A 112,993-nucleotide genomic window follows, 5' to 3' on the forward strand; every position below is an offset into this window, starting at 1 on the left:
TGCGTCGGCATGCAGATCCTCTTCGCACGCGGCATCGAGCACGGCGTGGAGGCCGAGGGCCTCGACGAGTGGCCCGGCACGGTCGCGCCGCTCGAGGCCGACGTCGTGCCCCACATGGGCTGGAACACCGTCGACGCACCGGAGGGCTCCGAGCTGTTCGCCGGCCTCGACCAGGACGCCCGCTTCTACTTCGTGCACTCCTACGCCGTCCACGACTGGGCCCTGGAGACGAACAACCCGCTGATCGCGGCCCCCAAGGTCACCTGGTCCACGCACGGCAGGCCCTTCGTGGCGGCCGTGGAGAACGGCGCCCTGTGGGCCACCCAGTTCCACCCCGAGAAGTCCGGCGACGCCGGTGCCCAGCTCCTCACCAACTGGATCGGAACCCTGTAGACCATGGCCAAGCTCGAACTCCTCCCCGCCGTCGACGTCCGCGACGGCCAGGCCGTGCGCCTCGTGCACGGCGAGTCCGGGACCGAGACCTCCTACGGCTCCCCGCTGGAGGCCGCCCTCGCCTGGCAGCGCTCCGGCGCCGAGTGGCTGCACCTGGTTGACCTCGACGCCGCCTTCGGCACCGGCGACAACCGTGAGCTGATCGCCGAGGTCGCCGGGGCGATGGACATCAAGGTGGAGCTGTCCGGCGGCATCCGCGACGACGACACCCTCGCCGCGGCCCTCGCCACCGGCTGCACCCGCGTCAACCTCGGCACGGCCGCGCTGGAGACCCCGGAGTGGGTCGCCAAGGTCATCGCCGAGCACGGCGACAAGATCGCGGTCGGTCTGGACGTGCGCGGCACGACCCTGCGCGGCCGCGGCTGGACCCGGGACGGCGGCGACCTCTACGAGACGCTGGCGCGCCTCGACAAGGAGGGCTGCGCCCGCTACGTCGTCACCGACATCGCCAAGGACGGCACCCTCCAGGGCCCGAACCTGGAGCTGCTGAGGAACGTCTGCGCCGCCACCGACCGCCCGGTCGTGGCCTCCGGCGGCGTGTCGTCCCTGGACGACCTGCGCGCCATCGCCGAGCTGGTACCCCTCGGTGTCGAGGGCTCCATCGTCGGGAAGGCCCTGTACGCGAAGGCGTTCACCCTGGAAGAGGCGCTGGAGGCGGTAGCACGGTGAGCGACGTACGACGCGTGACGACGGGCGCGCCCTGGGAGGAGCAGTTCGGCTACTCCCGCGCGGTGGAGCTGCCCAACGGTCTGGTCCTGGTTTCCGGCTGCACGTCCATCGTGGACGGCCAGATCGCCGGTGGCGGCCCGTACGACCAGGCGGTCAACGCCTTCAGCGTCGCGCTGGCCGCGCTGGCCGAGCTGGGGCTCGACAAGGGCGACGTCGTGCGTACGCGCATGTACATCACCCACGCACGGGACGTGGACGAGATCGGGCGGGCTCACAAGGAGCTGTTCGACACCGTCCGGCCCGCCGCATCCATGATCATCGTCTCCGGTTTCGTGGACCCCAGTCTGGTCGTCGAGGTCGAGGTGGAGGCCTTCCGAGGAGTGTCCGCATGACGCTGGCCGTACGAGTCATCCCCTGCCTGGACGTGGACAACGGCCGGGTCGTCAAGGGCGTCAACTTCCAGAACCTCCGCGACGCGGGCGATCCCGTCGAGATGGCCAAGGTGTACGACGCCGAGGGCGCCGACGAGCTGACGTTCCTGGACATCACCGCGTCCTCCGGCGACCGGGAGACCACCTACGACGTGGTGCGCCGCACCGCCGAGCAGGTCTTCATCCCTCTGACGGTCGGCGGCGGCGTCCGCACCGCCGAGGACGTGGACAGGCTGCTGCGGGCCGGCGCGGACAAGGTGGGCGTGAACACCGCGGCCATCGCCCGCCCCGAGCTGATCCGGGAGATCGCGGAGCGGTTCGGCCGGCAGGTCCTGGTGCTGTCGGTGGACGCGCGCCGCACCGAGGGCGGCGGCTTCGAGGTGACGACCCACGGCGGCCGCAAGGGCACCGGGATCGACGCCGTCGAGTGGGCCCACCGCGCGGCCGAGCTGGGCGCCGGCGAGATCCTGCTCAACTCCATGGACGCCGACGGCACCAGAGACGGCTACGACCTGGAGATGATCGCGGCCGTCCGCAAGCACGTCACCGTCCCGGTGATCGCCTCCGGCGGCGCCGGCCGGCTGGCGGACTTCCCGCCGGCCATCGACGCGGGCGCGGACGCGGTCCTGGCCGCCTCCGTCTTCCACTTCGGCGACCTGCGCATCGGCGAGGTCAAGCAGGCCCTGCGGGAGGCGGGCCACCCCGTGCGGTGACGCCTTCCCGAGCTCTCGGCCCCGGCCGCCCGATGAGGCGGCCGGGGCCTTCTCATGGCCCGGACCCCCTTCCCGGGAAGATGCGAAAGAGAAGTTGCACAACATCCGTTGTGCAATTTTCCTTTCGCATCTAGGGTCGGAGACATGACAGCCAAGGGGAGCCGTCCCATCACGGACGTGGGCACGCTCAAGGCGCTTGCCCACCCGCTGCGGATGAAGCTGTACCGCGCACTGTGCGTGGCCGACAAGGCGACCGCGTCGCACCTCGCAGACCAGGTCGACGAGGCCGTCTCGCTGGTCAGCTACCACCTGCGCAAGCTCGCCGAGCACGGCCTCATCGAGGAGGCCCGGCCGCAGAGCACGGACGGCCGGGAACGCTGGTGGCAGCCCTCCTCCGAGGGCGTCAGCATCCGTGACAAGGACTTCCGGGACGCACCCGAGAAGGCGGCCGCACACCTGGCGGCCACCCGGCTCTTCCACGACCAGCGCACCGACCTCTACCGCCGCTACCTCGACGAACGGCCCACGTGGAGCGCCGAGTGGAACGCGGCCGCGGCCGACAGCGAGTCCCTGCTCCGCCTCACCGCGCCCGAACTGCGCGCGCTGCAGGACGAACTGCTCGCGCTGATCCGCAGGTACGACGAGTTGGGCCGGTCCGCCGAAGCCGACGGCGAGACCGAAGGGCGCGAGCACGTCGCGCTGCACGTGTACGGATTCCCGTTCCGCGTCTGAGAAGGGCCCCGCCGTGACCGACACCCTCATACCCCCGGCCCCCGCCGCCGAGGACCGCCCCGCCCACCGCGACCCCAACGTGCTGCGCTGGCTCGGCGCCTACACCGCCTCCATGCTCGGCGACAGCGTCTACTACATCGCCCTGTCCTGGGCCGCCGTCCAGGCCGGCACCCCCGCGCAGGCCGGGGTCGTGATGTCCGTCAGCGCGGTGCCGAGGGCCCTGCTGATGCTCGGCGGGGGAGTGCTCGCCGACCGGCTCGGCCCGCGCCGCGTCGTCATCGGCAGCGACGCCGTGCGCTGCGCGGCCGTCCTGGCCGTGGCCGCCCTGCTGGTCCTCACCGGCCCCGGACTGTGGCCGCTCGCGCTGCTGGCCCTGATCTTCGGCGCCGTCGACGCCCTCTTCATGCCCGCCGTGGGCGCCCTCCCGGCCAGGATCACCGGCAAGGGACAGCTCGCCCGCGTACAGGGCATGCGCGGTCTCGCCATCCGCTGCGCGGGCGTGGCCGGCGCCCCGCTCGGCGGACTCGGCGTGGCGCTGGGCGGCGCCACGGCCGCCTTCGCCCTCGCCGGACTGCTGATCGCCGTCTCCGTACCGCTGCTGATCTCCGTGCGCCTGCGTCCCCTGCCGGGCGACGACACCGCCACCGCCCGGCGCACCACCGCCTGGGCCGACCTGGTCAGCGGCCTGCGCTACATCCGCGGTCACCGCGTCCTCGCCCCGCTCATGCTCGCCATCGCCCTCGGCGACTTCGGTTTCGTCGGCCCGCTCAACGTCGGCCTGACCCTGCTCGCCGACCGGCGCGGCTGGGGCGCCGCCGGCATGGGCTGGGTGCTCGCCGGATTCGGCGCCGGAGCGGGCGCCGCCTCGCTGCTGCTCGCCGTCCGGGGCCGGGTCCCGCGCGCCGGTCTGGTCGCCGCCTGGGCGATCCTCGCCGGCTCGGTGGCCATCGGCGCCCTGGCCTACGTGCCCCAGCTCGCCGGGGCCGTCGGTGTCGCCCTGGTCATCGGGCTGCTCGCCGGGCTCAGCGGGGTGCTGTGCGGGGCCCTGCTGCAGACCCTGTCCGACCCCGCCTACCTCGGCCGGGTCACCGCCGTCGCCAGTGTGGTCAGCCTCGGTCTGGCCCCGCTGAGCATGCCGTTCGCGGCCGCCGCCATCGGGGCCTTCGGCCTCGGCCCGGTCTTCGTGACCAGCGCGGCCGTCTGCGGGCTCGGCGGGGTGGTCGCCCTGTGCGTCTCCGGGCTGCGCCGCGCGGAACTTCCCCGCTGACGCTCACACCCTCGGCTGAGTGAGCTGCACCAGATTGCCGACCGAGTCGTCGAGCACCGCCGCGAGCACCGGGCCCTGTTCCCGCGGCGGATGCGGGAACCGCACACCGAGTCCGCGCAGCCGCTCGTACTCCGCCGGCAGGTCGTCCACCGAGAAGACGATGCACGGGATCCCCGCCTCGTACAGCGCCGTGCGGTACGGCTCCGCGATCGGGCCCTGCCCGGGCTCCAGCAGCAACTGGAGGTCCGGCTGGGCCCCTTCGCGCGCCCCCACCGTGACGAACGGTGTACCGCCGCCCGGATCCATGTGCAGCCGGGTCTCGAACCCCAGGACCTCCGTGTAGAAGGCGTGCGCCTTCGCCACGTCGTCCACGAACACGCTGGTCATCGCGACCTTGATCATGCGGCGCCTCCCGGAGGCCCGGTCCCGGATGCCGGTTTCGGCAGGCCCCGGCTCAGAAGCCGAGCTGCTTCGACTCGTGCAGGGTGGCGATCGCGTTCTCGTCGCCGTCCAGCTCCACCTTCGCCTCGTTCTGCCGGCCGAAGGCGAACATCAGCAGCTCCGAGGGCTCACCGGTCACCGTCACCACCGGAGTGCCCCGGTGCGCCACCGCCGTCTGGCCGTCCGGGCGGCGCAGAACCAGACCGGTCGGCACACCCCGGCCCAGCAGCCGGACGCTGCGCTCCAGACGCGACCACAGCGCGTCCTGGAACACCGCGTCCAGCTCGCGCGGACCCCAGTCCGGCTGGGCCCGGCGGACGTCCTCGGTGTGCACGTAGAACTCGACCGTGTTGGCGGCCTCGTCGATCTGCTTGAGCTGGAACGGCGAGAAGCGCGGCGGGCCGGTCCTGATGAGCTGGATCAGCTCCTCGTACGGCTTCGCGGCGTACTCGGCCAGCACCTTCTCCAGTCGGGAGGCCAGCGGCTTGATCAGCGCGCCCCCCGCCGCGTCCGGGCGGCGCTCGCGCACCACCACGTGCGCGGCCAGATCCCGGGTCCGCCAGCCCTCGCAGAGGGTCGGGGCGTCCGGTCCGACGGTTTCCAAGAGGTCGGCGAGCAGGAGCCGTTCACGCTTGGCGAAGGTCGACATGGAGTCAGCCTACGACTCCGTAACCGGTCCGCCCACCCGTGACCCGGCCGTCCGGGCCCGTCCCGGATGCCGCCCCCCGAGTGCCCATCCCCTGGACAGGAACCCGGAACCGTCCGGCCCACGCGGCACAATGGCACCCATGACCAGCACTCTCGACCCCGAGATCGCCGCGCGCCTGAAGCGCAGCGCCGACGGACTCCTCCCGGCCATCGCCCAGCAGTACGACACCGGCGAGGTGCTCATGCTCGGCTGGATGGACGACGAGGCGCTGCACCGCACGCTGACCACCGGCCGCTGCACGTACTGGTCGCGCAGCCGCCAGGAGTACTGGGTCAAGGGAGACACCTCCGGGCACGTCCAGTGGGTGAAGTCGGTGGCCCTGGACTGCGACGCCGACACCGTGCTGGTGAAGGTCGACCAGGTCGGCGCCGCCTGCCACACCGGCGCCCGCACCTGCTTCGACGAGGACGTCCTGTTCCAGGACGGTCCCGGCGCCGGCGCCCCGCAGGGCCGCCCCGCGACCGCTGATCAGTAAGGTCTGCCGCCATGGACCTCGAGACCTTCCGCAAGCTCGCCACCGACAGGCGCGTCATCCCGGTCACCCGCAAGCTCCTCGCCGACGGCGACACCCCGGTCGCGCTCTACCGCAAGCTCGCCGCCGAACGCCCCGGCACCTTCCTGCTGGAGTCCGCGGAGAACGGGCGCTCCTGGTCCCGCTACTCCTTCGTCGGCGTACGCTCCGCGGCCACCCTCACCACCCGCGACGGCCAGGCGCACTGGCTCGGCACCCCGCCCGTCGGCGTCCCCGTCGAGGGTGACCCGCTCGCCGCCCTGCGCGCCACCATCCAGACCCTGCACACCCCGCACCAGGAGGGCATGCCGCCCTTCACCGGCGGCATGGTCGGCTACCTCGGCTACGACATCGTCCGCCGCCTGGAGAAGATCGGCCCCGGCGAGCGCGACGACCTCGGGCTGCCCGAGCTGACCATGCTCCTCACCAGCGACCTCGCCGTCATGGACCACTGGGAGGGCTCCGTCCTGCTGATCGCCAACGCGATCAACCACAACGACCTCGAGACCGGCGTGGACGAGGCCCACGCCGACGCGGTGGCCCGCCTCGACGCGATGGAGGCCGACCTCGGCCGCGCGGTCGCCCAGCCCCCGGCCGTGCTGCCGCCGTCCGAGCTGCCCGAGTACACCGCCCGCTGGGGCGGTCCCGACTTCCGGGCGGCCGTGGAGGACGTCAAGGAGCGCATCCGCGCGGGGGAGGCCTTCCAGGTCGTGCCCTCGCAGCGCTTCGAGACCCCGTGCACGGCGAGCGCGCTGGACGTCTACCGGGTCCTCAGGGCCACCAACCCCTCGCCGTACATGTACCTGTTCCGCTTCGACGGGTTCGACGTCGTCGGCTCGTCCCCCGAGGCGCTGGTGAAGGTCGAGGACGGGCGCGCGATGGTCCACCCCATCGCCGGCACCCGGCACCGCGGCGCCACCCCGCAGGAGGACCAGGCCCTCGCCGACGAGCTGCTCGCCGACCCCAAGGAACGCGCCGAGCACCTGATGCTGGTCGACCTCGGCCGCAACGACCTCGGCCGGGTCTGCGAGCCCGGCTCGGTGGAGGTCGTCGACTTCATGTCCATCGAGCGCTACTCGCACGTCATGCACATCGTCTCCACGGTGACCGGCAGGGTCGCCGAGGGGCGTACCGCCTTCGACGTGCTGACCGCGTGCTTCCCGGCGGGCACCCTCTCCGGCGCCCCCAAGCCCCGCGCCATGCAGATCATCGACGAACTCGAACCGTCCCGGCGCGGCCTGTACGGCGGCTGCGTCGGCTACCTCGACTTCGCCGGCGACTCAGACACCGCGATCGCCATCCGCACGGCCCTGCTCCGGGACGGCACAGCCCACGTCCAGGCCGGGGCCGGCATCGTCGCCGACTCCGATCCGGCCGCCGAGGACGAGGAGTGCCGCAACAAGGCGGCCGCGGTGCTGCGGGCGGTGCACACGGCCAACCGGCTGGGCGGGTAGAACGCTCGTGGCGAACCCCGGGTGACGGTTCACCCGGGGTTCAGGCGATAGTGGAGTACGTGACTGCCGTACCTCACCCCCGTTCCGAAGCCGCCGCACCCAGCCGGTCCGGCCGGCGCAGCCTCGCCGTGGCCCTGCTGTGCGGTGCGCTCGGCGCGGCCGTGACCCTGCTCGCCACCCGGCAGAGCTGGTCCGAGGGCACCGCCACGGTGGCCGGCGGCGCGTTCCCGCTGACCGCCAAGGGCAGCGACGTCACGGGCGTCCCCGCGGCCCTCGCCATAGTGGGCCTGGCCGCGCTCGTCGCCGTCTTCGCCGTCCGCCGGGCCGGCCGCCTCGCCGTCGCCGCGCTGCTCGCGCTCAGCGGCGCCGGGATCGTCGCCGCCGCGTTCGCCGGCGCCTCCGACAGCTCCGCGCTGGACGAGCAGGCCGCCCGGACCACCGGCGACACCTCGGCCGCGGTCACCGCCCTCTCGCACACCGGCTGGCCGTACGTCGCCGCCGCCGGAGGCGTCCTGATCCTGCTCGCCGGACTGCTGGCGCTGCGCTACGGCGCCCTGTGGCCCGCCATGTCCGGCCGCTACGAGCGCGGCTCGGACCGCCCGCGCCGCAAGGCCGCCCCGGCCGACCCGGAGCGCCCCGAGGAAATCTGGAAGGCCCTGGACCGCGGCGAGGACCCCACCGGCGCCTGAAGGCCGCCCCGCCCCGCCGGATGTGGCGAACCAGACGCCACCCCCGCGTCCGGCACGCGTGTGCGTACGGGACAATGAACGAAGAGCGCCCGGCTCGGACGGTGACGCGCTCGGATCCGTACGGACACGTACTTCGACACGTACAAGCAACGAGGAGCAAGTCATGGCGGGCAGCAGCCACGGTCACACCCCGGCCGCCTGGACCGGCGTCACCATCGCCTTCATCGGTTTCTGCGTCGCGGGTGCCTTCATGGTGATGGCCCAGCCGGTCGGCTTCTGGGCGGGCATGGTGATCGTGCTCCTCGGCGGCGTCGTCGGCGTCGCCATGCGCGCCATGGGCCTCGGCCAGCAGAAGCGCACCCATGCCACCCCGCACAGCGGCAACGTCCCGACCCGCGAGCCGGCCGGCGTCGAGGGCTGAGCCCACCGCAGCGCATCCCGCGAGGGGCGGTCCCACCACACCCGGTGGGGCCGCCCCTCGCGCGCGTGCCCCGGGCGTGCGGGGCAGAATGCCGACGTGAACCCCGACAGCGGCATCGCCCCGCGCACCACCCCCGGCACCCCCTGGAACCGGCTCGCCGTCCCGGCCGGTGTCCTCGCGGCCGTCGCCGGGGCCTTCGCGTACGTCGGCACCGTCGACCCCAACGAGCCCGGCCACTACCCGGTGTGCCCGCTCTACGGCCTGACCGGCCTGTACTGCCCCGGCTGCGGCGGTCTGCGCAGCGCCCACGCCTTCATCCACGGCGACCTCCTCACCGCCCTGCACGACAACGTGGCGGGGGTGGCCGCCTATCTGGGCTTCGCGGTGCTGTGGACCGTCTGGGTGGTGCGCGCGGTGCGCGGCCGGGCGGTGCGGTTCGAACCGGGGCGCGTGCGGATGTGGGCCGTCGGCGCGCTGCTGCTGGTGTTCACCGTTGTCCGGAACCTGCCGTTCGGCGGCTGGCTGCATCCTTGATCGAACGGTGAACGTCCAGGTAATGGGACCGCTGTCCTCCGGATGCGAGGCCTCGGCCGTCCTGCGGATACCATCGCAGTGACCACAGGTTTCGGAACCTGAAGGAACGACCGTCTGAAAGGGGGCCGCTCGCGTGAGTGTGCTCGACGAGATCATCGACGGAGTCCGTGCCGACCTCGCGGAGCGGCAGGCGCGCGTCAGCCTCGACGAGCTCAAGGAGCGCGCGGCGAAGGCCCGCCCCGCCAAGGACGGGGTGGCCGCGCTCAAGGGCGACGGCGTCAAGGTCATCTGTGAGGTCAAGCGCTCCAGCCCCTCCAAGGGCGCGCTGGCCGCGATCGCCGACCCGGCCGGGCTCGCGGCGGACTACGAGGCGGGCGGCGCCGCCGTCATCTCGGTCCTCACCGAACAGCGTCGTTTCGGCGGCTCGCTGGCCGACCTGGAGGCGGTCCGCGCGCGCGTGGACATCCCCGTCCTGCGCAAGGACTTCATCGTCACGTCGTACCAGCTCTGGGAGGCCCGGGCGTACGGCGCCGACCTCGCGCTGCTGATCGTCGCGGCCCTCGACCAGCCGGCCCTGGAGTCGCTGATCGAGCGCGCCGTCTCCATCGGCCTCACCCCGCTCGTCGAGGTGCACGACGAGGACGAGGTCGAGCGGGCGGTGGACGCGGGCGCCAAGGTCATCGGCGTCAACGCGCGCAACCTGAAGACCCTGCGGGTCGACCGCGGCACGTTCGAGCGGGTCGCCCCGGAGATCCCCGGCCACCTCGTCAAGGTCGCCGAGTCCGGGGTGCGCGGTCCGCACGACCTGATCGCCTACGCCAACGCCGGCGCCGACGCGGTGCTGGTCGGCGAGTCCCTGGTCACCGGGCGGGACCCCAAGGCCGCCGTGTCCGACCTGGTCGCCGCGGGCGAACACCCCGCGCTCCGGCACGGGCGGGGCTGACCTCCGGCTAAGCTGGTCCCGATGACGCTTCCGATCACCCCGGCGACGCGGGACACCTATGCCCGTCTCGCCCGCGGCTGCCGGCCCCGAGGCTGCCGTGCCCCCGCGCGACGGGTGCACGGGCGGCGGGTCCGCTATGTGATCGGTGACGAGCCCGGCCAGGTGAACGGCATGCGATGGCGTCACTCCGCGTGCGCGTCATCCGCGGTGAGCTGAGCCGGCCGTATCTCCGCGCCGGCTGATCCGCACCCCCCGTCGGCCGGACCGCCCAGGGGACTCCACCCCCGGACCCCGGCCTTCGCCCACCCCGCCACCCGACCCGGGTGCTCAGAAGTGTCCCGCCCGGCCCCCGCCGATGGTGCGGCCGGGTGGGAGAACACCGTCGAGGGCAGCGCACGCGTACTCGTACCCCAAGTCCAGCAACCGGGGCCCAGCCCCTGCGAGGTATCCGTATGCCCAGCGAGTTCTTCATTCCCGATCCCACCGGCCAGGTGCCCAGCGCCGAGGGCTACTTCGGGGCGTTCGGCGGCAAGTTCATCCCGGAGGCGCTCGTCGCCGCCGTGGACGAGGTCGCCGTCGAGTACGACAAGGCCAAGGCCGACCCCGAGTTCGCCCGTGAGCTCGACGACCTGCTGGTGAACTACACCGGCCGGCCCAGCGCACTGACCGAGGTGCCGAGGTTCGCCGAACACGCCGGTGGCGCCCGGATCTTCCTCAAGCGGGAGGACCTGAACCACACCGGCTCCCACAAGATCAACAACGTGCTCGGCCAGGCCCTGCTCACCAAGCGCATGGGCAAGACCCGCGTCATCGCCGAGACCGGCGCCGGTCAGCACGGTGTCGCCACCGCCACCGCCTGCGCGCTCTTCGGCCTCGACTGCACCATCTACATGGGCGAGGTCGACACCCGGCGGCAGGCCCTCAACGTCGCCCGCATGCGCATGCTCGGTGCCGAGGTCGTGGCCGTGAAGTCCGGCAGCCGCACCCTGAAGGACGCCATCAACGAGGCGTTCCGGGACTGGGTCGCCAACGTCGACCGCACCCACTACCTGTTCGGCACCGTGGCCGGCCCGCACCCCTTCCCGGCCATGGTCCGGGACTTCCACCGGGTCATCGGCGTGGAGGCGCGGCGGCAGCTCCTGGAGCGCGCCGGACGGCTGCCCGACGCCGCGATCGCCTGCGTCGGCGGCGGCTCCAACGCCATCGGCCTCTTCCACGCCTTCATCCCCGACGAGGGCGTCCGGCTCATCGGCTGCGAGCCCGCCGGGCACGGCATCGAGACCGGCGAGCACGCGGCCACCCTCACCGCGGGCGAGCCCGGCATCCTGCACGGCTCCCGGTCCTACGTCCTGCAGGACGACGAGGGCCAGATCACCGAGCCGTACTCCATCTCGGCCGGTCTGGACTACCCGGGCATCGGCCCCGAGCACTCCTACCTCAAGGACTCCGGCCGCGGCGAGTACCGCGCGGTCACCGACGACGCGGCCATGCAGGCCCTGCGCCTGCTGTCGCGCACCGAGGGCATCATCCCGGCCATCGAGAGCGCCCACGCACTCGCCGGCGCCCTGGAGGTCGGCAAGGAGCTGGGCCCGGACGCTCTGATCGTCGTCAACCTGTCCGGTCGCGGCGACAAGGACATGGACACCGCGGCGCGCTACTTCGGCCTCTACGACACCGACGCCGAGGTGGCCGCCAACGAAGCCGACACCGCCGAGATCGAGGGGGACGTCAAGTGAGCGGCAACATCAGGCTGTTGACGGACACCCTCGCCGCCGCGAAGGCGGAGGGCCGGTCCGCGCTGATCGCCTACCTCCCGGCCGGATTCCCGACCGTGGACGGCGGCATCGAGGCGATCAAGGCCGTGTTCGACGGCGGCGCGGACGTCGTGGAGGTGGGCCTGCCGCACAGCGACCCCGTCCTCGACGGCCCCGTCATCCAGACCGCCGACGACATCGCCCTGCGCGGCGGGGTCAGGATCGCCGACGTCATGCGCACGGTCAGGGAGGCCCACGAGGCCACCGGCAAGCCCGTGCTCGTGATGACGTACTGGAACCCCATCGACCGCTACGGCGTCGAGCGCTTCACCGCGGAGCTGGCCGAGGCGGGCGGCGCCGGCTGCATCCTGCCCGACCTGCCGGTCCAGGAGTCGGCCCTGTGGCGGGAGCACGCGGAGAAGCACGGCCTCGCCACCGTCTTCGTCGTCGCCCCCAGCAGCAAGGACGAGCGGCTGGCGAGGATCACCGAGGCGGGCAGCGGCTTCGTCTACGCGGCCTCGCTGATGGGTGTCACCGGCACCCGCGCCTCCGTCGGCGCGCAGGCGCACGACCTGGTGGAGCGCACCCGGGCCACGGGCACCGGACTGCCGGTGTGCGTGGGGCTCGGCGTCTCCGACGCGGCCCAGGCCGCCGAGGTCGCCGGGTTCGCCGACGGAGTCATCGTCGGCTCGGCGTTCGTCAAGCGGATGCTGGACGCCCCCGACCACGCCGCCGGCCTCGAGGCGGTGCGTGTGCTGGCCGGTGACCTGGCCAAGGGCGTGCGCGGGCAGGCATAAGCGCCCATAGGCGGCGTCAGTCGTTCACAACGGAAGAATCGGTCACTCGAACGAGTGGACCTCGGGCCGGGGAGGCGCGCTGCGCCTCCCCGGTTCGTTCTGGGGGTGTGAGCGAGAAGAACCGTGACGGAAAGCGCACCGCCCGTGAGCGGATTGCGGCCGAGCGTGAGAAGCAGAGGACCGCGGACCGGCGGCGCCGCACGCTGATCGTGGGCGCGAGTGTCGTCTGCGTCCTGGGACTCGCGGCGGTGATCGGGGTGATCGCCGCCAACTCGGGCAAGGGCAAGAAGAGCAGCACCAGTTCGGGCCCCGTCGTGGTGCCCTCGGGCGCGCGGGGCCAGGACAGCCTCGCGATCCCGGTCGGCAAGGAAGGCGCCGAGCCGACGCTCACGGTCTGGGAGGACTTCCGCTGCCCGGCCTGCATGGCCTTCGAGGCGCGGTACCGGCCGACGCTGCACGAGCTGACCGACGCGGGCAAGCTCAGAGTCGAGTACCACCTGGTCCGGCTGATCGACGGCAACCTCGGCGGCAGCGGCTCCCTGCGCGCGGCGAACGCCGCGGCCTGCGCCCAGGACGCCGGGAAGTTCCGCGACTACCACGACGTGCTGTACTCGAACCAGCCCCAGGAGAGCGACGACGCCTTCGGGAACAACGCCAAGCTGATCCAGCTGGCCGGAAAGGTGAGCGGCCTCGACACCCCCGCGTTCCGGAAGTGCGTCAACAACGGCACCCATGACGGCTGGGTGAACAAGTCCCACCAGGCGTTCGAGGCCGGCCGCTACGGCAGCACGCCCACCGTTCTGCTGGACGGCAAGAACATCTACGCGGACCAGACGATGACCCCGGAGAAGCTGAAGCAGATGGTGGAACAGGGGAAGCAGGGGTAGGTGTTTCCCACGTCCCCGTTATGGACCCGTAGCCCGTCCGCTTGCCGTCCGCCCGGCCCGGCACGGTAGCGTCGACCCTGCCATGGAACTTGCCTACATCCCCAGCCCGTCGCACGGGGTGCTGTATCTCGGCCCCATCCCGCTGCGCGGATACGCCTTCTGCATCATCATCGGCGTCTTCATCGCCGTCTGGCTCGGCAACAAGCGCTGGGTCGCCCGGGGCGGGCGGTCCGGCACGGTCGCCGACATCGCCGTCTGGGCCGTGCCCTTCGGCCTGGTCGGCGGCCGCCTCTACCACGTGATCACGGACTACGAGCTGTACTTCAGCGAGGGCCGTGACTGGGTGGACGCCTTCAAGGTGTGGGAGGGCGGCCTGGGCATCTGGGGCGCGATCGCACTGGGCGCGGTCGGTGCCTGGATCGGCGCGCGGCGCCGGGGCATCCCGCTGCCCGCCTACGCCGACGCCGTCGCACCCGGCATCGCCCTCGCGCAGGCCATGGGCCGCTGGGGCAACTGGTTCAACCAGGAACTGTACGGGCGCGAGACGCACGTCCCCTGGGCGCTGCACATCACCTCCTCCGAGGGCGGCCGGGTGCCGGGCTACTACCACCCGACCTTCCTCTACGAGTCCCTGTGGTGCATCGGCGTCGCCCTCCTGGTGATCTGGGCCGACCGCCGCTTCAGGATGGGCCACGGCCGTGCCTTCGCCCTGTACGTCGCCGCGTACTGCGTGGGCCGCGCCTGGATCGAGTACATGCGCGTCGACGACGCCCACCACATCCTGGGTCTGCGCCTCAACGACTGGACCGCGCTGATCGTGTTCCTGCTGGCCGTCACGTACATCGTGGTGTCGGCCAGGAAGCGGCCCGGACGGGAAGCCGTGGTCGAACCGGGCGTCCTCGACGGCGGGACCGTCGACTCCGAGGCCGCGGCCGAAAACAGGGCAGGGAACGGGACCGTGGGCGAGGCCGCGGACGACACGGGCGACAAGGCCGGGGACAAGGCCGGGAACAAGGCTGAGGACGAGCCCGGGGACGAGCCCGGCGAGCTCGCCGGGACGGATGCCGTGGCGGCGAAGGACGAGGCGGAGTCGGCGAAGAAGAGCTGACGGCCGCGGACCATCACACCGAAGGGCGCTCCGGATCTCCGGAGCGCCCTTCGGCGTAGCCGGCCGCGGGTGCCGCCGGACCGGCGCGCTGTCACTCCCGGCGCGCCAGCGACAGCGTCCGCCGCGCGGCGGCCACCACCGCCGCGTCCACGAAGCGGCCGTCGGGCAGGGCCTGGGCGCCCTGGTCCATCGCCGCCGCCTTGATGATCGTCTCCGCGTGCTCCAGCTCCGCCGGGGTCGGGAGGTAGGCCCGCTCGATCACCGGGAGCTGCCGCGGGTGGATCGCCGCGCGGCCCAGGAAACCCAGGGCCCGGCCCCGGGCGCAGGAGGCGGCGAGGCCGTCCAGGTCGCGGATGTCGGGATGGACGGACTGCGGAGGCGGGGGGAGCCCGGCGGCCCGGGCGGCGACCACCACCCGCGAGCGCGGCCAGTCGAGGCCCGCGTCGGCCCGGACACCCAGGTCGGCCCGTAGATCGGCCTCGCCGAGCGAGATGCCCCGCAGGGACGGGTGGGCGGCGGCGATGGCGTAGGCGTGCTCGATGGCGAGGGCCGACTCCAGCAGGGCGTACAGCGGGCGGGCGGTGGTCACGGCGACCTGTCTGACCTGCCCGGCGGAGCTCACCTTCGGCAGCCGCAGCCCGGTCACGCCCGGCAGCGTGGCCAGGGCCGTGAGATCCGCGGCCGCCCAGGGGCCGTCCAGGGCGTTGACCCGGACGTGGACCGGGACCCGCTGCGGCTCGGCCAGCCGTTCGGCCGTGGCCGCCCGGGCGTAGTCCTTGCGGTCGGGGGCGACCGCGTCCTCCAGGTCGATCACCACCACGTCGGCACCCCCGGCCAGCGCCTTCGTCACGACGTGCGGGCGGTCGCCGGGGGCGTACAGCCAGGTCAGCGGGAACGGTGTCACAGGGCGCCCTCCTCACGCAGGGCGCGCAGCTCGTCCGGGCCGAGGCCCAGCTCGGTGAGGACCGCGTCGGTGTCGGCGCCGTGCGGCCGGCCGGCCCAGCGGATCGCCCCGGGCGTGCCGGACAGCCGGAAGAGGACGTTCTGCATGCGCAGCGGACCCAGCTCCGGGTCGTCGACGGTGGTGACGGTGTCCAGGGCCTGGTACTGGGGGTCGTCCAGGACGTCCCGCACGTCCTGGACCGGGGCCACCGCCGCCTCCGCCTTCTCGAAGGCCGCGAGCACCTCGGCGCGGTCGCGCGCCGCGATCCAGCTCCCGACCGCCTCGTCCAGCACGTCGGCGTGCGCGGCCCGCTGCGCGCCCGTGCCGAACCACGGCTCCTCGACCAGCTCCGGGCGGCCCACCAGCCGCATCACCCGCTCCGCCACCGACTGGGCGGAGGTGGAGACGGCGACCCAGGCGCCGTCGGCGGTGCGGTAGGTGTTGCGCGGGGCGTTGTTCGCGGACCGGTTGCCGGTGCGCTCCTGGACGTAGCCGAGCTGGTCGTACCAGGTCGGCTGGGGACCGAGGACCGCGAGGATCGGTTCGATGATCGCCATGTCCACGACCTGGCCCTCGCCGGTGCGGTCCCGGCCGGCCAGCGCCGTCAGCACCGCGTACGCCGTCGCCAGCGCCGCGACCGAGTCGGCGAGGCCGAAGGGCGGCAGCGTCGGCGGCGCGTCCGGTTCGCCGGTGAGCGCGGCGAAGCCGCTCATCGCCTCGGCGAGCGTGCCGAAGCCGGGGCGATGGGCGTACGGGCCGAACTGGCCGAAGGCCGTGACCCGGGCGAGGACCAGCCGCGGATTGGCGGCGGACAGCTCCGGCCAGCCCAGGTCCCACTTCTCCAGGGTGCCGGGGCGGAAGTTCTCGATCACCACGTCGGCGGTGGCCGCCAGCCGCAGCAGGGTGGCGCGGCCGCCGGGCCGGGACAGATCGAGGGTGATCGTGCGCTTGTTGCGCCCGAGCACCTTCCACCACAGGCCGACACCGTGCTTCGCCGGACCGTGACCCCGGGACGGGTCCGGCCGCCCCGGGTGTTCCACCTTGATCACGTCGGCGCCGAAGTCGCCGAGCAGAGTGGCGGCCATGGGGCCGGCGAAGAGGGTGGCCAGGTCCAGGACCCGCAGGCCGTCGAGGGACCGGGGATGCTCGGGGCGCCTGTTCTCGGGGTGCGTGCTCATGCGTTGTACTGCGCCTCGATCTCCGGGCGGTACGGCATGGACGCCGACGCGCCTTCCCGCTGCACGGACAGGGCCGCGGCGGCCGCCGCCCAGGACAGCGCCTCGCGCACCGGTTTCTCCTCGGCCAGGGCCACGGCCAGCGCTCCGACGAAGGTGTCGCCCGCCCCGGTGGAGTCCACGGCCTGGACCTGCGGCGCCGGCACCACCAGCGGATCGGTGCCCCGGGCCAGGTACAGGCAGCCGGTCTCGCCCAGCGTGACGACGACCTCGGGGATCAGCTCCATCAGGGCGGTGGCCGCCGCGCGGGGGTCGGTGCGGCCCGTGAGGGTGACGGCCTCGTACTCGTTGGCGACCAGCAGGTCGGTGGCCTCCAGGAGATCGGGGGGCAGCGGCTGGGCGGGGGAGGGGGTGAGGACCGTACGGACCCCGTGCCGTCGTGCCGCCTCCGCCCCCGAGACCACCGCGGCCAGCGGGATCTCCAGTTGCAGCAGCAGGGCGTCGGCGGAGGCGATGACGCCCTCGTCGCCGGCGGCGAGGTGGTCGACGGTGCCGTTCGCGCCGGGGATGACGACGATGGAGTTGCCGCCCTCGTCGTCCACCACGATGTGCGCGGTGCCGGAGGGGCCCTCCACCGTGCGCAGGAAGTCCGTGTCCGCGCCGGAGTGTTCGAGGGTTTCGCGCAGGCGGACGCCGAAGGCGTCGTTGCCGACAGCGCCGATCATCGAGACCGTGGCTCCGGCCCGGGCTGCGGCGATGGCCTGGTTGGAGCCCTTGCCGCCGGGGATGGTGCGGAACTCCCGGCCCGTCACGGTCTCGCCGCGCTGCGGGGCCTTGGCGACGTAGGTGACGAGGTCCATGTTCGTGCTGCCGAGGACGGCGATGTGGGTCATGGGCGGGTCGCCTCCGTGTGCGTGAGCCGTGCGAGGGTGTCGAAGCCGGTGCCGTCGAAGTCGGCGACGGTGGTGGCGAGCCGGTTCTTCAGCGGGGCACGCCAGCGGTCGGGGAGCGCCTCCGGGTCGCCGGCCAGGAGGCCGGCGACGCTGCCGGCGGCAGCCCCGTTGGAGTCCGTGTCCCAGCCGCCGGAGACCGCACGGCACACGGAGCCGCCGAAGTCGCCGCCCGCGTGGCTGAGGGCGGCGACGGTCAGGGCGGTGTTGGGGATGGCGTGGACCCAGTGGTGGGTGGCGGCGTAGGCGGCGTGCAGTTCGTCCACGACGTCGTCGAAGTCCTCGTGCCGTGCGGCCAGCCGGAGCGCGTGGTCGACGGCCCCCGCCAGGCGTGAGCGGTCCGGGACCACCGTGCGGCCGGCGCGCAGGCAGGCGTGCACGTCCTTGTCGCCCCCGGCCGCCGCGGCGAGCGTGGCGGCCGTGAACATCGCCGCGTACACGCCGTTGGCGGTGTGGGTGAGGAGCGCGTCGCGGTGCGCCTGTTCGGCGGCGGCCGCGGGGTCGCCGGGGTTGGTCCAGCCGTGGACGTCGGCGCGGATCAGGGCGCCGATCCACTCGCGGAACGGGTTGCGGTGGCGGGCGGTGTGCGGGGGTTCGATACCGCAGAGCAGGTTGCGGAAGGCGACGCGCTCGGCGGTGAAGGCGCGGCCGGGCGGGAGTTCGTCCAGCCAGAGCGCCGCGACGTCGGCGGTGCTGAACCCCCTGCCGTGGCGGCGGAGCAGCAGGAGGCCCAGCAGCGGGTAGTTGAGGTCGTCGTCCTCGGGCATGCCGTCGATGTTCTCGGCGAGGGACGTGGCGGCCGAGCGGCGGTTCCAGGGGTGCTGGGCGAGGAGGTCGCCGGGGACGCCGCGGGCCGTGAACCAGGTGGTCAGGGGCCAGTTGCCGGTAGCCCTCGCGAGGGCGCGGATGCCGTCGAGGGGGAGTTTCTCGACGGGCTTGCCGAGGAGGCAGCCGGCTGCCCTGCCCAGCCAGGCCGCTTCCAGGGCGAGGGGCGTGGTCTCCCCGCGGGGTCGCGCGGCGGGCCAGTCGGGGCAGGCGGCCCTGATGCCGGCCAGGTCCGTCGGTTCGTCCTCCGCCAGCCTGCTCGGCAGGTCGGCCAGCTCGTCCAGCAGGTCCTCGGCGAGGAGGCGGAGATAGCGCGAGGCCCGCTGCGGTGAGGCCCCCGCCCGCTCCGGGGCCGCCGGCCCCCCGGCAGCCCGCCACCGTGCCTCGATCCGCGCCGGCTCCCGGCCGTCCAGGCGGGCCTGCACGAGTTCGTGGCCCAGCAGGTCCTCGGGCTGCACCCACGTCAGTCGAAGCACGAGGTCCCTCCCAGCGCCGCGAACGCCCGCTCGTGCGCCCGCCTGCGGTTCACGTCCCGCCGGAAGACCTCGCGGGTGACCTCGGTGAGCGTGCGGGCCGGCTCCCACAGGTCCAGGCGGCTCGCCTCCGCCACCGTCTTCGCCCAGTCCTCGGGGACCGGCGAGCCCAGGGCGCCCGCGAGCGCGCCGGCCATCGTGGCGATCGAGTCGCAGTCGCGTCCGTAGTTGACCGAGCCCAGCACCGCGTGGCGGTAGTCCCCGCCGGCCACCAGCAACATGCCCAGGGCGACCGGGAGTTCCTCGATCGAGTGCAGCCGGGACGGGCGCCGGGCACCGAGGGAGGGGGAGCGGTAGTCGGGGCCGACCGTGTCGTACGGGGCCACCGCCGTCCGCAGTGGGACCAGCGCCGACTCGAAGTCCCGGTGACCGCGCGCAACTTCACAGACCTTCTCGATCGCCGCGCGCGTGCCGTCCTTCGCCAGCTCAAGGCAGGCGGTCACCACGGAGTCCGGGGTGGCGTCCGGTGCGGTGGCGGCGGCGACCGCGGCGGCGAAGACCCCGGCGGCCTCGCGGCCGTACGACGACTGGTGCGCGCCCGCGACGTCCAGCGCCTCGGCGTACGCGGCGGCCGGGTCGGCCGCGTTGACCAGGCCTACGGGGGCCATGTACATCGCCGCCCCGCAGTTGACGATGTTGCCGACGCCCGCCTCCCGCGGGTCCACATGGCCGTACGCCAGCCGGGCCACCAGCCACTTCTCCGCGAGGAAGAGGCGGTGCAACGGCAGCGTCTCGGTCTCCAGCTCCGGGATCCAGCGCGGGTTCGCCATCAGGTCCGGGACCAGGTGGTCGGCGACCGCGTACGCGTCGAGGTGGTCGCGGACCCGGGCGTAGACCCGGACCAGCGCGTGGGTCATCAGGGTGTCGTCGGTGACGTGGCCGTCGCCCTTGTGGTACGGGGCGATGGGGCGGGCGGTGCGCCAGTCCTCGCCGTGCCAGGGACCGACGATGCCGTGGACCCGGCCGCCGTGGCGGTCGGTGATCTGGTCCGGTGAATAGCCCTCGACGGGGCCGCCGAGCGCGTCGCCGACGGCCGCCCCGACCAGGGCCCCGGTGATCCGTTCGTCGAGACCGCTCAGCCGCGCCGGACCCGGACCGCTGCTTTCTGCTCCTTTGGGCGTCATGCCCGAATCATCCCCCTGGTCGGGCTCGGTGCGCGGCTTCCAGTAGCCCGGCGAGTTCCACCAGGTCGGTGCCGGTGAGACGGGGCAGGGCGCAGCCGGACAGGGTGCGGCAGGCCTCCCGCCAGGCGGCCGGGACGGCCGCGCCGCCCTCCAGGGCCCCGGTGAGCGCGCCCGCGAGGGCCGGAGCGGAGTCGGCGACCCGGGACAGACAGGCGGCGGTGGGGACGGCCTCGGCGATACGGCCGCGGGCGGCGGTGGCGAGGGCGAGCGCGACGGGAACGGTCTCGGCGGCGGCGATGCCGTAGCTGTAGACGTGGTCGACGATCTGGTGCTCGAGGAGCGGGACGAGGGCGAAGGCGCCGTCGCTGTCCCGGGCCAGCGCGAGGGCGTGCCGGGCGTTGCGGCCGATCTCCGTCCCCGCGGGGAGTTCGGCGAGCGCTGCCGCGACGCAGGCGTCCGTGTCCGCTCCGGCGAGGGCGAGCGCCACGGCGGCCGCCATCGCGCGGGCTCCGTGCACGCCGTCGCCGTCCTGGGTGTAGCGGGCGTCGAACTCCGCCAGACCGGCCGCGCGTTCGGGGTCGCCGGGGTGGGCCACGGCGAGCACGCAGGCGCGCACGCAGGCCGCGTCGTCGAAGTAGTGCGGGTTGTCGTGGCCGGTGGCGGGCGGGCGCAGCCCGGTGGCGAGGTTGCCGAGGCCGGCGCGCACGGAGATACGGGCACGCAACGGGAGCACGGCCGACTCGATCTCGGGGGCGCGTTCCGCCGCCGCGGCGACCTCCGCGGCTACGGCGGTCCAGGTGAGGTCGATGGCGGCGCGCATCCGGCGCTCCCGGCTGAGGTCGCCGAGCACGTCGTCGTCACCGGCCCGCAGGACGGCCTCGGCGGCGAACGCCGCCCACTCGGCGTCGTCGGAGGGGCCGAGGCGGAGCGGCTCAGGGGGCTGGTTGAGGGCGATCGGCACGGGCAGGGTGGTGGTGGCGTTCTGCTCGGCGAAGGTGTCCAGCTCACGGGTGAGGCGGCGGGTCCACTCGGGCATACGGGCCGCCCGGTGCCGCGCGGCGGGCCAGCCGGCGGCGTCCCCGGCGGCGAGCCCCAGCAGAAGCCCTTCGACACGGCGCCCGGTCATGCCCGGCCCTCGGCGTCCTGCTGCCCGCAGTTCCCGGCTCCCACCAGCGGACACCGCTCCCGCGCCGCCCCATCTTCCGCACCGGCCGGGAGCGCCGCGGGCGGCTCACCGGCCCGGCAGGCGGGGGGCGACGCGGCAGCCGGCACTTCCGCCGCCTCGCCCGACGGTGAGGCGGCGCCCGCCCCATCCGCCACGACCGCCTCCCGGGCGCCCTGAGCCGCGGCCGCTCGTACGGCTTCCGTCGCCGTGTTCTCGGCCCCCGCCCTCTGTGGAGCGGCCACCCGCGTGGCCGCTCCACCGCTCCCGGCGGCCTGCGCCGTGACCTCGCGCGGCGCTGCCGCCGCGGTGTCTCCTTCCTCTTGCTGCGCTGCCGCCGTGACGCCCCCGGCTCCCTGCGAGGGTGTCGCCGTGGAGCTGCCGGTCTCACGCGGCGCAGCCATCCGCAGGGCCGCCGTGGTGCCCCCCGCGGGCTGCACCGGGCCCGGCGGGAGGGCCGTCGGCATGTCGGCGCCGCCCTGGGCCGCCGGTACCCGCATTACCTCCAGGATCCCCTTCGGCAGGGAGCCCGGCAGTACCACCCCCGCACCCCACTTGCCGCCCTCCTCCGGGACCAGCAGCTCCGCCACGTCCAGGACGTGGTGGCCCGCCATGGAGGGCAGGCAGCGGCCGCGGGCCGGCCCGATGGCGGCGGCCCAGTCGGCCGGGATCGCGGAGATGCCCTGGGTGGCGCCGGCGAGGGCGCCCGCCACCGCCGCCGTCGTGTCCGCGTCGCGGCCCATGTTGACCGCCGTGAGGACCGCCGCGCGGAAGTCTCCGTCGGCCGCCGCGTACGCGCCGAAGGCGAGGGCGACCGCCTCGGGCGCCAGGTCGGTCCAGGGGTAGCCGCCGATGACCACCGCCGAGCGGACCGCCCGTTCGCCGCGATGGGCCACGGTCACCGCGCGGCGCAGGGAGCGGGCTGTCCAGGAGTCCTCGGGCACGACGGCGAGCGCCGAGGCGATCACCACCGCGGGCGTGGCCCCCGCCATCGCGGCCGCCACGCCCGCCGCGACCGCCTGGCCGCCGTAGATGCCCTCGCCGTCATGGCTGACCGAGCCGTCGATCGCCACCAGCCGGGCCGCCTCGCCGGGGCGCCCGGCGGCGAAGACGCCGAAGGGTGCCGCGCGCATCGCGAGGCCGTCGCTCCAGGCGTGCCGGTGCTGGGCGGAGATGGGCGCGGCCAGGCCGCGGCGGAGGTTCTCCAGCGTGCCGCGCTCACTGAAGCCCGCGCCCCGGAACGGCCCCTCGGCCCGGTCGGCGATCCACTCGTGCCAGGCGCTCTCCACGTGGGCCGGGGTGAGTGCCGAGCCGTGCCGGGCCAGCAGCAGGCCCGAGAAGAGGGCGTACTCGGTGTCGTCGGTGCCGCAGGGCCGCTCGCTCACGTACCCGGTGATCCGGCCCCAGCGGGCGCGGATCTCGGAGGGCTTCAGGTTCTCCGCCGGCGCCCCGAGCGCGTCGCCGACGGCCAGGCCGAGCAGCGCACCGCGGGCCCGTTCGCGCGGTCCCGGGGCGTCCCCGGGCGCCGGGGACGGGGGAGTGCAGGCGATCGACGCCATGGGCGGCCTCTCCTTCCGCAGGGCCACGGGCCGTCCGCGGGGGGACACGGCCCCTTCGCGGATGCCCTTTGCGGATGTCTCCCACGGTGATGCCGCGCACGAGCCTGGGACGCCCCCCTGTCACCCGCTCGGCATCTGAGCGCTCATCATCACTGATGAGCGTTTTTCGGAGAAGCCGCAGGTAAGCCCAGCCTTTCCTTGCTGGCGCCCGGGAAATTACCGGCGTACGTTCGGTGTTGTCGAAAAGTAGAACTCATCCAAAGTTAGCTTTGGCTAAGCTTCCTGGGGGACCCCGCGATGGCCATCATCGAGACCGAGGCGGCGCTGCACGAGGCGCACCGCGACAACCACACGCACCGCGACGTCAACGGCGGCTGGCTGCGCCCCGCCGTCTTCGGTGCGATGGACGGCCTGGTCTCCAACCTGGCCCTGCTGACCGGTGTCGCGGGCGGTTCCGTCGGCCACCAGACGATCGTCATCACCGGACTCGCGGGCCTCGCCGCCGGCGCCTTCTCCATGGCGGCCGGCGAGTACACCTCCGTCGCCTCCCAGCGTGAGCTGGTCGAGGCCGAGCTCGACGTCGAGCGGCGCGAGCTGCGCAAGCACCCGCAGGACGAGGAGGACGAGCTGGCGGCGCTCTACGTGGCCCGCGGGGTCGAGCCCGGACTGGCCCGGGAAGTCGCCCGGCAGCTCTCGAAGGACCCCGAGCAGGCCCTGGAGATCCACGCCCGCGAGGAGCTGGGCATCGACCCCGGGGACCTGCCGTCCCCGCTGGTCGCCGCGGTGTCGTCCTTCGGGTCGTTCGCCCTGGGCGCCCTGCTCCCGGTCCTGCCGTATCTGCTCGGCGCGACCGTGCTCTGGCCCGCCGTGCTCCTCGCGCTCGCCGGACTGTTCGCCTGCGGCGCGGTGGTGGCCCGGGTGACCGCGCGCAGCTGGTGGTACAGCGGCCTGCGGCAACTCGCGCTGGGCGGCGCGGCCGCCGGTGTGACGTACGCCCTGGGCAGCCTGTTCGGAACGGCCGTAGGATGACGCGACTGGAACTTATGCGATGGGCCGCATAAGTAGCCGTTACTCGCTGGTTTCGAACGCTTAACCACCGGGCATGAGCCGTAAGCGCTGGGGGCAATGACGCCTGCGGCGTACTCGCGGGACGAGTGAAGACGCTCGCTCCGCCCCCCAGGGCCGATGGGCGCGGATCTGACCGATCTTGTCCCGTTCGGTCCCCACCCACTTCCGCCGCCCGTGCGCGGTACCCGCCGTTACCCCGCGGCACCCTCGTCGCAACCTGCGGCGTCCGCATGTTGGAACGGAGTATCCGGTTCCCGGGAATCATTCCATCATGTAACCTGCACGAAATTTCGCACTCCGCAGAGGGCCAACGTCGTCCCTCGGCACCAGCACATGCCACATGACGACGACGGGAGAGCCGATGCGTACGCCGCGCCAGCCGTCCCAGCATTCCGCGAATGGCCAGAACTGGTCCTTCATGGATGCTCGCCCTGCTGCGCAGGGTATGTACGACCCCCGCAACGAGCGCGACGCCTGCGGCGTCGGTTTCGTGGCCACCCTCACCGGCGAGGCGAGCCACGCGCTGGTCGAGCAGGCGCTGACTGTTCTGCGCAACCTCGAGCACCGTGGCGCCACCGGCTCCGAGCCCGACTCCGGCGACGGCGCGGGCATCCTCTCCCAGGTCCCCGACGCCTTCTTCCGCGAGGTGGCCGGTTTCGACCTCCCCGCGGCGGGCTCCTACGCGGTGGGCATCGCCTTCCTGCCGGAGGACGGCGCAGAAGACGTCGTCTCACGGATCGAGACGATCGCGGCCGACGAGGGCCTGACCGTCCTCGGCTGGCGCGAGGTCCCCGTCGCCCCCGAACTGCTCGGCGCCACCGCCCGGTCCACCATGCCGGTATTCCGCCAGCTCTTCGTCGCCGACGGCACCGCCGAGGGCATCGCGCTCGACCGCAGGGCCTTCGTGCTGCGCAAGCGCGCCGAGCGGGAGGTCGGTGTCTACTTCCCGTCCCTCTCCGCCCGCACCATCGTCTACAAGGGCATGCTGACCACCGGCCAGCTCGAGCCCTTCTTCCCGGACCTGTCCGACCGCCGCTTCGCCTCCGCGATCGCGCTCGTGCACTCCCGGTTCTCCACCAACACCTTCCCGTCGTGGCCGCTCGCGCACCCCTACCGCTTCGTCGCGCACAACGGTGAGATCAACACCGTCAAGGGCAACCGCAACTGGATGCGCGCCCGCGAGTCCCAGCTCTTCTCCGACCTGTTCGGCGGGGACGACAAGGCCATCGAGCGCATCTTCCCGGTGTGCACCCCCGACGCCTCCGACTCGGCCTCCTTCGACGAGGTGCTGGAACTGCTGCACCTCGGCGGCCGCTCGCTGCCGCACTCCGTGCTGATGATGATCCCGGAGGCGTGGGAGAACCACGAATCCATGGACCCGGCCCGGCGCGCCTTCTACCAGTTCCACTCCACGATGATGGAGCCCTGGGACGGCCCCGCCTGCGTCACCTTCACCGACGGCACCCAGGTCGGCGCCGTGCTCGACCGCAACGGCCTGCGCCCCGGCCGCTACTGGGTCACCGACGACGGCCTCGTCGTCCTCGGCTCCGAGGTCGGCGTCCTCGACATCGACCCGGCCAAGGTCGTCCGCAAGGGCCGCCTGCAGCCCGGCCGCATGTTCCTCGTGGACACCGCCGAGCACCGCATCATCGAGGACGACGAGATCAAGGCGTCCCTCGCCGACGAGAAGCCGTACGCCGAATGGCTCGAGGCCGGCGAGATCGAGCTGGGCGACCTGCCCGAGCGCGAGCACATCGTCCACACCCACGCCTCGGTCACCCGCCGCCAGCAGACCTTCGGTTACACCGAGGAGGAGCTGCGCGTCATCCTCGCGCCGATGGCCCGCGCCGGCGCCGAGCCGATCGGCTCGATGGGCACGGACTCGCCGATCGCGGCCCTCTCCGAGCGTCCGCGGCTGCTCTTCGACTACTTCACCCAGCTCTTCGCACAGGTCACCAACCCGCCGCTGGACGCGATCCGCGAGGAGCTCGTGACCTCGCTGCGGTCCTCGCTGGGCCCCGAGGGCAACCTGCTCGAGCCGACCGCCGCGTCGTGCCGGAGCGTCACCCTGCCCTTCCCGGTCATCGACAACGACGAGCTCGCCAAGCTCATCCACATCAACGCCGACGGCGACATGCCCGGCTTCAAGGCCGCGACCCTCTCCGGCCTGTACCGGGTCTCCGGCGGCGGCGACTCGCTCGCCGCCCGCATCGAGGAGATCTGCACCGAGGCCGACGCGGCCATCGAGAACGGCGCCCGGCTGATCGTCCTGTCGGACCGGCACTCCGACGCCGAGCACGCGCCGATCCCGTCGCTGCTGCTCACCGCGGCCGTCCACCACCACCTCATCCGCACCAAGCAGCGCACCCAGGTGGGCCTGCTGGTCGAGGCCGGTGACGTCCGCGAGGTCCACCACGTCGCCCTGCTCATCGGCTACGGCGCCGCCGCAGTCAACCCGTACCTGGCGATGGAGTCGGTCGAGGACCTGGTCCGCGCGGGCACCTTCCTGTCGGACATCGAGGCCGAGCAGGCCATCCGCAACCTGATCTACGCCCTCGGCAAGGGCGTGCTGAAGGTCATGTCCAAGATGGGCATCTCCACCGTCGCCTCCTACCGCGGCGCCCAGGTCTTCGAGGCCGTCGGCCTCGACGACGCCTTCGTGGAGAAGTACTTCAACGGCACCGCCACCAAGATCGGCGGCGTCGGCATCGACGTCATCGCCAAGGAGGTCGCCGCCCGCCACGCCAAGGCCTACCCGGCCTCCGGCATCGCTCCCGCGCACCGCGCGCTGGACATCGGCGGCGAGTACCAGTGGCGCCGCGAGGGCGAGCCGCACCTGTTCGACCCGGAGACGGTCTTCCGCCTGCAGCACTCCACCCGCAGCGGCAGCTACGACATCTTCAAGAAGTACACGGACCGCGTGAACGAGCAGTCCGAGCGCCTGATGACGCTGCGCGGCCTGTTCGGCTTCACCTCCGGCCGGACCCCCATCCCCATCGACGAGGTCGAGCCGGCGAGCGAGATCGTCAAGCGCTTCTCCACCGGCGCCATGTCGTACGGCTCCATCTCCAAGGAGGCGCACGAGACCCTCGCCATCGCCATGAACCAGCTGGGCGGCAAGTCCAACACCGGCGAGGGCGGCGAGGACGCGGACCGTCTGTACGACCCGGCGCGCCGCTCGGCGATCAAGCAGGTCGCCTCCGGCCGTTTCGGTGTGACCTCCGAGTACCTGGTCAACGCCGACGACATCCAGATCAAGATGGCCCAGGGCGCCAAGCCCGGCGAGGGCGGCCAGCTGCCCGGTCACAAGGTCTACCCGTGGGTCGCCAAGACGCGTCACTCGACGCCCGGCGTGGGCCTCATCTCCCCGCCGCCGCACCACGACATCTACTCCATCGAGGACCTGGCCCAGCTGATCCACGACCTGAAGAACGCGAATCCGCAGGCGCGGATCCACGTGAAGCTGGTCTCCGAGGTCGGCGTCGGCACGGTCGCCGCGGGTGTCTCCAAGGCACACGCCGACGTGGTGCTGATCTCCGGCCACGACGGCGGCACCGGCGCCTCCCCGCTGACCTCCCTGAAGCACGCGGGCGGCCCCTGGGAGCTGGGCCTCGCCGAGACCCAGCAGACCCTGCTGCTCAACGGCCTGCGCGACCGCATCGTCGTGCAGACCGACGGCCAGCTCAAGACCGGCCGCGACGTGGTCATCGCCGCGCTGCTCGGCGCCGAGGAGTTCGGTTTCGCGACCGCGCCGCTCGTCGTCTCCGGCTGCGTCATGATGCGCGTCTGCCACCTGGACACCTGCCCGGTCGGCATCGCGACCCAGAACCCGGTGCTGCGCGACCGCTTCGCCGGCAAGGCCGAGTACGTCGTGAACTTCTTCCGGTTCATCGCCGAGGAGGTCCGCGAGATCCTCGCCGAGCTGGGCTTCCGCTCCATCGAGGAGGCCGTCGGCCACGCCGAGGCGCTCGACGTCACGCGGGCCGTCGACCACTGGAAGGCGCAGGGCCTGGACCTGGAGCCGCTGTTCCACGTGCCGGAACTGCCCGAGGGCGCCGTCCGCCACCAGGTCGTCGACCAGGACCACGGCCTGGAGAAGGCCCTGGACAACGAGCTGATCAAGCTCGCCGCCGACGCGCTCGCCGCCTCGGACGCCACCGAGGCACAGCCGGTGCGCGCCCAGGTCGCCATCCGCAACATCAACCGCACGGTCGGCACCATGCTCGGCCACGAGGTGACGAAGAAGTTCGGCGGCGCGGGCCTGCCCGAGGACACCGTCGACATCACCTTCACCGGCTCCGCGGGCCAGTCCTTCGGCGCGTTCCTGCCGCGCGGTGTCACGCTCCGCCTGGAGGGCGACGCCAACGACTACGTCGGCAAGGGCCTCTCCGGCGGCCGGATCGTCGTCCGCCCGGACCGCGCGGCCGACCACCTCGCCGAGTACTCGACCATCGCGGGCAACACCATCGGCTACGGCGCCACCGGCGGCGAGCTGTTCCTGCGCGGCCGCACCGGTGAGCGGTTCTGCGTCCGCAACTCCGGCGCGCTGGTCGTCTCCGAGGGCGTGGGCGACCACGGCTGCGAGTACATGACCGGCGGCCACGCGGTCGTCCTCGGCCCGACCGGCCGCAACTTCGCGGCGGGCATGTCCGGCGGCATCGCCTACGTCATCGACCTCGACAGCGACAACGTCAACGCCGGCAACGCCGGAGCGGTCGAGGCGCTGGACGACACGGACAAGCAGTGGCTGCACGACGTGGTGCGCCGCCACGCCGAGGAGACCGGCTCGACGGTCGCCGGGAAGCTGCTCGCCGACTGGGACACGGCCGTCCAGCGCTTCAGCAAGATCATCCCCAGCACGTACAAGGCAGTGCTCGCCGCCAAGGACGCCGCCGAGCGAGCCGGTCTCTCCGAGACCGAGATCACCGAGAAGATGATGGAGGCGGCGATCAATGGCTGACCCGAAGGGCTTCCTGAACCACGGCCGCGAGGTCGCCAAGACCCGTCCTGTCGGTGAGCGCGTCAAGGACTGGAACGAGGTCTACGTCCCCGGCTCCCTGCTGCCGATCATCAGCAAGCAGGCCAGCCGGTGCATGGACTGCGGCATCCCGTTCTGCCACAACGGCTGTCCGCTGGGGAACCTGATCCCCGAGTGGAACGACTTCGCCTACCGCGAGGACTGGGCGGCCGCCTCCGACCGCCTGCACGCGACCAACAACTTCCCGGAGTTCACCGGTCGCCTCTGCCCGGCCCCCTGCGAGTCGGCGTGCGTGCTCGGCATCAACCAGCCGCCGGTCACCATCAAGAACGTCGAGGTCTCCATCATCGACAAGGCGTGGGAGACCGGGGACGTCGCCCCGCAGGCGCCCGAGCGCCTGTCCGGCAAGACCGTCGCCGTCATCGGCTCGGGCCCCGCGGGCCTCGCCGCCGCCCAGCAGCTCACCCGGGCCGGCCACACCGTCGCCGTCTACGAGCGCGCCGACCGCGTCGGCGGCCTCCTGCGGTACGGCATCCCCGAGTTCAAGATGGAGAAGCGGCACATCAACCGCCGTATCGAGCAGATGCGCGCGGAGGGCACCCGCTTCCGCACCGGCGTGGAGATCGGCCGCGACCTCGGCGCCCGCGACCTCAAGAAGCGGTACGACGCGGTCGTCATCGCCGCCGGCGCCACCACCGCCCGCGACCTGCCGGTACCCGGCCGCGAGCTGAAGGGCGTCTACCAGGCGATGGAGTACCTGCCCCTGGCCAACAAGGTCCAGGAGGGCGACTACGTCACCACCCCGATCTCGGCCGAGGGCAAGCACGTCGTCGTCATCGGCGGCGGCGACACCGGCGCCGACTGCGTGGGCACCGCCCACCGCCAGGGCGCGGCCTCCGTCACCCAGCTAGAGATCATGCCCCGCCCGAACGACGAGCGGCACGCGGCCAGCCAGCCCTGGCCGACCTTCCCGATCCTGTACAAGGTCACCTCGGCGCACGAGGAGGGCGGCGAGCGGATCTACTCCGCCTCCACCACCCACTTCGAGGGCGACGAGGACGGCAACGTCCAGTGGCTGCACCTGGCCGAGGTCGAGTTCGTCGACGGCAGGCCGACCCGCAAGCCGGGCACCGAGCGCAAGATCCCGGCCCAGCTCGTGACCCTCGCGATGGGCTTCACGGGCACGGACCGGGAGAACGGCCTGGTCGAGCAGTTCGGCCTGGAGCTGGACGAGCGCGGCAACGTCGCCCGCGACGCCGACTTCCAGACCAACGTGCCGGGCGTGTTCGTCGCCGGTGACGCGGGCCGCGGCCAGTCCCTGATCGTCTGGGCGATCGCGGAGGGCCGCTCGGCCGCCCGCGGCGTGGACCGCTTCCTGACCGGCGCCAGCGAACTGCCGGCCCCGATCCGCCCGACGGACCGCGCGCTGGCGGTCTGACGGGTCACCGAAAAACGTCCCGTACAAAGGCGTACGGAACACCAGATGGCGCCCGCCCACCTGTCCCCGACCGGACATGGGGCGGGCGCCGTCGCACGTCCGGACACCGCACCGGCCACGGCACCTGGTACGTGTCCCCGGACACCCGCCAGGTCAGCGGCGTGCGCGGCCCGTCACCGCACGGCCCGGATCAGGCCGCCCCTCCCATGAGTTCCGCACCGACCCCGAGCGACGACACCCTGACCGCGGTCAGCACCACCAGCAGCACGAGCAGCGCCACGCACACACCCGCCTGGACGAGGACGCGCCGGCCGTCCCGGGGCGCGTAGGCGTACGCCAGCGTCACCGTCCCGCCCACCAGCAGACCACCGAGGTGCCCCTGCCAGGAGGTCATCCAGGCGGAGACCACCAGCCACACCAGCAGACCCGCCATGTACTGGTTGACCGCCTGCCGGTCGTAGCCGAGGCGGCGGCCCATGATGTAGTACGCGGCGCCCAGGCCGAAGATGGCGCCGGACGCGCCGACCGTGCGGGTCTCCGGGGCGAGCAGCAGCACCAGCACCGAGCCGCCCAGCGCCGACAGCAGGTACAGGGCGAGGTAGCGCACCCGGCCGAGCTGCGCCTCGACCACCCGGCCGACGTTCCACAGCGCCAGCATGTTGAACAGGATGTGCGTGAGACCGAACGCGCCCTCGGTGGGCGTCAGATGCAGGAACGCGCCGGTCAGCAGCCGGTACCACTCGCCGTGCGCGACCCCCTCGGGCAGATAGCCCGGCGGCACCGCGCCCAGCATGTCGAACCGGTTCTCGACCGAGGGCCGGGCCAGCTCGGCGAGGTAGGCGAGCACGTTGAGACCGATCAGGACGTAGGTCACCACCGGCACCGCGCTGATCCGGCCGCCGAACACCGTCCGCGCCCGCCGGACCGAGCGCACCCCCTCCTTCACGCACTCCACGCACTGGTGACCGACGGCGGCCTCCCGCATGCAGGACGGGCAGATGAAGCGGTCGCAGCGGGTGCAGCGGACGTGCGACTCCACGTCGGGGTGACGGAAGCACGTGGTCACGGCGGACTCGGCGGTCACGGCCGGCTCCTTGGAGGTTCACGGGGACAGGGTGAGCCGGTGGGGACGGCGGCGAACAAAATAGCGAACGGCTGTGACGCGAGCGACGGCAGGGGTACGTGAGGAGATGCGCCCGCGCTCCCTACGTGTCGCACTCCAGCACCGTCCGGCACAGCCCGCACCGGGCCCGTACCCGCCCCTTGACCGGCAACCGGATCCGCTGCAGACACGTGGGGCAGGGGAAGGACACCCTGAGCTCACCGCCCCGACCGGGATCGGTGCTGAAGGCGTACCCCGCGGCCGGCCGGTCCCCGGACGGATGGCGCCGGTCATGGGCGTAGCGACGCCGGCCCGCCCAGCCCGCGGCCGTCAGCGGCGGCTGCCGCCCGTCCCGCAGGGCCAGCTCCCACCCCTTGACGTACGCCGAGTACGCCTGCGGACTGGTGAACCACACGGCGGGATCCTCGTCGAACAGCAGCGCCCGCTTGGCGAGGACGTACCCGAACTCCTCCGGAGTGAGATAGCCCAGCTTCTGCGAGGAGACCCCGTCCTCCCGGTACGCGTCCAGCAGCAGCCAGCCCGCGCCCAGATACGCCGCCACCGTGTCCGTCAGGATCTCGTTCTCCGCCGTGGTCGGGAACGCGAGATCCAGGCGGTGCAGATAGACATGGGTCACCTCATGGGCGAGCGCCGCGCCGATGTCCCCGCGATGGGTACGGAACCGGTCGTTCAGCTCCACGAAGTACTCCGGCCCCGCCGCCAGTTCGACATTGGCGGCGTGCGTCATCTCCCGGAAACCCACCACCAGCCGCGCGTCCGGCAGCCTGAAGTGCCGCACGATCTCCCGGGCCACCCGCTGCGCGCCCAGATGCAGATCGTCCGTGTCGCAGAACGCCACGTCGGCCGGCGGCACGCTGACCGAGAACGTCCGCACGGTGTCGTACGACAGCCGCCTGTACAGCGCGGTGACGGCGGCCCGCACCGTCTCCAGATGCGGGTAACCGTGCTCGACCGGTCCGCCGTTCGCCACGTGCGACCCCCAAAGACGCCCGGAACCCCCTTCCACTGTATGCGGGCACCCGCCCCACCGCCCCGCCCGCGACCCGCCGGCACACCGGGAGGTGATCGCATGCTGGTCACCTTGTGATCGCGGGACCGTGCCGCCCTTAGGGTTGACGGCCATGACCATCAGCAACACCGGTAACGGTGACGTCGACCCCGCGGTCCGCCAGGAGCTGGAGCGGCTGCGCGACAGCATCGACAACATCGACGCGGCAGTCGTCCACATGCTCGCCGAGCGCTTCAAATGCACCCAGCAGGTCGGCCGGCTCAAGGCACGGCACCACCTCCCGCCCGCCGACCCGGCCCGCGAGGCCCGGCAGATCGAACGGCTGCGCCGCCTCGCCGAGAACGCCAAACTCGACCCGGCCTTCGCCGAGAAATTCCTCAACTTCATCATCGCCGAGGTGATCCGGCACCACGAGTCCATCGCCGGGGACACGGTCGGCGGACCGTCCGCCACCGCCGGCTGACACCCCCCGCCGGACCGCCGGCGCAGGGAGCGCGGACACGGAGGCACGGGGAGCGCGGAGAGGGCGGCACGGGGCGCCACAACGGACATATGCCGTGTACCGATCCGCCCCTGTCCGCTGTGGAAGCCATCAGGCAGCATGGCCTGCATGTCCGTCATCACGCGCGACGAAGCGCAGCTCCGAGCACAGCTCCTCGACGTCCACCGCTACACGGTCGAACTCGATCTCACCCAGGGGGACGAGACCTTCGACTCCCGCACCGTGATCACGTTCACCACGCGGTCCGCCGGTGACACGTTCGTCGAGCTGAAGCCCGCCCGCCTGCGCACCGTCACCCTCGACGGACAGCCCCTCGACCCGGAGACCCTCGACGGCAACCGGCTGCCGCTGCGCGACCTCACCGCAGGCGAGCACGAACTGCGCGTCGACGCCACCATGCGCTACTCCCGCACCGGCGAGGGCATGCACCGCTTCACCGACCCCACCGACGGCGAGACATACGTCTACACCCAGATGTTCCTGGACGACATCCAGCGCGTCTTCGCCGCCTTCGACCAGCCCGACCTCAAGGCCGTCTTCGAACTCACCGTCACCGTCCCCGACGGCTGGAGCGTCCTCGCCAACGGCATCACCGAACACCTCGGCCAGGGCCGCTGGCGAGCCGCCCCCACCCCGCTGATCTCCACCTACCTCGTCGCCGTCGCCGCCGGCCCCTGGCACTCGCTGCGCACCGAACACCGAGGCCTGCCCTTCGGCATCCACTGCCGCCGCTCCCTCGCCCCCCACCTCGACGCGGAGGCCGAGGAGATCTTCGACGTCACCCGCGCCTGCTTCGACCGCTACCACGAGAAGTTCGAGGAGCCCTACCCCTTCGACTCCTACGACCAGGCGTTCGTCCCCGAGTTCAACGCCGCCGCCATGGAGAACCCCGGCCTGGTCACCTTCCGCGACGAATACGTCTTCCGCTCCGCCGTCACCGACACCGAACGGCAGACCCGCGCCATGGTCATCGCCCACGAGATGGCCCACATGTGGTTCGGCGACCTCGTCACCCTCAAGTGGTGGGACGACATCTGGCTCAACGAGTCCTTCGCCGAGTACATGGGCTACCAGACCACCCTCGAAGCCACCCGCTTCACCCAGCCGTGGGTCGAGTTCGGCGTCACCCGCAAGGCCTGGGGCTACGACGCCGACCAGCGCCCCTCCACCCACCCGGTCGCCCCCGAGGCCGTCGACGACACCGCCGCCGCCCTGCTCAACTTCGACGGCATCTCCTACGCCAAGGGCGCCTCCGCACTCCGCCAGCTCGTCGCCTGGCTCGGCGAGAAGAACTTCCTCGCCGGCATCAACATCCACTTCGAACGGCACCGGTTCGCCAACGCCACCCTCGCCGACTTCATCGACTCCCTCGCCGCGGCCACCGACCGCGACGTGCACGCCTGGGCCGACGCCTGGCTGCGCACCACCGGAGTCGACACCCTCAGCCCGCGCGTCGCCACCGCCGACGGCACCTGCGCCCTCACCGTCGACCACACCGGCAGCCGCCCGCACCGCATCACCGTCGGCCTCTACGACCACGACCTCACCGACGAGGGTCGCCTCACCCCACGCGAACACCTCGGCCTCGACATCCCGCAGACCGCACCCCAGCCCATCGGCAAGCGCCCCGCGCTCATCCTCGTCAACGACGGCGACCTGACCTACGCCAAGATCCGCTTCGACGCCGAGTCCTTCGAAGCGGTCCGCACCGGCCTGTCCGGACTGCCCGACCCCCTCACCCGCGCCGTGGTGTGGAACGCCCTCCGGGACGCCGTCCGCGACGGTGAACTCCCGCCCACGGCCTACCTCGAGACAGCCCGCACCCACCTGCCGCTCGAAACCGACCTCGCCCTCGCACAGGGCGTCCTCGCCTTCGCCGCCCAACAGATCACCGACCGCTACCTCGGCCCCGAGGACCGCCCCACCGCCCTCGCCACCCTCGGCTCCCTCTGCCGCGACCTGCTGCGCCGCACCGAGGACGGCGACAACCCCGGCCTGCGCCTGATCGCCGTACGCCACTTCATCGACGTCGCCGCCCACCCCGACACCATCGCCGCCTGGCTCGCCGACGGCACGGTCCCCGGCGGACCCGAACTCGACCCCGAACTGCGCTGGCGCATCCTCGGCCGGCTCGCCGTCCTCGGCGCCACCGACGAGGCCGCCATCGCCGCCGAACTGGAACGCGACCCGTCCGCCAGCGGCCAGGAAGGCGCCGCCACCTGCCGCGCCGCACTCCCCGACCCGGAGGCCAAACGCGCCGCCTGGGACGCGATGTTCGCCACCGACGACCTCTCCAACTACCACTTCACCGCCACCGCCCGCGGCTTCTGGCAGCCCGAACAGGCCGACCTCGTCCGCCCCTACGTACCGCGCTTCTACCAGGACGCCGTCACCCTCGCCGCCCGCCGCGGCCCCGCCATGGCCGCCGCCGCCGGACGCTGGGCCTTCCCGTACCACGCGGTCGACGCCGACAACCTCGCCCTCGGCGAAGCCTGCCTGCGCGAGGCGGAACCAGTCGCCGCCCTGCGCCGCAAACTGGTCGACGAACTCGACGACCTGGCCCGCGCCCTGCGCGTCCGGGGCGAATAGCACCGGGCAACGCGAAGCCCCCGCTCACCGAAGGAGCGGGGGCGTCACACCGTCCGGAGCGGGGGAACGGCTAGCCGTTCCCCACCCGCAACTCCGCCCGCCGCACACCCCCTTCGCGCGGGCCCGCCCGCCGGTTCCCCACCGTGCTGCGCACCGGAACGGCCGCACCCAGGGAGAAACCGAGCCGCCGCAGAAAACCCTCCCCGGAACGCCAGCCGGCCGGCACCGACGCCGTCACCAGCGACACCGCACCCGCGCGGGCCAGCAGCGACTCCGCCAGCGCACGGCCCAGCCCCCGGCCCCGCGCCCAGGGCGCCAGCAGGAACAGGCCCACCGCCACCGCCCCCGGCTCCGGATGGTCCCGCACCGCGTCCACCAGACCCGCGACCACCCCGTCCCGCTCCAGCACCAGCAGCACCTTGCCCTCCAAACTCGCGCCCTCCGGCAGCGCGTAGAACAGGCTCTGCACATCACCCGGCCCCGACGGCAGCCCCGTCGCCGCCACGAACCAGTCCTCGCACTCCTCGAACAGCGTCAGCAGCGGCACCTCGTCCCGCGGACCGGGCTCACGCACCACCACCCGCTCACCGGGCACCTCGATCATCCACGCGTCAACCATCCGAACGACGGTAGCCCCGCCGCCACCACCGCTCCACCGCTCCAACGCGTTTTCCCCGTACGGCAGTACCCACAGCCGGGTCCCGGTCGTTGAACCCTGCGGACGGATGGACCCCGCCACGGCCCGCCCACCCGCCCCGTGCCCCGGAGGAGAGCCCCATGAGCATGCCGCCCCTCGCCTCAGGACCCGACGGACCCACAGCCCTGCGCCCCCTCCTGGACACCGTCCTCGACGCGCTCGCCACCGGCCGCCGGGCCCGCGGCGGACCACTTCCGGCCGGCGGCCCCGAAACCGTCACCGCAACGGTGACCGCGGCCCTCGGAACCGGCGTCCTCCCCGACCACCCGGACCCCGACGCCCTGCGCACCCTCGTACACGCCCTGGCCGAAGGCGCCGCCGACCCCGCCGACCCGCTCTGCGCCGCCCACCTGCACTGCCCGCCGCTCGCCGTCGCCACCGCCGCCGACCTCGCCGCCAGCGCCCTCAACCCCTCCATGGACTCCTGGGACCAGGCCCCCGCCGCCTCCGCCCTGGAAGCCGAGGTCACCCGCGCCCTCGCCCGGCTCGTCGGCCTCTCTGACGCCCTCGTCACCACCGGCGGCACCGAATCCAACCAACTCGCCCTGCTCCTCGCCCGCGAGACCCACGGCAACGACATCCGGCTCGTCTGCGGCGCCAACGCCCACCACTCCCTGCCCCGCGCCGCCTGGCTGCTCGGCCTGCCCGACCCCGTCGTCGTCCCAACCCCCCGCGGCACCCTCGACCCGGCCGCCCTCCACCACACCCTCACCACCGAGCCCGGCCCCCTGCTCGTCGCCGCCACCGCCGGCACCACCGACGCCGGACTCATCGACCCCCTGCCCGAGATCGCCCACCTGTGCACCACCCACGGCGCCCGCCTGCACATCGACGCCGCCTACGGCGCCGGCCTCGCCTTCAGCGACCGGCACCGCGACAAACTCGCCGGACTCGACGCCGCCCACACCGCAACCCTCGACCTGCACAAACTCGGCTGGCAACCGGCCGCCGCCGGACTCCTCGCCGTCGCCGTACCCCACGAACTCACCGCCCTCCACCACCACGCCGACTACCTCAACGCCGACGACGACACCGAAGCAGGCCTCCCCGACCTGCTCGGCCGCTCACTGCGCACCACCCGCCGCCCCGACATCCTCAAGATCGCCGTCACCCTGAAGACCCTCGGCCGCACCGGACTCGGCACCCTGGTCGACCAGGTCTGCGCCCACGCCCACGAGTTCGCCGACCTCGTCCACCGACACCCCGGCCACGAACTCTACGACCGGCCCGTCATCAGCACCGTCCTGTTCCGGCCCGCCGGCGCCCCCGACACCGCCGTCGCCGCCGTACGACGCCGCCTGCTGCACGAAGGCCGGGCCGTCCTCGGACGAGCCCGCCCCGACGGACGGCTCTGGCTCAAGGCCACCTTCCTCAACCCCCACACCCGGCCCCACGCACTGGCCGCACTCCTCGAACTCGCCGAAGGAACCACCCCCCGATGACCAACCCCCCACCCCACCAGCCCGGCACCCCCCGCGACCTCGTCGGCATCGGCATCGGCCCCTGCAACCTCTCCCTCGCCGCCCTCGCCCACCCCCTCGCCGAACTCGACGCCGTCTTCTACGAACAACGCCCCCGCTTCGACTGGCACCCCGGCCTCCTCATCGAAGGCTCCACCATCCAGGTCCCCTTCCTCGCCGACCTGGTCACCCTCGCCGACCCCACCAGCCCCTGGAGCTTCCCCAACTACCTCAAGACCCACGAACGGCTCTTCCCCTTCTACTTCGCCGAACGCTTCCACATCCAGCGCGCCGAATACGACGCCTACTGCCGCTGGGTATCCCAGCACCTGCCCGGACTCCGCTTCCACCACCAGGTCGACGCCGTCCGCTGGAACCCCGCACACGACGTATTCGAAGTCGACTACACCCGCCTCGACACCCAGAGCGACACCCCCGCCCTCGGCCGCACCCACACCCGCAACATCGTCCTCGGCATCGGCACCACCCCCCACGTCCCCGACGCCCTGCGGCCACTCGTCGAAGCACCCGGCGTCCCCGTCATCCACGCCGCCGACTACCTCGACCACCGCGCCGCCCTCCTCACCGCAGGTCACGTCACCGTCGTCGGCTCCGGACAGTCCGGCGCCGAAGTCTTCCTCGACCTGCTGCGCCACCGGCCCACCGGCCACGAGAAACTGCACTGGATCGGCCGCACCGAAGCGTTCGCACCGATGGAGTACTCCAAACTCGGCCTCGAACACTTCACCCCCGACTACACCCGCTACTTCCACGCCCTCGCCGAACCCGTCCGCGACCGGCTCACCACCGCCCAGTGGCAACTGCACAAGGGCATCGACGCGGGCACCCTCGCCGCCATCCACGACGAGCTGTACCGGCGCACCCTGAACGGCGGCTGGCCCGACACCGTCCTCACCCCCGGCGTCCGCGTCCGCACCGCCGGCCGCATCGCCACCGGCCAGGTCGAACTCCACCTCGAACACCTCCAGCAGGGCGCCCGCACCCGGCTCACCACCGACGCCGTCGTCCTCGCCACCGGCTACCGCGAACGCCCCCTCGACCACATCCTCGCCGGACTCGACCCCTACATGCGCCGCGACAGCAGCGAACGCCCACACATCGGCGAGGACCACCGCCTCCTCCTCGACCCCGCCGTCACCGGCTCCCTCTACGTCCAGAACGCCGAACTGCACACCCACGGTGTAGGCGCCCCCGACCTCGGCCTCACCGCCTGGCGCAGCGCCACCATCCTCAACTCCCTCACCGGCAAAGAGCAGTACCACCTGCCCACCCGCACCGCCTTCACCACCTTCGGACTCCAGGAACCCGTCCCCCGGATGCCGCACGCCAGACAGGCCGGCCAACTCGTTCCGCTCCTCGAATGAGCCCCGCCACACACGCCGGCGGCGTCGGTGCGAAAACCCGCACCGGCGCCGCCGACCTGCCCCACCCGGAGATCAGAACACCGGAGTACCGTCCCGCGTCAGCCGCCAGTCCACCGACGCGAAGTCCTTCGGGTCCAGCACACCCTTCGCCGTCACCCACTCCGCGATCCGGGTACGGATCTCCGTCGACTCCGACCACAGCTCCTTCGCCGCGGCCACGTGCGGGAAAGCGCCACCGCCGTTGGCACGGTAGTTGTTCACCGCCAGCACGAACTGCTGCGCGTCGTCCAGCGCCGCACCACCGAACGTCAGGTTCCTGATCCGCGAACCCGCCGGCTGCGCTACGTCGATGTCGTACGACAGACCCGACACGTAGTCGTAGTTGTAGTCCGGACGGCCACCCGCGTTCGTCAGCTTGTCCACGTCGACCACCGTGCCCGCCGCCGTCTGCACGAAGTACCCCGCCGAGTACTCCAGGTACGCCCGCACCTGCGCGCCCGTCATCAGCTTCGCGACCAGCGTGTTGTCATACACGTACAGACCCGACAGATCCCGGATCGTCACATCACCGGCCGGGATCTGAGACGTCCGCGAGAACGGCGACGCCTGCGCGATCACCGGCAGCGAGGCGTACTCCGTGCCCGCCAGCGCACCCTTCACCACGTCCTCCTGGACCTTGGTGATCAGATCGATGATCGGGGCGTCCTTGTAACGAGCCTCGACCGTCGTCAGGGTCTGCGTCGCCCGGCCCACCACCTGGTTGACGTACGCCACGACCTTGTCGTGCTCGTCCTTCAGCAGCCTGGTGATCCGCGGGTCGTCCGCGACCGTCTTCGAGTCACGCAGCGAAGCGGAGACCGACTCCACCTCCCACCTGCCCTTGCCGAACACCAGCTCGATGTCGAAGACACTCAGCCGCTCCGCGAAACACAGCGGCTCCGACAGCACCACCGCCCGGCCGCTCTGCTCATTGACGACCTTCAGCTCCGGAATCTCCAGATGCGCGTGCCCCACCAGGATCGCGTCGATCCCCGGCACCTGCCGCGCCACATTCGCCGCCGCGTCCTCCACATACGGCAACTGGTCACCGTACGACGAATTACCCGACGTACCCGAATGCGCCGACACCACGACCACATCCGCGCCCATCGCCCTCAGCTTCGGCACCCACTTCGCAGCCTGCTCCTCCAGACCCGGGAACGCCAGCTTGCCCTGCACATACGCCTTGTCCCAGATCGCGATACCCGGATTGGTCAGCCCCAGCACCGCCACCTTCACCGGCGGCGCGCCCGGCACATGGAACTTCTTCATGAAGTAGGGCGGGAAGGCCGGCCTCAGCGTCTTCGCGTCCACCGCGTTGGCGCCCAGCAGCGGAAAGTCCAGCTGGTCCTCGAACTTCCGCAGCGTCTCGATGCCGTAGTTGAACTCGTGATTGCCGAGCGCCGCCGCGTCGTACCCGATCGCGTTCATCGCCTGCGCCATCGGGTGCACCGGACCGCCCTTGGCGGTGATCGGGTCCACCTTCGCGTAGTAGTACGTCAGCGGAGTGCCCTGGATCGTGTCACCGGCGTCCAGCAGCAGCGTGTTGCAGCGGCCCTTCTCCTCGCGGATCCCCTCGACCAGCGTCGAGATACGCGCCAGACCCTGCGCGTTGCCCGCCTTGTCGGAGTACTCCGCGTCCTTGAAGTAGTCCCAGTTGAAGACATGACCGTGCAGGTCCGTGGTGCCCATGACGGTCAGGGAGTACCGCTTCGCCTGCTTCCCCGGCCCCTTCGCCTCCGCGGCCTGGGCCGCCGGAGCCGCCCCCGCGCCGGCGATCGCCACCCCCGCCCCGGTCACGGCGGACTTCTTCAGGAACTTCCGGCGGTTCAACGGCATCTCTCGGTCTCCTCGGGGAAACGGCCAACAACGCGCGTAGATTCTGACCCGGGCATGACCGACAACAACAGGTCCATTCGGTTTCGATCTGGTGACCTCAAGCCCCAACTCCAGCCGCCGAAGCGGAAACCGCATGACACAGTGGGACGTATGACCCCACCGGCGACCTCACCCCCCACGGCCGCGGTGAACGCGAACGCAGCCACCACGTCCGGGTCCACCTCACCGCCGGACTCACCGACTTCACCGCCGACGCGGCGGACGCCGGACCGCACACGCCCATCCGGACGAACCCGCCCAGCCCCTCGACCTCGAACCCCCGCGCCTGCGCGTCGGCGCCCAGTTCAGCGCCCAATTCACGATGCGGCCCCCGCAAGTCTGAAGACCGAAAACCCACGACGTGAAGATTTCGCTCAAAAGAGCGGGCCGTCGCACAATTCAACACTTGTCAATAACCCTTTACCCAACGGTTGTTGAGCAGTCATGAACCCCGGATTCACTACCCGCGGGTAAGGCCTAGGGTCGAAGTATGCGCCGAGCAAAGATCGTCTGTACTCTGGGCCCCGCCACCGACTCGTACGACCAGATCAAGGCACTCGTCGAAGCCGGAATGGACGTCGCCCGATTCAACCTCAGCCACGGCACCCAGACCGAGCACGAGGTGCGATACCAGCACGTACGAAAAGCCGCCGACGAAACCGGCCGCAGCGTCGGAATCCTCGCCGACCTTCAAGGCCCGAAGATCCGTCTCGGCCGATTCAGTGAAGGCCCCGTACTCCTTGAACGCGGCGACATCTTCACCATCACCGTCGAAGAAGGCGTCGAAGGCGACCGCCACACCTGCGGCACCACCTACGCCGGCCTCGCCACCGACGTCACCCCCGGCGAACGCATCCTCGTCGACGACGGCAAGGTCAGCCTCGAAGTCACCGCCGTCGACGGCCCCGAGGTCCACACCCGAGTCGCCGAAGGCGGCATCATCTCCGACCACAAGGGCCTCAACCTCCCCGGCGTCGCCGTCTCCGTACCCGCCCTCTCCAAAAAGGACGAGGACGACCTGCGCTGGGCCCTGCGCACCGGCTTCGACGTCGTCGCCCTCTCCTTCGTCCGCAGCGGCAAGGACGCCCACGACGTCCACCGCATCATGGACGAGGAAGGCCGCCGCCTCCCCCTCATCGCCAAGGTCGAAAAACCCCAGGCCGTCGACAACATCGACGACATCGTCGCCTCCTTCGACGGCATCATGGTCGCCCGCGGCGACCTCGGCGTCGAAATGCCCCTCGAACAGGTCCCCATCGTCCAGAAGCGCGCCATCAAACTCGCCCGGCGCAACGCCAAACCCGTCATCGTCGCCACCCAGATGCTCGACTCGATGATCGACAACGCCCGCCCCACCCGCGCAGAGGCCTCCGACGTCGCCAACGCCGTCATCGACGGCACCGACGCCGTGATGCTCTCCGGCGAGACCAGCGTCGGCAAATACCCCATCGAGACCGTGCGGACCATGGCCAAGATCGTGGAAGCCGCCGAGGAGGACCTCCTCGCCAGGGGCCTGCCCCCGCTCACCGAACGCAACAAGCCCCGCACCCAGGGCGGAGCCGTCGCCCGCGCCGCCGCCGAGATGGGCGACTTCCTCGGCGCGAAGTTCCTCGTCGCGTTCACCCAGTCCGGGGACACCGCCCGCCGGCTCTCCCGCTACCGCTCGCCGATCCCCCTGATGGCCTTCACCCCCGAGCCGGCCACCCGTTCCCAGCTCAGCCTCACCTGGGGCGTGGAGACCTTCCTCGGCCCGGAGGCCGGCTCCACGGACGCCATGGTCGCCCAGGTGGACGAACTCCTCCTGCGGTACGGCCGCTGCGACAAGGGCGACCTCGTGGTCATCACGGCCGGCTCACCCCCCGGCGTCCCCGGCGCGACCAACATGGTCCGGGTGCACCACATCGGCGAGGACGACAGCCCCAAGTAGCGGGTGCTCAGTGCTTGGGGCCGACGTGGGCGTCCATCAGGGCTACGGAGGCTTTGCGGGCTACGGAGATGTTCCGGTTGTTCGCCCGTTTCCACTCCACGTGGACGCGTTCCAGGGCATCAGTGAAGAGCCGCACGATGTCCTCGGACAAGTTGGTGAAGAAGTAGCGCGGGTATTCGTAGCGTTTGCGCTCACCGTCGACAAGTCTGGTCGTCCAGTTGGTGATACGGCAGCCGTCGGAGTGGATGAGGCCCCGAATGAAGTCCCAGGGGTGAGCGTCGACGATCTCCTGTTGCCAGGGAGCGAGGACGATCGGCCGTTCGTGCTTCTTGCCGGGGCCGTGCTGGGGAAACAGGCGGGGCCAGTGCGGGGAGTAGCTGGTGACCATGGCGTAGCCCTGCTTCTGGAGAGTGTGGATGCCGACGCCCGGGCGCACGCGTGTGATGGCCTCGCGGCACAACCGCATGAGTCCGGGCCATGCGTCGGCGCACGCGATCCTGAGGTAGTAGCCGCTGCGTGGGTGCGGGCTGATGCACCCGTCGCCCAGATAGAGACCCAGTAGGTACCCGTAGGCCCGATCGTCGGATGGCGGACCGGGGTCGGGAGTCGTCATGCGGGGCAGTGGCTCGAGGCGGTCCTGCCAGGAACGGATCGCAGCGCGCGAGATGCCGGTCTCGCGGCTCACCGAATTCAGGCTGCATCCCTGCGCGACGAGCGCGAGGGCCTGCTTACGTGTGCTGACGTCGTACATGCGGACACTCTGCGAAGGTGGTCGCGGCGACACGCAGAGAAAGGGCGGAGGTTCACGAGAATGCGGAAATCCGCTTCTGAATGGTGACCTTCGAATCGAAGGAAAAGTGCCCCGGGTCGGACTCGAACCGACACTGTATGGGTTTTGAATCCATTGCCTGCTGCCAATTGGGCTACCGGGGCCCGGTGAATCGAAGGTTTACCTCGACCCGCTGCCTGACCACCTTACCGCAGCTGGGTAGGCTCTTGTCAGCAGTACCGACCTGCCTCGTACCAAGGAGCCCGAGTGACCGCCCCCGAGTCGCCCCAGCCCGTAGACGCGCCCGACGACGACAAGTCGCACGTGCCTCCGCTGACGACCCGTGTCGTCATCGCCGAGGACGAGGCCCTGATCCGGCTCGACCTCAAGGAGATGCTGGAGGAGGAGGGGTACACCGTCGTCGGTGAGGCCGGGGACGGCGAGCAGGCCGTCGAACTGGCCCGCGAGCACCGCCCGGACCTGGTGATCCTCGATGTGAAGATGCCCAAGCTGGACGGCATCTCCGCGGCCGAGAAGATCGCCGAGGAGTCCATCGCCCCGGTCCTGATGCTGACCGCGTTCTCGCAGCGCGACCTGGTGGAGCGGGCCCGGGACGCCGGTGCCATGGCCTACCTGGTGAAGCCGTTCAGCAAGAGCGACGTCGTCCCGGCGATCGAGATGGCCGTGTCCCGGTTCACCGAGCTGCGGGAGCTGGAGAAGGAGGTCGAGGACCTCACCCAGCGGCTGGAGACGCGCAAGCTGGTGGACCGCGCGAAGTCCATCCTGCAGACGGAGTACGGGCTGACCGAGCCGGCCGCGTTCCGCTGGATCCAGAAGACCTCGATGGACCGGCGTCTTTCGATGCAGCAGGTCGCCGAGGCGGTCATCGCGGACAACGACGAGAAGAAGTCCGCGAAGAAGGGCTGACCCCCCCCGCGCACAGGACGAGGCCCGCGCCCCGGAGAAGGGGGCGCGGGCCTCGTCGTACGAGCGGTCCGCGGCGGGTTTCAGTCCTCGCCGAGGTACGCCTTGCGGACGGACTCGTCGTGCAGCAGGTCCTGTCCGGTGCCGGAGAGGACGATGCTGCCGACCTCCATGACGTGGCCCTGGTCGGCGAGGGAGAGCGCCGCCTGGGCGTTCTGCTCGACGAGCAGGATCGTGGTGCCGGAGGCCTTCAGCTCGACGATGGTCGCCATGATCTTCTGCATCATGATCGGCGAGAGGCCCATGGAGGGTTCGTCGAGCATCAGCAGCTTGGGCTGGGACATCAGGGCCCGGCCCATGGCGAGCATCTGCTGCTCACCGCCGGAGAGGGTGCCGGCGGCCTGCTTCCTGCGTTCCCCGAGGATGGGGAAGAGGTCGTAGGCGCGCTGGATGTCCTTCTCGATGCCTTCCTTGTCCTTGCGGAGGAAGGCGCCGAGCTGGAGGTTCTCGGCGATGGTGAGGCGCGGGAAGATGTGCCGGCCCTCGGGGGAGTGGGCGAGTCCGAGGGAGACGATCTTGTGCGCCGGTACGCCGGTGAGTGGTTTGCCGTCGAAGAGGATCTTTCCGGAGCTGGGCTTGAGCAGTCCGGAGAGGGTGCGCAGGGTGGTCGTCTTGCCGGCGCCGTTGGTGCCGATGAGGGTGACGACCTGGCCGGCTTCGACGCTGAACGAGATGCCCTTGACGGCTTCGATCTTGCCGTAGGCGACCCTGAGGTCTTCGACCTCCAGCAGTGCGGTCACTGGGCCTCTCCCTTGGTGGTGCTGGTGCTCTCCGCGCTGTCGCTCTCCGTGTCGCCGGTGGTGCCGGTGTCGGCGGGTGCGGTGTCGTCGGCGCCGGTGGTGTCGTCCGGCGCGGGCTCGGGCTCGGTGTCGGCCTGTGCGGCCTGGGGCTCGGGCTCGGCGTCGGTCTTCGGGGCCGGGGGCGCGGTGTCGGCGGCGGCCTCGGCTGCCTCGACCTCGGCGGCCTCGGCCTGGCCGGGGTCGCCCTCGAAGGGTTCGCCGAGGTAGGCGGCGACGACGCGGTCGTCGGCCTGGACGACGTCGGAGGTGCCCTCGACGAGCTTCTCGCCCTGGACGAGGACGGCGACGCGGTCGCAGAGGTTGAAGATGAAGCGCATGTCGTGCTCGATGACGAGGACGGCGATGCCCTTGTCCCGGATGGCGAAGACCAGTTCCTCGGTGGTCCGGGTCTCCTGCGGGTTCATGCCGGCCGTCGGCTCGTCGAGGAGCAGCAGGCCGGGTTCGCTGGCGAGTGCCCGGGCGATCTCCAGCTTGCGCTGTTCGCCGTAGGGCAGGTTGCGGGCGAGGTGGTCGCGCTTGGCGGCGAGGCCGACGAACTCGAGGAGTTCCATGGCCTTGGCCTCGGACTCCTTTTCGGCCTTGCGGAAGCCGGGGCCGCGCAGGAGGGCGGACCAGAGGCCTTCCTTGGTGCGGGTGTGGCGGCCGACGAGGACGTTCTCCAGGACGGTCATGTTGGCGAAGAGCCTGATGTTCTGGAAGGTCCGGGCGATGCCCGCCTGGGTGACCAGGTGGGGTTTGGGCGGGAGCACCTTGCCCTTGAAGGCGACGGTGCCCTCGGTGGGGACGTACAGGCCGGTGAGGCAGTTGAAGAACGTGGTCTTGCCGGCGCCGTTGGGGCCGATCAGGCCGACGATCTCGCCGCTGTTGACGGTGAAGTCGACGGATCGGACGGCGGTGAGGCCGCCGAAGCGCATGGTGACGTCACGGGCTTCGAGTACGGGTGTCGTCATGGTTCTTTACGCCCCTGCCTTGGTGGCGGCCGGTTCGTCGGTGAGCGTTCTCTGTTCGGGGACGTCGAGTTGGCCGATTTCGTGGAATTCGAGCTGGCGGCGGCGGTTGGCGATGATGCCTTCCGGCCGGAAGCGCATCAGCAGGACCAGGGCGATGCCGAAGGCGAGCAGTTCGTAGTTCTGCAGGAACTGGAGCTTCTCGGGGACCAGGTAGAGGACGCTGGCGCCGAGGAGGGGGCCGCTGACGGTGCCCATGCCGCCGAGGACGACTGCGGCGAGGAGGAAGGCCGAGTTGGGCGGGGCGGCGCCGGCGAACTGGTAGGGCTGGGGGTTGACGCTGTAGTTGACGTGGGCCATCACGGTGCCCGCGAGGCCGGCGAGGGAGGCGCCGAGGGCGAAGGCGATCAGCTTGACGCGGAAGCCGTTGATGCCCATGGCGGTGGCGGCGGTCTCGTCCTCGCGGATGGCGATCCAGGAGCGGCCGATGCGGGAGTCGGCGGCGCGGGTGAAGACGAGTACGACGATGGCCGTGACGATGAGCATCAGGAAGAGGTAGTTGGCGAAGCGGCCGAGTGTGAACCCGGCGATCTGGTGTGCTTCGCCGAATTTGAACCCGAGGATGTCCAGGTCGGGGATCTGGGTGATGCCGTTGGGGCCGCGGGTGATGTCGGGTCCGGAGTCGCCGTCGAGGTTGTTGACGGTGATGCGGAAGATCTCTCCGAAGCCGAGGGTGACGATGGCCAGGTAGTCGCCGCGCAGTCGCAGGGTGGGGGCGCCGATGAGGACGCCGAAGACGAGCGAGGCGGCCATGCCGGTGAGGGCGGCGGCCCAGAAGGGGAAGTGGACTCCGGAGAAGCGGGAGTACTCGGAGCCGGAGACGAGGGCCGCGGCGTAGGCGCCGACGCCGAGGAAGGCGACGTAGCCGAGGTCGAGGAGGCCGGTGAGGCCGACGACGATGTTCAGGCCGAGGGCGACGGTGGCGAAGATGAGGATGTTGACGCCGACGTTGGCGTTGTGGTCGTCGCTCTGGGTGAAGGGGAAGATGACGGCGGCGAGGAAGGCGAGGGTGGAGGCGAAGCCCTTGTGCTGTGCGGCCATGGTCGCGTAGCGGTCGACGAGGCCGGTGTGCATCAGGCCCCAGGCGGCGAAGATGACGAGGAGGAGGAAGCCGATGAAGGTTTCGCTCGCGTCGTTGTCGATGCCGATGCCGTAGGTGAAGGCGATGAGGGCGATGGCGGTGCCGGCGGTGATGATGCCGCGCTCGAGGAGCGGGGACAGGGTGCCGGGGCGGGGCTGCTGGGGCTTGGTGAGGTAGCCGCGCAGGCCGGTGCCGGGGGCGGGGTGCGGCAGGGCGAGGGCGCCGATGACGGGGAGTGCGGAGGCGGCCATGGCGACGTAGGCGCCGGGGTCGAGGTTGACCAGGCCGCTGAGGTCGACGGCGATGGCGATGCCGGTGAACCAGCAGACGGTGAACGCCGACAGGGCGGTGAGGAAGACGGGGGAGGTGGCGCCGGCGGGGTTGAGCCAGCGCAGGCCCTTGGTGTTCCACAGGGTGAGGGCGAACAGCAGTGTGAGGGCACCGGCGACGAGGGCGAGGATCTGCAGGCCCGCGGGGTAGCCGTAGACGGTGAGGTCGCCGGGGAACGCGGGGGTCCAGGTCCAGCTCAGGAAGGTGCTGGCGATGGTGCCCACGGCGCCGGTGGCGATGAGCAGGCGGGCCGCGGCGGGCGGCAGCGGGACGGGTCCGTGCGTGGCCGTGGCCGGTGCTTTGGTGGTGGTGTCGGTCATGGTGCTCACGCCCTGTCCGCGACGCGCTCGCCGAGCAGGCCTTGTGGTCTGAAGAGGAGTACGAGGATGAGGAGGACGAAGGCCCAGACGGCGGCCCAGCCGCCTCCGCCGAGCTGCTGCATGCCGGGGATGTCGGCGATGTAGGCGGTGGCCATGGCTTCGGCGAGGCCGAGGACGAGGCCGCCGAGCATGGCGCCGTAGATGTTGCCGATGCCGCCGAGGACGGCCGCGGTGAATGCCTTGAGGCCGGCGATGAAGCCCATGTCGTAGGAGACGGAGCCGTACTTGAGGCCGTAGGAGAGGCCGGCGACGGCGGCGAAGAAGCCGCCGATGGCGAAGGCGATGACGATGATGCGGTTGGTGTCGATGCCCATGAGCTGTGCGGTGTCCGGGTCCTGGGCGGTGGCCTGCATGGCGCGGCCGGTGCGGGAGAGCCGGACGAAGAAGGCGAGGACGGCCATGCACAGCGGGGCGGCGATGATGAGGAAGACGTCGCCGCTCTGTACGGTCACGGAGCCTAGGTGCAGGGGGCCGAAGGGCAGCTGCGGGAAGACCCGGGCCGACTTGGCGTCGGGGTACCAGTTGAAGACCGCCTGCTGCAGGGCGAGGGACAGGCCGATGGCGGTGATGAGTGGTGCGAGGCGTGGTGCGCCGCGCAGGGGGCGGTAGGCGAAGCGCTCGGCGCCGACGGCGATGAGCACGGCGACCAGTGCGCCGCCGATGAGCATCGCCGGCAGGGCTATCCACATGGATATGCCGTCCGGCAGGACGAGGTAGACCGTGAGTGCGCCGAAGCCTCCGGTCATGAAGATCTCGCCGTGGGCGAAGTTGATGAGCTGGACGATGCCGTACACCATCGTGTAGCCGATGGCGATCAGCCCGTACATCGAGCCGAGGAACAGCCCGTTGGCCAGCTGCTGCGGCAGGGTGTTCACCGCATGGCCTCCATGTGGTGGGGAGAGTCGAGGGGGGCGTAGAAGGCGGGCCGCGCGGTGACGGTGGTCTGCGCCGCGCGGCCCTGGTGGTGCGGAGTGTCCGGCTGGACTACTTCGGGTTGGCGACGCCGCTCTTGGCGGACTTCCACTCGCCGTTGGTGACCTTGTAGACGGTCAGCTGCTTGTTGGTGGTGTCGCCGAACTCGTCGAACGAGATCTTGCCGGAGATGCCGTCGAAGGAGCTCTTCTGGACGGCGTCGACGACCTGCTGGCGGGCGTCGGAGGGCACCTTGCCGTCCTTCACGACCTGGCCGACGGCCTTGATGATGGCGGTGGTGGCGTCGTAGGCGTAGGAGCCGTAGGTGCCGTAGTCGCCGGGGTACTTCTTGGCCTTGTAGGCGGCCACGAAGTCCTTGGCGGCGGGCAGGGTGTCGACGGGGACGCCGATGGAGGTGACGAGGTCGCCCTCGGCGGCCTTGCCGGCGGTCTTGATGTAGGTCGGGGTGAACATGCCGTCGCCGCCGAACAGCGGGATCTTGGCGCCGGCGTCCTTGAGCTGCTTGGTCAGCACCTGGGACTCGTCGTACTGGCCGCCGTAGTAGAGGATGTCGGCGCCCGAGTTCTTGATCTTGGTGGCGAGGGTGGAGAAGTCGCGGTCACCGGTGTTGACGTGGTCGGTGCCGACGACCTTGCCGCCCTGCTTGGCGAACTGGGCCTTGAAGATCTTGGAGAGGCCGGCGCCGTAGGTCTGCTTGTCGTCGACGACGAAGGCCTTCTTCTTCTTGAGGCCGTTGTACGCGTAGTCGGCGGCGAAGGCGCCCTGGAGGGCGTCGGTGGTGGCCGTGCGGAAGTAGGACTTGAACGGGCGGGACTTGCTGGTCTGCCAGTTCTTGCCCTGGGTCAGCTCGGGCGCGGTGTTGGAGGGGGAGATCTCCACGAGGTTGGCCGAGGCGAGGGTCTGCTGCATCTGGGTGGCCACGCCGGAGTTGAGCGGGCCGACGACGCCGAGGACGTCCTTCTCGGCGACGAGCTGGGAGGCGTTCTGCTGGCCGGTGGCCGGGATCGCCTTGTCGTCCAGTGCCTTGATCTTGAAGGTGACGCCGGGGACGGTCTTGTTCTTGTTGGCGTCGTCGACGGCGATCTGGGCGCCGTACTGGATGCCGAGACCGGTCGCGGAGTTCTGGCCGGTCAGCGGGGCGTCGACGCCGATCGTGACCGTCACGTTGCCGCTGTCGCCGCCCTTGCTGTCGTCATTGCGGGAGCCGCAGGCGGTGAGGGTCAGAGCTCCGGTGGTCAGAACGGAGGTAAGAATCACCAGAGAACGCTGTCGCACAATCGATCCTTTCCGCAGGCACGTTCGCCCCGTGTGGTGGGGTCTTGGGTGCCGCGCCGGTACCGAACTCCCGATGGAGCGGTGACTGGCCGTGACTCTAAGCGTGTGTGGACAACGTGGAGGAGTGCTTGCCCAAGGCTGTGACGCTCTTGTTATGACACGGGGTAATGCAGAGCGGTGCGGCGTGGGGGGAACGCATGAATTCAGGTCGATTCGCCCCGTCCACATTCTGAGAACCCGCAGGACCGTCTCGGCGCGTTCAGGCGTCTCGACGGTTTTGGTAATTACGCAACTCTGTTGCTGCAGGCGACTTTCGGGGCTGCTGCGCGGTCCTGGGACCGGTGGGCGCGATGGCCGAAACCGAGAATCTGGATTGCGCGCGTATTACATAGAGTTACTGCGGAGGAAAGGAGCCCGACGGCTTCGACGCTTATCCGCATTCCGCCCATGGGGAGGGTTGTGGTGATCTTGCGGGGAGAGCGTCCCTTTGTCCGGAAGAGGGGTGCGCGGCGCGGTGCGGCGGTATCCGGACGTGCTCGGCGGTGAGGGCGCGGATCCGTCCGGGGCGAGCACACGGGCCCGCGGGCCTGCCGGGCCGTCAACTCGGGCGCGGCGATGGGGCGGTGACGCGGTCTCGCATCGCGGTCGCCGGGTGGGGAAAGGGGGCCGGCGGGGCCTCGGTGGCCCCGCCGGGCAGCGGTCAGGCGCCGGTGTTCGGCACGTGCGCCTCGTCGCCCTTGCGGACGTCGCGCAGCAGGCACGTCAGCCGGGCGGTGCAGACCCGGCGTCCCTCGTCGTCGCTGATGACGATCTCGTACGTCGCCGTGGAGCGCCCCCGGTGCACGGGCGTCGCCACGCCGGTCACCAGGCCCGAGCGGGCGCCGCGGTGGTGGGTGCAGTTGAGGTCGACGCCGACCGCGATCTTCGAGCTCCCGCCGTGCAGCATGGAGCCGACCGAGCCCAGGGTCTCCGCCAGCACCGCGGACGCGCCGCCGTGCAGCAGCCCGTACGGCTGGGTGTTGCCCTCGACCGGCATGGTGCCGACGACCCGCTCCGCCGACGCCTCCAGGATCTGCACGCCCATGCGGGTCCCGAGGTGGCCCGCGGAGAACAGTGCGGGCAGGTCGACGCCGAGCGCGGCGTACTCGTCGACGACCTCCTGCGGGAATCTCACCTGCTGCTGCTCACCCATGGGCGCGGCTCCGTTCTCGTACAGCTGTCACGTGGCTGAGCAAACGCTCAGTCGGTCGCCGATTGTTCCAGACGGCCTTCCGGGCGGACCTGCGGGCGGCGGTCACCCGCACCGCTCCCCACCGCGTCCCCCAGGGTGTGTTCCAGCCGGACCACGACGGACTTGCTGGCCGGGGTGTTGCTGGTGTCGGCCGTGGCGTCCAGCGGCACCAGCACGTTGGTCTCCGGGTAGTAGGAAGCGGCGCAGCCCCGGGCCGTCGGGTAGTGCACGACGCGGAAGCCGGGCGCCCGCCGCTCCACGCCGTCCCGCCACTCGCTCACCAGGTCGACGTACGACCCGTCGGCGATCCCCAGGGCGCGCGCGTCCTCGGGGTTCACCAGCACCACGCGGCGGCCGCCCGTGATGCCCCGGTAGCGGTCGTCCAGGCCGTAGATGGTGGTGTTGTACTGGTCGTGGGAGCGCAGCGTCTGCAACAGCAGCCGGCCGGCGGGGAGTTCCGGGTACTCCACGGGGGCCGCGGTGAAGTTCGCCTTGCCGGTCGCGGTCGGGAAGCGGCGTTCGTCGCGCGGCGCGTGGGGCAGGGCGAAGCCGCCGGGGCGGGCCACCCGCGCGTTGAAGTCCTCGAAGCCGGGGATCACGCGCGCGATGCGGTCGCGGATCGTCGCGTAGTCCTTCTCGAACTCCTCCCAGGGCACCTTGGTGTCCGCGCCGAGCACCCGGCGCGCCAGCCGGCACACGATCGCCGGCTCGGACAGCAGGTGCCGGCTCGCCGGCTCCAGACGGCCGCGCGAGGCGTGCACCATGCCCATGGAGTCCTCGACGGTCACGAACTGCTCGTCGCCGCCCCGCAGATCGCGCTCGGTACGGCCCAGCGTCGGCAGGATCAGGGCACGCGCGCCCGTGACCACGTGCGAGCGGTTCAGCTTGGTCGACACGTGCACGGTCAGCCGCGCGCGCCGCATGGCCGCCTCGGTGACCTCCGTGTCGGGTGAGGCGGAGACGAAGTTGCCGCCCATGGCGAAGAACACCTTCGCCTCGCCGTCGCGCAGCGCGCGGATGGCCCGCACGACGTCGAAGCCGTGCTCGCGGGGCGGCGCGAACCCGAACTCCTTCTCCAGCGCGTCCAGGAAGGCCGGGGCGGGCCGTTCGAAGATGCCCATCGTGCGGTCGCCCTGCACGTTGGAGTGGCCGCGCACCGGGCACACGCCCGCACCGGGACGTCCGATGTTGCCACGCAGCAGAAGGAAGTTGACGACCTCGCGGATGGTCGGCACGGAGTGCTTGTGCTGGGTGAGGCCCATGGCCCAGCAGACGATGGTCCGCCGCGAGGCGAGGACCATGCCGAGGGCCTGCTCGATCTCCGCGCGCGTGAGACCGGTGGCCGCGAGTGTCCCGTCCCAGTCGGCGGCGCGGGCGGCCTCGGCGAACTCCTCGTACCCGTGCGTGTGGTCCGCCACGAACTCCTCGTCGACCGCGCCCTCGGTGTCGAGGATCAGCTTGTTGAGGAGGCGGAACAGGGCCTGGTCGCCGCCGATGCGGATCTGCAGGAACAGATCGGTCAGCGCGGCGCCCTTCAGCATGCCCTGCGGGGTCTGCGGGTTCTTGAACCGCTCCAGGCCGGCCTCGGGCAGCGGGTTGACGCTGATGATCCGCGCGCCGTTCGCCTTGGCCTTCTCCAGCGCGGAGAGCATGCGCGGGTGGTTCGTCCCGGGGTTCTGCCCGGCCACGATGATCAGGTCGGCCCGGTACAAATCCTCCAGCAGGACGCTGCCCTTGCCGATGCCGATGGTCTCCGACAGGGCCGAGCCGGACGACTCGTGGCACATGTTGGAGCAGTCCGGCAGGTTGTTGGTGCCCAGCTCGCGCGCGAAGAGCTGGTAGAGGAACGCGGCCTCGTTGCTGGTGCGGCCGGAGGTGTAGAAGACCGCCTCGTCGGGGGAGGCGAGGGCGGAGATCTCCTCGGCGATGATGTCGAAGGCGCGTTCCCAGGCGACCGGCTCGTAGTGCGTGCCGTCCTCGGCGAGGTACATGGGGTGGGTGAGCCGGCCCTGCTGGCCCAGCCAGTACCCGCTGCGCCCGGCGAGGTCGGCGACCGGGTGCGCGGCGAAGAACTCCGGGGTGACCCGGCGCAGGGTGGCCTCCTCGGCCACCGCCTTGGCGCCGTTCTCGCAGAACTCCGCCTTGTGCCGGTGGTCCGGCTCCGGCCAGGCGCAGCCCGGGCAGTCGAAGCCGTCCTTCTGGTTCACGCGCAGCAGGGTCAGCGCGGTGCGCCGCACACCCATCTGCTGCTGGGCGATGCGCAGGGTGTGGCCGATGGCCGGCAGGCCCGCCGCCGCGTGTTTGGGCTCCGTGACCTGCGGCGCGTCCTGGACCGGATCACCCTTGGGCGGCTTCGTCGCCATCGCCCGCTCCCCTTCGACTGCGTGTGAGACGTACGCCACCGATCCTCCCACGGGGCACCGACAGGCGGCCGGGGCGGGCGTGCCGGTGCGCGCCCGCCGCCCGGCCGCCGCCCGCGACGGCGGCGCGGGCCCGCTCCGGGGCCCGCCGCGCAGCGGGCCGGTCCCGGCTGTCGGTGGGGCGTGGCAGGATCGGGGACGTGGCAGAGACAGCATCGAAGAAGACCGACAGCAACCCCGGCGGCCGTCCCCGGCTGATGCTCATGGACGGGCACTCGCTGGCCTACCGCGCGTTCTTCGCGCTGCCCGCGGAGAACTTCACCACCGCGACGGGCCAGCCGACGAACGCGATCTACGGCTTCGCGTCGATGCTGGCCAACACCCTGCGTGACGAGGCGCCCACGCACTTCGCGGTGGCCTTCGACGTCTCCCGCAAGACCTGGCGCTCCGAGCGGTTCACCGAGTACAAGGCGAACCGCTCGAAGACCCCCGACGAGTTCAAGGGGCAGGTCGAGCTGATCGGCGAGCTGCTCGACGCGATGAACGCGCAGCGCTTCGCCGTCGAGGGCTTCGAGGCGGACGACGTCATCGCCACCCTCGCCACCCAGGCCGAGGCCGAGGGCTTCGAGGTGCTGATCGTCACCGGCGACCGCGACTCCTTCCAGCTCGTCACCGAGCACACGACCGTGCTGTACCCGACGAAGGGCGTCTCTGAGCTGACCCGGTTCACCCCGGAGAAGGTCTTCGAGAAGTACGGATTGACGCCCGCCCAGTACCCGGACTTCGCCGCCCTGCGCGGCGACCCGTCCGACAACCTCCCCGGCATCCCCGGCGTCGGCGAGAAGACCGCCGCGAAGTGGATCAACCAGTTCGGCTCGTTCGCGGAGCTGGTCGAGCGCGTCGAGGAGGTCAAGGGCAAGGCGGGCCAGAACCTGCGCGACCACCTGGAGTCGGTCAAGCTCAACCGGCTGCTCACCGAGCTGGAGCGCCAGGTCGAGCTGCCGAGGACGGTCACCGACCTGGAGCGGGCGCCGTACGACCGCAAGACCGTCGCGATGGTCCTGGACACCCTGGAGATCCGCAACCCGTCACTGCGCGAGCGGCTCTTCGCCGTCGACCCCGGCGCCGAGGAGGCCGAGACCACGCCGGTCGCGGCGCAGGGCGTGGAGCTGGACGGCACCATCCTGCGCACCGGTGAGCTGGCCGGCTGGCTCGCCGGGCACGGCACCGGGACCCTCGGCGTCGCCACGGTCGACACGTGGGCGCTGGGCACCGGCTCGGTCGCCGAGGTCGCCCTCGCCGCGGCCGGGGGAGCGGCCGCCTGGTTCGACCCGGCCGAGCTGGACGAGGCCGACGAGCGGGCCTTCGCCGGCTGGCTCGCCGACGCAGGCCGCCCGAAGGTGTTCCACAACGCCAAGGGCGCCATGCGGGTCCTCGCCGAGCACGGCTGGCGCGTCGAGGGAGTCGCGATGGACACCGCGCTCGCCGCGTACCTGGTCAAGCCGGGCCGCCGCTCCTTCGACCTGGACGCGCTGTCCCTGGAGTACCTGCACCGCGAGCTGGCCCCCGCCGCCGCGGCCGACGGCCAGCTCGCGTTCGGCGCGGACGAGGGCGCCGAGGCGGAGGCCCTGATGATCCAGGCCCGCGCCGTCCTCGACCTGGGAGAGGCCTTCGAGGGCCGTCTCGAGGAGGTCGGCGCCGCCGACCTGCTGCGGGACATGGAGCTGCCCACCTCCGCCCTGCTCGCCCGCATGGAACGCGACGGCATCGCGGCCGACCGCGCCCACCTCGAGGCGATGGAGCAGACGTTCGCGGGCGCCGTGCAGCAGGCCGTGAAGGAGGCCCACGCCGCCGCCGGCCGCGAGTTCAACCTCGGCTCGCCCAAGCAGCTCCAGGAAGTCCTCTTCGGTGAACTGGCCCTGCCGAAGACGAAGAAGACCAAGACCGGATACACCACCGACGCCGACGCCCTGGCCTGGCTCGCCACCCAGACCGACAACGAACTGCCGGTGATCATGCTCCGGCACCGCGAGCAGGCGAAGCTGCGCGTCACCGTCGAGGGCCTGATCAAGACCATCGCCGCCGACGGCCGCATCCACACCACGTTCAACCAGACGGTGGCCGCGACCGGACGGCTGTCGTCCACCGACCCCAACCTGCAGAACATCCCGGTCCGCACCGACGAGGGCCGGGCGATCCGCCGCGGCTTCGTGGTCGGCGAGGGCTTCGAGTCCCTGATGACCGCCGACTACAGCCAGATCGAGCTGCGCGTCATGGCCCACCTCTCCGAGGACGAGGGCCTGATCGAGGCGTTCACCACCGGCGAGGACCTGCACACCACGGTCGCCTCCCAGGTCTTCTCGGTCGGGCGGGACGCGGTCGACGCGGAGATGCGCCGCAAGATCAAGGCCATGTCGTACGGCCTGGCCTACGGACTGTCCGCCTTCGGCCTCTCCCAGCAGCTGAACATCGAGGCGGCCGAGGCCCGCGGCCTGATGGACACCTACTTCGAGCGCTTCGGCGGCGTCCGCGACTACCTGCGCCGGGTCGTCGACGAAGCACGGGCCACGGGCTACACGGCGACCCTCTTCGGACGCCGCCGCTACCTCCCCGACCTCAACAGCGACAACCGCCAGCGCCGCGAGGCCGCCGAACGCATGGCCCTCAACGCCCCCATCCAGGGCACGGCGGCCGACATCGTCAAGATCGCCATGCTCAACGTCCACCGGGCCCTGCGCGAGGCGGACCTGAAGTCCCGCCTGCTCCTGCAGGTGCACGACGAAATCGTGCTGGAGATCGCCCCCGGCGAGCGCGCGGCCACCGAGGAACTCGTCCGCCGGGAGATGGCCGGCGCCGTCCGGCTGCGCGCCCCGCTCGACGTCTCGGTGGGCGTGGGCCGGGACTGGGAGTCGGCGGCGCACTGACGCCCGACCGGCCCCCTCCACGAGCAGGAGGAACCCCGGCCCCCGCCGGCCCCGGTGCCCGCAAGGGGACGCGGTGACACGCGCACCGCGTCCCTCCCCGGGCACCGCACCGGCGCCGGCACCCCTGTCCGGCGGAACCCCGGCGGGGTCCTTCACTCACGTGGACCCCGCCAGAACGCACCCCCCTGCCCGCAGCCGCAACACTGCGGGCATGGGTATACGCATGCTCCACCGCCGGACGCCCGAGGTACGAGGCGGCACCCGGGCCGAGGCCGGCAGCGCCTCCGGCCCGGCCGCGGCCGCCTCGCCGGTCCCGGCCCTCGCGGCCGGCGCAAGCACCGCCCGCATCCCCCTCGACCGGGCCGCCGCCTTCCGCGGAGCCGCGGCCGGCCTGCTGCGCCGTCCGGGCGCCCGTCTCCGCCGCGCCGCCGACCGGCGCGGCTGGGCGGACCTCGCCCGCGCCTACCTGGCGCTGCTGCTCACCGCGATCCCCCGGACCCGCCCCAGACGCACCCTCACCGTCTTCGTCGCCGCCCTCACCGAGCCGCCGACCGGTCCCGGCCCGCACCGACCACCCCACCAGGACCGCCCGGAACCCGGACCGGACGCCACACCCTGACCCCGGCCGCGTACAGCAGCACTCCGAGCAGCAGCCCGGCCCCGGCCCCGAAACACAGCGTCGGCACCAGGTCCAGCGGCCGCACGGACGCACCCCAGTACGCCCACCAGCGCACCGCCCGCTGCACCGCCCCCGCCAGCGCACAGACCCCGATCGCGGCCGCCGCCCACCACCGGTCCCGTACCGACAGCGCGGGCACCCCCGCCGGCTCCCCGGCGGGCGCCCGCCGCAGCGCCCCCACCAGGAACACGGCGATCACCACGGCCGCCACCGCGGACGAGCCGTACTGCAGCCACGTGTACCGCGGCAGGCCCGCCACCACCCCGCCGAGCCCCGGGACCAGCCGCGACCCCCACCGGTCGTGGTGCGTGAACGCGTCCCACACGACGTGCGTCAGCGCGCCGAGCACCGCCGAGACATATCCCCGCAGCACCCGGTCGGCCCGTAGGCGCGCCCGTGGCGCCCCGCAGCGCAGCAGAGCGGCCCCCCGCCCCTGGCGGGCCCGGGGGAGCAGCGCCACCAGCGGCTCCCGCACGAACAGCCACAGCCCCACCAGCGCCCAGGCGATCAGGACGTCCACGCCGGCCACCCCCGGCAGGGAGTGCGTGACCGTCCCGAACTCCATCGCGTCCCGCCGGACGCTCGCCGCGTAGTAGGTGACATCGGGTGCGAAGGCCCCCGCGACGAGCACCGAGGGCACCAGCCGGCCCCGGCCACCGCCGTCCCGGCGGATGGCGGGCAGTACGGCCGCCGCGTGGCTGAGTGTGAACGGCAACAGGGCCCCCTCGGGCGGTCGTCGGCCACGGCTTCGCGACCGGTGATCACGTCCCGTCCAGTATGCGTCGGCGCCGTTCACGGCTCCCGCGGCCCGACACTGTCGGCCAACCGGCGAAAACCGGACGCGAACGGGTGCCCCCGCCAAGCAAGTTGTCGTAGGGTCACCTGGGTTGCCGTGCCGGGCGGCCCGGTCGCACACCCGTCGCAGGGACCGAAAGGCGGAACAGGGGCAACCAGAGCACCGGGTCAACCGTCACACCAGAGCGAGGCACACAGACGGAGACGGACGCGGCACGCGTCCACGGGAGGGGTTCACTCTATGGCGGCGCATTTCGGCAGGCGGCTGCGCAAGGGAGCGGCGACCACCGCCGTGGCAGCGGCGGCGGTCGCGGCACTGTCCGCGTCCCAGGCCCCGGGAGCGGCCGGCGACGACCACGGCAGACCGGCCTCGGCCGGCTCCAGCAGTCCCGCACCCGATGCCGCCGCCGACGGCAACGCCACCGGCAACTCGCCGTACTACACGGACCTTCCGCCGCTGAAGAGCCCCAACCCCAGCCCCTCGTCGACGGCCGGTGACCCCGTCGCCCGAGGAGAGGCGGAGGCGGGCATACCCGCGACCGTCCTCGACGCCTACAAGAAGGCCGAGGCCGAGCTGCGCTCGTCCAAGCCCGGCTGCAACCTGCCCTGGCAACTCCTGGCCGCCATCGGCAAGGTGGAGTCCGGTCAGGCCCGCGGCGGCCGCGTCGACGCGGACGGCACCACGGTCGGCCGGATCCTCGGCCCGCAGCTCGACGGCAACGGTTTCGCGCTCATCAAGGACACCGACCACGGCGAGTACGACGGCAACAGCCACTACGACCAGGCCATCGGCCCGATGCAGTTCATCCCGTCCACCTGGGCCTGGGCCGGCCGCGACGGCAACGCCGACGGCAAGGCCGACCCGAACAACGTCTACGACGCCGCGCTCGCCGCGGGCCACTACCTGTGCCGCAACGACTGGGACATGTCCACCGAGCCCGGCCTGCACAGCGCGATCCTCAGCTACAACAACTCGCAGGACTACCTGAACCTGGTCCTGAACTGGCTGCACTACTACCGCAAGGGCACCCACTCCGTGCCCGACGGCACCGGCGGGGTACCCAGCCACCGCAGCGACGACGGCACCCCGCGCACCCACACCCCGGCACCGTCCGAGCCGCCGCGCACGAACCCCGGCCACAAGCCGGACCCCAAGCCCGAACCGAAACCGCACCAGCCGGGCGGCGGCAGCCAGAGCCCCGACCCCCAGCCGCCCAAGCCGCCGGTCCCGCCGCAGCAGCCCACCCCGTCCGAGACCGTGGACCACCTCGAGGACGCCGGCACCGCGCAGCTCACCGCGATGGCAGGCGACGCGTTCGGGCAGCGGATCGGCACCCGCGCCGAGACCAAGGCGGGGACGGCCGTCGCCAAGGTCAGGATCCGGTTCACCATCACCGGTGACACCGACGCCACCTTCGCCGGCGGCGAGACCGTCGCCACCGTCGCCACCGACACCAAGGGCGTGGCGCTCGCACCGGCCCTCCAGGCGGGCGAGAAGACCGGCGACTTCAAGATCACCACCGCTGTCGTCGGCCACCAGGTCAAGAGCGTCGGCTACACCGCCACCGTCACCGCCCGCGCCGCCGACACCCTCACCCGCACCGGCGACACCGCGATGACCTGCACCCCCGGCGGCGAGTTCGCCGAGCAGATCCAGGTGAAGGCGACCTACAAGGGCGCAGCCGCCGACCGGGTCGCCGCCACCGCCACCCTGATCAAGGCCGCCGCCGACGCCACCGAGAACGACAAGGGCCCCTACTTCAAGGACGCCGACGGCAAGACCGTACGCACCCTCACCGGCCTCAAGACCGACGCCGAGGGCCGGCTCACGCTGCCCAAGCTGTACGCGGACGACACCACCGGCACCTTCCTGCTCCGGGTCACCACCCCCGGCGGCGGCACCGTCACCGTCGAACTGAAGGTCGCCGCCGCCGACGCCTCCGCCAGCCCCTCGCCGAGCCCGTCCGCGACCTCTTGACGGCACGCACGGCAGGCACGGCACGCACTGCACGGCCGGCACAGGACGGCGAGGGCGCCCCTCCGCTCCGGCGGACGGGCGCCCCCGCCGCACGGCCGGTCAGCGCCCGAGCCGCGCGTTGGTGTGCCGGGTGGGCTCCGCGGCCGCCGGGTCCTCGGGCCACGGATGCTTCGGATAACGCCCTCGCAGTTCGGCGCGCACACCCCGGTAGCCGTCCCGCCAGAACGAGGCGAGGTCGGCCGTGACGGCGGCGGGCCGCCCGGCCGGCGAGAGCAGATGCACCAGCAGCGGCACCCCCGCCACGGCCGGCGTCTCGCGCAGCCCGAACATCTCCTGGAGCTTCACGGCGAGGACCGGCCGCTCCGGATCCCGGTAGTCGATCCGGATCCTGGACCCGCTCGGCACGGTGATCCGCTCCGGCGCCAGCTCGTCCAGCCGGACCGCGTCCCCGCTCGCCCACGGCAGCAGCCGCGCCAGCGCCTGCCCGGCGTCGATCCGCGCGAGATCCGCCCGCCGCCGCGCCCGGCTCAGCTCCGGCTCCAGCCACTCGTCCACGCGCGCGTGCAGCGCGTCGTCCGAGACCTCCGGCCAGGGCTCACCGGCATGCGCGCGCAGGAACGCCAGCCGCTGCCGCAGCGCCGCCGCGTCCGGCGACCAGCGCAGCAGACCCAGCCCCTCCTCCCGCAACCCTTCGAGCAGGGCCGCACGCACGAGCGCGGGATCGGCCTCCTTCAGCGGCCGCACCGCCAGCTCCACGGCCCCGAGACGTTCGACATGCCGGGCCACGACGTCCCCGCCGGCCCAGCGCACCTCGTCCCGCTCCTCGAGGAACGCGCCGGCGGCGGCCCGGGCCACCTCCTCGGAGACAGCCGCGCCGAGCCGCACACGCGCGTGCCCCCTTCCGGCGGCCCGGTCGGCGACGGCCACGACGATCCAGGGCGCACCACCCAGCGCCGACCCCTCGGCCAGCTCGGCCCGGGTCCCGGAGACCATGAGATACGAACCGCCGTCGAGCCTCGCCACCCGCTCCGGAAACGCCAGTGCGACGGTCGCCCCGACCAGCCCGTCCGCCCCGGGCGCCGGGGTCGAAGCGGCCCCGCCACCCACCCGCGACCCGGTGTCACCGGCGGCAGGGGAGGAATCCGCCGACACGGCCCGCAGCCGCCGCACCTCCGCCGCCCACCGCCCCGCGTACGCGTCCCCGCCACCCCGGGCGCGCCGCAGGGCCCCGGCGAGATCGTCCCCGTACTCCCGGGGCACCTCCTCGGAGAGCAGCGCGACGGCCTCCGCGCCCCTGCCCCCGGTGTCCAGCAGGGCCCGCCCCAGCCGCGGATGCACCCCCAGCCGGCCCAGCCGCACCCCGAGCCCGGTGGTCCGCCCCGCCGGATCCACAGCGCCCACGGCCGTCAGCACCTCCCGCGCCGCCGCCATCGCGCCACCCGGCGGAGGATCCAGCAACGCCAGCCCCGAGGCCTCGGGATCACCCCAGCAGGCCGCCTGAAGGGCGAACGCCGTCAGATCGGCCACCTTGATCTCCGGCGCCGGGAAAGCCGCCAGCCGGCCGTCCTCCGCCTCCGTCCAGCACCGGTACACCACACCCGGCGCCTCACGCCCGGCGCGCCCCGCCCGCTGCCGCCCGGCCGCCCTCGACGCCCGCACCGTCACCAGCCCGCTCAGGCCGCGCGCGTGATCCACGCGCGGCTCCCGCGCCAGCCCCGAGTCCACCACCACCCGCACCCCGGGCACCGTCAGCGACGACTCCGCCACCGACGTCGCCAGCACCACCCGGCGCCGCGCACCGGGCGCCAGCACCGCGTCCTGCACGGCGGCCGGCGCCCGGCCGTGCACCTGGAGCACGTCCACCGCACCCAGGTCGCCGAGCTGCCCGGCCACGCGCGCGATCTCACCCACGCCGGGCAGGAAGCACAGCACGTCCCCCTCCCGCTCGGCCAGCGCCCGCCGCACCACCGAGGCCACGTGGGACAGCAGCGCCGGATCCACCCGCATCCCGTGCGGCGGCCGCACCGGACGCGCCGGCGGCGCCCACACGACCTCGACCGGATGCGCGACGCCCGCCGCCTCGACCACCGTCGCCCCACCCAGCAGCCGCGCCCACCCCTGGGCGTCCGTGGTCGCCGACGCGGCCACCAGACGCAGCTCCGGGCGCAACGCCTGCCGCACGTCCAACAGGAACGCGGCCACGGTGTCGGCGTCCAGATGCCGCTCATGGCACTCGTCGAGCACCACCACGTCGACGCCCGCCAGCTCCTGGTCCCGCTGCAGCCGCTGCAGCAGCACACCCGTGGTCACGACCTCCACACGCGTGTGCCGCCCCACGGCCCGCTCGCCGCGCACCGTGTAGCCGACGCTGCCGCCGGTCCGCCCGCCCAGCAGCCACGCCATCCGCCGGGCCGCCGCCCGCGCCGCGATCCGCCGCGGCTCGGCCACCACGACACGCCGCGCCGGCCCGCCACCGACCAGCCCCGCCAGCACCAGCGGCACCAGCGTCGTCTTGCCGGTGCCGGGCGGCGCCACCAGGACGGCCGTGCCGTCCGCGTCCAGGGCCTCGGTCAGAGCGGGCAGAGCGGCCCGCACGGGCAGCGCGTCCAGGGCGTCGTAACGGATCACGCCCCCAGTGTCGTACGTCGGCGAGGACGCCCTCCACGCGCCTGCGCGCACGGACGACGGCCCAACGCGCGCGTACGGACACGCGCGCGCACGGAGGCAACGGAGACGAAGGTCGTGCTCAGTCCCGCTCGCACACGAAGATCGCCGTGCCCGGGATCAGGTTCCCGCGCAACGGGGACCAGCCGCCCCATTCCGAGGTGTTCCACGCCGGCCACTCCGGCTCCACCAGGTCCACCAGACGCAGACCCGAGGCCACGACGTCCCGGACGCGGTCCCCGAGCGTCCTGTGGTGCTCGACGTACACCGCCCGGCCCTCTTCGTCCTGCTCCACGTAGGGCGTCCGGTCGAAGTAGGAGGCGGACACCGACAGCCCCTCCGGGCCGGGCTCGTCCGGGAAGGCCCAGCGGATCGGGTGCGTCACCGAGAAGACGAACCGGCCGCCCGGCCGCAGCACCCGGCGCACCTCGCGCAGCACCAGTCGCGGATCGGCGACGAACGGCAGCGCCCCGTAGGCCGAGCACGCCAGGTCGAAGGAACCGTCCGCGAACGGCAGCGCGCCGGCGTCGGCGCAGACGAGCGGGATCGATCCGCCGATCCGCAGCGAGTGCTGGAGCTGGCGGTGCGAGATGTCCAGGGCCACCGGCCGGGCGCCCTGGGCGGCCAGCCAGCGCGAGCACTGGGCGGCGCCCGCGCCGATCTCCAGGACCTCCTTGCCCTTCAGCTCCTCCGGCGGCCCCAGCAGCTCCGCCTCCACCTCGTCCAGGCCCTCCGGGCCCCACACGAAGCGGTCGTCGCCGAGGAACGTCCCGTGCTCGATCTGGTAGTCGTCCGCGTTGCGGTCCCACCAGCCCCGGTTGGCCCGGCTGCTCTCCGCGACCCCGGCGTCACGCCGGGTGGCCTCCGCCTCGAACCCGTCGGGGTCGAGCTGTTCCGGCTCTTGGATGATCGGCTCCCTCGTCGTACTCTTCCGTCCAACCCGCCGGGCGCGACACGGTGGACACGAAGGCCCGCGTGGCCTCGCGGGACGATTCTTGCGCCGGTTATGCGGCGATCCGCCCCGGGTGTGCGCCTTCGCGCATTGACCATGCCCGGCTGCCCCCGTATGCTACAAGTTGCGCTGCGGGCCTGCGCACCTCAGACGTAGCAGGCTGCGCTCGCATCTGTTGTATGTCCCCTCGGTTGTCGAGGCGCCATCACCAGTTCCTGGTGGGGCGCTTCCTTGGCTGTCCGGCTTCTGCAGAGCGATACGGGCTCCCGGCGTAGCAGTACCTACGACTTCAATGTCCGTACCGGAGCCCTTTCCCACATGACGAGCAGCACCGAGACCACCGCCACCACCCCGCAGGTTGCGGTCAACGACATCGGTAACGAGGAAGCCTTCCTCGCCGCGATCGACGAGACGATCAAGTACTTCAACGACGGCGACATCGTCGACGGCGTCATCGTGAAGGTCGACCGGGACGAGGTCCTGCTCGACATCGGTTACAAGACCGAAGGTGTCATTCCGAGCCGAGAGCTCTCGATCAAGCACGACGTCGACCCCAACGAGGTCGTCGCCGTCGGTGACGAGATCGAGGCCCTGGTCCTCCAGAAGGAGGACAAGGAAGGCCGCCTGATCCTCTCGAAGAAGCGCGCCCAGTACGAGCGTGCCTGGGGCACCATCGAGAAGATCAAGGAAGAGGACGGCATCGTCACCGGTACCGTCATCGAGGTCGTCAAGGGTGGTCTCATCCTCGACATCGGCCTCCGCGGCTTCCTCCCGGCCTCCCTGGTCGAGATGCGCCGCGTCCGCGACCTCCAGCCCTACGTGGGCAAGGAGCTCGAGGCCAAGATCATCGAGCTGGACAAGAACCGCAACAACGTGGTCCTGTCCCGCCGTGCCTGGCTGGAGCAGACCCAGTCCGAGGTCCGCCAGACGTTCCTCACGACCCTCCAGAAGGGTCAGGTCCGCTCCGGCGTCGTCTCCTCGATCGTCAACTTCGGTGCCTTCGTGGACCTGGGTGGCGTCGACGGTCTGGTCCACGTTTCCGAGCTGTCCTGGAAGCACATCGACCACCCGTCCGAGGTCGTCGAGGTCGGCCAGGAGGTCACCGTCGAGGTCCTCGACGTCGACATGGACCGCGAGCGCGTCTCCCTGTCGCTGAAGGCGACCCAGGAAGACCCGTGGCAGCAGTTCGCCCGCACCCACCAGATCGGCCAGGTCGTGCCCGGCAAGGTCACGAAGCTGGTTCCGTTCGGTGCGTTCGTCCGCGTGGACGAGGGCATCGAGGGTCTGGTCCACATCTCCGAGCTGGCCGAGCGCCACGTGGAGATCCCGGAGCAGGTCGTCCAGGTCAACGACGAGATCTTCGTCAAGGTCATCGACATCGACCTCGAGCGTCGTCGCATCAGCCTCTCGCTGAAGCAGGCCAACGAGTCCTTCGGTAGCGACCCGGCCTCGGTCGAGTTCGACCCGACCCTGTACGGCATGGCCGCGTCCTACGACGACCAGGGCAACTACATCTACCCCGAGGGCTTCGACCCCGAGACCAACGACTGGCTCGAGGGTTACGAGAAGCAGCGCGAGGAGTGGGAGCGCCAGTACGCCGAGGCGCAGTCCCGCTTCGAGCAGCATCAGCAGCAGGTCATCAAGTCCCGCGAGGCCGACGCTGCCGCTGCCGCCGAGGGTGGCGAGGCTGCCGCTCCGGCCGCCTCGGGTGGCGGTTCGTACTCCTCCGAGGGTGCGGACACCTCCGGTGCCCTCGCCTCGGACGAGGCGCTGGCCGCGCTGCGCGAGAAGCTGGCCGGCGGCCAGAGCTGATCGCCGGCCACTGGCCTAGCCGATAGCCGCTGAGGGGCCGCACCTTTCGAGGTGCGGCCCCTCAGAGTTTTCCGGGGCCCGCCGACCCGGCCTGCTCCACCGCGACGACCGCGCGGCCGTCCGGCCACCGACCGCCCTCCATGGCCGTCCGCGCGGTTCCCGCACCCCCCCGGGAGGGGCCGGCTGACGGGGCGTCAAGGCGACGGACGCGAGATGCCTGATCAGCGCTGTGACCCGGGAATGCCCACGCTCCAAGGCGCGTTGTCGAAAGGGAACACGAGGAGGGGCGGTCACAGTGCTTGATCCGCAGGGTTTGTACGCATGGGAGCCGAAGGGCCTCGCCGTGGTCGACATGGCGCTCGCCCAGGAGTCGGCCGGACTTGTCATGCTCTACCACTTCGACGGATACATCGACGCGGGTGAGACCGGCGACCAGATCGTCGACCGGCTCCTCGACTCTCTGCCCCACCAGCTCGTCGCACGCTTCGACCACGACCGGCTCGTGGACTACCGGGCCCGCCGGCCACTGCTGACCTTCACCCGGGACCGCTGGTCCGACTACGAGGTACCGGCCATCGAGGTCCACCTCGTCCAGGACACCACCGGCGCCCCCTTCCTGCTGCTGTCCGGGCCCGAACCGGACATCGAATGGGAACGGTTCGCGGCAGCCGTACGGCAGATCGTGGAACGGCTCGGCGTCCGGCTGTCCGTGAACTTCCACGGCATCCCCATGGGCGTCCCGCACACCCGTCCCGTGGGCCTCACCCCCCACGGCAACCGCAGCGACCTGGTCCCGGGACACCGCAGCCCCTTCGAGGAGGCCCAGGTGCCCGGCAGCGCAGAAGCGCTGGTGGAGTACCGCCTCATGGAAGCCGGCCACGACGTCCTCGGCGTCGCCGCGCACGTCCCGCACTACATCGCCCGCTCCCCGTACCCGGACGCGGCGCTGACCGTCCTGGAGGCCGTCACGTCCGCGACGGGCCTGGTGCTGCCGGGCGTCGCGCACGCACTGCGCACCGAGGCCCACCGCACGCAGACGGAGATCGACCGGCAGATCCAGGAGGGCGACGAGGAACTGACGGCGCTCGTCCAGGGACTCGAGCACCAGTACGACGCGGCCGCGGGCGCCGAGACCCGGGGCAACATGCTCGCCGAACCGGTCGACATCCCCTCCGCCGACGAGATCGGGCGCGAGTTCGAACGCTTCCTGGCGGAGCGCGAGGGCGAGAACTAGCGCGGGGCGAGAACTAGCGCGCGGCGAGAACCGGCGCGAGGGCGACGACTGAAGCCCTCGTCCCGCCGCACGGCCCACACCGGGAGCGGCCCCGTCAGCGGCAGGGCCTAAGCTTCCGGTCATGCTGAAAGTGGGCCTGACCGGCGGGATCGGCGCCGGCAAGAGCGAGGTGTCACGGCTGCTCGTGGAACACGGGGCGGTACTGATCGACGCCGACCGCATCGCACGCGAGGCCGTGGCACCCGGAACACCCGGGCTCGCGGCCGTGGTGGACGCCTTCGGCGCGGACATCCTCACCCCCGACGGCAGCCTGGACCGGCCCCGGCTCGGCTCCATCGTCTTCGTCGACCCCGAGAAGCTGGCCGTCCTCAACGCGATCGTGCACCCCCTCGTCGGTGCCCGCTCGCGCGAACTGGAGGCAGCCGCGGCCGAGGACGCCGTGGTCGTCCACGACGTACCACTGCTCACCGAGAACGGGCTGGCACCCCTGTACGACCTGGTGATCGTCGTCGACGCGAGCCCCGCCACCCAGCTCGACCGGCTGGTACGGCTGCGCGGCATGACCGAGGACGACGCACGCGCCCGCATGGCGGCGCAGGCGACCCGCGAACAGCGCCGCGAGATCGCGGACCTCGTGATCGACAACGACGTGCCGCTGGACGCCCTGAGAAAGCGCGTGACGGAGGTCTGGGACGACCTCGTGCGCCGGGCACGCGGACCCCGGACGGCATCCGCGGACGACCGTCCGGAGCGGGGCGGCGCGGAATAGCGGACCGAGCGGGCGCGTTGAACCGCTCCAGCAAGGGAAGGACTCTGCCGTGCCCGAGACCAGTGGTTCGACCGGACGTACTCCGGAGACGCATGTCATCGACTTCCGCGCGGCCGAACAACTGCTCAACGCGAGAGACCCGCGCGGCGCGGTGAAACTCCTCGACGGCGTCGTCGCCGCACACCCCGAGAACACCGCGGCCCGGCTGCTGCGCGCGCGTGCCTTCTTCGCGGCCGCGCAACTGCGGCCCGCCGAACTGGAGTTCACCATCGTGCTGGAGCGGGAACCGGACAACGCCTTCGCGCACTTCGCACTCGCCCGCACCTACGAACGCCAGGGCCGCCCCGACCAGGCAAAACGTCACTTCCGGCTGGCCGCCGCACTCGACCCCAACCCCGACTACCTCAAGGCCGCCCGTTTCGACTCCTGACCCGGCGGAACCGGGCGGCTCCCGTCACGGGTGGCGGGTCCGCGGCGGCCGCGGATACCGCGGACCGCTCTCCGGCGGCCGGTACGGCGGCACCTCCCGCCCCGGCTGATAGTGCGGGCCCTGCCGCAGATGCCTGAGGATCACGGCCATGTCCACCGTGGCCACCAGCCACAGCACCCCACAGGCGGCCGCCCAGCCGGGACGCCCCACCAGCGAGAACGCCGCCACACCGAAGACCGCCCACACGATCCCCCACAGGCTCAGCCAGAACCGCGCCCGCAGAGCACTGCGCGCGGTCACCGGCTCACTGCCCGTACGCATCCGGATCACCACTCCTTACTGCAACGTACTCTTCGGAGGGACGCACACCAAGGGGGTCACCGCTTGCTGCCCGACGCCGACGAACTCGCCGAGGAACTGCTCGACCTCGCGGTACCCCACGAGGACATCAACGACCTCGTACGCATGGGCCGCCGCGTCCGCGACGACCCGGAACTGCGGCAGTCGCTCGAGAACGCCGTCGCGGATCTGGTGCGCCACATGGGAGAGATCCACGGCGGCGCCGACCTGCCGGACCTCGACTGGCCACCCGGCGCGCTGCAACGCTGCTTCCCCGTCTACGTCCTCGTCGCGGCCCTGCCGTACGTCCGCCGCCACCACCGGGAACGCGGTATCCCGGCCGACATCACCCGGCGCACCCTCGCCGACCTCGGCCGGAACATGACCACCCACCGCGCACGGCACGGTTTGGCCGGTCTCCAGGCACCGCGCTGGCTCACCCTCCACTTCCGCGGCGAGCTCTACCAACTGGGACGCCTGCAGTTCCAGCGGGCCCCACTCGGGCAGCGCACCGGCGCCGCCCTCGCGGCGGCCGGGCTGGACGTGACCCCCGAAACGCCCTGCCTGAACCTTCACATACCCGACTTCGCCGGCCCGCTGTCACCGGCCGCCTGCGACCGCTCACTGGCACTGGCCGGGGAATTCTTCGCCCGCCACTACCCCGAGGAGAAGCACCCCGCCGCCGTCTGCCACTCCTGGCTGCTCGACCACCAGCTCAAGCGGTACCTGCCCGCGCACTCCAACATCGTCCGCTTCCAGGAACGCTTCCGCACCGCCCACCAGGACACCGAACCCGCCGACACCGAACCCGTCCGTTTCGTCTTCGGCGACCCGGACCTGCCGCACGCCGACCTGCCACGGCGCACCACCGTCGAACGAGCCGTCGGCGACCACCTGCGGGCCGGAGGCCACTGGTACGTCGGACACGGATGGTTCCCGCTCCCCAGTACCTGACTCGAACGAGTGAACCGTCGCCCTCCCTGGAACGCCCGCCCGCACACCACCCGTTCTCCCGGCATGACAGTCGAAATGCGTGAGGGACACGAAGGAACAGGACCCGGTGCGATCACCCCGGACGGCTGCGCGGTCGAGCTCTACACACGGCTCCCGATCGGCGGCGAACCGGACGTCATCGCGAGCGCCGTGCCCGCCGGGACACACATCCTCGAACTGGGCAGCGGAGTGGGCCGGATGACCCACGCCCTGCTCGAACGCGGCTTCACGGTCACGGCGGTGGACGAGTCCGCCGAGATGCTCGCCCGCGTCCGCGGAGCACGCACGATATGCGGACCGATCGAAAAGCTCGATCTGGGCGAGAAGTTCGACGTGGTGATGCTCGCGTCGTTCCTCGTGCACGCCGGTGACATCGAGGTGCGCCGGGGCCTGCTGCGCACCTGTGCCCGGCATGTGGCGGAGGGCGGCTGCGTGCTCATCCAGCGAGAGGGCGAGGACTACCACTCCGACGTACCGAGAGAGCGGGTCGACCCGAGCGGCTTCACCGTGCGGATCGCGTCGGACGAACCGGTCGGCGACGGAGTGCGTTCGGTGCGAGCGGAGTACGTGTTCCCGGACGCGGTCTGGACGCAGACGTTCCTGAGCCGGCCCCTGACCAAGGAGCAGTTCGAGCAGGCGCTGGCGGAAGCGGGACTTCAGGTGGACACCTATCTGACCCAGGACCGGATATGGGTGAGAGCGGTACCGGTGGCGCGGGACCGATGAGTTCTCGGGGCGGGTCCGGTCTACCTCCGTGACAGCCATCGGAACCGCTTCACCCAGGAGACCACCATGTCCGAGACCGCCGCCCCCGCCACCACCGGTGCCTCCCCGACCGCCCGCGGCCGCCTCGCCCGGGTCGCCCTGCGCTCGGTGCAGGTACTGCTGGCCCTGTTCTACGGGATCGCGAGCGCGCTGCCCAAACTGATCGCCCACCCGTCGGCCGTCGAGTCCTTCGACAAGATGGGCTGGGGCAGCGCGGGCATGTACGCCATAGGCGCACTCGAACTGGCGGGCGCCGTCGCGCTGTTGGTACCGGTCCTGCAGTCGGTGGCGGCGATGGCGCTGAGCGCGCTGATGGTGGGAGCGTTCATCGTCCAGCTCACCGTCTTCGACGGTCAGTACGCGGCGACCCCCCTGATCCTGATCGTGCCGCTCGCGCTGATCGCCTGGACCCGGCGCGCCCACAACAGGGACCTGCTGGCACGGCTGCGGCGCGCGGGACACCGGGCCTGACCCGAGCGGGACACGGCCGGTGACGTCGGCAAGTCCGGTGTGCGCCACGCGCGGGGATGTGCGTGACGCGGGCCGGCGCGCGGCACCGCATCGAAAAAGAACGGGGGGAGGGGAGGGGGTGGGGGGAGGGGCCCCCGGGGGGCGGACTCACCGCCCCCGTGAACGCCCGCCAGAGCCTCCGGCCCCGCCCGCCCTGCCGCGTCCACTGGCGCCTTGCGCTCGTCCCGGCCCGCCCGGACCACCAAGCCCTCCGGGGCCACCCGGACCACCGGGCCCACCCAACCCGCCTGGTGCACCGGGCCCGCCGAGTCCGCCCAGGCCGCGCAGCCGTTCCAGCTCGCGGCGGTCCCGTTTGGTGGGCCGGCCGGTGCCGCGGTCGCGGAGGCCTGCCGGAGCCACAGCCTCGCGGGGCGGCGGAGGCGGAGAGTTGTCGATGTAGCACTGGACGGCCACCGGGGCGCCGACGCGCTTGCGGATCAGCCGCTTGACGATCACGACGCGCTCCCGGCCCTCGTGTCGCAGACGCACCTCGTCGCCGACGCGCACGGAGTAGGCGGGCTTCACCCGCTCGCCGTTGACGTGAACGTGACCGCCACGGCAGGCGGTGGCGCCCAGGGAGCGGGTCTTGATCAGACGGACGGCCCAGATCCAGCTGTCGATCCGTACGGTCTCGCCCTTCCCCGGACCGGCCGCCTCGGCGGCGGCCACCGCGGCGGCGACCTTGGGGTCGAGCGGCTGGGAGTCCGCGGTCCCGGAGCCTTCGGCATCCTGGACGGGGGCCGGTTCGCCCGGCCCGCCACTGTCACGGTGCACGTTCTCGTCCGCATCCTCGGAAGCCATGCCCCGACCCTAACTCCCCGGACAGGGGGAGCCGGGCGGGTTTCGGCGGCGGTTCCCACCACGAACTGCCTTCCCCCGGCCGGCGCAGTGCCAGGTTCCCCGGAGCGGCCGCCCAGCCGCTCACGGTCCGCCGTCGCGGTTCCCGTGAGCCGGACGGGCATACGACGGGCATACGGTGGCGGCATGGACGACAGCAGCGGCCTGACCCGGCTCGACCGGCGCGTCGCGGAGTGCCGGGCCTGTCCCAGGCTCGTCGAGTGGCGTGAGGAGGTGGCCCGGACCAAGCGGGCCGCGTTCGCCGACTGGACGTACTGGGGGCGGCCGGTGCCCGGCTTCGGACCGCCCGACGCCCGGCTCGTGATCATCGGACTCGCCCCGGCGGCACACGGGGGCAACCGCACCGGCCGTATGTTCACCGGTGACCGCTCCGGCGACGTGCTGTACCAGGCGCTGTACGACGTGGGCCTCGCCTCGCAGCCCAGCTCCGTCCGGGCCGGGGACGGCCTGGAGCTGTACGGAGTCCGCGTCACCGCACCCGTGCACTGCGCCCCGCCCGCCAACAGGCCCACCCCCGCCGAGCGCGACACCTGCCGCCCCTGGCTGGTGAAGGAACTGCGGCTGCTGCGGCCGACACTCAGGGCCGCCGTCGTGCTCGGCGCCTTCGGCTGGCAGGCCGCGCTGCCCGCGTTCGCCGAAGCGGGCTGGCCAGTGCCCCGGCCGCGCCCCCCATTCGCCCACGGCACCCGGGTCGCCCTCGACGGCCTGGACGTCTTCGGCTGCTTCCACGTCAGCCAGCGCAACACCTTCACCGGCCGGCTCACCCCCGAGATGCTGCGCGAGGTGCTGCGCAAGGCCGCGGACACGGCAGGGCTGCCGTAACCGTTCCTCCCGGCTCCCGCCCTCGCGTCACGCGCCCGCGCGACAGGGCACTCGCGGACCGCCGACAGCCGGGTCTCAGGGCCGCCACACGTACCGCACGTCAGGTTCCCGTTCCTCGTTGCCGCTGCCGTCCGTGTGCTCGACGGCGACGAATCCGTGCCGTTCGTAGAAGCGGTGTGCGGGCTTGTTGACCTGGAAGGTCCACAGCGTCAGCCCCTGCGGACTGCGCTCCTTGGCGAGGGCGACGAACCGGTCCCCGACACCGCGCCCCCGCCACCCGGGATCCAGGTAGAGCTGGGACAGAAGAGCGCCGTCCAAGACCATCACGCCGACGATCCCGCTCCCTTCCGCCGTCTCCTCGGCGACCCAGGTCTCCCGCAGCGGGACCACCACGTCGTGGAAGTAGCCCCGTACGTCGTCGTCGGTGCGGGGCCGGACGACCGTGGGCAGGGCGGCGGCGAAGGACCGCAGCCAGACGTCGGCGGCCGCACCCGCGTCGGCCGCCACCGCCCGCCGCAGCACGATCCCGTCCCCGGACGTCATCGGTCCGCTCCCGGTTCCGGTACCACGGCCGTCGCCGTTATCTCCACCAGCTGCCCGGTGTAACCGAGGCAGGCGACGCCGAGCAGCGTCGACGAGTGCGGTCCACGGCTCAGCCCCGAGGCCTCGACGACCTCCCACACCGCGGACAGCACGGAGGGCTCGCCGCTGACGACGTACACCTCCGTCTGCAGCACGTGCTCCAGGCCGCTGCCGACAGCGCGCAGCTGTTCCGTCAGGTTGGCGATCACCTGCTCGGCCTGCCGCACCGGATCACCGGGACCGACCACCTCGCCCTTCTCGTCGAGCGGCACGGCCCCCGCCAGGAAGGCGAGCCTGGTGCCGGCCTCGACGACGGAGGCGTGGGAGTAGGTGGGCGGCGGGAAGAGCGCGGGGGAGGTCACTCGCCGGATCATGGCGGCTCCTGGGGTGGTGGGCGGACAACCTCCCGATCATCGGAGGACCATCCGGCCCCGCGCACCCGAATTTCCGGCACGAGGTCCGTGCCACGGCGAGCGACGCCCTTCCCGGCAGCTCCCCGCACCCTCTGCGGCGCCCCGGCCCCCCGGCCGCGTGCCCCACCGGCGGACGGGTACTTGCGTTCATAAAGAAACCGCCTGATCCGGGCAGGTTTCACCGCGCCGAAACGTCATCCTTCCTGGCATTCGGAGCCGGGCCCTTATCCTGGGAACCGCACCTCATCGCCCGGCCACTGTCGTCCGAAGGCCCAGCCCGCCCTCGTATGGACAGGAGCCCCGTGTCGCGCCCCGCCGCACTGTCACCGCCGCCCTGGCTCGCGCATGCCCTGCGCACTCAGCGCGGGCCCGTTCCGTGGAGCGCGCTGACCCGGGGCGCGCTCGCCGCCGGGCCGCTGCTGCTCGCCGGAATGCTCGCGGGCCGGACTCCGCTGGGCGTACTCGCCGCCATCGCCGCGATGCTCGCCGGCATCAACGACCGGCCCGGAAGCAGGCGGGCCTCCGTGAAGCGGCTCGGGGTGCCCGCACTGGCCGGGACCGTCGGGCTGCTCGTGGGCACGTATGCCGGGCAGCATCTGTCCGCGGTGCCGCTGACCCTGCTCCTGACCGTGCTCGGACTGGCCGCCGGAGGCATCAGTGCCGTCGGGCCGGTCGCCTCCGCAGCCGGCACGCAACTGCTCGTCACCGCCGCTGTCGGTGCCGGGACGCCGGCGGCCGGGAGCGGGTGGCAGCAGGGCCTGGCCTTCCTCGCCGGGGCGGGCTGGCTGCTTCTGCTGCGCCTGGCCCTGCCCACGCCGGGCTCGCTCGCCGGTGACTTCCGGTTCGACGGCGAGCGGACGGCGGTCGCCGATGTGTACGACGCCATCGCCGCGCTGCTCGACGCCGCGGGCGGCGCAGGCGCCACGGCCCGGCGGGCGGCGCTCACCGCCGCCCTGGACCACGCCCAGGACGCCCTCGCCGGACCCCGGCTGCGCCGTCGCGCCAGTTCCGCCGCCGAGCGCCGGCTGCACGCGCAGTTCACCGCGGCGCTGCCGCTCGCCGAGGCCGCCACCGCCCTGGCCTGGGCGGGTGAACCGGTCTCCGCCCGGGCGGCCGACGGCCCCCGGCGGCTCGCCGCCGCCGTCCGTGGCAACACCGGCACCGGACCGCTGCCCGCCCCCAGCCGGTCGGCGCCCGCCCTGCGCGCCCTCGACGACGCCCTGCTGCGGGCCGCCGAGGCCTTCGACCGGGCTCAGGACGCCGAGCACCGGCCGCCCGCCCGGCGGCGGGGCGTAGGGGACGCCGTCCGGGCCGCCTTCGGCACCGGCGGCCGGGAGTACGGGCTGCGTGTCGCCGTCTGCTTCGGGGCGAGCGCGGCCGTCGCCCAGGCGCTGCACGACGCCCGCTGGTACGGGCAGCACCAGCACTGGTACTGGTTGCCCGCCACGACCGTCTTCCTGGTCAAGCCCGACCTCGGGCCGCTCGCCTCCCGGGTGCTGTGCCGGGCCGCCGGGACCGTGCTGGGTGCCCTCGTGTTCGCCGGGTTCGCCGCGCTGCTGCCCCGGCCGGAGGGACTGGTCGTCCTGGTGACGGTGTGCGGGGCGCTCGTTCCCCTCTCCACCCGGAACTTCGCCGCGCTGACCGCCGTCATCACCCCCCTGGTGCTCGCTCTGGTCATGATCGGCGGCGAGCCGCAGGCCTCGCTGAGCCGCGTCGCCGAGACCCTGCTGGCCTGCGCGATCGTGCTGATCGTCGGGCATCTGCCGATGCCCGGAAAGCGGGGCGGCGGGGTAAGGGCCCGGCTCGACACCGCCGGGAGCGCCGCGCACGCCTACCTGGTGCACGTCCTGAGCGAGTCCGGCGACCGCGCCGAACGGTGGGCGCTGCGCCGTGAGGCCTACCGCACCCTCGCCGAGGCCCGTACCGCGATCGCGGTCTCGGCCGCCGAACTGCCCGCCCTGGCTCGCCACACCGAGGGCACGGACACCGTGGCCGTCGTCCTGGAACGCCTCGTCGACACCACCACGGCCTGCGCGGTGCACCTCGACGACACCGGGCGGCTCACCGCGCGGCACACCGGACTGCTGCGGGACCTGCTCGACGAGCTGGAGCGGCGCGAGGCATGGGCCGCGCCGCCCGCCGCCGCGTAGCTCCCGGGCCCTGACGGTACGGAGGGCGCGGCCCTCGCGGCTGCCGTTAGGGCGCGGCCCTCCCGGCCGTCGGCGGGCGGACCTTCCGGCCGTCGGAAGGCGGGCCTCCCGGCCGTCGGAAGGCGGGCCTACCGGCCGGTCGCCCGGGAGGCCCGCGGGAAAATTCTTCGCGGGATCCGATGAGTTCCGCATCCCCCGGCGGTCACCACCCGGAACCGAGTTGATACAGGCCGTAGGACAGGAGGGCCCATGTCGCTTCCGGAGATCGTCTCGCGCGAGCGGTGGCGTGCGGCACGGGATGCGTTGCTGCTCAAGGAGGAGGCGGTCCGCAGGGCGCGGGAGGTGCTGAGCGCCGAGCGGCGGCGGCTGCCCATGGTTGAGGTCGACCCGGAGTACGTGTTCGAGGGCGGCGACGGCAAGGCCACCCTCCTCGACCTCTTCGAGGGCCGGACCCAACTCGTCGTCCACCACTTCAGGTTCGCCCCGGAGTGGCAGGCCGGCTGCCCGTGCTGCGCGGCCTTCCTCGACCAGGTCGGCCACCTCGCCCATCTGCACGCCCGCGACACCTCCTTCGCGGTCGTCTCCCGGGCGCCCTTCACCCGGATCCTGCCGTTCAAGGCGCGCATGGGCTGGGCGGTGCCCTGGTACTCCTCCTGCCACAGCGATTTCAACCGGGACTTCGAGGCGACCGTGGAGCGGGCCGGGGAACCCGTCGAACGGCCGGGGCTCAGCTGCTTCCTCCGGGACCGGGACCGGGTCTTCCACACCTACTCAATCCACGACGACGGCCTGGACACGCTGGGCACCACCGCGGGCCTGCTCGATCTGACCGCACTCGGCCGCAACCCGTTGGGCAGCGACCGGCTCCGGTACCACGACGAGTACGCGGACTGACCGACCCAGCGACGCGGCACGCGACCACCCCGACGACAGGCACGACGACCGGCGACGACCCGCCCGACGCGCCGGACCGATACGGAAAGCGCCGAACCGGTCGCCGAACGTACGGTTCGTGTCGCAAGGTGCACGGATCCTCACGATCCACGCTGAACGGGTGTCAACAATGTCTCAGTCGGGTCACTGAGCGAGGCGTTCGCCCTCCTCGGAGCGTTAACTCCTACGAGTACAACGCTTTCTGGAGGTGCGAGATGGTGAACGGGCGAACCGTGCTCGAACGCTTTTCCGCAGGTGGCCCGCGGGGATCGTGGCCCGCGGAGGAGTTCGCGCACGCGCGACGTCTCGAAGGCCTGCCCGCCGAGGTCGTGATGGACCTGGCGACGGACACGTTCCTGGTGATCGTGCGCGGCGGCGACGGCGCGGAGTGAGGCCGCTCAGGCCGGCTTCGCGGCCCGTGCCTCCGCCGTGAACCGCTCGGCCTGCGGATCCGTCGGCCGGGCCGGCCGCGGGCCGGAGCGCCGGGCTGCGAGCCGCGTCAGACCGTGGGCCGTCTCGCCGCTGGTGGCGGCGGGTCCCTGGTCGCGTCAGGGAACCGGCCGCGTCACGCCGCGAGGGTAGAGAACCGGCCGCGTCACGCTGAGAGGGCAGTGAGCCGGCCGCGTCACGCCGAGACGGCAGTGAGCCGGCCGCGTCAAGCCGAGACGGCTCGTGACCAGTCCGGGGTCGTGCCGGTCACTCGGCAAAGAGCCAGGTACAGGGGAATCGGCGGGGTGTAGGGGACCGTGCCCTCGGGACGGTGGATCAGACGGGCGGTGCCGGGGACGGGGGCGCCGGGGGCGTAGTGGGCGGGGGCGGGCCAGGGGAGGGCGTAGTCGGAGTCCGACGGAACGATCCACCACCAGTGCGCCCCGTCGGTGAACACGCAGCCCACCCGTGGCAGTCGCGGCACGATCAGTGGTCCGAGGCGGTCCGGCACGGCGACGGCGTCACAGCCGAGTGGGGCCGTCATGCCCTCCGGGACCGCCGGGCGGCGGACCTGGGCCGGTAGCTGCCGGTGGCGTCCGAGACGGACCAGGGTGTCCAGGCCGAGCCGTCGGCCGCACTCGTCGGCGGCGCTCACAGGTGCTCCCACGCCCGGCGCTGCTGTGCCGGGGCCCGGTGCCGGGCCTGCGCTTCCTCCTCGTCGCCCGGGACGGGCGGCGGGCCGCCGGGCTTGGGGCGGGTGCCCCAGCCCAGGTCGTTGCGCGGCTCGGTGGTGTCGTGGGCCGCGTCGGTCTGGCGGGCCAGCTCGGCCCAGACCAGCAGCCCGGGTCCGTGTTCCTGGGCGCCCCAGGCCCGGCACAGCGCGTCCACCAGGAGCAGTCCCCTCCCGTGCTCCTCGTCGGGCCGCTGCGGGGAGGGGTGGGGCTCGCCGGGTGCGCAGCCCTCGTCGTGCACGGCTATGCGCACCGTGTCGTCGTGGTCGTGCAGCTCGCACACGACACGGCTGCTCGCGGTGTGCACGATCGCGTTGGTGACCAGCTCGGATATGACCAGGGCCGCGGTGTCGCAGGTGTCCTCGCACACCGACCAGCGGTTCAGCCGGGCGCGCGCCAGCCGTCTCGCCTGCGCGGCGGAACCCGGGTGCGCGGCCAGCTCGAAGCGGAACCGGCGCCCACGGGCGCTCCCGTCAGGGGTCGCCGCCTCGCCCGCACTCGAACCCGCTCGAGCGGGGGAACCCCCATCGGCACCGAGACGCAGAGGGTCTGCGGCGGCGTCTGTTCCTAAGGGCGCGGACGGAATCACGCTTGCCACTATCTCCCCGGCGTGAACACTTGGCAAGTGTCACTCTGAAAAATGCAGAGTGCTGTGTGACTCGGTGGGCGGCCGTGGCACACTGCTCGCAACAGCACCTCGAGCGGCGCCAATTGGGACCGTCGACGATCCAGTGGATCTTCGAACGGGTCTTCGAAAGGCGCCGCAGGGCTGTCAGGATTCTTTTGTCATGGCGGATCGTGTCGGAGGTGGAGCGTGAGCGAACCGCGGTCCGCGCCGACCGTGGGCCAGGTGGTCCTCGGCAGGCGCCTGCTGGACCTGCGGGAACGCGCCGGGCTTAAGCGCGAGGAGGCCGCTCGCGTCCTGCGCGTCGCCCCCGCCACCATCCGCCGGATGGAGATGGCCGAGGTCGCCCTCAAGATCCCGTACCTGCAACTGCTGCTGAAGGCCTACGGGGTTCCCGACGACGAGGCCGAACTCTTCGTCCAGCTCGCCGAGGAGGCCAACCGGCCGGGGTGGTGGCAACGGTTCCACGACATCCTGCCGGGCTGGTTCTCGATGTACGTCAGCCTCGAGGGCGCGGCCGGCCTCATCCGGTCCTACGAGCCGCACTTCGTCCCGGGCCTGCTGCAGACCGAGGACTACGCGCGCGGCGTGCTCAAGTCGGGCGCCATCGGCCAGACCAGCCCCGACGACATCGAGCGCCATGTCGCGCTGCGCATGCAGCGCCAGAACCTGCTCACCCGGCCCGACGCCCCCCGTTTCTGGGCGGTGATGGACGAGACCGCACTGCGCCGCCAGGTCGGCGGCCCCGAGGTGATGCGCGCGCAGATCGACAAGTTGCTCGAGGCCACGAAGCTGCCCAATGTGACCCTCCAGGTCGCCCCGTTCGCCAACGGGCCGCACCCGGGGACGTACGGGCCCTTCGTGCTCTTCCGGTTCGCCGTGCCCGAACTTCCGGACATGGTCTACAGCGAGTACCTGACCGGCGCGGTCTACCTGGACGCGCGCTCCGAGGTGGCGACCCACCTGGAGGTCATGGACCGCATGGCGGCGCAGGCCGCCACTGCACAACGCACGAAGGAGATCCTCCGGGACCTCCGCAAGGAGCTGTGAATGGATCGCATCACGCCGCGCAGTGGCGTCTACAACGGCATGCCCGCGCGGGAGTTGGGCAGCGAGGGGTGGCACAAGCCCTGGAGCGGCGGCAACGGAGGGAACTGCCTGGAAGCGATGAAGCTCGCCGACGGCCGGATCGCCGTGCGCCAGTCGACCGACCCGGACGGGCCCGCGCTGATCTACACCTCGGACGAGATGACCGCCTTCATCGAGGGCGCCAAGGCGGGGGTGGCCGACTTCCTGCTCTCCTGAACCACCGATGATTATTTGCCGCTCAACTTCCTCACTCTGAGCTCGACTTGATTCCTCAACGCGTCAGACCCTTACGGAGTGCCGCATGACAGGGCAGGACCCGACGGCCGCCCAGATCGACACCAGCAGGCCGCATCCCGCGCGCATGTACGACTGGTACCTCGGCGGCAAGGACAACTACCCCGTCGACGAGCAGATGGGCCGGCAGATGCTGGCCGTCGACCCCCGGGTCCCGGTGATGGCCAGGGTCAACCGGGCCTTCATGCACCGTGCCACGACCTGGCTCGCCCAGCAGGGCGTCCGCCAGTTCCTGGACATCGGCACCGGTATCCCCACCGAGCCGAACCTGCACCAGGTCGCCCAGCGGGTCGCGCCTACGTGCGCGCCCCGGCGGCGATCGTCGCGGGCGCCCGGCGGATCTTGGACTTCGACCGGCCGGTGGCGCTCCCCCTGGTCGCCCTGCTGCACTTCGTCTCCGACGAGGACGGCGCACACGAGCTGGTAAGCCGCCTGCTGGCCGAGCTGCCCCCGGGAAGCTACCTGACGATGACCCACGCCACCTCCGACTTCACCCCGGAGGAGTCGGCAGCCGCCACGGAGAAGCTCAAGGCGGCCGGAGTCACCCTGGCCCTGCGCTCCCGAGAGGAGTTCGCCTGCTTCGCCGGTCGCCGGCCCGGCCGTCGCGGTCGGCGATAGCGCTACGCGGTCATCGGCCGGTCGTACGCCGATATCGGCGCCTGCAGGCGTGTACCACCCGTCAGATAGTGGTCGACGGCGGCCGCCACCGCCCGTCCCTCCGCTATCGCCCACACGATGAGCGACTGCCCGCGCGCCGCGTCCCCGGCGGCGAACACGCCGGGGACGTTGGTGGCGAAGCCCTCGTCCCGGGCGATCGTGCCGCGCGGCTGCATGGCGAGTCCCAACTGGTCGACGAGCCCGTCCTCCCGGTCGGGCCCGGAGAAGCCGAGGGCGAGCAGTACGAGATCGACGGGCAGGGTGCGTCCGGTGCCCGGCACCGGCTGCCGGCGCTCGTCGACCTCGACCAGGTGCAGCGACCGGACGTGTCCGTCGTCGTCCCCGGCGAAGCGGAGCGTCGAGGCCGCGAACAGCCGGGCGTCGGCGTCCGCCGCCGGAGCCGTCCGCAGCTCCCGCGCCTCCTCGTGCGCCGCGGACAGCCGGTAGATCTTCGGATAGGTCGGCCACGGCTCGGTGTCCTCGTCGCGCTCGGCGCCCGGCTGCGCGTAGATGTCCAGCTGGCTCACGGACGCGGCACCCTCGCGCACCGCGGTGCCCAGGCAGTCGGCGCCGGTGTCCCCGCCACCCACGATCACCACATGCCTCCCGGCCGCGGACAGCGGCGAGACCTCCAGGTCCCCCGCGCACACCCGGTTGGCCAGCGGCAGGTACTCCATCGCCTGATGTATCCCCTGCAACTCCCGCCCCGGCACCGGCAGTTCCCGCCAGGCCGTCGCACCCGTGGCGAGCACCACCGCGTCGTAACGCGTGCGCAGGTCGGCCGCCGGGACGTCCCGTCCGACCGCCGTCGACGTACGGAACTTCGTCCCCTCGGCCCGCATCTGCTCCAGCCGCCGCTCCAGATGCCGCTTCTCCATCTTGAATTCCGGAATGCCGTAGCGCATCAGCCCCCCGAGCCGGTCGTCCCTCTCGTACACCGCGACGGTGTGGCCGGCCCGCGTCAGCTGCTGGGCCGCGGCGAGCCCCGTCGGCCCCGACCCGATCACCGCGACGGTCTTGCCCGAGAGCCGTTCCGGAGGCCGCGGCGGAGTGAATCCTTCCTCCCAGGCCCGGTCGGCGATCGCACACTCGACGTTCTTGATGGTGACCGCCGGCTGGTTGATCGCGAGCACGCACCCCGCCTCGCAGGGCGCCGGGCACAGCCGCCCGGTGAACTCGGGGAAATTGTTCGTCGCGTGCAGCCGGTCGCTCGCCGCCCGCCAGTCCTCCCGGGAGACCAGGTCGTTCCACTCGGGGATGAGGTTGCCCAGCGGACAGGCCTGGTGGCAGAACGGGACGCCGCAGTCCATGCAGCGGTCCGCCTGCTTGCTGATGATGGGCAGCAGCGCTCCGGGGACGTAGACCTCCTCCCAGTCCCGGACCCGTTCCTCGACGGGCCGCCGCGGCCACTCCTGCCGCGGCGTGGTCATGAACCCCTTGGGATCGGCCATGGTCGTGTTCCTCGCGTACGTGTACCCGGCGCGTACGTGTACCCGGGGTACTGGGTGTACGACGGGCCGTGCGTCATCGGGCGGCACCCTTCCGGCCACGATACGTCCGCGTACGTACCCGCGCAGAGTGGCGGACAGCGCTTTCTCGGGGTCTGCCACAGAGGAGAGCCGGCCGCCTCTCTCCGGCCTCCGGTCAGGCCGGAGGCCGGACCCGGACCCTCAGCCGACGCCGGCGGCGCCAGCCCAGCCCCGCAGCACGGCGGCCACGCCCGCCGCGATCCGCCGGCGCGCCTCGTACCTCGGAACTCCGCTCATCAGCAGCCGGTCGTACGGAGTGTCCACATGTCGTACGGCGGCCACGACCGCCGAGGTCACCGCCCCTTCCGTCAGCGCACGCCCGGCCGCGCTGCGCCCCACCCGTCCGCTGCCCCTCGCCGACGCGTGCGCCGCGATCGCCCGCGCCCGCCCGGCCGGGCACCCGGGAAACAGCCGCACGATCTCCGCCGCGAACGCCGCCGTGAACCGCTCGTCCTCCGCCGCCCTGCGCCGAGCGTCCCTGGCCCGCCGCCGGCGTCGTGCCTCCGCGTCCGCCAGGCAGCGTGCCTCGGCTCTGGCCAGCGCCGGCTCCTCCACGAGCAGGCCCCGCCGGTCGTAGCGGCCCCGGCGTCGGTCGAACCGCACCACCACCGCCCACAGCGCGCTCTCCTCCCGCGCCCTGCGGGTCAGCGCCGTGTCACCGCGCGGCAGGAAGACCAGGTGCCCGAGGTCGGCGCAGTCCAGACAGCGCGGCACCCCGTCCTCCAGCACGAGCAGCGGCAGCGGACCACGCCGGCACCCGGCGCAGTGTTTGCGCCGCAGGGGCTGGACCACGACAAGCCCGCCCGGGAAGAGGGGCGTTGCAGATACCGCCATGGGTGGTTCCTTCCCCGTCCCGGCCCACCGCTCCCACACCGCCGGCCCGTCCCCCGGCATCATGGGCCTGTGCGACTCGAAGCGATCACCTGGGACCGGCTCGCCGAGCGGCTGGCCGACCGGCTGCTCGAGCTGGAACCGGCCGACGGTGGCGCCTGGCCGCGTGCCGGCTTCGACGGAGCACCGGCCGCCCACCCCGGCGACCTCGCCGACCGCGTCGCCCAGGCGCTGCGCGTGCGTGGGCGGCCCTCGCTCGTCGTCGGCGTGGAGGGCTTCCTTCGCCCCGCTTCCCTCCGGCTGGAACACGGCCGACGGGACACCGAGTCGTACTACAGCGGCTGGTTCGACACCGGCGCCCTGTGGCGTGAGGTCTTCGGCCCGCTCGACCCCGGCGGAAGCGGCCGCGTCCTGCCCGACCTGTGGGATCCGGCCACCGACCGCGCCACCCGCAGCCCGTACGTCCCACTTCCGCCCGGTGGCATTCTGTTGCTGCACGGCCCCCTTCTGCTGCGCCACTGGTTCCCCTTCGACCTGACCGTCCACGTCCTCCTCTCCCCGGGCGCCCTGCGCCGCCGCACCCCGGCGCCCGACCACTGGACCCTCCCCGCGTTCGAGCGCTACGCGGCCGAGGCCGCTCCCGCCGACGCCGCCGACGTCCTCGTGCGCGCCGACGACCCACGGCATCCCGCCTGGAACGGCTGACCCGGCCGGCGGGCGGCCCATGCCATGAAGGGCCGTGACTCTCCCGCCCGCCCGGTCAGAGCCAGCCGTTGCGTCTGAAGCCCCGGTACAGCGCGAGGCAGGCCGTCGCCATCACACCCATGACGAGCGGATATCCGAACCGCCAGTGCAGCTCCGGCATGTGGTCGAAGTTCATGCCGTAGACCCCGCACACCATCGTCGGCACCGCGACCACCGCCGCCCAGGCCGTGATCTTCCGCATGTCCTCGTTCTGCGCGACCGTCACCTGCGCCAGGTGCGCCTGCAGAATCGAGTTGAGCAGTTCGTCGAACGCCGCTATCTGGTCCTTGGCCCGCATCAAGTGGTCGGACACGTCCCTGAAGTACGCCTGTATCTCCGGGGCCACCACCTTTATCGGCCGGGTGGCCAGATCCTCGACCGGACGGCCGAGCGGCACCACCGCCCGCTTCAGCTCCAGCAGTTCACGCTTGAGCTGGTAGATGCGCCCCGGGTCGGCCCGCGCGCCGCCTTCCGAGAACACGTCCGTCTCCACCTGCTCGATGTCGGCCTGCACCGCGTCCGTGACGCTCAGATACTCGTCGACGACGTGGTCGGCGATCGCGTGCAGCACCGCCGCCGGCCCCTTCGCGAGCTGCTCCGGAACCGCCTCCAACTCCTCGCGCAGCGGCCCCAGCGACCCGTGCCGGCCGTGCCGTACCGTGATGACGAAATCCTCGCCGACGAACACCATGATCTCGCCGGTGTCGACCACCTCGCTCGTCGCCGTCAACTGCTCGTGCTCCACGTAGCAGACGGTTTTGAACACGGCGAACAGGGTCTCGGCGTACCGCTCCAGCTTCGGGCGCTGATGGGCCTCCACGGCGTCTTCCACCGCCAGCGGATGCAGGTCGAAGAGCCGTGCGACATCCGCGAACTCACTGTCCGTAGGCTCGTGTAGCCCCAGCCAGACGAACCCTTCGCCGCTCTTGCGCACCTTGGCCACGGCATCCACCAGATCGGAGCACCCCGGAACCCGTACCCCGTCCTGATAAGTGACGCAGTTCACCACCGACGAACCCAGCGGTGACCGGGCGGGGTGACTCAGGTCCACGCGCGGCCGCCGTCGGGCCAGCCGCGCCACCTTGCGCAGCCCGCCGGCCCTGCCCAGTCCCGTGACCTTCCGCAGATTTCCCGTCATGGACATCTGGATCTCCTCGCGTGGATCTCCTCACACAACGCTTTCGCGCTTGCCCGGCAAGTGTGCCAGCCATGCGGGAAGTCCGGGCGGGCCTGTGGGAACGGCCACTTCCGCTTTGTTCCCGCCTGTGGACAGCGCCCGTTCCCGCAGGCCGGACCGCCGGGTGCGATGCTCGCGGCATGACATCAGCCGACGGATATCTCCTGGACAACCAGCAGGACGAAGCGGAAGAGCGCTTCCACGCCTTCGCCTCCCTCTTCGACCCGACGACGTTCCGGCACCTGGAAGCACTCGGCGTCGGGCCCGGCTGGCGGTGCTGGGAGGTCGGCGCCGGCGGTACTTCCGTGGTGTCGTGGCTCGCCGAGCGGGTCGGCCCCACCGGCGAGGTCGTCGCCACCGACATCGACACCTCCCGGCTCGCCGCCGCGGCCCGGCACCCGGTCGAGGTACGCGTCCACGACGTGGGTGCGCAGGAGCCGCCCGGTGAGGGCTTCGACCTGGTGCACGCCCGGCTGGTACTCGTCCATGTCCCCGACCGGGAAAGGGCCTTGCGGTCCATGGCCGAGGCGCTGCGGCCCGGCGGACGGCTGCTGATCGAGGACGCCGACCCGGGGCTCCAGCCGCTGCTCTGCCCCGATGAGCACGGTCCCGAACAGCGGCTCGCCAACCGGTTGCGGAACGGCTTCCGCAGCCTGCTCGCCGAGCGTGGTGCCGACCTGTCGTACGGCCGCAGGCTGCCCCGCCTGCTCCGTGAGGCAGGACTGCACGAGGTCGAGGCCGACGCCTACTTCCCCATGACCTCGCCGGCCTGCACCGCCCTGGAGTCCGCCACGGTCCGTCAGATCCGCGGCCGGCTGGTGGCCGCGGGCCTCGCCACCGACGAGGAGATCGACCGTCACCTGGCCAACGTGCGCGCGGGCGGCATGGACCTGACCACCGCGCCGATGATCTCCGCGTGGGGACGCAAGGGGTAGTAGGTCCCACGGTGCACGGCACCCGGCGTCGACCCGGCGTCGGTGCGACGAGGTGCGGCGCCGGATGCCCCGCACCGGGGCGAACCGAACGAGAAGCCGCCACGGTCAGCCAGGTGCGGGCGGGCCTGAGGTGTCCCGGCGCGGTGGTCTGCCGCCCACCTGCCGCACCGCCGCCGCGCCCGCCGCGCAGCCTCTCGCCGCCGCCTCCTCAGCAGCCGCACCCGCCAGCAGGGCGGCCAGGAACGCGCCGGTGAAGGCGTCGCCCGCACCCGTCGTGTCCACCGGATCGGCCGGCGCGGCCGGAACCCGGGCCACCACGGTTCCGGAACGCGCCACCAGCGCCCCGTCCCCACCCGACTTGGCGACCACCAGCGGGAACAGCCGGCTCAACTTGGCGGCCGCGTCACCCGGTTCGGACAGCCCCGTCAGCAGACGGGCCTCGTCGCGGCTCGGCAACAGCACGTCGACACCCTCCGCGAAGGCCAGGAAGCGGTCCACTCCGAAACGCACGAGGAAGCCCGCCGACGCCGGATCCAGACTGACCGGCACGCCACGCGCGCGTGCCGCGGCGAGGGCCACCCGGGCGAGCGCCAGGCTCGGCTCCGAGAACAGCAGATAGCCCGACAGGTGCAGCCGGGTGACCCCGTCGAGCAGTGCGTCGGACCAGTCGGCCGGTTCCAGGCGCAGTGACGCCCCACTGTCCGTGAGAAACGTGCGCTCGGCCGAGGCGCCGTTGTCGACGAGGCAGATCACGGTTCCGGTCGCGGCCTCCGCGTCGATCACCAGCCGGGGCCGCACCCCGGCCGCCGCCAGCTCCCGCTCGTGCCACCGCGCCGCGTCCGCACCCACCCGGCCCAGCAGCCGCACGTCCGCACAGCCCGCGTGCGCCGCCCAGCAGGCCACGTTGGCGCCCGCGCCACCCGGCAGCGTCCGGATGGCGGCGGCCGTGTCGGTACCGGTCGCGAGCGGTCCCCGGTGCCGGGCGACGACATCGGTGACGACGTCCCCGACGACCAGGAGCGCTCCGCCCCCGCCGGAGCTCACCCCCTGGCCCACGCCGTGGCGATGTCTGCCGCCAGCCGGACATTGCCGCGCACCGCCGCCAGATTGGCGCTCAGTGAGGCCCCGTCCGTGTGCCGGACCAGGTGGTCCAGCAGGAACGGCGTCACGCCCTGCCCGGTGATCCCCTCCTCCTCGCAGGCGCGCAGCGCGTCGGCGAGGACGCGCGTGTGCAGTTCGGGATCGAGCTGCTGGTTCCGCGGCACGGGATTCGCGACGATCAGTGCGGAATCCGGCGCGTCGAGCGCGTCCTGCGCCCGCATGACCCGTGCGACCTCCTCCGGGCCGTCCAGCGTCCAGTCGACCGGATGCCCGGAGTCGGACAGGTAGAAGCCGGGGAACCGGCCGGTGCGGTACCCGGCGACGGCCACTCCCAGCGTCTCCAGCCGCTGCAGGGTCGCCGGCACGTCCAGGATCGACTTCACGCCGGCGCACACCACAGTGATCCGCGTCCGGGCCAGCAGACCCAGGTCGGCCGACTCGTCCTGCGTCACCGTCCACTGCCGGTGCACACCACCGAGCCCGCCCGTGGCGAACACCCGGACGCCCGCCAGCGCCGCGAGCTGCGCCGTCGCCGAGACCGTGGTCGCCCCGCTCGCCCCCGCGGCCACGGCCAGGGGGAGGTCACGATGGCCCAGCTTGCGGATGCCGTCCTCGTTCGCGACCCGCTCCAGCTGTCCCTTGTCCAGGCCGACACGGGGCCGTCCGTCCAGCACGGCGACGGTCGCGGGGACGGCGCCCGCCTGCCGCACCACGTCCTCCAGCTCCAGGGCCACCGCCAGATTGCGCGGACGCGGCAGCCCGTGCGCGATGATCGTGGACTCCAGGGCCACCACCGGCCGCCGGGCGTCGAGCGCTTCCCGGACTTCTTCCGACACCACCAGCACCACGTGCCCGCCTCCTGTCCGTCGGTCCCCTCTCATCCCTGGCGGGCGCCGGACCCGGATAAACGCTTGCGGTCTGTGGGAGACACCACCAGCCTGGGCCGCATGACCGACCACACCACGCGTCTCGACCATGTCGTCCTGTGGGTCGCCGACCCCGTAGCGGCCGCCGGCTTCTACGAGAACGTCGTCGGCCTCGAGCCCCTGAGGCTCGCCGAGTACACCGACGGAAAGGTGTCGTTCCCCTCCGTGCGCGTCAACGAGGAGACGATCCTCGATCTCGCGCCGCGGTCCCTCGCGGAGCGCATGAACATGCTCCCCGGCGCCGCCGACAGCGCCGGCCACCCCGTGAACCACGTCTGTCTGTCCCTGCCGTCCGCCGGATTCGACGTCCTGCGCGCCCGTCTGGACGAACGGGCCGTCCCCCTGACCGACATCGGGTACGGCTCCTTCGGCGCGCGCGGGGAGGCCACGCGCAGCTTCTACTTCCGGGACCCCGACGGCAATGTCATCGAGGTCCGGCACTACGGATAGCCCGCCAGGCCCCGTCAGAACAGCGGCTCGGGCAGCACACCCTCCAGCGCGAGCAGTTTCCGCTTGGTCTCCAGCCCGCCCCCGAAGCCGCCGATGCCCCCGTCGCTCTCCACCACCCGGTGGCAGGGCACGACGACCGGCAGCGGATTGGCACCCATCGCCGCCCCCACCGCCTGCGCCCCGCCGGGCTGCCCGACCCGCCCGGCCAGATCCCCGTAGCCGACCACCGTGCCGTACGGCACGGAGGAAGCCAGTTCGCGCAGCACCTGCCGGTTGAAGCCGGAGATCAGCGACCAGTCCAGGGGCAGGTCGAAATCGTGCCGCGTGCCGGCGAGGTACGCCTCGAGCTGCCGTATCGCCTCGTCCAGCAGCGGCGACCGCGGGTCCTCGACGAGCTCGGCGCCCATCCGGGCGGCCAGCCGCTCCAGGGCCCGCTCGCGCACCCGGTCCGTGGCGTGGAAGACGACGTTGACGAGTCCCTCGCGGGTCGCCGCCAGCATCAGCGGGCCGATGCCGGTGTCCACCACGGCCCACACGATCCGCTGCCCGTCCTGCCCATGACTGTCCATGCGGCCACCGTACGACCCGGCACTGACAACGCCCCCGTGCGACGGTCCCCGATCAGTCCGCCTCCAGGGCCGCCCGGACCACGTCCGGCTTGTTGGTGATGATGCCGTCGACGCCGTAGCGCGCGACCTTCCTGGCGGTGGCGGCGTCGTCCACCGTCCAGGCGCACACCCCGAGCGGCCTGCCGTGCGGCCCGTGGAAGGTGCGCAGGGCCGCCACGTAGCTACCGGAGATCGACCCGTACGAGGGATTGATCAGATCGGTGAAGCGCGCGTACCGCTGAAGCTGTGCGACGGACGGCCTGCCGAGGTAGGCGGTGGTGAGCGCCGGCTTCAGCTCGTGCACTGCGCGCACGCTGTCCGCGCTGAAGCTCTGCACGACGAGACGGCCGAGGTGCGCGCGGTCCAGCCAGCCCTCGTTGCCGAGCAGCTTCAGGGTCTGCCGCTCGATCCCCGGGTACAGCTCCGGGTTCTTGATCTCCAGGAGCAGCTTCTCGTGGTTGTGCTCCACCCGGCGCATGTACTGCTTCAGGGTCGGTACGCGCGTGCCCGCGTACGCGGCGGAGAACCAGCTGCCCGCGTCCAGCCGGGCGATCTCCGCCGCGGTGAAGTCCTTCACCTTCCAGGGCGCCCGGCCGGGGAAGACGTCCTCCACGTTCGTGGTGCGCCGCAGACTGTCGTCGTGGATCACCACCAGTTGGCCGTCCTTGGTGCGCTGGACGTCGTTCTCGACCCAGGAGAAGCCCAGCCGGGACGCCTTGTCGATGGACGCCAGGGTGTTCTCGGGGGCGTAGGCCGAGGCGCCGCGGTGGGCGAGCACCACGGGGCCGCGGACCTCGCCCGCCCGGGCGTCGGACGTGGGGATCAGCAGCACTGCCGCCCCCAGGATCGCGGTGGCCGTGGCGGCGACTGCGCGCGCGTGCATGAGCGGACTCCTCCCGTCGAACGAATACCGACAGCACCAGAGTGACAGCAGAGAGTCAACGACACTCGGGCGCGGGACGGCCACACCGTGAACGCGGGCGGCCGACTCCGCTCACCGGTGCCGCACATCTGGGGCAAGGGCGTGTTTCTTTGCCGGAAAATCGTTCGACCATTCCGGTGCGGGTCATACTCTCTGCGTCAACCCTGGCCGCCCGCGCGGCTCTGGGACGGGGGCGCAGTTCGGATATTCCGGGACGCAACAGGGCGGAAGGGCTGCCGCACATGCAGGGCACGGTCGACGGATTCAGCTACGGGGTCGTCACCCCGCTGGTGGCCTATGTCATGGCCTGCCTCGGCGGCGCCCTCGGCCTGCGCTGCACCACCCGCGCCCTGCTGGTCACGCACTCCCGGCGCCCCGCCTGGCTGGCCCTCGGCTCGGCCGCGATCGGCTCCGGCATCTGGACCATGCACTTCGTCGCGATGATGGGCTTCCGCATCGAGGGGGCGCCCATCCACTACGACCGGCCCATCACCTACGCGAGCCTCGGTCTCGCCATCGTGATGGTCGGCGTCGGTCTGTTCATCGTCGGCTACCGGGGGGCCACCGGCACCGCCCTGTTCACCGGCGGCACGATCACCGGTCTGGGCGTCGCCTCGATGCACTACCTCGGCATGGCGGGCATGCGCTTCGACGGACGGTTCGCCTACAGCACGGCCACCGTGGCCGCCTCCGTCGTCATCGCGGTCGTCGCCGCCACGGCCGCGCTGTGGGCGGCCGGACGCGTCCGGGGCCTGCTGTGGAGCGTCGGCGCGAGCCTGGTGATGGGGCTCGCCGTCACCGGCATGCACTACACCGGCATGGCCGCCCTGGACGTCCATCTGCACAGTGCCTCCGCGGCCGCCGCGGGCGGCCCACCGGCCTCGGTGCTGGTGCCGATGCTGATCGGCCCGCTCGCCTTCTTGCTGCTCGCCGGTGCCGTCATGATGTTCGACCCGCTGATGGTCATGGGCCGGCCGGCCCAGGCACCGGTCGAGGACAAGCCGGGCGTCCCGGCCGCCGCCGTCGCCTCCCACCTGGCCCGTCACTCACAGCTGCACCCCGGCCGCCGACAGGCCGGACACCCGCGGCACCACGCCTCCCGGACCCCGCAGAAGCGCTGACCGGGACCCGTTGTCAGTGGAGGGTCGTACGGTTGATGGCATGCGGCCCGTTTCCCACATCGAACGCACGGTGGCGCCCATCGAGGTCGTCAGCCCCTACCAGCCCAGCGGTGACCAGCCGGCGGCCATCGCCGACCTGGCCAAGCGCATCGAGGCCGGTGAGAAGGACGTCGTCCTGCTCGGCGCGACCGGCACCGGCAAGTCCGCCACCACCGCGTGGATGATCGAGAAGCTCCAGCGTCCCACCCTCGTGATGGCGCCGAACAAGACGCTGGCCGCGCAGCTGGCCAACGAGTTCCGCGAGCTCCTGCCCAACAACGCCGTCGAGTACTTCGTCTCGTACTACGACTACTACCAGCCCGAGGCCTACGTCCCGCAGTCGGACACCTACATCGAGAAGGACTCCTCGATCAACGAGGAGGTGGAGCGGCTGCGCCACTCGGCGACGAACTCGCTGCTCACCCGCCGCGACGTCGTCGTGGTCGCCTCGGTGTCCTGCATCTACGGCCTCGGCACCCCGCAGGAGTACGTGGACCGGATGGTCCCCCTCAGGGTCGGAGACGAGATCGACCGCGACGATCTGCTGCGCCGCTTCGTCGACATCCAGTACACCCGTAACGACATGGCCTTCGCCCGGGGCACCTTCCGGGTCCGCGGCGACACCATCGAGATCTTCCCGGTCTACGAGGAGCTGGCCGTCCGCATCGAGATGTTCGGCGACGAGATCGAGGCGCTGTCCACGCTCCACCCGCTCACCGGCGAGATCATCAGCGACGACCAGCAGCTGTACGTATTCCCCGCCTCCCACTACGTCGCCGGACCCGAGCGCATGGAACGGGCCGTCAACGATATCGAGAAGGAGCTGGGGGAGCGCCTGGCCGAGCTGGAGAAGCAGGGCAAGCTCCTGGAGGCGCAGCGCCTGCGCATGCGCACGACGTACGACATCGAGATGCTCCGCCAGATCGGCACCTGCTCCGGTGTGGAGAACTACTCGATGCACTTCGACGGCCGCTTGCCCGGCTCGCCGCCCAACACCCTGCTGGACTACTTCCCGGACGACTTCCTGCTCGTCATCGACGAGTCGCACGTGACGGTTCCCCAGATCGGCGCCATGTACGAGGGTGACGCCTCCCGCAAGCGCACCCTGGTCGACCACGGCTTCCGGCTGCCCTCCGCCCTGGACAACCGGCCCCTGAAATGGGAGGAGTTCCAGGAGCGCATCGGGCAGACCGTCTATCTGTCGGCGACCCCGGGCGCCTACGAGCTGTCGCGCGGGGACGGGGTCGTGGAGCAGATCATCCGCCCGACGGGCCTGGTCGACCCGGAGGTCGTGGTCAAGCCCACCGAGGGGCAGATCGACGACCTGGTGCACGAGATCCGCAAGCGCACCGAGAAGGACGAGCGCGTCCTGGTCACCACGCTCACCAAGAAGATGGCCGAGGACCTCACCGACTACTTCCTGGAGCTGGGCATCCAGGTGCGCTACCTGCACAGCGACGTCGACACGCTGCGCCGTGTCGAGCTGCTGCGCGAGCTGCGCTCCGGCGAGTTCGACGTCCTCGTCGGCATCAACCTGCTGCGCGAGGGCCTCGACCTGCCCGAGGTGTCCCTGGTGGCCATCCTCGACGCGGACAAGGAGGGCTTCCTGCGCTCCGGTACCTCGCTGATCCAGACCATCGGCCGCGCGGCGCGCAATGTCTCCGGCCAGGTCCATATGTACGCGGACAAGATCACCCCGGCGATGGAGAAGGCCATCGACGAGACCAACCGGCGCCGGGAGAAGCAGGTCGCCTACAACAAGGCCAACGGCATCGACCCGCAGCCGCTGCGCAAGAAGATCAACGACATCGTCGCGCAGATCGCCCGCGAGGAGGTCGACACCGAACAGCTGCTCGGCTCCGGCTACCGCAAGCTGAAGGACGGCAAGGGCGCCAAGGCTCCCGTCCCCGCGCTCGGCGACAAGGCGGCCAAGGGCGCGAAGGCGGGCAAGGCCGCGAAGTCCGCCAAGGGCAAGGCGGCGACGGTGCCCACGGACCGCCCGGCGGCCGAACTCGCCGAGCAGATCGAGGAGATGACGGAGCGCATGCGCGCAGCGGCTGCCGAGCTCCAGTTCGAGATCGCCGCCCGGCTGCGCGACGAGGTGTCCGAGATGAAGAAGGAGCTGCGGCAGATGCGTGAGGCGGGTCTGGCGTAGGGACAGCGGCGCGGTCCCGGCTTCACCGGGATCGCGCCCTCACAGCACTCTCGTCATCGCCGGCATCAGGTCCTGGAAGGTGCGGCCGTTGGCCCAGATCTGCTTCGTGGTCAGTTGCCAGTGCGTCCGGGCGCGAGCGAGCTTGGCCAGGATGCACGCGGTGCCGGGATGGCTTCCCCGGAGGGCGCTGCTGACCCTCTCGAGTCCGCGCACCTCGTCGATGAGGCGAAAGATCACGGTCTCGACCTCGCTGAACGACGCACCGGTGAATGAGTCGAGCGTCATGACGATGGCGTCGATGTGCGCGGGGACGCGGGAAGCTCGATGATGACCGACTCGTTGATGCCCTCGATGAGACTGTCCCCGGTGTGCCGAACGGATCCGTCGTCGCTGACGAGGTGGCGGAAGAACACCACGACACCGGCTGCCCGTCGGCGAAGAGCACGACCGAGAGGTCCAGATCGAGGTCCGGGAGGCCAGGAGGTCCGCAAGTCCCAGCGCGTCCCGCCCCGGATCCACACGCAGCACCGCGCGGACGACCTGCGCCAGGGCGTCGCCCGGTTCCCCCGCGGACCGCGGGTGTGTCGCAGCCTTGCCACAAAGGCGTCCGCCGTAGGGCCATGACCGAGGCCGAAGCTCATAGGGTGGCGGTGACGGACACGGATCGCCGGGAGGTCGGGGTGCCGAGCCTGCGACTCGGCGAGAGAGGGGACCCGAATGAGCGTCAACTTGTCCAAGGGGCAGGCCGTCAGCCTGCAGAAGTCCGGCGGCGGCACTCTGACGGCGGTCCGGATGGGCCTCGGCTGGAAAGCGGCCCGACGCCGCGGCCTCTTCGGCGGCCGCACCCGGGAGGTCGACCTGGACGCGTCGGCCGTCCTCTTCGCCGGCGGAGACGTGGTGGACGCCGTCTGGTTCCGTCAGCTCCTGAGCAAGGACGGGTCGGTCCGGCACACCGGCGACAACCTGGTGGGAGGCGCCGGGCAGGGCGGTGACGACGAGTCGATCCTCGTGGACCTCCAGCGCGTCCCGGTCCACGTCGACCAGATCGTGTTCACGGTGAACTCCTTCAACGGACAGACCTTCGCCGAGGTGGAGGACGCCTTCTGCCGGCTGGTCGACGAGACCACCGGCCAGGAACTCGCCCGCTACACGCTCACCGGCGGCGGTTCGGCCACAGCCCAGATCATGGCCAAGGTGGCCCGCCAGAACGACGGCTGGACCATGCAGGCGATCGGTGAACCCAGCCACGGCCGGACGATCGAGGACCTGGCCCCGGCGATCGTGCCCCATCTGTAGGCGTTCGCGGAACAGGCAGGGGGAGGGCATGGCCACCGAACTGGCGCGCGGGCAGAACCAGGTGCTGTCCGCGCGGCGCCTCGCGATCCGGCTGACCGCGGAGCGCCCCGTCATACTCGGCGCCGTGTACACCGACGGGCGCAGCCGGCTGGCGCGGCCCGAATGGGTCGCGCTCCCCGGCACGCCGGGTCTTCCGGGCCTCATCGCGCCACGGGAGGCCGCCACCGGACCGCTCCGCATCGATCTCGACGCGGTGCCCGAGCCGGTGATCGAGGTGCGGGTGCTCATGGCGCTGCCCGTCGGCGGCGGCGCCGACGGGCAGCACGGTTTCGGTGGGCTCCAGCCGCCCTGTGCCGTGGTGGGCGAGGACGCGGGGGATGCCGATGCGGAGGGTGCCGCCATCGCCCGTTTCGCCCTCAGTGGCCTGGACCGTGAGTCCGCCGTGGTGGTCCTGGACGTCTACCGCAGGCAGGGCGCGTGGAAGATCCGTGCCGTCGGGCAGGGGTACGCGGGCGGCCTCGCCGCCCTGTTGACCGACCACGGCCATCCTGCGCCGGACGGGCTGGCGGCCGCCGTCGAGCGGACGGCGGCCCGGTGCCACGTGGAGCCCGTCGGCGAGTTCCGGAGCGTGGGCCGCACCTGCGCACCTCCCGCCGATCCGGCACCCTCCACGGCTGGTTCGACTCCGCTCGCCGCCGACCGGATCGACGCACCCTCCACCGCTGGTTCGACTCCCCCCGCCGCCGACCGGACCGAATCAGCCGCCGGCGCTCGGATCGACTACACCCATCCCCGTCGGCGGAATCCGGACCCGCCGGGTCACCCGCCCGTGCCGACCCCGCCACCCGCCCCCTCGCAGGCCGCGTCTCCCGCCGCCTTCGACGGGCAGCCGCCGCGACCCGTCGCGGGCGACGCGGTGGGCTGGTCGATGGACGAACGTCTGTACAACCAGGTCTGGGGCATGTTCGAGGACCTGGCCCGCACCACGGCCGCGTACCGCAGCGCCGTCGACTTCGCCGACGCCCGCCTGGAGAGGGAACTCGACCAGGCCCTCGCCGACCCCCGCGCCCGGCTCGGCGCGGCGGGCGAAGCCGCTCGGGAGGCGGCCCAGGCCCGGCACACCCAGCTGGTCGACCGGGCCCGGGCCGCGCTCGACCGCGACGTCGCGCAGCTCGCCGCCGAGTCAGAGGTGGTCGAGCCCGCGCTCCCTGTGGCCTGTGCCCGCTGGGACAGCCCGGTCTGGCACGGCTACCGGGTGCCGGCCGAACCGCCGATGGCCCTGCGGCTCGGCGACCTCCACCTTCCGGAGAGCGCCCCGCTGTCCATACCGCTGCTGGTCAGGCTCCCGCTCGAACGCGGCCTGTGGATCGACAGCGGCCCCGCGCCAGGAGCCGACGATGTCTTCCTGGACTCCGCTGAGACACGCCGACTCGCCATGGACGCCGCGGTGGCGCTCGCCGTCCGGCTGCTCGCCGTCCATCCGGCGGGGGAGTTCAACGTCCAGGTCCTGGACCCGGCCGGTACGGCGGCCCAGGCGCTCCTGCCGCTGACCGGGACGGGTGCCGTCACGGTGCCGCCCGGCACCGGCGCGGCGGGCGTGGCGGACATCCTGGGACGGCTCACCCGACGGGTCGACCTGGTGCAGATGGCGCTGCGTGGCGGGGCGGCCGAGTCCCTGCCGCCCGACTTCGACGCCGCTCAGCAACTGCTGCTCCTGAACGACTTCCCGCACGGCTTCGACGACCGGGCAGTGACCAGGCTGCGCTACCTCGCCGACGAGGGGCCGGCCGTCGGCGTCCACCTTCTGATGGTCGCGGACCGCCAGGACGCGGCGGCCTACGGTCCGTTGCTCGACCCTCTGTGGCGTTCGCTCATGCGACTCACTCCCGTCCCCGACGACCACCTCGCCGACCCCTGGGTCGGCCACGCCTGGACGTACGAGCCCTCGCTCGTCCCTTCCGGCAGCGGGATCCTCCAGCAGGTGCTCACCGAAGTCGCAGCAGCCCGCACCAAGCCTAGGTAAAGCGGCTCTGAGCAGCCACTTTGGTATCTCCTTTGCCAATCCCTTTACCTTTCCTTGGTGATTGGGGTACTGTTTTCCGTGCGGAGGGGAGTACTCCCTGACTGCGGCGCACCCGTCAGTACGGACCGTTACGGATCCCGGGGCGTCGGCCCTCGCGGGTGGAAGAGACCTCCGGCAATGACAACGCAGATGTGTTTGCCATGACCTATGCCGGAGGTGCAGTGGAAGTCTCCCCGACCCTTTGGGTCCTCACCATCGTGGGCCTTGCCGTCCTCATCGCGATCGACTTCTTCATCGGGCGCAAGCCCCATGACGTGTCGATCAAGGAAGCGGGTGCCTGGACGGTCGTCTGGATCGCCCTCGCCGGGCTCTTCGGCCTCGGCCTGCTCCTGTTCGGTGGCGGCGCGCCGGCCGGCGAGTTCTTCGCCGGCTTCATCACCGAGAAATCCCTGAGCGTCGACAACCTCTTCGTCTTCGTGCTGATCATGGCGAAGTTCGCGGTGCCCTCGCAGTACCAGCAGCGGGTGCTACTGGTCGGCGTCCTCATCGCCCTGGTGCTGCGTGCCGTGTTCATAGCCGCCGGCGCCGCGATCATCGCCAGCTTCTCCTGGGTGTTCTACCTCTTCGGTGCCTTCCTGATCTGGACCGCCTGGAAGCTCGTCCAGGACGCGCGGGCCGACGAGGAGGAAGAGGAGTACGAGGAGAACAAGCTGCTGAAGGCCGCGGAGCGCAGGTTCGGCGTGGCGGACCGGTACCACGGCACCAAGCTGTGGATCCAGCAGAACGGCAAGCGGGTCATGACCCCGATGCTGGTCGTGATGCTGGCCATCGGCACCACGGACGTGCTGTTCGCGCTGGACTCGATCCCCGCGATCTTCGGCCTGACCAAGGACCCGTACATCGTCTTCACCGCCAACGCCTTCGCCCTGATGGGACTGCGCCAGCTGTACTTCCTCATAGGCGGCCTGCTGAGGAAGCTGGTCCACCTGTCGTACGGCCTGTCGATCATCCTGGCCTTCATCGGCGTCAAGCTGGTGCTGCACGCCCTGCACGAGTCGGGGGTCCATGTCCCAGAGATCAGCATCCCGGTGTCGCTCGGCGTGATCTGCGCGGTCCTGGCCGTCACCACCATCACCAGCCTGATCGCCTCCCGGAAGCAGGCGGCGACCGAAGCGGCGGACCCCGGCAGCGACGAGCCGGCCAAGCGCAGCGTCGACGCCTGACCGGCCCTGCGCGCGGCAATCAGCACCGAACCCGCGGGGCACCGGTCGCACCGTGACCGGGCCCCGCGCAGGAAGGATGACAAAGGATCCGAAAAGAACGGAATGCGAATCCTGCGCGGGTCTGCCACGATCGCAGCATGATCGCTCGGCTCAGACCGCTCACCACCCAGTGGACGTTCCTCGTGCCGGTACTCGCGGTCGTCCTGCTGATCCTCACCTGGGGCCGCGGCCTCCCCGGTCCGCTCGTCGCGCTGGTCACCCTGGTCCTCGCCGGTTCCGTCCTCGCCGCCGTGCACCACGCCGAGGTGATCGCGCACCAAGTGGGCGAGCCCTTCGGCTCCCTGGTGCTGGCCATCGCCGTCACGATCATCGAGGTGGCCCTGATCGTCACCCTCATGATCGACGGCGGCGACAAGAGCGCCACCCTGGCCCGGGACACGGTCTTCGCCGCCGTGATGATCACCTGCAACGGCATCGTCGGACTCAGTCTCCTCGCGGCCTCCCTGCGGCACGGCACCGCGGTCTTCAACCCGGAGGGCACGGGTGCCGCGCTGGCCACCGTGGCGACCCTCGCCACGCTCAGCCTGGTGCTGCCGACCTTCACCACCAGCAAGCCCGGCCCCGAGTTCTCCACCGTCCAGCTCACCTTCGCCGCGCTGTCCTCGCTGATCCTCTACGGACTGTTCGTGGCCACCCAGACCGTGCGGCACCGTGACTATTTCCTGCCGATCAGCCGGCAGGGCGGTGTGATCACGGGGGACGACCACGCCGGGCCCCCGTCCGCGCGCACGGCATGGATCAGCCTCGCTCTGCTCGGCCTCGCCCTGATCGGCGTGGTCGGACTGGCCAAGGGTGTGTCCCCGACCATCGAGTCCGGGGTGCAGGCGGCCGGCCTGCACCAGGCGGTCGTCGGCGTGATCATCGCCTTGCTCGTACTGCTGCCCGAGACCATCGCGGCGTTGCGCGCGGCCCGCCGGGACCGGGTGCAGACCAGCCTCAATCTCGCGCTCGGCTCGGCGATGGCCAGCATCGGCCTGACCATCCCCGCCGTCGCCCTGGCCTCCGTCTGGCTGTCCGGACCGCTCGTACTCGGCCTCGACGCGACCGACATGCTGCTGCTCGCGCTGACCGTGGTGGTCAGCTCCCTGACAGTGGTGCCGGGCCGGGCCACACCCCTGCAGGGCGGTGTGCACCTGGTGCTGTTCGCGGCCTACCTGGAGCTGGCGATCAACCCCTAGGTCTCGTTCATGGCGGTGCCGGCCCGGGCCCGGTCAGCCTCGGGCCGGTTCCATCGCGGGCGCGGGCGCCGGCCGTGTCTCCGGCAGCAGGGCGAAGCAGACCAGGCTCACCAGGGAGATCCCGGTCAGATAGGCGCCCACCCCCCACGGGACGCGCCCGCCGCGGTCCGCCAGCGCCGTCGCCACGATCGGGGTGAGGGCGCCGCCCAGGACGCCGCCGAGGTTGTAGCCGACCGCGGCGCCCGTGCAGCGCACCCGCGCCTCGTACAGCTCCGGCAGGTACGCGGCGATCACCGCGAACATGGTGATGAAGGCGATCAGCGCGCCCAGGATGCCGAGGAACATCAGCAGCGGTTCACCGGTCGCGAGCAGCGCGACCATCGGCAGCATCCACAGCGCGCAGCCCGCGCAGCCGGCCAGGCACAGCGGGCGCCGGCCGTAGCGGTCGCCGAGCAGCGCCATGAGGGGCGTCAGCGCTCCCTTCACCACCACCGCGGCCATGACGCAGGTCAGCATGACGGTGCGACTCACCCCGAGCCGTCCGGTGGCGTACGCCAGCGACCATGTCGTCACCGCGTAGAACACCGCGTATCCGACGGCCAGCGCCCCGGCCGTCAGCAGCACCAGCCGCCCGTGGTGGCGGACGACCTCCACGAGCGGCACTCGCGCGTGGTCGTCGATCTCCAGGAACCGGGGGCTCTCGGTGAGTGAGCGGCGCAGCCACAGCCCGGCCAGGGCCAGTACCCCGGCCGCCCAGAACGGCACCCGCCAGCCCCACTGGGCGAATTGGTCGTCGGGCAGGGCGGCCGACAGCGCGAGCATCACACCGTTGGCGAGCACGAAGCCCACCGCGGGCCCCACTTGGGGAAAGCTCGACCACAGGGCACGCCGTCCCGCAGGCGCGTGCTCGGCGGTCAGCAGCACCGCCCCGCCCCACTCACCGCCGAGCCCCAGCCCCTGGAGGAAGCGCAGCAGGAGCAGCAGCACGGGGGCGGCCGCTCCGATCGTCCCGTACGCCGGCACGCAACCGACCGCGACCGTCGAGGCGCCGGTCAGCAGCAGGGAGGCGACCAGCACCGCGCGCCGTCCGCGCCGGTCGCCGAGATGCCCGAAGAGCACCGAGCCGAGCGGCCGGGCCACGAATCCCACCCCGAACGTGCCGAACGCCGCGAGCGTCCCGGCGATCGGCGAGAACGTCGGGAAGTACAGCGGGCCCAGCACGAGAGCCGCCGCGGTCCCGTAGACGAAGAAGTCGTAGAACTCGATCGCGGTCCCGGCGAGCGAGGCGGCCGCCAGCCGCGGCATGGAAGGTGCCCTCACGGGGCGTACGGGCTGCATGCCGCGTCAACCGCCCCCAGCGATCTTGGGTTACGGGGGCGCACGGAGCTGACCGGGGACCGCGGCGCGAGCCGGACCGACCGGCGTACGCCGCCCCTCGGCCGCTCATCGGCTGTCCCTCGCCCGCTCTTTCGGCCGCTCCTCGGCCGCTCGCCGTGCCGTGATAGACCGGGTCCGAGAAGCGGTCGTGAACGCACCGCCACGAACGGACCGGAGGAACCGTGCCCCGCACCCTGGCCAACGCCCCGATCATGATCCTCAACGGGCCCAACCTGAACCTCCTCGGCCAGCGTCAGCCCGAGATCTACGGCAAGGACACGCTCGCCGACGTGGAGGCGCTGTGCGCCAAGGCCGCGGCCGCGCACGGCGGCACGGTGGACTTCCGGCAGTCCAACCACGAGGGTGAACTGGTCGACTGGATCCACGAGGCGCGGCTGAACCACAGCGGCATCGTCATCAACCCCGGCGCCTACTCCCACACGTCGGTGGCGATCCTGGACGCGCTCAACACCTGTGACGGCCTGCCGGTGCTGGAGGTGCACATCTCCAACATCCACCAGCGCGAGGCGTTCCGGCACCACAGCTACGTCTCGCTGCGCGCCGACGGCGTGATCGCGGGCTGCGGGGTCCAGGGCTATGTGTTCGGCGTGGAGCGGGTCGCCGCGCTGGCGGGAGCGGCTCAGGCCGACGCGTAGCCCAACGGGCGGCCACCGGCGACCGCTCGGGCGTGAGGAGTGGGGCGGTGCCGAACACGCCTCTGCCCGGGCCGCCGGTCGAGGGCGGGGTTGGAGACCGGCGGCCCATACCGCTCAGGAGCCGTCGTCCTGCGCGGGGCTGCTACCAGTTGACCGCGTGTCACGGGCCCAGGGGAGCGCTCACGAGCCCCCGGCGCGTGTGAAGAGTTCACACGGGGCGCGCACCATGGCGTGCGCGCCCGGCGTGCATCAAGGGCGTGCGCCCGGCGTGTGTCTTGCCTTCGCGGCTACCACTCGCGCGCGTGCCACTCCGACAGATGCGGCCGCTCCGTGCCCAGCGTGGTGTCGTTGCCGTGTCCGGGGTAGACCCAGGTCTCGTCCGGCAGCACGTCGAAGATCTTCGTCTCGACGTCGTGGATCAGGCTGGCGAACGCCTTGGGGTCCTTGTGGGTGTTGCCCACACCGCCCGGGAAGAGGCAGTCGCCGGTGAAGACGTGCGGATGGCCGTGCGGGTCGTCGTAGACCAGGGCGATGGAGCCCGGGGTGTGCCCGACGAGGTGGCGGGCGGTGAGCTCCACGCGCCCGACCCGGATGACGTCGCCGTCGTCGACGAGGACGTCGGTGGCCACCGGGATGCCGGGCGCGTCCTCCCGGCCGGCGTACGTACGCGCGCCCGTGGCGGCGACGACCTCGGCGAGCGCCTGCCAGTGGTCGCCGTGCCGGTGGGTGGTGACGACGGACGCGATGCCGTCGTCACCGATCGAGCCCAGCAGCGCCCCGGCGTCGTTGGCGGCGTCGATCAGCAGCTGCTCGTCGGTGGCCCGGCAGCGCAGCAGATAGGCGTTGTTGTCCATCGGGCCGACCGCGATCTTGGTGATCATCAGGTCTTTCAGCTCGTGCACGTCCGCGGGTCCGCCGACCCTGACCTCTCCGCTGTACGTCATGGTGATCAGCCTATAGCGGGCCGGCGCCCGGAGAACCGTGTCGCGCTAGAGCGGAGGCAGCTCCGGCAGCGCGCCGCCCGTCACCTCCAGCGCGGCCCCCTCACGGCGCCCGGCGAGCCAGCCCAGCAGGTCCGCCGGCGCGCCGCTCACCGTGACCTCGGCCACGGCCGCCTCGCGGCCGGTGCGCCACGCGCGCGTACCGTCCGTGATCCGGGTCGCCGGGACCTCGGGGTGTCCGGCGAAGCGGTCCGCCAGGAAACCGGTCTCGCGCTCCGTGAACTCCGCCGGAAGATCCTCCAGCTCGTAGCCGATCCCGAGGTCCACGTGGTGCAGGTCGACCTCGGCCCACCGCCGGAACGGCAGGCGGGCCGCGGAGTCGGTGACGCCGTTGCGCAGCTCCACCGTGCGCGTCCAGTCCGCCGGCACGGCCCCTGCTCGCTGGAAACCGGCGGCGCTCTCGCGCACGTCACTGAGCTGGGCGTCCAGCGGGCGCGGGGCGTCCCGTTCGATGTCGGCGTCCCGGGCCTCGGCGCTCTCGTACATGGGCCGGCCCTCGAGGACGTTCACGAGGGCGTCCGCGTTGCGGGCGAGGTGGGCGAGAACGTGCCCGCGCGTCCAGCCGGGCAGGCGTGACGGCTCGGCCATCGAGGCGTTGTCCAGCTTGGCGACAGCGGTGAGGAGCCGCTCGGTCGCGTCCTGCACACATGCCAGGTCATGAGCGTGATCAATCATGGCCCTGACCCTAGTCGCGCCACCCCTTCGGGTGAAGGTGGTGAAGCTCGCCCATAAATCGAAAGCACGTGCTATATCGTCGAAGGTGGCGCCGGGCATGCACGAGGGCCCGGGATTGTTATGCATCCCGGAATCCGACCGGCGCTGTCAGTGGCTCCCCCTAGTCTCGAAGAAGCACGGGGGCCCCGGCCCCTGTCACTTCTCTCAAGAAAGGTGCGGACCGGCGTGGCCGACCGTCTCATCGTCCGTGGAGCGCGCGAGCACAACCTGAAGAATGTCTCGCTCGACCTCCCGCGCGACTCGCTCATCGTCTTCACGGGCCTGTCGGGGTCGGGCAAGTCCTCGCTGGCCTTCGACACGATCTTCGCCGAGGGACAGCGGCGTTACGTGGAGTCGCTCTCCTCGTACGCCCGGCAGTTCCTCGGCCAGATGGACAAGCCGGACGTGGACTTCATCGAGGGTCTGTCCCCGGCCGTCTCCATCGACCAGAAGTCGACCTCGCGCAACCCGCGCTCCACGGTCGGCACCATCACCGAGGTCTACGACTACCTGCGCCTGCTCTTCGCGCGCATCGGCAAGCCGCACTGTCCCGAGTGCGGCCGCCCCATCTCGCGGCAGTCGCCGCAGGCCATCGTCGACAGGGTTCTGGAGCTGCCGGAGGGCAGCCGCTTCCAGGTGCTGTCGCCGCTGGTGCGCGAGCGCAAGGGCGAGTTCGTCGACCTCTTCTCGGACCTGCAGACCAAGGGCTACTCCCGCGCGCGCGTCGACGGACAGACCGTCCAGCTCTCCGAACCGCCCACGCTGAAGAAGCAGGAGAAGCACACCATCGAGGTGGTCATCGACCGCCTCACGGTCAAGGACTCCGCCAAGCGCCGGCTCACCGACTCCGTGGAGACCGCGCTCGGCCTGTCCGGCGGCATGGTCGTGCTCGACTTCGTCGACCTCCCCGAGGACGACCCCGAGCGCGAGCGCATGTACTCGGAGCACCTGTACTGCCCCTACGACGACCTGTCCTTCGAGGAGCTGGAGCCGCGCTCCTTCTCCTTCAACTCGCCCTTCGGCGCCTGCCCCGAGTGCACCGGCATCGGCACGCGCATGGAGGTCGACCCCGAGCTGATCGTCCCGGACGAGGACAAGTCCCTCGACGAGGGGGCCATCCACCCCTGGTCGCACGGCCACACCAAGGACTACTTCGGCCGTCTGATCGGCGCCCTCGCCGACGCCCTCGGCTTCCGCACCGACATCCCCTTCGCGGGCCTGCCCCAGCGGGCGAGGAAGGCCCTGCTGTACGGCCACAAGACCCAGATCGAGGTCCGCTACCGCAACCGGTACGGCCGCGAGCGCGTGTACACCACCCCCTTCGAGGGAGCGGTGCCCTTCGTCAAGCGCCGGCACAGCGAGGCCGAGAGCGACGCCAGCCGTGAGCGCTTCGAGGGCTACATGCGCGAGGTGCCCTGCCCGTCCTGCGAGGGCACGCGCCTGAAGCCGATCGTCCTGGCCGTGACGGTCATGGAGAAGTCCATCGCCGAGGTCTCCGCGATGTCGATCAGCGACTGCGCGGACTTCCTGGGCGAGCTGAAGCTGAGCGCCCGCGACAAGAAGATCGCCGAGCGGGTCCTGAAGGAGGTCAACGAGCGGCTGAGGTTCCTGGTCGACGTCGGCCTGGACTACCTCTCGCTCAACCGCGCGGCCGGCACCCTCTCCGGCGGCGAGGCCCAGCGCATCCGCCTCGCCACCCAGATCGGCTCCGGTCTGGTCGGTGTCCTGTACGTGCTGGACGAGCCGTCCATCGGCCTGCACCAGCGGGACAACCACCGACTGATCGAGACCCTGGTCCGGCTGCGCGACATGGGCAACACGCTCATCGTCGTCGAGCACGACGAGGACACCATCAAGGTCGCCGACTGGATCGTGGACATCGGCCCCGGCGCCGGCGAGCACGGCGGCAAGGTCGTGCACAGCGGTTCCCTGAAGGAACTGCTCGCCAACGCCGAGTCCCAGACCGGCCAGTACCTCTCGGGCCGCAAGTCGATCCCGCTGCCCGACGTACGGCGCCCCCGCGACCCGTCCCGGCAGCTGACCGTGCACGGTGCGCGGGAGAACAACCTGCAGGACATCGACGTGTCCTTCCCGCTGGGTGTCTTCACGGCCGTGACCGGCGTGTCCGGCTCCGGCAAGTCGACGCTGGTCAACGACATCCTGTACACGCACCTGGCGCGCGAGCTGAACGGCGCGCGCAACGTCCCCGGACGGCACACGCGCGTGGACGGCGACGACCTCGTCGACAAGGTCGTGCACGTGGACCAGTCGCCCATCGGCCGCACCCCGCGGTCCAACCCGGCGACCTACACCGGCGTCTTCGACCACATCCGCAAGCTGTTCGCCGAGACCACCGAGGCGAAGGTCCGCGGCTACCTGCCCGGCCGCTTCTCCTTCAACGTCAAGGGCGGCCGCTGCGAGAACTGCGCGGGTGACGGCACGATCAAGATCGAGATGAACTTCCTCCCGGACGTCTACGTCCCGTGCGAGGTCTGCCACGGCGCCCGGTACAACCGGGAGACCCTGGAGGTCCACTACAAGGGCAAGTCCATCGCCGAGGTGCTCAACATGCCGATCGAGGAGGCGACCGACTTCTTCGAGGCGGTCCCGTCCATCTCACGGCACCTGCGCACACTGAAGGACGTCGGCCTCGGCTACGTCCGGCTCGGCCAGTCCGCGACCACCCTGTCCGGCGGTGAGGCGCAGCGCGTGAAGCTCGCCAGCGAGCTGCAGAAGCGCTCCACCGGCCGCACGGTCTACGTCCTGGACGAGCCGACCACCGGTCTGCACTTCGAGGACATCAGCAAGCTGCTGAAGGTCCTCTCCGGCCTGGTCGACAAGGGCAACACGGTCATCGTCATCGAGCACAACCTCGATGTGATCAAGACCGCCGACTGGCTCGTCGACATGGGCCCGGAGGGCGGCGCCGGCGGCGGTCTCGTGGTCGCCGAGGGCACGCCCGAGGAGGTCGCCGGGGTTCCGGCCAGCCACACCGGCAAGTTCCTGCGCGAGGTCCTCGGCGCCGACCGCGTCAGCGACGCGGAACCGGTGAAGGCACCGCGCGGCACGGCGGCCAGGAAGACGGCCGCCGCCCGCTCGACGGCGAAGAAGACGGTGACGGCCAAGGCCAACAACACGGCCACCGGGAAGGCCACCGCCGCCACGAAGAAGGCGGCACCGGCGAAGAAGGCCGCACCGGCGAAGAAGACGACCCGGGCCCGCAAGGCCTGAGGTCACCGGCGGCGCTCCTGACCTGCCGTCAGGCAGGCGGCGCCCCGCGGGAACTCCCCGCAGGGCGCCGCCTGTGCGTCGAGGGGGGCTACAGCTCGCCCAGTTCGGCCGCGAACGGCGGCTCCGCCCCTGCCCGGGAGCAGGTGATCGCCGCCGCGCGCGCGGCGAACCGCAGCAGCCGCCGCCAGCCGTCGGCCCCCAGGGCTGCGAGCCCTCGGGGCGACAGCGCGTCCTGGACGGCCAGTCCGTGCAGCAGGGCCGCGTTCACGGTGTCCCCGGCGCCGATGGTGTCCACGACCTCGACCTTCTCGCCCGGCACGGAGTGCTCCGCGCCGTCCCGGGTGTGCACGGTGAGGCCCTCGCCGCCCCGGGTGACCACGACGGCCGAAGGCCCCGCGGCCAGCCACTCCCGCGGAGTGCCGCCGAGCCACTCGGCGTCCTCCGCGGACAGCTTCAGCAGCGTCACCGAGGGCAGCCAGCCGCGGAAGCGCGCCCGGTAGGCGTCCGCGTCCGGGATCAGCCCGGTGCGGATGTTGGGGTCGAGGGCGGTGAACAGGCCCTGTGCTGCCGCTTCCCGCATCAGCTTCTCGTAGCCGCTCGCCCCAGGCTCCAGGACGAGCGAACAGGTGCCGAAGGACACCGCGCGCGTGCCCGCGGGAAGAGCGGCGGGGGCGCTGAAGAGGCGGTCGGCGGTGCCGTCCACGTAGAAGGAGTAGGCGGCCGAGCCCTCGGCGTCGACGGTGGCGACGGCCAGGGTGGTCGGCTCGGGGCCGCGCTGTACGTCCGACACCTCCACCCCGGCCCGCCGCAGCCCGTCGAGCAGGGCCTCCCCGAAGGCGTCGCGGGAGGTGCGGGAGCAGAAGGCGGACGGGGAGCCGAGACGGCCGAGGGCCACCGCGGTGTTGTACGGGCCGCCGCCCAGCGCCGGCTTCAGGTCGGCCAGGGCGCCCGGGCCGCGCGGTACCAGGTCGATCAGTGCCTCTCCGGCGACGACGATCACGAGGCGGTTCCCCTCTCCACGGACGCGGATGGTTCGGTGTCCCCGCGGGCCCCGGCCGGCGGCCGGTCCGCGGACCCGTCCCGCCGCTCCGGGCACCCGCAGGAGGTGCGGTGGACGAAGGCGCAGGGCAGCCGGACGGTCCTGGTGGGCCGGTCCGGCGCGGCCAGCCTCTCCAGGAGCACGCGGACGGCCCGGGCGCCGATCTCCCTGCTGGGCTGGGCGATGGCGGTGAGCCGGGGCGAGAACAGATCGGCCCAGGCGAAGTCGTCGAAGCAGCACAGGGCGATGGCGCCCGGTACGGCCAGATTCCGCTCGCGCAGGGTGCGCAGGGCGCCGATGGTCATGGCGTTGTTGGCCGTGACGAGCGCGGTGGGCGGAGCGGGCAGCGAGAGCAGCGCGGCCGTGGCCCGCTCGGCGCCGGCCGACTCCGAGTGGCCGGACACCACGAGATCCTGGTCGAAGGGCAGTCCCGCGGTGGCGAGGGCCTGTCGGTAACCGGCGATCCGTTCCCCGGTGGTGCTGAGGCCGGACAGGCCCGCGACCAGGCCGATCCGGCGGTGGCCCAGCTCCGCGAGATGACCGACGAGATCCGCGGTCGGGCCGGTGTTCTCGGCGCACACCTGATCGAACGGTGCCCGCTCGGGTGCCGGGCCGCCGACGGCGTGGTCGCCGGACGGGAGCACCCGGTCGAGGAACACGGCGGGCACCGCGTGACGGCCGAGGTAGGCCACGAGGTCGTGCGGGTGGGCGGACGGGGCGACGATCATGCCGTCCACCCGGCGTTCGTGGAGCAGCTGGACGACCTTGCGCTCGTGCGCGGGGTCGTCGTGCGGATCGGCGATGAGGAGGCTGTAACCCGCCTCCAGGGCGGCTGCCTCGACGCCCTGGAGGATCTCCGTGAAGTACGGGTTGCTGATCGCCGACACTGCGAGACCGATGGAGCGGGTGCGGGACGTCACCAGGGAGCGGGCCAGGGTGTTGGGGGTGTAGCCGAGGGTGTCGACGGCGTCCAGTACGGCCTGACGGGTGTGGGGCAGCACGGGACGCGTGCCGTTGAGCACGTGGGAGACGGTCGCCACGGAGACTCCGGCACTGCGGGCCACGTCGGCCATCGTGGGCATCGTGTCATCCCTTCTCCAGCCGGCTGAGCCGTACGGGGCTTCGGAGCCGTGCGAGCCTTGCCGGCCTTCCGAGCCGTGTGAGCCGCCGGGGCCACGGGCGGGTGGCCCTCCGGCGGGGAACGTATCTCATCCGGACAGCTCGCGTAAACGCTTGCGCAAACGTTTACGCGTCGATCACCACCCTGCTATCGCCCCCGTCCACAGGGGTCCCTTCCCGTCTGCCGCCGCCCCGGACCCGCCCCCCGACCCCCGGCCGTCCCCGGGTATCGTCGGGCTGCACGCCCCCTGACCAGTGGAGATCCTGATGCCCGCCCGATCGTCAGCGAGCCGTCGTACCGTCCTGTGGGGAGCCGCCGTGGCCCCGGCCGCCGGGCTGGGACTCGCCGCCTGCTCGGCCCCGGGCGACGACTCGGCCGACGCGACCCCGACCACGCCGGTCGACCTGGGCGCCGAGAGCGAGGTCGCGAAGGGGGGCGCCAAGCTCTACCGGGACCGGAACGTGGTGGTCAGCAGGGACGCGGGCGGCGCGCTCAAGGCCTACAGCACGGTCTGCACCCACGCCGGCTGCGTCATCAACAAACTCCAGGGCACCACCCTGATCTGCCCCTGCCACGGCAGCGAGTTCGACGCGGTGACCGGCGAGGTGCTGCAGGCCCCGGCCACCGAGCCGCTCGGCGAGCTCCCGGTCCGCGCCTCGAAGGGGCGGATCATCGCCGGGCCCGGCGCCTGAGCGGGTTCACCCCCGGCGGGGTCACTCCCACTCCCACGCGATGCCCACCAGCCCCGGCCGGATCCGGGGCTCGAACACATGGACGCCGTGGTGCGGCGCGCTGATCCGCAGTTCCTGCCGGCCGCCGCGCGGAGCGGCCGGGGTGTGCTGGGTGAAGCGGTGGCAGCGGGCCGGCAGCGCCGCCGCGTCGAAGCCCACCTGGAGCGCGTACTGGCCGCCCGGGAAACCGAACCGGTGGACGTACTCGCCCGAGACTCCCGCCGTGCCGTCCTCGACGCCGTAGCGGAAGAGGAACGTCTCGCCGGAACGCAGCCGGGTGCCGAACAGCAGCTCCGCCACCAGCACACCGGTGTCCTGGTCCCAGCGGACCCGGCCGGTGCGGCAGTTCTCCAGGGCGCGCACCGTCATCGCGCCCGGACTGCAGCCGGGGTCGCCGTGGTGGACGGCGACGAAACGGTCGACGCCGTCGCGATGGGCCCGCACGATGTGGTGGGACTCCAGGCCGGCGAGCTCGCGCCGGCCGCCGATCCTGACGCGCTGGTGATGGCCCAGGGTGTGCAGACCCCCGTCCAGGGACCAGTCCAGATCGGACCGGAGCCGGTTCCCGGCGTCACAGGCCGCCGCCAGCGAGCGGTAGGAGCGGGCCGGACGGCGGCCGGAGACCCCTGGTTCGCCGGTCTCGGTGAGCAGCCGGATCAGCGACTCGTCCGGCAGCCGCAGGATCTCCTCCAGCGCCCGTACGGCGCGCAGCGACTCGGGGCGCTGCGGGCGCCGGGCGCCCTGCTGCCAGTAGCTCAGACTCGTGATGCCGACCCTGACCCCGTGGCGGGAGAGATGGTGCTGCACGCGCTGGAGCGGCAGTCCGCGGGCGGCGATCGCGGCGCGCAGCGCCACATGGAAGGGGCCGCCCCGCAGGGCCGTGTCCAGTTCGGCGATGGGGACGTCCGCGTGCTCTGTGGCGTGCCGCATGGACAGAGGCCTTTCTGTGAGGTGTCACGACGGCTGGTCAGACCGCTGGCGCGGCGCGGGTTCACCCCCGTGGGCGCCCGGGCACACCCGTCTCCGCGCACGTCGCGTCCGTGCCCGGTGGGCGCGGCCCCGAGTTCCCACGCATTGAAGCGTGTTGACCATGCCCCGACAACACCGCGGACCGGTCGCGGTCCGCTCTGGCCGGGTCACGGCCCCCGCACGCGCGATTTCCGGCCGACCTCGCCTCCCCCGGGGGAGCGTCCGCCACGGGTGCGCCGTCCACAGGCCCGACGCGGTGTCGGTGCTCGCCAGTAGGGTGTGAAGCATGGCCGATCCCTCCAGCTACCGCCCCAGGCCGGGTGAGATCCCGGACTCTCCCGGGGTGTACAGGTTCCGTGACGAGCACCGCCGGGTGATCTACGTCGGAAAGGCGAAGAGCCTGCGCCAGCGCCTGGCGAACTACTTCCAGGACCTGGCGGGCCTGCACCCCCGCACCCGGACGATGGTGACCACCGCCGCGTCCGTGGAGTGGACCGTGGTGTCCACGGAGGTCGAGGCGCTGCAGCTGGAGTACTCCTGGATCAAGGAGTACGACCCCCGGTTCAACGTCAAGTACCGCGACGACAAGAGCTACCCGTACCTCGCGGTGACGATGAACGAGGAGTTCCCGCGGGTACAGGTGATGCGCGGTCACAAGAAGAAGGGCGTACGGTACTTCGGCCCGTACGCGCACGCGTGGGCCATCCGCGACACCGTCGACCTGCTGCTGCGCGTCTTCCCGGTGCGCACCTGCTCGGCCGGTGTCTTCAAGAACGCCGCCCGCACGGGCCGGCCCTGCCTGCTCGGCTACATCGGCAAGTGCTCCGCCCCCTGTGTCGGACGGATCAGCCCGGAGGACCACCGGGAGCTGGCCGAGGAGTTCAGCGACTTCATGGCCGGCCGCACCGGCACCTACCTCCGCCGTCTGGAGAGCCGGATGACGGAGGCCGCGGAGGAGATGGAGTACGAGCGGGCCGCCCGCCTGCGCGACGACATCGGGGCCCTGAAGAAGGCCATGGAGAAGAACGCGGTCGTGCTCGCCGACGCGACCGACGCCGACCTCATCGCCGTCGCGGAGGACGAGCTGGAGGCGGCGGTGCAGATCTTCCACGTGCGCGGCGGCCGGGTGCGCGGCCAGCGCGGCTGGGTGACGGACAAGGTCGAGGAAGTCACCACCGGCGCCCTCGTCGAGCACGCCCTGCAGCAGCTCTACGGCGAGGAGAGCGGGGACGCCGTCCCCAAGGAGGTCCTGGTCCCGGCCCTGCCGGAGCCGGTCGAGCCGGTCCAGGAGTGGCTGGCCGGCCGCCGCGGGGCGAACGTCTCGCTGCGGGTGCCGCAGCGCGGCGACAAGAAGGCGCTCATGGAGACCGTCCAGCGCAACGCCCTGCAGGCCCTCGCCCTGCACAAGACCAAGCGCGCCTCCGACCTGACCACGCGCTCGCGCGCGCTGGAGGAGATCGCCGAGGCCCTGGACCTGGACAGCGCGCCGCTGCGGATCGAGTGCTACGACATCTCGCACCTCCAGGGCGACGACGTGGTCGCCTCCATGGTCGTCTTCGAGGACGGGCTGCAGCGCAAGAGCGAGTACCGCCGCTTCCAGATCAAGGGCTTCGCCGGGCAGGACGACGTCCGCTCCATGCACGAGGTGATCAGCCGCCGCTTCCGGCGCTATCTCGCGGAGAAGGAGCGGACCGGGGAGTGGGCCGACGGCGAGGAGGCGACGACGGATGCCGGGACCGTCCGCACCGACGGGGCGGTAACGCCGGCCGGCGGTGGGATCGCGCTCGGCGACGGCGGGCCCGCGCTCACCGGTGAAAGGGCCGCACCCGCTGACGGCGTAACCCCGCTCACCGCCGGAGGGACCGCACCCACCGACGCCACGGCGGCCCCGCTCACCGGCACGGCGGCCCCCCTCGCCGGCACGGACGTGATCGACGGCGCCCTCAAGGACGACGACGGCCGCCCCAGGAAGTTCGCCTACCCTCCCCAGCTCGTGGTCGTCGACGGCGGGCAGCCGCAGGTCGCCGCGGCCCGCCGGGCGCTGGACGAGCTGGGCATCGACGACATCGCCGTGTGTGGCCTCGCCAAGCGGCTGGAGGAGGTCTGGGTGCCCGGCGAGGACGACCCGGTGGTCCTGCCCCGCACCAGCGAGGGCCTGTACCTGCTCCAGCGCGTCCGCGACGAGGCCCACCGCTTCGCGATCACCTACCAGCGCACCAAGCGCGCCAAGCGTTTCCGCGCCGGCCCCCTGGACGACGTACCCGGCCTCGGTGACACCCGTAAACAGGCGCTCATCAAGCATTTCGGCTCGGTGAAGAGGCTGCGGTCCGCGACAATCGAGCAGATCCAGGAAGTGCCGGGGATAGGCCGGAAGACGGCCGAGACCATCGCCGCGGCCCTCGCCGGGGCGGTCCCGGCCGGACCCGCCGTCAACACGGCGACCGGAGAGATCATTGAGGACGAGGAACCCGGAACGACTGCGGGTTCCGCGGGGGAGCCCGTGAGCGCGGGCCTCCCGGACGAACGACGGGGGCAGGAGACATGACCGAGCACGACGCACAGCCCACGGCACGGCGAGAACAGGCGCACGGGGAAGCGGGCGGGAACCAGCCGCAGCAGGCGGCCGGAGCCGACTCGCGGCAGCCGGTTCAGGACAACGGAGCACAGGTGAGTACGGACGTCACACCGGCCGGCCCCGCCGAGCCGGCCATCCCCGAGCTGGTGATCATCTCCGGCATGTCCGGAGCGGGCCGGTCGACGGCGGCGAAGTGCCTGGAGGACCTCGGCTGGTTCGTCGTCGACAACCTGCCGCCCGCCCTCATCCCGACCATGGTCGAGCTGGGCGCCCGCTCCCAGGGCAACGTGGCGCGGATCGCGGTCGTCGTCGACGTCCGCGGCCGCCGCTTCTTCGACAACCTCCGCGAGTCCCTGGCGGACCTGGAGGCCAAGAACGTCACCCGGCGGATCGTCTTCCTGGAGTCCTCCGACGACGCCCTGGTGCGCCGCTTCGAGTCGGTGCGCCGCCCGCACCCCCTGCAGGGCGACGGCAGGATCGTCGACGGCATCGCCGCCGAGCGCGAGCTGCTGCGCGAGCTGCGCGGCGACGCCGACCTGGTGATCGACACCTCCAGCCTCAACGTGCACGAGCTGCGCGCCAAGATGGACGCCCAGTTCGCCGGCGAGGAGGAGCCCGAGCTGCGGGCCACCGTCATGTCCTTCGGCTTCAAGTACGGCCTCCCGGTCGACGCCGACCTGGTCGCGGACATGCGCTTCCTGCCCAACCCGCACTGGGTCCCGGAGCTGCGCCCGTACACCGGCCTCAACGAGGAGGTCGCCGCGTACGTCTTCAACCAGCCCGGCGCCAAGGAGTTCCTCGACCGGTA

General features: G+C 72.0%; 100 protein-coding genes, 1 tRNA gene and 1 pseudogene (2 of these 102 cut by a window edge). 57 read left to right on the forward strand and 45 right to left on the reverse strand.

Features of this window, described 5'->3' with window-relative positions:
• The 6 genes from hisH to ACZ6B1_RS22870 all read left to right on the forward strand — a co-directional run.
• On the forward strand, positions 1–393 hold the 3' portion of the coding sequence (gene hisH / locus ACZ6B1_RS22845; RefSeq protein WP_468781065.1) for an imidazole glycerol phosphate synthase subunit HisH. Its footprint begins 252 nt before the window's first position; 393 of the gene's 645 nt are visible here — the last part of the coding sequence; its start codon lies beyond the left edge, outside the window; its stop codon occupies positions 391–393.
• A 3-nt stretch (positions 394–396) separates the two neighbouring features.
• Entirely contained in the window at positions 397–1,122 is a 726-nt protein-coding gene (priA, locus tag ACZ6B1_RS22850) for a bifunctional 1-(5-phosphoribosyl)-5-((5-phosphoribosylamino)methylideneamino)imidazole-4-carboxamide isomerase/phosphoribosylanthranilate isomerase PriA (protein WP_468781067.1), read from the forward strand.
• Complete coding sequence (locus ACZ6B1_RS22855) at positions 1,119–1,514, forward strand: Rid family hydrolase (protein ID WP_468781069.1); 396 nt, start codon at positions 1,119–1,121, stop codon at positions 1,512–1,514. Before priA ends, ACZ6B1_RS22855 begins: the two co-directional genes overlap by 4 nt.
• A complete protein-coding gene (gene hisF / locus ACZ6B1_RS22860) occupies positions 1,511–2,266 on the forward strand; it encodes an imidazole glycerol phosphate synthase subunit HisF (RefSeq protein WP_468781071.1) in 756 nt (251 codons plus the stop codon). The genes ACZ6B1_RS22855 and hisF overlap by 4 nt, the downstream gene beginning before the upstream one ends.
• Positions 2,267–2,410: 144 nt before the next feature.
• The gene (locus ACZ6B1_RS22865; protein WP_468781073.1) at positions 2,411–2,998 is read left to right on the forward strand and encodes an ArsR/SmtB family transcription factor; all 588 of its coding nucleotides are present in this window, start codon (positions 2,411–2,413) and stop codon (positions 2,996–2,998) included.
• A gap of 13 nt (positions 2,999–3,011) precedes the next feature.
• Entirely contained in the window at positions 3,012–4,265 is a 1,254-nt protein-coding gene (locus ACZ6B1_RS22870) for an MFS transporter (RefSeq protein WP_468781075.1), read from the forward strand.
• A 3-nt stretch (positions 4,266–4,268) separates the two neighbouring features.
• On the opposite strand, the gene ACZ6B1_RS22875 is transcribed toward ACZ6B1_RS22870, so the two are convergent.
• Together ACZ6B1_RS22875 and ACZ6B1_RS22880 are read right to left on the reverse strand one after the other, a co-directional pair.
• Entirely contained in the window at positions 4,269–4,667 is a 399-nt protein-coding gene (locus ACZ6B1_RS22875) for a VOC family protein (protein ID WP_468781077.1), read from the reverse strand.
• Positions 4,668–4,719: 52 nt separating this feature from the next.
• The gene (locus ACZ6B1_RS22880; protein WP_468781079.1) at positions 4,720–5,355 is read right to left on the reverse strand and encodes a TIGR03085 family metal-binding protein; all 636 of its coding nucleotides are present in this window, start codon (positions 5,353–5,355) and stop codon (positions 4,720–4,722) included.
• 139 nt (positions 5,356–5,494) lie between these two features.
• Between ACZ6B1_RS22880 and hisI the strand changes: the two genes are divergently transcribed.
• From hisI to lgt, 11 genes are all read left to right on the forward strand, one after another.
• Positions 5,495–5,890 carry a phosphoribosyl-AMP cyclohydrolase gene (gene hisI / locus ACZ6B1_RS22885; protein WP_468781081.1) on the forward strand — a complete coding sequence of 132 codons (396 nt, stop codon included), beginning with the start codon at positions 5,495–5,497 and terminating at the stop codon, positions 5,888–5,890.
• An 11-nt stretch (positions 5,891–5,901) separates the two neighbouring features.
• Positions 5,902–7,380, forward strand: a complete 1,479-nt coding sequence (locus ACZ6B1_RS22890) for an anthranilate synthase component I (RefSeq protein WP_468781083.1) — start codon at positions 5,902–5,904, stop codon at positions 7,378–7,380.
• Between the two features lie 50 nt (positions 7,381–7,430).
• Positions 7,431–8,069 (forward strand): TIGR02234 family membrane protein, encoded by a 639-nt coding sequence (locus ACZ6B1_RS22895; protein ID WP_468781085.1) that lies wholly within the window; start codon positions 7,431–7,433, stop codon positions 8,067–8,069.
• 163 nt (positions 8,070–8,232) lie between these two features.
• On the forward strand, positions 8,233–8,490 hold the full coding sequence (locus ACZ6B1_RS22900; RefSeq protein WP_468781087.1) for an HGxxPAAW family protein: 258 nt from the start codon (positions 8,233–8,235) through the stop codon (positions 8,488–8,490).
• 96 nt (positions 8,491–8,586) lie between these two features.
• A complete protein-coding gene (locus ACZ6B1_RS22905) occupies positions 8,587–9,024 on the forward strand; it encodes a DUF2752 domain-containing protein (RefSeq protein WP_468781089.1) in 438 nt (145 codons plus the stop codon).
• A 133-nt stretch (positions 9,025–9,157) separates the two neighbouring features.
• Positions 9,158–9,967, forward strand: coding sequence for an indole-3-glycerol phosphate synthase TrpC (gene trpC / locus ACZ6B1_RS22910; protein ID WP_468781091.1), 810 nt, complete (start codon positions 9,158–9,160; stop codon positions 9,965–9,967).
• Positions 9,968–9,988: 21 nt separating this feature from the next.
• Positions 9,989–10,183, forward strand: coding sequence for a tryptophan biosynthesis modulator TrpM (gene trpM, locus ACZ6B1_RS22915; RefSeq protein WP_468781093.1), 195 nt, complete (start codon positions 9,989–9,991; stop codon positions 10,181–10,183).
• 236 nt (positions 10,184–10,419) lie between these two features.
• Positions 10,420–11,703, forward strand: coding sequence for a tryptophan synthase subunit beta (gene trpB / locus ACZ6B1_RS22920; protein ID WP_468781095.1), 1,284 nt, complete (start codon positions 10,420–10,422; stop codon positions 11,701–11,703).
• Positions 11,700–12,518: a tryptophan synthase subunit alpha gene (gene trpA, locus ACZ6B1_RS22925; RefSeq protein WP_468781097.1), complete on the forward strand. Its 819-nt coding sequence runs from the start codon at positions 11,700–11,702 to the stop codon at positions 12,516–12,518. The genes trpB and trpA overlap by 4 nt, the downstream gene beginning before the upstream one ends.
• A 107-nt stretch (positions 12,519–12,625) precedes the next feature.
• On the forward strand, positions 12,626–13,405 hold the full coding sequence (locus ACZ6B1_RS22930) for a DsbA family protein (protein ID WP_468781099.1): 780 nt from the start codon (positions 12,626–12,628) through the stop codon (positions 13,403–13,405).
• Positions 13,406–13,487: 82 nt separating this feature from the next.
• Positions 13,488–14,513, forward strand: a complete 1,026-nt coding sequence (gene lgt / locus ACZ6B1_RS22935) for a prolipoprotein diacylglyceryl transferase (RefSeq protein WP_468781101.1) — start codon at positions 13,488–13,490, stop codon at positions 14,511–14,513.
• A gap of 91 nt (positions 14,514–14,604) precedes the next feature.
• Here lgt and ACZ6B1_RS22940 read toward each other — a convergent pair whose 3' ends face one another.
• The 7 genes from ACZ6B1_RS22940 to ACZ6B1_RS22970 are packed head-to-tail and all read right to left on the reverse strand — an operon-like array spanning position 14,605 to position 22,784.
• Positions 14,605–15,417, reverse strand: a complete 813-nt coding sequence (locus tag ACZ6B1_RS22940; protein WP_468781103.1) for an HpcH/HpaI aldolase/citrate lyase family protein — start codon at positions 15,415–15,417, stop codon at positions 14,605–14,607.
• The gene (locus ACZ6B1_RS22945) at positions 15,414–16,634 is read right to left on the reverse strand and encodes a CaiB/BaiF CoA transferase family protein (RefSeq protein WP_468781105.1); all 1,221 of its coding nucleotides are present in this window, start codon (positions 16,632–16,634) and stop codon (positions 15,414–15,416) included. The genes ACZ6B1_RS22940 and ACZ6B1_RS22945 overlap by 4 nt, the downstream gene beginning before the upstream one ends.
• The gene (rbsK, locus tag ACZ6B1_RS22950) at positions 16,631–17,524 is read right to left on the reverse strand and encodes a ribokinase (protein ID WP_468781107.1); all 894 of its coding nucleotides are present in this window, start codon (positions 17,522–17,524) and stop codon (positions 16,631–16,633) included. Before rbsK ends, ACZ6B1_RS22945 begins: the two co-directional genes overlap by 4 nt.
• A complete protein-coding gene (locus ACZ6B1_RS22955) occupies positions 17,521–18,882 on the reverse strand; it encodes an ADP-ribosylglycohydrolase family protein (RefSeq protein ID WP_468781109.1) in 1,362 nt (453 codons plus the stop codon). The genes rbsK and ACZ6B1_RS22955 overlap by 4 nt, the downstream gene beginning before the upstream one ends.
• Positions 18,870–20,063 carry an ADP-ribosylglycohydrolase family protein gene (locus ACZ6B1_RS22960; RefSeq protein ID WP_468781111.1) on the reverse strand — a complete coding sequence of 398 codons (1,194 nt, stop codon included), beginning with the start codon at positions 20,061–20,063 and terminating at the stop codon, positions 18,870–18,872. The genes ACZ6B1_RS22955 and ACZ6B1_RS22960 overlap by 13 nt, the downstream gene beginning before the upstream one ends.
• A 7-nt stretch (positions 20,064–20,070) precedes the next feature.
• Positions 20,071–21,189 carry an ADP-ribosylglycohydrolase family protein gene (locus ACZ6B1_RS22965; protein WP_468781113.1) on the reverse strand — a complete coding sequence of 373 codons (1,119 nt, stop codon included), beginning with the start codon at positions 21,187–21,189 and terminating at the stop codon, positions 20,071–20,073.
• Positions 21,186–22,784: an ADP-ribosylglycohydrolase family protein gene (locus tag ACZ6B1_RS22970; protein WP_468781114.1), complete on the reverse strand. Its 1,599-nt coding sequence runs from the start codon at positions 22,782–22,784 to the stop codon at positions 21,186–21,188. Before ACZ6B1_RS22970 ends, ACZ6B1_RS22965 begins: the two co-directional genes overlap by 4 nt.
• Positions 22,785–23,081: 297 nt before the next feature.
• On the opposite strand from ACZ6B1_RS22970, the gene ACZ6B1_RS22975 reads away from it, so the two are divergent.
• The 3 genes from ACZ6B1_RS22975 (at position 23,082) to ACZ6B1_RS22985 (ending at position 30,268) form a co-directional block, all read left to right on the forward strand.
• Positions 23,082–23,813: a VIT1/CCC1 transporter family protein gene (locus tag ACZ6B1_RS22975; RefSeq protein ID WP_468781116.1), complete on the forward strand. Its 732-nt coding sequence runs from the start codon at positions 23,082–23,084 to the stop codon at positions 23,811–23,813.
• Between the two features lie 400 nt (positions 23,814–24,213).
• Positions 24,214–28,812 (forward strand): glutamate synthase large subunit, encoded by a 4,599-nt coding sequence (gene gltB / locus ACZ6B1_RS22980; protein WP_468781562.1) that lies wholly within the window; start codon positions 24,214–24,216, stop codon positions 28,810–28,812.
• On the forward strand, positions 28,805–30,268 hold the full coding sequence (locus tag ACZ6B1_RS22985) for a glutamate synthase subunit beta (protein ID WP_468781117.1): 1,464 nt from the start codon (positions 28,805–28,807) through the stop codon (positions 30,266–30,268). The genes gltB and ACZ6B1_RS22985 overlap by 8 nt, the downstream gene beginning before the upstream one ends.
• A 190-nt stretch (positions 30,269–30,458) precedes the next feature.
• Here ACZ6B1_RS22985 and ACZ6B1_RS22990 read toward each other — a convergent pair whose 3' ends face one another.
• Both ACZ6B1_RS22990 and ACZ6B1_RS22995 read right to left on the reverse strand, forming a co-directional pair.
• Positions 30,459–31,352: a rhomboid family intramembrane serine protease gene (locus ACZ6B1_RS22990; protein ID WP_468781119.1), complete on the reverse strand. Its 894-nt coding sequence runs from the start codon at positions 31,350–31,352 to the stop codon at positions 30,459–30,461.
• 121 nt (positions 31,353–31,473) lie between these two features.
• Positions 31,474–32,361, reverse strand: a complete 888-nt coding sequence (locus ACZ6B1_RS22995; protein ID WP_468781121.1) for a hypothetical protein — start codon at positions 32,359–32,361, stop codon at positions 31,474–31,476.
• A 151-nt stretch (positions 32,362–32,512) separates the two neighbouring features.
• Here ACZ6B1_RS22995 and ACZ6B1_RS23000 point away from each other — a divergent pair, with 151 nt between their 5' ends.
• Together ACZ6B1_RS23000 and pepN are read left to right on the forward strand one after the other, a co-directional pair.
• The gene (locus ACZ6B1_RS23000) at positions 32,513–32,863 is read left to right on the forward strand and encodes a chorismate mutase (RefSeq protein WP_468781123.1); all 351 of its coding nucleotides are present in this window, start codon (positions 32,513–32,515) and stop codon (positions 32,861–32,863) included.
• 147 nt (positions 32,864–33,010) lie between these two features.
• Complete coding sequence (pepN, locus tag ACZ6B1_RS23005; protein WP_468781125.1) at positions 33,011–35,491, forward strand: aminopeptidase N; 2,481 nt, start codon at positions 33,011–33,013, stop codon at positions 35,489–35,491.
• A gap of 70 nt (positions 35,492–35,561) precedes the next feature.
• Here the strand turns inward: pepN and ACZ6B1_RS23010 are convergent, their stop codons facing one another.
• Positions 35,562–36,110: a GNAT family N-acetyltransferase gene (locus tag ACZ6B1_RS23010; RefSeq protein WP_468781127.1), complete on the reverse strand. Its 549-nt coding sequence runs from the start codon at positions 36,108–36,110 to the stop codon at positions 35,562–35,564.
• 158 nt (positions 36,111–36,268) lie between these two features.
• On the opposite strand from ACZ6B1_RS23010, the gene ACZ6B1_RS23015 reads away from it, so the two are divergent.
• Both ACZ6B1_RS23015 and ACZ6B1_RS23020 read left to right on the forward strand, forming a co-directional pair.
• Entirely contained in the window at positions 36,269–37,630 is a 1,362-nt protein-coding gene (locus ACZ6B1_RS23015; protein WP_468781129.1) for a pyridoxal phosphate-dependent decarboxylase family protein, read from the forward strand.
• On the forward strand, positions 37,627–39,033 hold the full coding sequence (locus ACZ6B1_RS23020; protein ID WP_468781131.1) for a lysine N(6)-hydroxylase/L-ornithine N(5)-oxygenase family protein: 1,407 nt from the start codon (positions 37,627–37,629) through the stop codon (positions 39,031–39,033). Before ACZ6B1_RS23015 ends, ACZ6B1_RS23020 begins: the two co-directional genes overlap by 4 nt.
• 72 nt (positions 39,034–39,105) lie before the next feature.
• On the opposite strand, the gene ACZ6B1_RS23025 is transcribed toward ACZ6B1_RS23020, so the two are convergent.
• A complete protein-coding gene (locus ACZ6B1_RS23025; RefSeq protein WP_468781133.1) occupies positions 39,106–40,911 on the reverse strand; it encodes a bifunctional metallophosphatase/5'-nucleotidase in 1,806 nt (601 codons plus the stop codon).
• Positions 40,912–41,440: 529 nt separating this feature from the next.
• Between ACZ6B1_RS23025 and pyk the strand changes: the two genes are divergently transcribed.
• Complete coding sequence (gene pyk / locus ACZ6B1_RS23030; protein WP_468781135.1) at positions 41,441–42,877, forward strand: pyruvate kinase; 1,437 nt, start codon at positions 41,441–41,443, stop codon at positions 42,875–42,877.
• A 7-nt stretch (positions 42,878–42,884) separates the two neighbouring features.
• Here pyk and ACZ6B1_RS23035 read toward each other — a convergent pair whose 3' ends face one another.
• Together ACZ6B1_RS23035 and ACZ6B1_RS23040 are read right to left on the reverse strand one after the other, a co-directional pair.
• Complete coding sequence (locus tag ACZ6B1_RS23035) at positions 42,885–43,628, reverse strand: helix-turn-helix domain-containing protein (RefSeq protein ID WP_468781137.1); 744 nt, start codon at positions 43,626–43,628, stop codon at positions 42,885–42,887.
• Positions 43,629–43,735: 107 nt separating this feature from the next.
• Positions 43,736–43,810 (reverse strand) — tRNA-Leu (locus tag ACZ6B1_RS23040).
• A gap of 103 nt (positions 43,811–43,913) precedes the next feature.
• Between ACZ6B1_RS23040 and ACZ6B1_RS23045 the strand changes: the two genes are divergently transcribed.
• Positions 43,914–44,573, forward strand: a complete 660-nt coding sequence (locus tag ACZ6B1_RS23045) for an ANTAR domain-containing response regulator (protein WP_468781139.1) — start codon at positions 43,914–43,916, stop codon at positions 44,571–44,573.
• An 80-nt stretch (positions 44,574–44,653) separates the two neighbouring features.
• Here ACZ6B1_RS23045 and ACZ6B1_RS23050 read toward each other — a convergent pair whose 3' ends face one another.
• From ACZ6B1_RS23050 to ACZ6B1_RS23080, 7 genes are all read right to left on the reverse strand, one after another.
• Positions 44,654–45,370 carry an ABC transporter ATP-binding protein gene (locus tag ACZ6B1_RS23050; protein WP_358931208.1) on the reverse strand — a complete coding sequence of 239 codons (717 nt, stop codon included), beginning with the start codon at positions 45,368–45,370 and terminating at the stop codon, positions 44,654–44,656.
• Positions 45,367–46,380, reverse strand: coding sequence for an ABC transporter ATP-binding protein (locus ACZ6B1_RS23055; RefSeq protein ID WP_468781142.1), 1,014 nt, complete (start codon positions 46,378–46,380; stop codon positions 45,367–45,369). The genes ACZ6B1_RS23050 and ACZ6B1_RS23055 overlap by 4 nt, the downstream gene beginning before the upstream one ends.
• 6 nt (positions 46,381–46,386) lie before the next feature.
• Complete coding sequence (locus ACZ6B1_RS23060; protein ID WP_468781563.1) at positions 46,387–48,168, reverse strand: branched-chain amino acid ABC transporter permease; 1,782 nt, start codon at positions 48,166–48,168, stop codon at positions 46,387–46,389.
• A 5-nt stretch (positions 48,169–48,173) separates the two neighbouring features.
• Entirely contained in the window at positions 48,174–49,103 is a 930-nt protein-coding gene (locus ACZ6B1_RS23065; RefSeq protein ID WP_401130762.1) for a branched-chain amino acid ABC transporter permease, read from the reverse strand.
• Positions 49,104–49,212: 109 nt separating this feature from the next.
• Positions 49,213–50,421: a branched-chain amino acid ABC transporter substrate-binding protein gene (locus ACZ6B1_RS23070; RefSeq protein ID WP_468781564.1), complete on the reverse strand. Its 1,209-nt coding sequence runs from the start codon at positions 50,419–50,421 to the stop codon at positions 49,213–49,215.
• Between the two features lie 715 nt (positions 50,422–51,136).
• Entirely contained in the window at positions 51,137–51,628 is a 492-nt protein-coding gene (locus ACZ6B1_RS23075) for a PaaI family thioesterase (RefSeq protein WP_468781144.1), read from the reverse strand.
• A gap of 47 nt (positions 51,629–51,675) precedes the next feature.
• Complete coding sequence (locus ACZ6B1_RS23080; RefSeq protein ID WP_468781146.1) at positions 51,676–54,030, reverse strand: FdhF/YdeP family oxidoreductase; 2,355 nt, start codon at positions 54,028–54,030, stop codon at positions 51,676–51,678.
• A 197-nt stretch (positions 54,031–54,227) separates the two neighbouring features.
• Between ACZ6B1_RS23080 and polA the strand changes: the two genes are divergently transcribed.
• Together polA and ACZ6B1_RS23090 are read left to right on the forward strand one after the other, a co-directional pair.
• Positions 54,228–56,951 (forward strand): DNA polymerase I, encoded by a 2,724-nt coding sequence (gene polA / locus ACZ6B1_RS23085; RefSeq protein WP_468781148.1) that lies wholly within the window; start codon positions 54,228–54,230, stop codon positions 56,949–56,951.
• 211 nt (positions 56,952–57,162) lie between these two features.
• Entirely contained in the window at positions 57,163–57,570 is a 408-nt protein-coding gene (locus tag ACZ6B1_RS23090) for a hypothetical protein (RefSeq protein ID WP_468781150.1), read from the forward strand.
• Here ACZ6B1_RS23090 and ACZ6B1_RS23095 read toward each other — a convergent pair.
• A complete protein-coding gene (locus ACZ6B1_RS23095) occupies positions 57,488–58,345 on the reverse strand; it encodes a DUF4184 family protein (protein ID WP_468781152.1) in 858 nt (285 codons plus the stop codon). The genes ACZ6B1_RS23090 and ACZ6B1_RS23095 overlap by 83 nt on opposite strands.
• A 321-nt stretch (positions 58,346–58,666) precedes the next feature.
• Here ACZ6B1_RS23095 and ACZ6B1_RS23100 point away from each other — a divergent pair, with 321 nt between their 5' ends.
• Positions 58,667–60,403, forward strand: a complete 1,737-nt coding sequence (locus tag ACZ6B1_RS23100; protein ID WP_468781154.1) for a lytic transglycosylase domain-containing protein — start codon at positions 58,667–58,669, stop codon at positions 60,401–60,403.
• Positions 60,404–60,502: 99 nt separating this feature from the next.
• Here ACZ6B1_RS23100 and hrpB read toward each other — a convergent pair whose 3' ends face one another.
• Positions 60,503–63,031, reverse strand: a complete 2,529-nt coding sequence (gene hrpB, locus ACZ6B1_RS23105) for an ATP-dependent helicase HrpB (RefSeq protein ID WP_468781156.1) — start codon at positions 63,029–63,031, stop codon at positions 60,503–60,505.
• A gap of 118 nt (positions 63,032–63,149) precedes the next feature.
• Entirely contained in the window at positions 63,150–63,977 is an 828-nt protein-coding gene (locus ACZ6B1_RS23110; protein ID WP_468781565.1) for a class I SAM-dependent methyltransferase, read from the reverse strand.
• A 360-nt stretch (positions 63,978–64,337) separates the two neighbouring features.
• Between ACZ6B1_RS23110 and rpsA the strand changes: the two genes are divergently transcribed.
• The 4 genes from rpsA (at position 64,338) to ACZ6B1_RS23130 (ending at position 68,264) form a co-directional block, all read left to right on the forward strand.
• Positions 64,338–65,831: a 30S ribosomal protein S1 gene (gene rpsA, locus ACZ6B1_RS23115; RefSeq protein ID WP_468781158.1), complete on the forward strand. Its 1,494-nt coding sequence runs from the start codon at positions 64,338–64,340 to the stop codon at positions 65,829–65,831.
• Between the two features lie 295 nt (positions 65,832–66,126).
• Positions 66,127–67,065 carry a PAC2 family protein gene (locus ACZ6B1_RS23120; protein ID WP_468781160.1) on the forward strand — a complete coding sequence of 313 codons (939 nt, stop codon included), beginning with the start codon at positions 66,127–66,129 and terminating at the stop codon, positions 67,063–67,065.
• Positions 67,066–67,186: 121 nt separating this feature from the next.
• Positions 67,187–67,834: a dephospho-CoA kinase gene (gene coaE / locus ACZ6B1_RS23125; protein WP_468781162.1), complete on the forward strand. Its 648-nt coding sequence runs from the start codon at positions 67,187–67,189 to the stop codon at positions 67,832–67,834.
• A gap of 49 nt (positions 67,835–67,883) precedes the next feature.
• The gene (locus tag ACZ6B1_RS23130) at positions 67,884–68,264 is read left to right on the forward strand and encodes a tetratricopeptide repeat protein (protein ID WP_468781164.1); all 381 of its coding nucleotides are present in this window, start codon (positions 67,884–67,886) and stop codon (positions 68,262–68,264) included.
• A gap of 24 nt (positions 68,265–68,288) precedes the next feature.
• Here the strand turns inward: ACZ6B1_RS23130 and ACZ6B1_RS23135 are convergent, their stop codons facing one another.
• Complete coding sequence (locus ACZ6B1_RS23135) at positions 68,289–68,585, reverse strand: DUF6343 family protein (RefSeq protein ID WP_468781166.1); 297 nt, start codon at positions 68,583–68,585, stop codon at positions 68,289–68,291.
• Positions 68,586–68,648: 63 nt separating this feature from the next.
• On the opposite strand from ACZ6B1_RS23135, the gene ACZ6B1_RS23140 reads away from it, so the two are divergent.
• From ACZ6B1_RS23140 to ACZ6B1_RS23150, 3 genes are all read left to right on the forward strand, one after another.
• On the forward strand, positions 68,649–69,557 hold the full coding sequence (locus ACZ6B1_RS23140) for an acyltransferase domain-containing protein (RefSeq protein WP_468781168.1): 909 nt from the start codon (positions 68,649–68,651) through the stop codon (positions 69,555–69,557).
• A gap of 75 nt (positions 69,558–69,632) precedes the next feature.
• Positions 69,633–70,322, forward strand: a complete 690-nt coding sequence (locus tag ACZ6B1_RS23145) for a class I SAM-dependent methyltransferase (protein ID WP_468781170.1) — start codon at positions 69,633–69,635, stop codon at positions 70,320–70,322.
• Positions 70,323–70,388: 66 nt separating this feature from the next.
• Positions 70,389–70,832, forward strand: coding sequence for a DoxX family protein (locus ACZ6B1_RS23150; protein ID WP_468781172.1), 444 nt, complete (start codon positions 70,389–70,391; stop codon positions 70,830–70,832).
• 147 nt (positions 70,833–70,979) lie between these two features.
• Here the strand turns inward: ACZ6B1_RS23150 and ACZ6B1_RS23155 are convergent, their stop codons facing one another.
• The gene (locus ACZ6B1_RS23155; RefSeq protein WP_468781174.1) at positions 70,980–71,672 is read right to left on the reverse strand and encodes an RNA-binding S4 domain-containing protein; all 693 of its coding nucleotides are present in this window, start codon (positions 71,670–71,672) and stop codon (positions 70,980–70,982) included.
• A 183-nt stretch (positions 71,673–71,855) separates the two neighbouring features.
• Between ACZ6B1_RS23155 and ACZ6B1_RS23160 the strand changes: the two genes are divergently transcribed.
• A complete protein-coding gene (locus tag ACZ6B1_RS23160; protein WP_468781176.1) occupies positions 71,856–72,551 on the forward strand; it encodes a uracil-DNA glycosylase in 696 nt (231 codons plus the stop codon).
• A gap of 75 nt (positions 72,552–72,626) precedes the next feature.
• Here ACZ6B1_RS23160 and ACZ6B1_RS23165 read toward each other — a convergent pair whose 3' ends face one another.
• Positions 72,627–73,094: a GNAT family N-acetyltransferase gene (locus ACZ6B1_RS23165; RefSeq protein ID WP_468781178.1), complete on the reverse strand. Its 468-nt coding sequence runs from the start codon at positions 73,092–73,094 to the stop codon at positions 72,627–72,629.
• Entirely contained in the window at positions 73,091–73,507 is a 417-nt protein-coding gene (locus ACZ6B1_RS23170) for a RidA family protein (RefSeq protein ID WP_468781180.1), read from the reverse strand. Before ACZ6B1_RS23170 ends, ACZ6B1_RS23165 begins: the two co-directional genes overlap by 4 nt.
• A gap of 341 nt (positions 73,508–73,848) precedes the next feature.
• Here ACZ6B1_RS23170 and ACZ6B1_RS23175 point away from each other — a divergent pair, with 341 nt between their 5' ends.
• The 3 genes from ACZ6B1_RS23175 to ACZ6B1_RS23185 all read left to right on the forward strand — a co-directional run bounded on the left by ACZ6B1_RS23175 (position 73,849) and on the right by ACZ6B1_RS23185 (position 77,021).
• Positions 73,849–75,696 carry an FUSC family protein gene (locus tag ACZ6B1_RS23175; RefSeq protein ID WP_468781182.1) on the forward strand — a complete coding sequence of 616 codons (1,848 nt, stop codon included), beginning with the start codon at positions 73,849–73,851 and terminating at the stop codon, positions 75,694–75,696.
• A 249-nt stretch (positions 75,697–75,945) separates the two neighbouring features.
• Positions 75,946–76,590, forward strand: coding sequence for a DUF899 domain-containing protein (locus ACZ6B1_RS23180; RefSeq protein WP_468781184.1), 645 nt, complete (start codon positions 75,946–75,948; stop codon positions 76,588–76,590).
• 254 nt (positions 76,591–76,844) lie between these two features.
• Positions 76,845–77,021, forward strand: coding sequence for a hypothetical protein (locus tag ACZ6B1_RS23185; RefSeq protein WP_390057120.1), 177 nt, complete (start codon positions 76,845–76,847; stop codon positions 77,019–77,021).
• Between the two features lie 263 nt (positions 77,022–77,284).
• Here ACZ6B1_RS23185 and ACZ6B1_RS23190 read toward each other — a convergent pair whose 3' ends face one another.
• Both ACZ6B1_RS23190 and ACZ6B1_RS23195 read right to left on the reverse strand, forming a co-directional pair.
• Positions 77,285–77,713 carry a hypothetical protein gene (locus ACZ6B1_RS23190; protein WP_468781186.1) on the reverse strand — a complete coding sequence of 143 codons (429 nt, stop codon included), beginning with the start codon at positions 77,711–77,713 and terminating at the stop codon, positions 77,285–77,287.
• Entirely contained in the window at positions 77,710–78,414 is a 705-nt protein-coding gene (locus ACZ6B1_RS23195; RefSeq protein ID WP_468781188.1) for an ATP-binding protein, read from the reverse strand. Before ACZ6B1_RS23195 ends, ACZ6B1_RS23190 begins: the two co-directional genes overlap by 4 nt.
• A 189-nt stretch (positions 78,415–78,603) precedes the next feature.
• Here ACZ6B1_RS23195 and ACZ6B1_RS23200 point away from each other — a divergent pair, with 189 nt between their 5' ends.
• From ACZ6B1_RS23200 to ACZ6B1_RS23210, 3 genes and pseudogenes are all read left to right on the forward strand, one after another.
• Positions 78,604–79,464, forward strand: coding sequence for a helix-turn-helix domain-containing protein (locus ACZ6B1_RS23200; protein WP_468781190.1), 861 nt, complete (start codon positions 78,604–78,606; stop codon positions 79,462–79,464).
• On the forward strand, positions 79,465–79,719 hold the full coding sequence (locus ACZ6B1_RS23205; RefSeq protein WP_468781192.1) for a DUF397 domain-containing protein: 255 nt from the start codon (positions 79,465–79,467) through the stop codon (positions 79,717–79,719).
• Between the two features lie 85 nt (positions 79,720–79,804).
• Positions 79,805–80,379, forward strand: a pseudogene (locus ACZ6B1_RS23210) (SAM-dependent methyltransferase); the annotation flags it as partial.
• A gap of 38 nt (positions 80,380–80,417) precedes the next feature.
• Here ACZ6B1_RS23210 and ACZ6B1_RS23215 read toward each other — a convergent pair.
• Together ACZ6B1_RS23215 and ACZ6B1_RS23220 are read right to left on the reverse strand one after the other, a co-directional pair.
• Entirely contained in the window at positions 80,418–81,905 is a 1,488-nt protein-coding gene (locus ACZ6B1_RS23215) for a glutamate synthase subunit beta (RefSeq protein WP_468781194.1), read from the reverse strand.
• Positions 81,906–82,124: 219 nt separating this feature from the next.
• Positions 82,125–82,817: a DUF2293 domain-containing protein gene (locus tag ACZ6B1_RS23220; RefSeq protein ID WP_468781196.1), complete on the reverse strand. Its 693-nt coding sequence runs from the start codon at positions 82,815–82,817 to the stop codon at positions 82,125–82,127.
• A 69-nt stretch (positions 82,818–82,886) separates the two neighbouring features.
• Here ACZ6B1_RS23220 and ACZ6B1_RS23225 point away from each other — a divergent pair, with 69 nt between their 5' ends.
• On the forward strand, positions 82,887–83,519 hold the full coding sequence (locus ACZ6B1_RS23225; RefSeq protein WP_468781198.1) for a nucleoside/nucleotide kinase family protein: 633 nt from the start codon (positions 82,887–82,889) through the stop codon (positions 83,517–83,519).
• 55 nt (positions 83,520–83,574) lie between these two features.
• Here ACZ6B1_RS23225 and ACZ6B1_RS23230 read toward each other — a convergent pair whose 3' ends face one another.
• Positions 83,575–84,702, reverse strand: a complete 1,128-nt coding sequence (locus tag ACZ6B1_RS23230; protein WP_468781200.1) for a magnesium and cobalt transport protein CorA — start codon at positions 84,700–84,702, stop codon at positions 83,575–83,577.
• Positions 84,703–84,875: 173 nt separating this feature from the next.
• Here ACZ6B1_RS23230 and ACZ6B1_RS23235 point away from each other — a divergent pair, with 173 nt between their 5' ends.
• The gene (locus ACZ6B1_RS23235; RefSeq protein WP_468781202.1) at positions 84,876–85,670 is read left to right on the forward strand and encodes a methyltransferase; all 795 of its coding nucleotides are present in this window, start codon (positions 84,876–84,878) and stop codon (positions 85,668–85,670) included.
• Between the two features lie 105 nt (positions 85,671–85,775).
• On the opposite strand, the gene ACZ6B1_RS23240 is transcribed toward ACZ6B1_RS23235, so the two are convergent.
• Positions 85,776–86,726 carry a carbohydrate kinase family protein gene (locus ACZ6B1_RS23240; protein WP_468781204.1) on the reverse strand — a complete coding sequence of 317 codons (951 nt, stop codon included), beginning with the start codon at positions 86,724–86,726 and terminating at the stop codon, positions 85,776–85,778.
• On the reverse strand, positions 86,711–87,619 hold the full coding sequence (locus ACZ6B1_RS23245) for a pseudouridine-5'-phosphate glycosidase (RefSeq protein ID WP_468781206.1): 909 nt from the start codon (positions 87,617–87,619) through the stop codon (positions 86,711–86,713). Before ACZ6B1_RS23245 ends, ACZ6B1_RS23240 begins: the two co-directional genes overlap by 16 nt.
• A 99-nt stretch (positions 87,620–87,718) precedes the next feature.
• Here ACZ6B1_RS23245 and ACZ6B1_RS23250 point away from each other — a divergent pair, with 99 nt between their 5' ends.
• Positions 87,719–88,147 (forward strand): VOC family protein, encoded by a 429-nt coding sequence (locus ACZ6B1_RS23250; RefSeq protein ID WP_468781208.1) that lies wholly within the window; start codon positions 87,719–87,721, stop codon positions 88,145–88,147.
• Between the two features lie 14 nt (positions 88,148–88,161).
• Here the strand turns inward: ACZ6B1_RS23250 and ACZ6B1_RS23255 are convergent, their stop codons facing one another.
• Positions 88,162–88,716: a methylated-DNA--[protein]-cysteine S-methyltransferase gene (locus ACZ6B1_RS23255; protein ID WP_468781210.1), complete on the reverse strand. Its 555-nt coding sequence runs from the start codon at positions 88,714–88,716 to the stop codon at positions 88,162–88,164.
• Between the two features lie 52 nt (positions 88,717–88,768).
• Positions 88,769–89,638 (reverse strand): glycerophosphodiester phosphodiesterase, encoded by an 870-nt coding sequence (locus ACZ6B1_RS23260; protein ID WP_468781212.1) that lies wholly within the window; start codon positions 89,636–89,638, stop codon positions 88,769–88,771.
• Between the two features lie 281 nt (positions 89,639–89,919).
• Between ACZ6B1_RS23260 and ACZ6B1_RS23265 the strand changes: the two genes are divergently transcribed.
• Both ACZ6B1_RS23265 and uvrB read left to right on the forward strand, forming a co-directional pair.
• Positions 89,920–90,798, forward strand: a complete 879-nt coding sequence (locus ACZ6B1_RS23265) for an MHYT domain-containing protein (RefSeq protein ID WP_468781214.1) — start codon at positions 89,920–89,922, stop codon at positions 90,796–90,798.
• Between the two features lie 40 nt (positions 90,799–90,838).
• The gene (uvrB, locus tag ACZ6B1_RS23270) at positions 90,839–92,992 is read left to right on the forward strand and encodes an excinuclease ABC subunit UvrB (RefSeq protein ID WP_468781216.1); all 2,154 of its coding nucleotides are present in this window, start codon (positions 90,839–90,841) and stop codon (positions 92,990–92,992) included.
• Positions 92,993–93,031: 39 nt separating this feature from the next.
• Here the strand turns inward: uvrB and ACZ6B1_RS23275 are convergent, their stop codons facing one another.
• The gene (locus tag ACZ6B1_RS23275) at positions 93,032–93,277 is read right to left on the reverse strand and encodes a hypothetical protein (protein ID WP_468781218.1); all 246 of its coding nucleotides are present in this window, start codon (positions 93,275–93,277) and stop codon (positions 93,032–93,034) included.
• A gap of 432 nt (positions 93,278–93,709) precedes the next feature.
• On the opposite strand from ACZ6B1_RS23275, the gene ACZ6B1_RS23280 reads away from it, so the two are divergent.
• The 4 genes from ACZ6B1_RS23280 (at position 93,710) to ACZ6B1_RS23295 (ending at position 98,772) form a co-directional block, all read left to right on the forward strand.
• Complete coding sequence (locus ACZ6B1_RS23280; RefSeq protein ID WP_468781220.1) at positions 93,710–94,288, forward strand: TerD family protein; 579 nt, start codon at positions 93,710–93,712, stop codon at positions 94,286–94,288.
• Between the two features lie 28 nt (positions 94,289–94,316).
• Entirely contained in the window at positions 94,317–96,311 is a 1,995-nt protein-coding gene (locus tag ACZ6B1_RS23285; protein WP_468781221.1) for a TerD family protein, read from the forward strand.
• A gap of 221 nt (positions 96,312–96,532) precedes the next feature.
• A complete protein-coding gene (locus ACZ6B1_RS23290; protein ID WP_468781566.1) occupies positions 96,533–97,534 on the forward strand; it encodes a TerC/Alx family metal homeostasis membrane protein in 1,002 nt (333 codons plus the stop codon).
• Between the two features lie 137 nt (positions 97,535–97,671).
• On the forward strand, positions 97,672–98,772 hold the full coding sequence (locus tag ACZ6B1_RS23295) for a calcium:cation antiporter (protein WP_468781223.1): 1,101 nt from the start codon (positions 97,672–97,674) through the stop codon (positions 98,770–98,772).
• A 33-nt stretch (positions 98,773–98,805) separates the two neighbouring features.
• Here the strand turns inward: ACZ6B1_RS23295 and ACZ6B1_RS23300 are convergent, their stop codons facing one another.
• Positions 98,806–100,077: an MFS transporter gene (locus tag ACZ6B1_RS23300; RefSeq protein WP_468781225.1), complete on the reverse strand. Its 1,272-nt coding sequence runs from the start codon at positions 100,075–100,077 to the stop codon at positions 98,806–98,808.
• 254 nt (positions 100,078–100,331) lie between these two features.
• Here ACZ6B1_RS23300 and aroQ point away from each other — a divergent pair, with 254 nt between their 5' ends.
• Entirely contained in the window at positions 100,332–100,805 is a 474-nt protein-coding gene (gene aroQ, locus ACZ6B1_RS23305) for a type II 3-dehydroquinate dehydratase (RefSeq protein ID WP_468781227.1), read from the forward strand.
• 287 nt (positions 100,806–101,092) lie between these two features.
• Here the strand turns inward: aroQ and ACZ6B1_RS23310 are convergent, their stop codons facing one another.
• Positions 101,093–101,749, reverse strand: coding sequence for an MBL fold metallo-hydrolase (locus tag ACZ6B1_RS23310; protein WP_468781228.1), 657 nt, complete (start codon positions 101,747–101,749; stop codon positions 101,093–101,095).
• A 45-nt stretch (positions 101,750–101,794) separates the two neighbouring features.
• The gene (locus ACZ6B1_RS23315) at positions 101,795–102,481 is read right to left on the reverse strand and encodes a maleylpyruvate isomerase family mycothiol-dependent enzyme (protein WP_468781230.1); all 687 of its coding nucleotides are present in this window, start codon (positions 102,479–102,481) and stop codon (positions 101,795–101,797) included.
• A gap of 225 nt (positions 102,482–102,706) precedes the next feature.
• Between ACZ6B1_RS23315 and uvrA the strand changes: the two genes are divergently transcribed.
• Complete coding sequence (uvrA, locus tag ACZ6B1_RS23320) at positions 102,707–105,751, forward strand: excinuclease ABC subunit UvrA (RefSeq protein WP_468781231.1); 3,045 nt, start codon at positions 102,707–102,709, stop codon at positions 105,749–105,751.
• Positions 105,752–105,839: 88 nt separating this feature from the next.
• Here the strand turns inward: uvrA and ACZ6B1_RS23325 are convergent, their stop codons facing one another.
• Both ACZ6B1_RS23325 and ACZ6B1_RS23330 read right to left on the reverse strand, forming a co-directional pair.
• Positions 105,840–106,751 (reverse strand): carbohydrate kinase family protein, encoded by a 912-nt coding sequence (locus tag ACZ6B1_RS23325; RefSeq protein ID WP_468781233.1) that lies wholly within the window; start codon positions 106,749–106,751, stop codon positions 105,840–105,842.
• Entirely contained in the window at positions 106,748–107,872 is a 1,125-nt protein-coding gene (locus ACZ6B1_RS23330; protein ID WP_468781235.1) for a LacI family DNA-binding transcriptional regulator, read from the reverse strand. The genes ACZ6B1_RS23325 and ACZ6B1_RS23330 overlap by 4 nt, the downstream gene beginning before the upstream one ends.
• Before the next feature lie 304 nt (positions 107,873–108,176).
• On the opposite strand from ACZ6B1_RS23330, the gene ACZ6B1_RS23335 reads away from it, so the two are divergent.
• Complete coding sequence (locus tag ACZ6B1_RS23335) at positions 108,177–108,602, forward strand: Rieske (2Fe-2S) protein (protein ID WP_468781237.1); 426 nt, start codon at positions 108,177–108,179, stop codon at positions 108,600–108,602.
• Positions 108,603–108,623: 21 nt separating this feature from the next.
• Here the strand turns inward: ACZ6B1_RS23335 and ACZ6B1_RS23340 are convergent, their stop codons facing one another.
• A complete protein-coding gene (locus ACZ6B1_RS23340; protein WP_468781239.1) occupies positions 108,624–109,571 on the reverse strand; it encodes a hypothetical protein in 948 nt (315 codons plus the stop codon).
• 325 nt (positions 109,572–109,896) lie between these two features.
• Here ACZ6B1_RS23340 and uvrC point away from each other — a divergent pair, with 325 nt between their 5' ends.
• Entirely contained in the window at positions 109,897–112,155 is a 2,259-nt protein-coding gene (uvrC, locus tag ACZ6B1_RS23345; RefSeq protein ID WP_468781241.1) for an excinuclease ABC subunit UvrC, read from the forward strand.
• Positions 112,152–112,993: the 5' portion of an RNase adapter RapZ gene (gene rapZ, locus ACZ6B1_RS23350; RefSeq protein WP_468781243.1), read on the forward strand. 184 nt of this gene lie beyond the right edge of the window; 842 of the gene's 1,026 nt are visible here — the first part of the coding sequence; its start codon is at positions 112,152–112,154; the stop codon falls past the right edge of the window. The genes uvrC and rapZ overlap by 4 nt, the downstream gene beginning before the upstream one ends.

Source organism: Streptomyces sp. NPDC041129 (genome assembly GCF_055592265.1).

Bases quoted from the DNA above. Each gene is read 5' to 3' on its own strand.
- priA (WP_468781067.1), top strand. From the start codon at position 397: ATGGCCAAGCTCGAACTCCTCCCCGCCGTCGACGTCCGCGACGGCCAG.
- hisF (WP_468781071.1), top strand. From the start codon at position 1,511: ATGACGCTGGCCGTACGAGTCATCCCCTGCCTGGACGTGGACAACGGC.
- ACZ6B1_RS22865 (WP_468781073.1), top strand. From the start codon at position 2,411: ATGACAGCCAAGGGGAGCCGTCCCATCACGGACGTGGGCACGCTCAAG.
- ACZ6B1_RS22875 (WP_468781077.1), bottom strand. From the start codon at position 4,667: ATGATCAAGGTCGCGATGACCAGCGTGTTCGTGGACGACGTGGCGAAG.
- ACZ6B1_RS22880 (WP_468781079.1), bottom strand. From the start codon at position 5,355: ATGTCGACCTTCGCCAAGCGTGAACGGCTCCTGCTCGCCGACCTCTTG.
- hisI (WP_468781081.1), top strand. From the start codon at position 5,495: ATGACCAGCACTCTCGACCCCGAGATCGCCGCGCGCCTGAAGCGCAGC.
- ACZ6B1_RS22890 (WP_468781083.1), top strand. From the start codon at position 5,902: ATGGACCTCGAGACCTTCCGCAAGCTCGCCACCGACAGGCGCGTCATC.
- ACZ6B1_RS22900 (WP_468781087.1), top strand. From the start codon at position 8,233: ATGGCGGGCAGCAGCCACGGTCACACCCCGGCCGCCTGGACCGGCGTC.
- trpM (WP_468781093.1), top strand. From the start codon at position 9,989: ATGACGCTTCCGATCACCCCGGCGACGCGGGACACCTATGCCCGTCTC.
- trpB (WP_468781095.1), top strand. From the start codon at position 10,420: ATGCCCAGCGAGTTCTTCATTCCCGATCCCACCGGCCAGGTGCCCAGC.
- lgt (WP_468781101.1), top strand. From the start codon at position 13,488: ATGGAACTTGCCTACATCCCCAGCCCGTCGCACGGGGTGCTGTATCTC.
- ACZ6B1_RS22945 (WP_468781105.1), bottom strand. From the start codon at position 16,634: ATGAGCACGCACCCCGAGAACAGGCGCCCCGAGCATCCCCGGTCCCTC.
- rbsK (WP_468781107.1), bottom strand. From the start codon at position 17,524: ATGACCCACATCGCCGTCCTCGGCAGCACGAACATGGACCTCGTCACC.
- ACZ6B1_RS22960 (WP_468781111.1), bottom strand. From the start codon at position 20,063: ATGACGCCCAAAGGAGCAGAAAGCAGCGGTCCGGGTCCGGCGCGGCTG.
- ACZ6B1_RS22965 (WP_468781113.1), bottom strand. From the start codon at position 21,189: ATGACCGGGCGCCGTGTCGAAGGGCTTCTGCTGGGGCTCGCCGCCGGG.
- ACZ6B1_RS22970 (WP_468781114.1), bottom strand. From the start codon at position 22,784: ATGGCGTCGATCGCCTGCACTCCCCCGTCCCCGGCGCCCGGGGACGCC.
- ACZ6B1_RS22975 (WP_468781116.1), top strand. From the start codon at position 23,082: ATGGCCATCATCGAGACCGAGGCGGCGCTGCACGAGGCGCACCGCGAC.
- gltB (WP_468781562.1), top strand. From the start codon at position 24,214: ATGCGTACGCCGCGCCAGCCGTCCCAGCATTCCGCGAATGGCCAGAAC.
- ACZ6B1_RS22985 (WP_468781117.1), top strand. From the start codon at position 28,805: ATGGCTGACCCGAAGGGCTTCCTGAACCACGGCCGCGAGGTCGCCAAG.
- ACZ6B1_RS23000 (WP_468781123.1), top strand. From the start codon at position 32,513: ATGACCATCAGCAACACCGGTAACGGTGACGTCGACCCCGCGGTCCGC.
- pepN (WP_468781125.1), top strand. From the start codon at position 33,011: ATGTCCGTCATCACGCGCGACGAAGCGCAGCTCCGAGCACAGCTCCTC.
- ACZ6B1_RS23010 (WP_468781127.1), bottom strand. From the start codon at position 36,110: ATGGTTGACGCGTGGATGATCGAGGTGCCCGGTGAGCGGGTGGTGGTG.
- ACZ6B1_RS23015 (WP_468781129.1), top strand. From the start codon at position 36,269: ATGAGCATGCCGCCCCTCGCCTCAGGACCCGACGGACCCACAGCCCTG.
- ACZ6B1_RS23020 (WP_468781131.1), top strand. From the start codon at position 37,627: ATGACCAACCCCCCACCCCACCAGCCCGGCACCCCCCGCGACCTCGTC.
- ACZ6B1_RS23025 (WP_468781133.1), bottom strand. From the start codon at position 40,911: ATGCCGTTGAACCGCCGGAAGTTCCTGAAGAAGTCCGCCGTGACCGGG.
- pyk (WP_468781135.1), top strand. From the start codon at position 41,441: ATGCGCCGAGCAAAGATCGTCTGTACTCTGGGCCCCGCCACCGACTCG.
- ACZ6B1_RS23035 (WP_468781137.1), bottom strand. From the start codon at position 43,628: ATGTACGACGTCAGCACACGTAAGCAGGCCCTCGCGCTCGTCGCGCAG.
- ACZ6B1_RS23055 (WP_468781142.1), bottom strand. From the start codon at position 46,380: ATGACGACACCCGTACTCGAAGCCCGTGACGTCACCATGCGCTTCGGC.
- ACZ6B1_RS23060 (WP_468781563.1), bottom strand. From the start codon at position 48,168: ATGACCGACACCACCACCAAAGCACCGGCCACGGCCACGCACGGACCC.
- ACZ6B1_RS23075 (WP_468781144.1), bottom strand. From the start codon at position 51,628: ATGGGTGAGCAGCAGCAGGTGAGATTCCCGCAGGAGGTCGTCGACGAG.
- ACZ6B1_RS23080 (WP_468781146.1), bottom strand. From the start codon at position 54,030: ATGGCGACGAAGCCGCCCAAGGGTGATCCGGTCCAGGACGCGCCGCAG.
- ACZ6B1_RS23090 (WP_468781150.1), top strand. From the start codon at position 57,163: ATGGGTATACGCATGCTCCACCGCCGGACGCCCGAGGTACGAGGCGGC.
- ACZ6B1_RS23100 (WP_468781154.1), top strand. From the start codon at position 58,667: ATGGCGGCGCATTTCGGCAGGCGGCTGCGCAAGGGAGCGGCGACCACC.
- rpsA (WP_468781158.1), top strand. From the start codon at position 64,338: ATGACGAGCAGCACCGAGACCACCGCCACCACCCCGCAGGTTGCGGTC.
- coaE (WP_468781162.1), top strand. From the start codon at position 67,187: ATGCTGAAAGTGGGCCTGACCGGCGGGATCGGCGCCGGCAAGAGCGAG.
- ACZ6B1_RS23135 (WP_468781166.1), bottom strand. From the start codon at position 68,585: ATGCGTACGGGCAGTGAGCCGGTGACCGCGCGCAGTGCTCTGCGGGCG.
- ACZ6B1_RS23145 (WP_468781170.1), top strand. From the start codon at position 69,633: ATGCGTGAGGGACACGAAGGAACAGGACCCGGTGCGATCACCCCGGAC.
- ACZ6B1_RS23150 (WP_468781172.1), top strand. From the start codon at position 70,389: ATGTCCGAGACCGCCGCCCCCGCCACCACCGGTGCCTCCCCGACCGCC.
- ACZ6B1_RS23155 (WP_468781174.1), bottom strand. From the start codon at position 71,672: ATGGCTTCCGAGGATGCGGACGAGAACGTGCACCGTGACAGTGGCGGG.
- ACZ6B1_RS23160 (WP_468781176.1), top strand. From the start codon at position 71,856: ATGGACGACAGCAGCGGCCTGACCCGGCTCGACCGGCGCGTCGCGGAG.
- ACZ6B1_RS23165 (WP_468781178.1), bottom strand. From the start codon at position 73,094: ATGACGTCCGGGGACGGGATCGTGCTGCGGCGGGCGGTGGCGGCCGAC.
- ACZ6B1_RS23170 (WP_468781180.1), bottom strand. From the start codon at position 73,507: ATGATCCGGCGAGTGACCTCCCCCGCGCTCTTCCCGCCGCCCACCTAC.
- ACZ6B1_RS23180 (WP_468781184.1), top strand. From the start codon at position 75,946: ATGTCGCTTCCGGAGATCGTCTCGCGCGAGCGGTGGCGTGCGGCACGG.
- ACZ6B1_RS23185 (WP_390057120.1), top strand. From the start codon at position 76,845: ATGGTGAACGGGCGAACCGTGCTCGAACGCTTTTCCGCAGGTGGCCCG.
- ACZ6B1_RS23205 (WP_468781192.1), top strand. From the start codon at position 79,465: ATGGATCGCATCACGCCGCGCAGTGGCGTCTACAACGGCATGCCCGCG.
- ACZ6B1_RS23215 (WP_468781194.1), bottom strand. From the start codon at position 81,905: ATGGCCGATCCCAAGGGGTTCATGACCACGCCGCGGCAGGAGTGGCCG.
- ACZ6B1_RS23220 (WP_468781196.1), bottom strand. From the start codon at position 82,817: ATGGCGGTATCTGCAACGCCCCTCTTCCCGGGCGGGCTTGTCGTGGTC.
- ACZ6B1_RS23230 (WP_468781200.1), bottom strand. From the start codon at position 84,702: ATGTCCATGACGGGAAATCTGCGGAAGGTCACGGGACTGGGCAGGGCC.
- ACZ6B1_RS23235 (WP_468781202.1), top strand. From the start codon at position 84,876: ATGACATCAGCCGACGGATATCTCCTGGACAACCAGCAGGACGAAGCG.
- ACZ6B1_RS23250 (WP_468781208.1), top strand. From the start codon at position 87,719: ATGACCGACCACACCACGCGTCTCGACCATGTCGTCCTGTGGGTCGCC.
- ACZ6B1_RS23255 (WP_468781210.1), bottom strand. From the start codon at position 88,716: ATGGACAGTCATGGGCAGGACGGGCAGCGGATCGTGTGGGCCGTGGTG.
- ACZ6B1_RS23260 (WP_468781212.1), bottom strand. From the start codon at position 89,638: ATGCACGCGCGCGCAGTCGCCGCCACGGCCACCGCGATCCTGGGGGCG.
- ACZ6B1_RS23265 (WP_468781214.1), top strand. From the start codon at position 89,920: ATGCAGGGCACGGTCGACGGATTCAGCTACGGGGTCGTCACCCCGCTG.
- uvrB (WP_468781216.1), top strand. From the start codon at position 90,839: ATGCGGCCCGTTTCCCACATCGAACGCACGGTGGCGCCCATCGAGGTC.
- ACZ6B1_RS23275 (WP_468781218.1), bottom strand. From the start codon at position 93,277: ATGACGCTCGACTCATTCACCGGTGCGTCGTTCAGCGAGGTCGAGACC.
- ACZ6B1_RS23280 (WP_468781220.1), top strand. From the start codon at position 93,710: ATGAGCGTCAACTTGTCCAAGGGGCAGGCCGTCAGCCTGCAGAAGTCC.
- ACZ6B1_RS23285 (WP_468781221.1), top strand. From the start codon at position 94,317: ATGGCCACCGAACTGGCGCGCGGGCAGAACCAGGTGCTGTCCGCGCGG.
- ACZ6B1_RS23295 (WP_468781223.1), top strand. From the start codon at position 97,672: ATGATCGCTCGGCTCAGACCGCTCACCACCCAGTGGACGTTCCTCGTG.
- ACZ6B1_RS23300 (WP_468781225.1), bottom strand. From the start codon at position 100,077: ATGCCGCGGCTGGCGGCCGCCTCGCTCGCCGGGACCGCGATCGAGTTC.
- ACZ6B1_RS23310 (WP_468781228.1), bottom strand. From the start codon at position 101,749: ATGACGTACAGCGGAGAGGTCAGGGTCGGCGGACCCGCGGACGTGCAC.
- ACZ6B1_RS23315 (WP_468781230.1), bottom strand. From the start codon at position 102,481: ATGATTGATCACGCTCATGACCTGGCATGTGTGCAGGACGCGACCGAG.
- ACZ6B1_RS23330 (WP_468781235.1), bottom strand. From the start codon at position 107,872: ATGCCCACGATGGCCGACGTGGCCCGCAGTGCCGGAGTCTCCGTGGCG.
- ACZ6B1_RS23335 (WP_468781237.1), top strand. From the start codon at position 108,177: ATGCCCGCCCGATCGTCAGCGAGCCGTCGTACCGTCCTGTGGGGAGCC.
- ACZ6B1_RS23340 (WP_468781239.1), bottom strand. From the start codon at position 109,571: ATGCGGCACGCCACAGAGCACGCGGACGTCCCCATCGCCGAACTGGAC.
- uvrC (WP_468781241.1), top strand. From the start codon at position 109,897: ATGGCCGATCCCTCCAGCTACCGCCCCAGGCCGGGTGAGATCCCGGAC.